103 protein-coding genes (1 of these 103 only partly in view) are annotated in these 112,569 nt (G+C 70.3%); 56 read left to right on the forward strand and 47 right to left on the reverse strand.

Translation table 11 applies throughout. The annotated features are described in order from the left end of the window. Positions 1 to 231 precede the first annotated feature (231 nt). Positions 232 to 564, reverse strand: coding sequence for a hypothetical protein (locus ABZ855_RS01810; protein ID WP_360799304.1), 333 nt, complete (start codon positions 562 to 564; stop codon positions 232 to 234). Positions 565 to 755: 191 nt separating this feature from the next. On the opposite strand from ABZ855_RS01810, the gene ABZ855_RS01815 reads away from it, so the two are divergent. Both ABZ855_RS01815 and lysS read left to right on the forward strand, forming a co-directional pair. Then, a complete protein-coding gene (locus ABZ855_RS01815; RefSeq protein ID WP_360799307.1) occupies positions 756 to 1,334 on the forward strand; it encodes a hypothetical protein in 579 nt (192 codons plus the stop codon). A 139-nt stretch (positions 1,335 to 1,473) separates the two neighbouring features. Beyond that, on the forward strand, positions 1,474 to 3,234 hold the full coding sequence (lysS, locus tag ABZ855_RS01820; RefSeq protein WP_360799310.1) for a lysine--tRNA ligase: 1,761 nt from the start codon (positions 1,474 to 1,476) through the stop codon (positions 3,232 to 3,234). Between the two features lie 138 nt (positions 3,235 to 3,372). On the opposite strand, the gene ABZ855_RS01825 is transcribed toward lysS, so the two are convergent. Both ABZ855_RS01825 and ABZ855_RS01830 read right to left on the reverse strand, forming a co-directional pair. Next, positions 3,373 to 3,750: a hypothetical protein gene (locus ABZ855_RS01825; RefSeq protein WP_360799313.1), complete on the reverse strand. Its 378-nt coding sequence runs from the start codon at positions 3,748 to 3,750 to the stop codon at positions 3,373 to 3,375. Between the two features lie 14 nt (positions 3,751 to 3,764). Next, a complete protein-coding gene (locus ABZ855_RS01830; protein WP_360799316.1) occupies positions 3,765 to 7,109 on the reverse strand; it encodes an ALF repeat-containing protein in 3,345 nt (1,114 codons plus the stop codon). Positions 7,110 to 7,618: 509 nt separating this feature from the next. Between ABZ855_RS01830 and ABZ855_RS01835 the strand changes: the two genes are divergently transcribed. Both ABZ855_RS01835 and ABZ855_RS01840 read left to right on the forward strand, forming a co-directional pair. After that, the gene (locus ABZ855_RS01835; RefSeq protein WP_360799319.1) at positions 7,619 to 8,170 is read left to right on the forward strand and encodes a hypothetical protein; all 552 of its coding nucleotides are present in this window, start codon (positions 7,619 to 7,621) and stop codon (positions 8,168 to 8,170) included. Positions 8,171 to 8,226: 56 nt separating this feature from the next. After that, positions 8,227 to 10,440 carry a trypsin-like serine protease gene (locus ABZ855_RS01840; RefSeq protein WP_360799322.1) on the forward strand — a complete coding sequence of 738 codons (2,214 nt, stop codon included), beginning with the start codon at positions 8,227 to 8,229 and terminating at the stop codon, positions 10,438 to 10,440. 75 nt (positions 10,441 to 10,515) lie between these two features. Here ABZ855_RS01840 and ABZ855_RS01845 read toward each other — a convergent pair whose 3' ends face one another. The 3 genes from ABZ855_RS01845 to ABZ855_RS01855 form a co-directional block, all read right to left on the reverse strand. Then, positions 10,516 to 12,015: a DUF2637 domain-containing protein gene (locus ABZ855_RS01845; RefSeq protein WP_360800238.1), complete on the reverse strand. Its 1,500-nt coding sequence runs from the start codon at positions 12,013 to 12,015 to the stop codon at positions 10,516 to 10,518. A gap of 106 nt (positions 12,016 to 12,121) precedes the next feature. After that, entirely contained in the window at positions 12,122 to 13,087 is a 966-nt protein-coding gene (locus ABZ855_RS01850; RefSeq protein ID WP_360799325.1) for a DUF3558 domain-containing protein, read from the reverse strand. Positions 13,088 to 13,223: 136 nt separating this feature from the next. Beyond that, complete coding sequence (locus tag ABZ855_RS01855; RefSeq protein ID WP_360799328.1) at positions 13,224 to 14,084, reverse strand: DUF3558 domain-containing protein; 861 nt, start codon at positions 14,082 to 14,084, stop codon at positions 13,224 to 13,226. Positions 14,085 to 14,315: 231 nt separating this feature from the next. Here ABZ855_RS01855 and ABZ855_RS01860 point away from each other — a divergent pair, with 231 nt between their 5' ends. Beyond that, entirely contained in the window at positions 14,316 to 15,509 is a 1,194-nt protein-coding gene (locus tag ABZ855_RS01860) for an RtcB family protein (RefSeq protein ID WP_360799331.1), read from the forward strand. 44 nt (positions 15,510 to 15,553) lie between these two features. Here the strand turns inward: ABZ855_RS01860 and ABZ855_RS01865 are convergent, their stop codons facing one another. The 3 genes from ABZ855_RS01865 to ABZ855_RS01875 form a co-directional block, all read right to left on the reverse strand. Next, positions 15,554 to 16,087: a hypothetical protein gene (locus tag ABZ855_RS01865; RefSeq protein WP_360799334.1), complete on the reverse strand. Its 534-nt coding sequence runs from the start codon at positions 16,085 to 16,087 to the stop codon at positions 15,554 to 15,556. Positions 16,088 to 16,609: 522 nt separating this feature from the next. Continuing rightward, positions 16,610 to 16,801 carry a hypothetical protein gene (locus tag ABZ855_RS01870; RefSeq protein WP_360799337.1) on the reverse strand — a complete coding sequence of 64 codons (192 nt, stop codon included), beginning with the start codon at positions 16,799 to 16,801 and terminating at the stop codon, positions 16,610 to 16,612. Next, positions 16,801 to 17,577: an SDR family NAD(P)-dependent oxidoreductase gene (locus ABZ855_RS01875; RefSeq protein WP_360799340.1), complete on the reverse strand. Its 777-nt coding sequence runs from the start codon at positions 17,575 to 17,577 to the stop codon at positions 16,801 to 16,803. The genes ABZ855_RS01870 and ABZ855_RS01875 overlap by 1 nt, the downstream gene beginning before the upstream one ends. A 170-nt stretch (positions 17,578 to 17,747) precedes the next feature. Between ABZ855_RS01875 and ABZ855_RS01880 the strand changes: the two genes are divergently transcribed. After that, a complete protein-coding gene (locus tag ABZ855_RS01880; protein ID WP_360799343.1) occupies positions 17,748 to 18,179 on the forward strand; it encodes an SgcJ/EcaC family oxidoreductase in 432 nt (143 codons plus the stop codon). A gap of 15 nt (positions 18,180 to 18,194) precedes the next feature. Here the strand turns inward: ABZ855_RS01880 and ABZ855_RS01885 are convergent, their stop codons facing one another. Further along, on the reverse strand, positions 18,195 to 18,533 hold the full coding sequence (locus ABZ855_RS01885; protein ID WP_360799346.1) for a YnfA family protein: 339 nt from the start codon (positions 18,531 to 18,533) through the stop codon (positions 18,195 to 18,197). 152 nt (positions 18,534 to 18,685) lie between these two features. Here ABZ855_RS01885 and ABZ855_RS01890 point away from each other — a divergent pair, with 152 nt between their 5' ends. After that, on the forward strand, positions 18,686 to 19,180 hold the full coding sequence (locus ABZ855_RS01890; RefSeq protein ID WP_360799349.1) for a hypothetical protein: 495 nt from the start codon (positions 18,686 to 18,688) through the stop codon (positions 19,178 to 19,180). A gap of 208 nt (positions 19,181 to 19,388) precedes the next feature. Beyond that, on the forward strand, positions 19,389 to 20,492 hold the full coding sequence (locus ABZ855_RS01895) for an LLM class flavin-dependent oxidoreductase (RefSeq protein ID WP_360799352.1): 1,104 nt from the start codon (positions 19,389 to 19,391) through the stop codon (positions 20,490 to 20,492). Positions 20,493 to 20,641: 149 nt separating this feature from the next. On the opposite strand, the gene ABZ855_RS01900 is transcribed toward ABZ855_RS01895, so the two are convergent. From ABZ855_RS01900 to ABZ855_RS01910, 3 genes are all read right to left on the reverse strand, one after another. Beyond that, complete coding sequence (locus ABZ855_RS01900; RefSeq protein ID WP_360799355.1) at positions 20,642 to 21,139, reverse strand: SRPBCC family protein; 498 nt, start codon at positions 21,137 to 21,139, stop codon at positions 20,642 to 20,644. A gap of 76 nt (positions 21,140 to 21,215) precedes the next feature. After that, positions 21,216 to 23,264 (reverse strand): ATP-binding protein, encoded by a 2,049-nt coding sequence (locus ABZ855_RS01905; protein WP_360800241.1) that lies wholly within the window; start codon positions 23,262 to 23,264, stop codon positions 21,216 to 21,218. Between the two features lie 173 nt (positions 23,265 to 23,437). Continuing rightward, positions 23,438 to 23,938: a cupin domain-containing protein gene (locus ABZ855_RS01910; RefSeq protein WP_360799358.1), complete on the reverse strand. Its 501-nt coding sequence runs from the start codon at positions 23,936 to 23,938 to the stop codon at positions 23,438 to 23,440. 179 nt (positions 23,939 to 24,117) lie between these two features. On the opposite strand from ABZ855_RS01910, the gene ABZ855_RS01915 reads away from it, so the two are divergent. Continuing rightward, a complete protein-coding gene (locus ABZ855_RS01915) occupies positions 24,118 to 25,101 on the forward strand; it encodes a helix-turn-helix domain-containing protein (protein ID WP_360799361.1) in 984 nt (327 codons plus the stop codon). A gap of 111 nt (positions 25,102 to 25,212) precedes the next feature. On the opposite strand, the gene ABZ855_RS01920 is transcribed toward ABZ855_RS01915, so the two are convergent. Beyond that, entirely contained in the window at positions 25,213 to 25,716 is a 504-nt protein-coding gene (locus ABZ855_RS01920) for a MarR family transcriptional regulator (protein ID WP_360799364.1), read from the reverse strand. A 293-nt stretch (positions 25,717 to 26,009) separates the two neighbouring features. Here ABZ855_RS01920 and ABZ855_RS01925 point away from each other — a divergent pair, with 293 nt between their 5' ends. The 4 genes from ABZ855_RS01925 (at position 26,010) to ABZ855_RS01940 (ending at position 30,021) form a co-directional block, all read left to right on the forward strand. Further along, the gene (locus tag ABZ855_RS01925; protein ID WP_360799367.1) at positions 26,010 to 26,585 is read left to right on the forward strand and encodes an NAD(P)H-dependent oxidoreductase; all 576 of its coding nucleotides are present in this window, start codon (positions 26,010 to 26,012) and stop codon (positions 26,583 to 26,585) included. 101 nt (positions 26,586 to 26,686) lie between these two features. Continuing rightward, positions 26,687 to 27,631 carry an NADP-dependent oxidoreductase gene (locus ABZ855_RS01930; RefSeq protein WP_360799370.1) on the forward strand — a complete coding sequence of 315 codons (945 nt, stop codon included), beginning with the start codon at positions 26,687 to 26,689 and terminating at the stop codon, positions 27,629 to 27,631. A 212-nt stretch (positions 27,632 to 27,843) separates the two neighbouring features. Further along, positions 27,844 to 28,581, forward strand: coding sequence for a response regulator transcription factor (locus ABZ855_RS01935; RefSeq protein ID WP_360800244.1), 738 nt, complete (start codon positions 27,844 to 27,846; stop codon positions 28,579 to 28,581). After that, positions 28,582 to 30,021 (forward strand): HAMP domain-containing sensor histidine kinase, encoded by a 1,440-nt coding sequence (locus ABZ855_RS01940; protein WP_360799373.1) that lies wholly within the window; start codon positions 28,582 to 28,584, stop codon positions 30,019 to 30,021. Positions 30,022 to 30,120: 99 nt separating this feature from the next. On the opposite strand, the gene ABZ855_RS01945 is transcribed toward ABZ855_RS01940, so the two are convergent. The 3 genes from ABZ855_RS01945 to ABZ855_RS01955 form a co-directional block, all read right to left on the reverse strand. Then, the gene (locus ABZ855_RS01945) at positions 30,121 to 30,738 is read right to left on the reverse strand and encodes a DUF305 domain-containing protein (protein WP_360799376.1); all 618 of its coding nucleotides are present in this window, start codon (positions 30,736 to 30,738) and stop codon (positions 30,121 to 30,123) included. Between the two features lie 66 nt (positions 30,739 to 30,804). Beyond that, positions 30,805 to 31,233, reverse strand: coding sequence for a DUF6153 family protein (locus ABZ855_RS01950; RefSeq protein ID WP_360799379.1), 429 nt, complete (start codon positions 31,231 to 31,233; stop codon positions 30,805 to 30,807). Between the two features lie 13 nt (positions 31,234 to 31,246). Next, positions 31,247 to 32,677 (reverse strand): histidine-type phosphatase, encoded by a 1,431-nt coding sequence (locus ABZ855_RS01955; protein ID WP_360799382.1) that lies wholly within the window; start codon positions 32,675 to 32,677, stop codon positions 31,247 to 31,249. Between the two features lie 149 nt (positions 32,678 to 32,826). Here ABZ855_RS01955 and nagZ point away from each other — a divergent pair, with 149 nt between their 5' ends. From nagZ to ABZ855_RS02005, 10 genes are all read left to right on the forward strand, one after another. Beyond that, positions 32,827 to 35,082, forward strand: coding sequence for a beta-N-acetylhexosaminidase (gene nagZ / locus ABZ855_RS01960; RefSeq protein WP_360799385.1), 2,256 nt, complete (start codon positions 32,827 to 32,829; stop codon positions 35,080 to 35,082). A gap of 204 nt (positions 35,083 to 35,286) precedes the next feature. Beyond that, positions 35,287 to 35,856: a class I SAM-dependent methyltransferase gene (locus tag ABZ855_RS01965; protein ID WP_360799388.1), complete on the forward strand. Its 570-nt coding sequence runs from the start codon at positions 35,287 to 35,289 to the stop codon at positions 35,854 to 35,856. A gap of 80 nt (positions 35,857 to 35,936) precedes the next feature. Continuing rightward, complete coding sequence (locus ABZ855_RS01970; RefSeq protein ID WP_360799391.1) at positions 35,937 to 36,941, forward strand: thiamine pyrophosphate-dependent dehydrogenase E1 component subunit alpha; 1,005 nt, start codon at positions 35,937 to 35,939, stop codon at positions 36,939 to 36,941. Continuing rightward, positions 36,938 to 37,888 (forward strand): transketolase C-terminal domain-containing protein, encoded by a 951-nt coding sequence (locus ABZ855_RS01975; RefSeq protein WP_360799394.1) that lies wholly within the window; start codon positions 36,938 to 36,940, stop codon positions 37,886 to 37,888. Before ABZ855_RS01970 ends, ABZ855_RS01975 begins: the two co-directional genes overlap by 4 nt. Before the next feature lie 2 nt (positions 37,889 to 37,890). Continuing rightward, positions 37,891 to 39,132 carry a pyridoxal phosphate-dependent aminotransferase gene (locus tag ABZ855_RS01980; RefSeq protein WP_360799397.1) on the forward strand — a complete coding sequence of 414 codons (1,242 nt, stop codon included), beginning with the start codon at positions 37,891 to 37,893 and terminating at the stop codon, positions 39,130 to 39,132. Then, positions 39,111 to 40,310, forward strand: coding sequence for an aminotransferase class III-fold pyridoxal phosphate-dependent enzyme (locus ABZ855_RS01985; RefSeq protein WP_360799400.1), 1,200 nt, complete (start codon positions 39,111 to 39,113; stop codon positions 40,308 to 40,310). Before ABZ855_RS01980 ends, ABZ855_RS01985 begins: the two co-directional genes overlap by 22 nt. Before the next feature lie 34 nt (positions 40,311 to 40,344). Further along, positions 40,345 to 40,617 (forward strand): hypothetical protein, encoded by a 273-nt coding sequence (locus ABZ855_RS01990; RefSeq protein WP_360799403.1) that lies wholly within the window; start codon positions 40,345 to 40,347, stop codon positions 40,615 to 40,617. Beyond that, on the forward strand, positions 40,614 to 41,303 hold the full coding sequence (locus ABZ855_RS01995) for an RraA family protein (protein WP_360799406.1): 690 nt from the start codon (positions 40,614 to 40,616) through the stop codon (positions 41,301 to 41,303). Before ABZ855_RS01990 ends, ABZ855_RS01995 begins: the two co-directional genes overlap by 4 nt. A gap of 15 nt (positions 41,304 to 41,318) precedes the next feature. Continuing rightward, positions 41,319 to 42,533, forward strand: coding sequence for a cytochrome P450 (locus ABZ855_RS02000; protein ID WP_360799409.1), 1,215 nt, complete (start codon positions 41,319 to 41,321; stop codon positions 42,531 to 42,533). After that, positions 42,530 to 43,687 (forward strand): hypothetical protein, encoded by a 1,158-nt coding sequence (locus tag ABZ855_RS02005; RefSeq protein WP_360799412.1) that lies wholly within the window; start codon positions 42,530 to 42,532, stop codon positions 43,685 to 43,687. The genes ABZ855_RS02000 and ABZ855_RS02005 overlap by 4 nt, the downstream gene beginning before the upstream one ends. On the opposite strand, the gene ABZ855_RS02010 is transcribed toward ABZ855_RS02005, so the two are convergent. Continuing rightward, positions 43,665 to 45,050 carry an FAD-linked oxidase C-terminal domain-containing protein gene (locus ABZ855_RS02010; RefSeq protein ID WP_360799415.1) on the reverse strand — a complete coding sequence of 462 codons (1,386 nt, stop codon included), beginning with the start codon at positions 45,048 to 45,050 and terminating at the stop codon, positions 43,665 to 43,667. The two genes, ABZ855_RS02005 and ABZ855_RS02010, sit on opposite strands and share 23 nt — an antisense overlap. 141 nt (positions 45,051 to 45,191) lie before the next feature. Between ABZ855_RS02010 and ABZ855_RS02015 the strand changes: the two genes are divergently transcribed. The 10 genes from ABZ855_RS02015 to fabG all read left to right on the forward strand — a co-directional run bounded on the left by ABZ855_RS02015 (position 45,192) and on the right by fabG (position 55,168). Continuing rightward, a complete protein-coding gene (locus tag ABZ855_RS02015; protein ID WP_360799418.1) occupies positions 45,192 to 46,211 on the forward strand; it encodes a beta-ketoacyl-ACP synthase III in 1,020 nt (339 codons plus the stop codon). A 58-nt stretch (positions 46,212 to 46,269) separates the two neighbouring features. Then, a complete protein-coding gene (locus ABZ855_RS02020; RefSeq protein ID WP_360799421.1) occupies positions 46,270 to 46,512 on the forward strand; it encodes an acyl carrier protein in 243 nt (80 codons plus the stop codon). Beyond that, positions 46,509 to 47,729: a beta-ketoacyl-ACP synthase II gene (locus ABZ855_RS02025; RefSeq protein ID WP_360799424.1), complete on the forward strand. Its 1,221-nt coding sequence runs from the start codon at positions 46,509 to 46,511 to the stop codon at positions 47,727 to 47,729. The genes ABZ855_RS02020 and ABZ855_RS02025 overlap by 4 nt, the downstream gene beginning before the upstream one ends. 62 nt (positions 47,730 to 47,791) lie before the next feature. Next, complete coding sequence (locus ABZ855_RS02030; protein WP_360799427.1) at positions 47,792 to 49,639, forward strand: acyl-CoA dehydrogenase; 1,848 nt, start codon at positions 47,792 to 47,794, stop codon at positions 49,637 to 49,639. Between the two features lie 2 nt (positions 49,640 to 49,641). After that, positions 49,642 to 50,055 carry a thioesterase family protein gene (locus ABZ855_RS02035; protein ID WP_319212192.1) on the forward strand — a complete coding sequence of 138 codons (414 nt, stop codon included), beginning with the start codon at positions 49,642 to 49,644 and terminating at the stop codon, positions 50,053 to 50,055. Continuing rightward, positions 50,056 to 50,958, forward strand: a complete 903-nt coding sequence (locus ABZ855_RS02040; protein WP_360799431.1) for a fumarylacetoacetate hydrolase family protein — start codon at positions 50,056 to 50,058, stop codon at positions 50,956 to 50,958. Then, entirely contained in the window at positions 50,955 to 51,623 is a 669-nt protein-coding gene (locus tag ABZ855_RS02045; protein WP_360799434.1) for a 4'-phosphopantetheinyl transferase superfamily protein, read from the forward strand. The genes ABZ855_RS02040 and ABZ855_RS02045 overlap by 4 nt, the downstream gene beginning before the upstream one ends. An 83-nt stretch (positions 51,624 to 51,706) precedes the next feature. After that, complete coding sequence (locus ABZ855_RS02050; RefSeq protein WP_360800247.1) at positions 51,707 to 53,248, forward strand: acyl-CoA carboxylase subunit beta; 1,542 nt, start codon at positions 51,707 to 51,709, stop codon at positions 53,246 to 53,248. A gap of 47 nt (positions 53,249 to 53,295) precedes the next feature. Next, the gene (locus ABZ855_RS02055; RefSeq protein ID WP_360799437.1) at positions 53,296 to 54,378 is read left to right on the forward strand and encodes a branched-chain amino acid aminotransferase; all 1,083 of its coding nucleotides are present in this window, start codon (positions 53,296 to 53,298) and stop codon (positions 54,376 to 54,378) included. 70 nt (positions 54,379 to 54,448) lie between these two features. Then, positions 54,449 to 55,168, forward strand: coding sequence for a 3-oxoacyl-[acyl-carrier-protein] reductase (gene fabG / locus ABZ855_RS02060; RefSeq protein WP_360799440.1), 720 nt, complete (start codon positions 54,449 to 54,451; stop codon positions 55,166 to 55,168). A gap of 21 nt (positions 55,169 to 55,189) precedes the next feature. On the opposite strand, the gene ABZ855_RS02065 is transcribed toward fabG, so the two are convergent. After that, entirely contained in the window at positions 55,190 to 55,789 is a 600-nt protein-coding gene (locus ABZ855_RS02065) for an XRE family transcriptional regulator (RefSeq protein ID WP_360799443.1), read from the reverse strand. A 69-nt stretch (positions 55,790 to 55,858) separates the two neighbouring features. Between ABZ855_RS02065 and ABZ855_RS02070 the strand changes: the two genes are divergently transcribed. Together ABZ855_RS02070 and ABZ855_RS02075 are read left to right on the forward strand one after the other, a co-directional pair. Then, positions 55,859 to 56,545 (forward strand): AzlC family ABC transporter permease, encoded by a 687-nt coding sequence (locus ABZ855_RS02070; RefSeq protein ID WP_360799446.1) that lies wholly within the window; start codon positions 55,859 to 55,861, stop codon positions 56,543 to 56,545. Next, positions 56,542 to 56,865, forward strand: coding sequence for an AzlD domain-containing protein (locus tag ABZ855_RS02075; protein WP_360799449.1), 324 nt, complete (start codon positions 56,542 to 56,544; stop codon positions 56,863 to 56,865). The genes ABZ855_RS02070 and ABZ855_RS02075 overlap by 4 nt, the downstream gene beginning before the upstream one ends. A gap of 50 nt (positions 56,866 to 56,915) precedes the next feature. Here the strand turns inward: ABZ855_RS02075 and ABZ855_RS02080 are convergent, their stop codons facing one another. Beyond that, positions 56,916 to 57,197, reverse strand: a complete 282-nt coding sequence (locus ABZ855_RS02080; protein ID WP_319212175.1) for a helix-turn-helix transcriptional regulator — start codon at positions 57,195 to 57,197, stop codon at positions 56,916 to 56,918. 142 nt (positions 57,198 to 57,339) lie between these two features. Continuing rightward, positions 57,340 to 58,680, reverse strand: coding sequence for a condensation domain-containing protein (locus tag ABZ855_RS02085; protein ID WP_360799453.1), 1,341 nt, complete (start codon positions 58,678 to 58,680; stop codon positions 57,340 to 57,342). Between the two features lie 822 nt (positions 58,681 to 59,502). On the opposite strand from ABZ855_RS02085, the gene ABZ855_RS02090 reads away from it, so the two are divergent. Genes ABZ855_RS02090 through ABZ855_RS02100 form a run of 3 tightly spaced genes read left to right on the forward strand, consistent with a single transcriptional unit; the run spans position 59,503 to position 62,186 of the window. After that, entirely contained in the window at positions 59,503 to 60,537 is a 1,035-nt protein-coding gene (locus tag ABZ855_RS02090) for an ATP-binding cassette domain-containing protein (RefSeq protein WP_360800250.1), read from the forward strand. 6 nt (positions 60,538 to 60,543) lie between these two features. Then, a complete protein-coding gene (locus ABZ855_RS02095) occupies positions 60,544 to 61,371 on the forward strand; it encodes an ABC-2 family transporter protein (RefSeq protein ID WP_360799456.1) in 828 nt (275 codons plus the stop codon). Beyond that, positions 61,368 to 62,186, forward strand: coding sequence for an ABC-2 family transporter protein (locus tag ABZ855_RS02100; RefSeq protein WP_360799459.1), 819 nt, complete (start codon positions 61,368 to 61,370; stop codon positions 62,184 to 62,186). The genes ABZ855_RS02095 and ABZ855_RS02100 overlap by 4 nt, the downstream gene beginning before the upstream one ends. 9 nt (positions 62,187 to 62,195) lie before the next feature. Here ABZ855_RS02100 and ABZ855_RS02105 read toward each other — a convergent pair whose 3' ends face one another. Next, on the reverse strand, positions 62,196 to 63,515 hold the full coding sequence (locus tag ABZ855_RS02105; protein ID WP_360799462.1) for a cellulase family glycosylhydrolase: 1,320 nt from the start codon (positions 63,513 to 63,515) through the stop codon (positions 62,196 to 62,198). 8 nt (positions 63,516 to 63,523) lie between these two features. On the opposite strand from ABZ855_RS02105, the gene ABZ855_RS02110 reads away from it, so the two are divergent. After that, on the forward strand, positions 63,524 to 64,915 hold the full coding sequence (locus ABZ855_RS02110; protein WP_360799465.1) for a BadF/BadG/BcrA/BcrD ATPase family protein: 1,392 nt from the start codon (positions 63,524 to 63,526) through the stop codon (positions 64,913 to 64,915). A 92-nt stretch (positions 64,916 to 65,007) separates the two neighbouring features. Then, positions 65,008 to 67,227, forward strand: a complete 2,220-nt coding sequence (locus tag ABZ855_RS02115) for a glycoside hydrolase family 3 N-terminal domain-containing protein (protein ID WP_360800252.1) — start codon at positions 65,008 to 65,010, stop codon at positions 67,225 to 67,227. Positions 67,228 to 67,272: 45 nt separating this feature from the next. Here ABZ855_RS02115 and ABZ855_RS02120 read toward each other — a convergent pair whose 3' ends face one another. From ABZ855_RS02120 to cpt, 3 genes are all read right to left on the reverse strand, one after another. Further along, positions 67,273 to 67,800, reverse strand: coding sequence for a hypothetical protein (locus tag ABZ855_RS02120; RefSeq protein ID WP_360799468.1), 528 nt, complete (start codon positions 67,798 to 67,800; stop codon positions 67,273 to 67,275). 118 nt (positions 67,801 to 67,918) lie between these two features. Further along, positions 67,919 to 71,884, reverse strand: coding sequence for a polymorphic toxin-type HINT domain-containing protein (locus ABZ855_RS02125; protein ID WP_360799471.1), 3,966 nt, complete (start codon positions 71,882 to 71,884; stop codon positions 67,919 to 67,921). Between the two features lie 250 nt (positions 71,885 to 72,134). Continuing rightward, complete coding sequence (gene cpt, locus ABZ855_RS02130) at positions 72,135 to 72,680, reverse strand: chloramphenicol phosphotransferase CPT (RefSeq protein ID WP_360799474.1); 546 nt, start codon at positions 72,678 to 72,680, stop codon at positions 72,135 to 72,137. A 44-nt stretch (positions 72,681 to 72,724) separates the two neighbouring features. Here cpt and ABZ855_RS02135 point away from each other — a divergent pair, with 44 nt between their 5' ends. Next, the gene (locus tag ABZ855_RS02135; RefSeq protein WP_360799477.1) at positions 72,725 to 73,249 is read left to right on the forward strand and encodes an AAA family ATPase; all 525 of its coding nucleotides are present in this window, start codon (positions 72,725 to 72,727) and stop codon (positions 73,247 to 73,249) included. Between the two features lie 21 nt (positions 73,250 to 73,270). On the opposite strand, the gene ABZ855_RS02140 is transcribed toward ABZ855_RS02135, so the two are convergent. Beyond that, complete coding sequence (locus tag ABZ855_RS02140; RefSeq protein ID WP_360799480.1) at positions 73,271 to 73,699, reverse strand: DUF6281 family protein; 429 nt, start codon at positions 73,697 to 73,699, stop codon at positions 73,271 to 73,273. A gap of 368 nt (positions 73,700 to 74,067) precedes the next feature. Here ABZ855_RS02140 and ABZ855_RS02145 point away from each other — a divergent pair, with 368 nt between their 5' ends. The 3 genes from ABZ855_RS02145 to ABZ855_RS02155 all read left to right on the forward strand — a co-directional run bounded on the left by ABZ855_RS02145 (position 74,068) and on the right by ABZ855_RS02155 (position 78,145). Then, the gene (locus ABZ855_RS02145; protein WP_360799483.1) at positions 74,068 to 75,753 is read left to right on the forward strand and encodes a cellulase family glycosylhydrolase; all 1,686 of its coding nucleotides are present in this window, start codon (positions 74,068 to 74,070) and stop codon (positions 75,751 to 75,753) included. A gap of 146 nt (positions 75,754 to 75,899) precedes the next feature. Then, positions 75,900 to 76,385, forward strand: a complete 486-nt coding sequence (locus ABZ855_RS02150) for a MarR family winged helix-turn-helix transcriptional regulator (protein ID WP_360799486.1) — start codon at positions 75,900 to 75,902, stop codon at positions 76,383 to 76,385. 137 nt (positions 76,386 to 76,522) lie between these two features. After that, positions 76,523 to 78,145, forward strand: coding sequence for an MFS transporter (locus ABZ855_RS02155; RefSeq protein WP_360799489.1), 1,623 nt, complete (start codon positions 76,523 to 76,525; stop codon positions 78,143 to 78,145). A gap of 32 nt (positions 78,146 to 78,177) precedes the next feature. On the opposite strand, the gene ABZ855_RS02160 is transcribed toward ABZ855_RS02155, so the two are convergent. After that, positions 78,178 to 78,876, reverse strand: coding sequence for a class I SAM-dependent methyltransferase (locus ABZ855_RS02160; protein ID WP_360799492.1), 699 nt, complete (start codon positions 78,874 to 78,876; stop codon positions 78,178 to 78,180). Positions 78,877 to 79,019: 143 nt separating this feature from the next. Between ABZ855_RS02160 and ABZ855_RS02165 the strand changes: the two genes are divergently transcribed. Further along, on the forward strand, positions 79,020 to 79,727 hold the full coding sequence (locus tag ABZ855_RS02165) for a TetR/AcrR family transcriptional regulator (RefSeq protein WP_360799495.1): 708 nt from the start codon (positions 79,020 to 79,022) through the stop codon (positions 79,725 to 79,727). Here the strand turns inward: ABZ855_RS02165 and ABZ855_RS02170 are convergent. The 5 genes from ABZ855_RS02170 to ABZ855_RS02190 form a co-directional block, all read right to left on the reverse strand. Further along, positions 79,724 to 80,713 (reverse strand): DUF4232 domain-containing protein, encoded by a 990-nt coding sequence (locus ABZ855_RS02170; RefSeq protein ID WP_360799498.1) that lies wholly within the window; start codon positions 80,711 to 80,713, stop codon positions 79,724 to 79,726. The genes ABZ855_RS02165 and ABZ855_RS02170 overlap by 4 nt on opposite strands. Before the next feature lie 142 nt (positions 80,714 to 80,855). Then, on the reverse strand, positions 80,856 to 81,755 hold the full coding sequence (locus ABZ855_RS02175) for a carbohydrate ABC transporter permease (RefSeq protein ID WP_360799501.1): 900 nt from the start codon (positions 81,753 to 81,755) through the stop codon (positions 80,856 to 80,858). Continuing rightward, on the reverse strand, positions 81,752 to 82,786 hold the full coding sequence (locus ABZ855_RS02180) for a sugar ABC transporter permease (RefSeq protein WP_360799504.1): 1,035 nt from the start codon (positions 82,784 to 82,786) through the stop codon (positions 81,752 to 81,754). Before ABZ855_RS02180 ends, ABZ855_RS02175 begins: the two co-directional genes overlap by 4 nt. Before the next feature lie 2 nt (positions 82,787 to 82,788). Further along, complete coding sequence (locus tag ABZ855_RS02185; protein ID WP_360799507.1) at positions 82,789 to 84,162, reverse strand: extracellular solute-binding protein; 1,374 nt, start codon at positions 84,160 to 84,162, stop codon at positions 82,789 to 82,791. Positions 84,163 to 84,409: 247 nt separating this feature from the next. Continuing rightward, on the reverse strand, positions 84,410 to 85,294 hold the full coding sequence (locus ABZ855_RS02190) for a MurR/RpiR family transcriptional regulator (protein WP_319212138.1): 885 nt from the start codon (positions 85,292 to 85,294) through the stop codon (positions 84,410 to 84,412). A 219-nt stretch (positions 85,295 to 85,513) separates the two neighbouring features. Between ABZ855_RS02190 and ABZ855_RS02195 the strand changes: the two genes are divergently transcribed. Then, positions 85,514 to 86,287 (forward strand): SIS domain-containing protein, encoded by a 774-nt coding sequence (locus ABZ855_RS02195; protein ID WP_360799510.1) that lies wholly within the window; start codon positions 85,514 to 85,516, stop codon positions 86,285 to 86,287. Between the two features lie 92 nt (positions 86,288 to 86,379). On the opposite strand, the gene ABZ855_RS02200 is transcribed toward ABZ855_RS02195, so the two are convergent. Both ABZ855_RS02200 and ABZ855_RS02205 read right to left on the reverse strand, forming a co-directional pair. Then, entirely contained in the window at positions 86,380 to 86,691 is a 312-nt protein-coding gene (locus ABZ855_RS02200; protein ID WP_360799513.1) for a hypothetical protein, read from the reverse strand. A gap of 23 nt (positions 86,692 to 86,714) precedes the next feature. After that, complete coding sequence (locus ABZ855_RS02205; RefSeq protein WP_360799516.1) at positions 86,715 to 93,146, reverse strand: DNRLRE domain-containing protein; 6,432 nt, start codon at positions 93,144 to 93,146, stop codon at positions 86,715 to 86,717. 264 nt (positions 93,147 to 93,410) lie between these two features. Here ABZ855_RS02205 and ABZ855_RS02210 point away from each other — a divergent pair, with 264 nt between their 5' ends. Both ABZ855_RS02210 and ABZ855_RS02215 read left to right on the forward strand, forming a co-directional pair. Then, a complete protein-coding gene (locus ABZ855_RS02210; RefSeq protein WP_360799519.1) occupies positions 93,411 to 94,217 on the forward strand; it encodes an SDR family oxidoreductase in 807 nt (268 codons plus the stop codon). 200 nt (positions 94,218 to 94,417) lie between these two features. Then, positions 94,418 to 95,323 (forward strand): NADP-dependent oxidoreductase, encoded by a 906-nt coding sequence (locus ABZ855_RS02215; protein ID WP_360799522.1) that lies wholly within the window; start codon positions 94,418 to 94,420, stop codon positions 95,321 to 95,323. A gap of 139 nt (positions 95,324 to 95,462) precedes the next feature. Here ABZ855_RS02215 and ABZ855_RS02220 read toward each other — a convergent pair whose 3' ends face one another. The 3 genes from ABZ855_RS02220 to ABZ855_RS02230 form a co-directional block, all read right to left on the reverse strand. After that, the gene (locus ABZ855_RS02220) at positions 95,463 to 95,858 is read right to left on the reverse strand and encodes a DUF2267 domain-containing protein (RefSeq protein ID WP_360799524.1); all 396 of its coding nucleotides are present in this window, start codon (positions 95,856 to 95,858) and stop codon (positions 95,463 to 95,465) included. Between the two features lie 131 nt (positions 95,859 to 95,989). Beyond that, positions 95,990 to 96,385: a DUF2267 domain-containing protein gene (locus ABZ855_RS02225; RefSeq protein WP_360799527.1), complete on the reverse strand. Its 396-nt coding sequence runs from the start codon at positions 96,383 to 96,385 to the stop codon at positions 95,990 to 95,992. A 95-nt stretch (positions 96,386 to 96,480) separates the two neighbouring features. After that, positions 96,481 to 96,915, reverse strand: a complete 435-nt coding sequence (locus tag ABZ855_RS02230; RefSeq protein ID WP_360799530.1) for an Hsp20/alpha crystallin family protein — start codon at positions 96,913 to 96,915, stop codon at positions 96,481 to 96,483. 130 nt (positions 96,916 to 97,045) lie between these two features. On the opposite strand from ABZ855_RS02230, the gene ABZ855_RS02235 reads away from it, so the two are divergent. Next, positions 97,046 to 97,756: a type III effector protein gene (locus tag ABZ855_RS02235; protein WP_360799533.1), complete on the forward strand. Its 711-nt coding sequence runs from the start codon at positions 97,046 to 97,048 to the stop codon at positions 97,754 to 97,756. Between the two features lie 21 nt (positions 97,757 to 97,777). Here the strand turns inward: ABZ855_RS02235 and ABZ855_RS02240 are convergent, their stop codons facing one another. Both ABZ855_RS02240 and ABZ855_RS02245 read right to left on the reverse strand, forming a co-directional pair. Further along, positions 97,778 to 98,734 carry a hypothetical protein gene (locus ABZ855_RS02240; protein WP_360799536.1) on the reverse strand — a complete coding sequence of 319 codons (957 nt, stop codon included), beginning with the start codon at positions 98,732 to 98,734 and terminating at the stop codon, positions 97,778 to 97,780. A gap of 393 nt (positions 98,735 to 99,127) precedes the next feature. Next, on the reverse strand, positions 99,128 to 99,616 hold the full coding sequence (locus ABZ855_RS02245; RefSeq protein ID WP_360799539.1) for an NUDIX domain-containing protein: 489 nt from the start codon (positions 99,614 to 99,616) through the stop codon (positions 99,128 to 99,130). A gap of 46 nt (positions 99,617 to 99,662) precedes the next feature. Between ABZ855_RS02245 and ABZ855_RS02250 the strand changes: the two genes are divergently transcribed. Beyond that, positions 99,663 to 99,821: a hypothetical protein gene (locus tag ABZ855_RS02250; protein ID WP_360800307.1), complete on the forward strand. Its 159-nt coding sequence runs from the start codon at positions 99,663 to 99,665 to the stop codon at positions 99,819 to 99,821. A gap of 19 nt (positions 99,822 to 99,840) precedes the next feature. Here ABZ855_RS02250 and ABZ855_RS02255 read toward each other — a convergent pair whose 3' ends face one another. Both ABZ855_RS02255 and ABZ855_RS02260 read right to left on the reverse strand, forming a co-directional pair. Beyond that, a complete protein-coding gene (locus ABZ855_RS02255; protein ID WP_360799542.1) occupies positions 99,841 to 101,103 on the reverse strand; it encodes an acyltransferase in 1,263 nt (420 codons plus the stop codon). A 129-nt stretch (positions 101,104 to 101,232) separates the two neighbouring features. Next, positions 101,233 to 101,859, reverse strand: coding sequence for a maleylpyruvate isomerase N-terminal domain-containing protein (locus ABZ855_RS02260; protein WP_360799545.1), 627 nt, complete (start codon positions 101,857 to 101,859; stop codon positions 101,233 to 101,235). A 126-nt stretch (positions 101,860 to 101,985) separates the two neighbouring features. Here ABZ855_RS02260 and ABZ855_RS02265 point away from each other — a divergent pair, with 126 nt between their 5' ends. From ABZ855_RS02265 to ABZ855_RS02275, 3 genes are all read left to right on the forward strand, one after another. Then, on the forward strand, positions 101,986 to 102,540 hold the full coding sequence (locus ABZ855_RS02265; protein ID WP_360799548.1) for an adenylate kinase: 555 nt from the start codon (positions 101,986 to 101,988) through the stop codon (positions 102,538 to 102,540). A gap of 248 nt (positions 102,541 to 102,788) precedes the next feature. Then, complete coding sequence (locus ABZ855_RS02270; protein ID WP_360799551.1) at positions 102,789 to 103,964, forward strand: AI-2E family transporter; 1,176 nt, start codon at positions 102,789 to 102,791, stop codon at positions 103,962 to 103,964. A gap of 15 nt (positions 103,965 to 103,979) precedes the next feature. After that, entirely contained in the window at positions 103,980 to 104,558 is a 579-nt protein-coding gene (locus ABZ855_RS02275; RefSeq protein WP_360799554.1) for a GNAT family protein, read from the forward strand. 17 nt (positions 104,559 to 104,575) lie between these two features. Here ABZ855_RS02275 and ABZ855_RS02280 read toward each other — a convergent pair whose 3' ends face one another. The 3 genes from ABZ855_RS02280 to ABZ855_RS02290 form a co-directional block, all read right to left on the reverse strand. Beyond that, complete coding sequence (locus ABZ855_RS02280) at positions 104,576 to 104,830, reverse strand: hypothetical protein (protein WP_360799557.1); 255 nt, start codon at positions 104,828 to 104,830, stop codon at positions 104,576 to 104,578. Between the two features lie 161 nt (positions 104,831 to 104,991). Further along, entirely contained in the window at positions 104,992 to 107,682 is a 2,691-nt protein-coding gene (locus ABZ855_RS02285) for a glycosyl hydrolase (RefSeq protein ID WP_360799560.1), read from the reverse strand. A 214-nt stretch (positions 107,683 to 107,896) separates the two neighbouring features. Continuing rightward, positions 107,897 to 108,862, reverse strand: coding sequence for a YafY family protein (locus tag ABZ855_RS02290; protein WP_360799563.1), 966 nt, complete (start codon positions 108,860 to 108,862; stop codon positions 107,897 to 107,899). A gap of 187 nt (positions 108,863 to 109,049) precedes the next feature. Here ABZ855_RS02290 and ABZ855_RS02295 point away from each other — a divergent pair, with 187 nt between their 5' ends. Beyond that, the gene (locus tag ABZ855_RS02295) at positions 109,050 to 109,439 is read left to right on the forward strand and encodes a VOC family protein (RefSeq protein WP_360799566.1); all 390 of its coding nucleotides are present in this window, start codon (positions 109,050 to 109,052) and stop codon (positions 109,437 to 109,439) included. Positions 109,440 to 109,441: 2 nt separating this feature from the next. After that, positions 109,442 to 109,777, forward strand: a complete 336-nt coding sequence (locus ABZ855_RS02300) for an antibiotic biosynthesis monooxygenase family protein (RefSeq protein WP_360799569.1) — start codon at positions 109,442 to 109,444, stop codon at positions 109,775 to 109,777. 51 nt (positions 109,778 to 109,828) lie between these two features. On the opposite strand, the gene ABZ855_RS02305 is transcribed toward ABZ855_RS02300, so the two are convergent. Further along, complete coding sequence (locus tag ABZ855_RS02305; RefSeq protein ID WP_360799572.1) at positions 109,829 to 110,239, reverse strand: carboxymuconolactone decarboxylase family protein; 411 nt, start codon at positions 110,237 to 110,239, stop codon at positions 109,829 to 109,831. A 117-nt stretch (positions 110,240 to 110,356) separates the two neighbouring features. Here ABZ855_RS02305 and ABZ855_RS02310 point away from each other — a divergent pair, with 117 nt between their 5' ends. Next, positions 110,357 to 111,028 (forward strand): YdcF family protein, encoded by a 672-nt coding sequence (locus ABZ855_RS02310; protein ID WP_360799575.1) that lies wholly within the window; start codon positions 110,357 to 110,359, stop codon positions 111,026 to 111,028. 8 nt (positions 111,029 to 111,036) lie between these two features. Here the strand turns inward: ABZ855_RS02310 and ABZ855_RS02315 are convergent, their stop codons facing one another. Both ABZ855_RS02315 and ABZ855_RS02320 read right to left on the reverse strand, forming a co-directional pair. Then, positions 111,037 to 111,567 (reverse strand): GNAT family N-acetyltransferase, encoded by a 531-nt coding sequence (locus ABZ855_RS02315; RefSeq protein WP_360799578.1) that lies wholly within the window; start codon positions 111,565 to 111,567, stop codon positions 111,037 to 111,039. Further along, positions 111,552 to 112,569, reverse strand: the 3' portion of a protein-coding gene (locus ABZ855_RS02320) for a helix-turn-helix transcriptional regulator (RefSeq protein WP_360799581.1). The gene runs 236 nt beyond the window's last position; only the last 1,018 of its 1,254 coding nucleotides appear in the window; its start codon lies off the right edge, out of view — the gene reads right to left on this strand; it ends in the stop codon at positions 111,552 to 111,554. The genes ABZ855_RS02315 and ABZ855_RS02320 overlap by 16 nt, the downstream gene beginning before the upstream one ends.

Here is a 112,569-nt window from a genome sequence, read left to right on the forward strand (position 1 = left end):
GTCCGACGGACCGTCCCGGCAGGCCGCCTCCGCGCGGGCCGATTTTTTCGCCCCCGCCGCCCCTACCCGTCCCATCCCGTTCCTGGGGGCTGTGCCCCCAGGCCCCCCTACGGCCCTGAACGGGCCTTGTCCTCAAACGCCGGACGGGCTGGAAATGCGGGCCGGTGCTGAAAGGTACGGGCCGGCGGCGAAGGGGCGCAGGGGTGCGGGCCCGCTCGTCTTGCCTTGTCCTCAAACGCCGGACGGGCTGGGATGGTGCAGCCAGCGTTGGAGGGTCTTGTTCACCTCTGGGGGTAGGGCGCTCAGGCTGTCGATTACCGCTCTGTCCTCCGGCATCGGGGGGATGCCGGCGACCGTCAGTGCCGCGTGGAGGGCCAGGCGTTGTTCGTCGCGGGGGGTGAGGGCGTAGGACAGGCGGTGGGCCGGGTTGGGGGGCGGCAGGAAGTAGTCGACGTCGTCGGGGTGTGCTGCGTAGGGGTCGACGACTGCGCACGTGGTGAGGTTCTCGTGGCTCCAGGGGGTCATCTTCTCTGTCTCCTCGTCGGCGAATCGTTCGCTGATCACGGGTTCAGAGAGGTTCGTGGGGGTGTCTTCGGTTGCGGAGGCGGGCGTACGTCACGCCTATGGCTCCATCGGCTGCTGATCACCTGGTGTGACCAGTCGTGGGCGGGCAGTCGTGGGGGAGTTGTGCTTGAGAGGTAAAGTATTTTGGTCTTCGTTGCCTACTGGGCAGTCATGTTCTAGGCATGGGGATCATGACTCCCCCCACCAAGATTCTCGCCGCCCTCGGTGTCGCCGCCGGACTCGTTCTCGGGTTTGCCGGTAGTGCCGGGGCCGCCACGCCCGGGGTTCCGGGTGTCCCTTCCGTCGGGTTCGCTCAGCGGGCCGTTGTCGGGGCCGACGGGCAGGTTTATCGGCTCAGGCTCGCCGCCACTCCCACAACCCTTCCTGCCGCCGGTGGCACCGTGAACGTCGCCGGGACCGGGTACAACCGGGGGCAGGGGATCTTCCTTGCCTTCTGTGTCGTCCCGGACGGGGTTGTCGTCGGGGATCCCTCGACCTACACCTCGCTGCCCACGCCCTGTCTGCCGGGGCGGGACAGCAAGGACGGCTCCTCGCGGAGGATCACCGACAGTGACACCGGGACCCCGGGCATCACGTTGCCGTACCGGGAAGGGGGGTCCTTCCTCACCACCCTCAACCTTCGGCCTGAGATCGCGGACGGGGTCGTGTGTGACGTCGACGTCAAGTGCGCCATCGTGACGCGCGCCGACTTCACCGCCACCGCCGACCGGTCCTACGACCAGTACATCCCCGTCAGCTTCGGGAAGTAGGGCCCGCCCGCCATGGGGCCCAGTGTCGCGGAGGCGCGCTGAAAAGCCGTTTTCGTGGTTCTGGGCCCACCTGGGAGAATGGGGAGGTCAGCCGTCCGACCGTGGCGGCGGCCTTCAGGAACTCTCAGAAAAAGAGGACGTGCCGATCGTGGCTCAGAGCACCGAGACCACCGACTGGGTCTCCCGTTTCGCGGATGAGGTCATCGAGGAGTCGGAGCGCCGAGCCCCCGGGAAACCCGTCGTCGTCGCGTCCGGGCTGTCGCCCTCCGGGCCCATCCACCTGGGCAACCTGCGCGAGGTCATGACCCCGCATCTCGTCGCCGACGAGATCCGGCGGCGCGGGTACGAGGTCCGGCACCTCATCTCCTGGGACGACTACGACCGTTATCGCAAGGTGCCCAATGGCGTTGAAGGGGTCGACGAGTCCTGGGCCGAGCACATCGGGCGGCCCCTGACCGCCGTACCCGCGCCCAAGGGGTCCGCGTACCCCTCCTGGGCCGAGCACTTCAAGGCCGCGATGGTCGACGCGCTCGCCGAGCTCGGTGTCGAGTTCGACGGGATCAGCCAGACCGCCCAGTACACCTCCGGCGCCTACCGCGAGCAGATCCTGCACGCCATGAAGCACCGGGCCGACATCGACGCCATCCTCGATCAGTACCGGACCAAGAAGGTCCCCGGTAATCCCGGTAAGAAGCCTCAGCAGTCGCAGAAGCCCGTCGACGACGCCGAGCTCGAGGCCGCCGAGGGGTCCGGGGCCGCCGGTGAGGACGACGGCAGCTCCGGGTCCGCCGGGTATTTCCCGTACAAGCCCTTCTGCGGGGGGTGCGGGAAGGACCTCACCACCGTCACCGCCTACGACGACGACACCACCGAGCTGACCTACACCTGCACCGTCTGCGGGTTCTCCGAGACCGTCCTGCTGAGCGAGTTCAACCGCGGCAAGCTGGTCTGGAAGGTCGACTGGCCGATGCGCTGGGCGTACGAAGGGGTCGTGTTCGAGCCGAGCGGTGTCGACCACTCGTCCCCGGGGTCCAGCTTCCAGGTCGGCGGGCAGATCGTGGGCAGTGTCTTCGGCGGCAAGCAGCCCATCGGGCCCATGTACGCCTTCGTCGGCATCAGCGGCATGGCCAAGATGTCCAGCAGCAAGGGGGGCGTGCCCACGCCCGGCGACGCGCTGAAGATCATGGAGCCGCAGATTCTGCGCTGGCTGTACGCCCGCCGGCGGCCCAACCAGTCCTTCAAGATCGCCTTCGACCAGGAGATCCAGCGCCTCTACGACGAGTGGGACAAGCTCGACGCCAAGGTGGCGGACGGGTCGGCGCTTCCCGCCGACGTCGCCGCCCACTCGCGTGCGGTGCGTACCGCCGCGGGTGAACTGCCGCGTACGGCCCGGCCGTTGCCGTACCGGACGCTGGCCTCCGTCGCCGACATCACCGCCGGTGCCGAGGACCAGACGCTGCGGATCCTGGGCGAGCTCGACCCGGCCGATCCGCTGGTCTCCCTCGACGAGGTGCGGCCCCGGCTCGACAAGGCCGAGGCCTGGATCAACACCCAGGTGCCCGCCGATCAGCGGACCATCGTGCGGGACGAGCCCGACAGCGAGCTGATCAAGTCCCTCGACGAGCAGGGGCGGCAGTCGCTGCGGCTGTTGGTGGACGGACTTGCCGACAACTGGTCTCTGGACGGGCTCAGCCATCTTGTCTACGGCGTGCCCAAGGTCCAGGCCGGGTTCTCCGCCGACGCCACGGCCAAGGAACTCCCGGCCGAGATCAAGGTCGCCCAGCGGACGTTCTTCGCCCTCCTCTACCACCTGCTCGTCGGGCGGGACACCGGTCCCCGCCTGCCCACACTGCTGCTCGCGGTGGGGCAGGAGCGGGTCCGGCTTCTCCTGGGGGAGTAGAGCGACGTATGGGGGAGTAGAGCGACGTATGGGGGAGTAATGGGGGAGTAGGGGTTCGTACGCGTTCTGAGGAGGGGCGCTCGGCTTGTGCCGGGCGCCCCTCCTTCCTTGCCTTGCGTACCGCCGGTGGCCGTCCCCTCAGACCGTCACCGCTATGGCCAGCATGATCGCCATCAGAGTCACCACGAAGATCGTGATCTGGCCCGGTGTCGGTATCTCCACCTGCTCTCCGGCGCGTGCCCGGCCGATCTGGCGGCCGATGTAGCGGGCGAAGACCACCCGCGTCAGGGCCAGGCCGAGCATGCCCAGGGTGTAGAGCATCAGAGGGGTGTTTCCCTCGTACTGCCGTGCCGCCGAGTCGAGGCCGATGGCGAGGGCGGCGCCCAGGGGGAGCACGACCACCTTCCACTTGTTCTTTCGCTCGAGGATCAGGGACTGGAACGCCACCGCCGCCGCGGTGCCCGCCACGACGGCGGCGATCCACCAGTCGGCGCGGGAGAAGTGGGAGGTCAGCACAGGGTTCCTTACGGCTACCAGGTGAGGAGGCCGGTCACGAAGGTCACCCCGTCGCTGACGCCGTTCGAGATCGTCGTCCCGACGTTCTTCGCCAGGGTCTCTCCACCCACCTTGAAGTTGCGGAGCAGCGCGCTCTTGCCCTGGAAGATACCGCCCATCACGAAGATGCCCAGCGCCTGCTGGAACTGGGGGGACTTCCAGCCGCCGTCGTAGCTCAGGGACAGCAGGGCGCTCACTCCCTGCATGCCCCAGGAGGCGAGGCCGACTCCGAGGGCGACGGCTCCGACGGCGCCCGCGAAGGGGCCGGTGAACGGGGCGACGAGGGCGAGGCCGAGGGAGATTCCGCCCAGCACCGTGCTCCAGTGACCGGTGGCCGACGCCCAGTCCTTCATGTCGCCCATGTCCTCGGGCCACATGCCCCAGTACTTGGTGTCGCCGGTGTTGTCGTCGTCGTACTTGGGGTCGTCGGACGGGTTGGTGCCGTCCTGTGCGGCCTTCCTGGCCGCCTCGGCGGCCTTGCGGGCGGCCTCGACCGCCTCGGCGCGGCGTTTCGTGGCCTCGATGGCGCGGGCCTCGCTGGCGGCGGCGGAGGCGGCCTTCGCGTCCTTGCCGGCCTGGATGGCGGAGGCGCGGGCCGCGGTGGCGGAACTCTGGGCCGAGGCGGCGGAGTTCACGGCCTGCCTGGCGGAGGCCACCGCCTGGCTCATCGAGTAGTTCGCGGAGCGCGCGGCACCGCGTGCGGTGGACGCCGCCGACCGCGCGGACCTGGCGGACTCGGCTGCGGCGGCCGCCGAGCGGTCGGCGGCGTCCGCGTTGGCCTTCGCCTCCGCCGCGGAGTTGTTGGCGTCGGCGGCGTAGCCCTTCGCCTTGTTCTCCCACTCGATCGCCTCGGCGGCGGCCTGGCGGGCCTCGGCGGCGGCCTTGGACGCGCGCGCCGCGTCCTCGAGGGCCTTCGCGGCGATCCGCGCGGCGTGCGCGATGGCGGCGCGGACCGCGGCGACATGGGTGGCGTGGTCCTCGTCGAGCTGGGCGACGCCGAACTTGTCCTTGACGACGAAGGCGCGCCGCATGCGGGCCGGGCCCTCGAGGACGATCTGCGCAGCCGACTTCATGTACGGGCCGCCGGTGTCGAGCAGGCGGACGATCTCTACGTTGTCGTCCTCCTTGGTGGCGGCCGGCAGTTCCACGGTGAGGAAGCGGTGCAGGGCGCGGGCACCGCCGTCGTTCAGCGCGGCCTGGGCGCCCGCCTTGACGGCGGCACCGGGGTTCGCGTTCAGGAGGGCCGCGACCGCGACGCGGTTGTCCGTGGCCGCCGCCTCGACCGCGCCGTTGGTGAGGAACTCGCCGACCGCGTTCGTCGCGGTGCCGGCCAGCGCCTGGAAGGCGGCCTCGGCGATGGCGGGCGTGCCGAGCTGGGCGAGGGTGAGGACACCCTCCCGGTCGTCCTGGCCCTGGGCGAGGAGCCGGTCCGTGCTGATCCAGTTGACGATGTCGTCGTCGGCGCCGGCGAGGGCGTACTCGGCGGCCTCCCTGGTCCAGCCGCCGGTCGAGTCGAGCAGCCTGACGGCGGCCTTGCGGCCGTTGGTGACGGCGGTGGCGGTGTCCCCGGTGCGCAGCGCGGCCTCGGCGGCGGCGAGGAGATCCTTGATCTCCGTGCTGGTGGCGTCCGCGCGGGTGCGCTGCTCGTCGGCCCGTCGGGTGTCGGCGGCCTCGGTCTGGGCCTGCTGGCGTGCCACGGCGACGCCCATCTCGGTGTCCTCGGCGATCCGCGCGGTCTCGGCCTCGCGGGCTGCCTTCTCCACCTCCTGGGCCTCCTTGACGGAGGCGGCGGCGGTGTTGGCCGCGGTGACCGCCGCGGCGGCGTACGCGGTGGAGCGCTTGGCGTACTCGATCGCCTTGCCCGCGTTGTCCGCCGCGTCGTCGGCCGCGTCGGCGGCCTTCAGGGCGTGCTCGGCGGCGCTGTTCGCGGCGTCGCGGGCCGCAGCGGCGGCCGCCGCGGCCCTGCCCGCGAGCGTCGTGGCGATGCCCGCGGCCCGGGTGGCGCGCGCGGCGGCCGCGTCGCCCTGCGCGGCGGCGGCCCTGGCCCTGGCGGCCTGGGACTGGGCGACTCCGGAGCTGGCGGCGGCCTGCGCGGCCGCGTTGGCGGCGGCAGCGGCGTTGGTGGCGGCGCTCGCGGCGGCGTTGCCCGCGTCCTTGGCGCCCGCGGAGGCGATCCGGGCCTGGTCGGCGGCGGCCGCCGCGGTCTTCGCGCGTGCGGCGGCGTCCCGGGCGCCCTGGGCGGCCGACCGGGCGGCCGACGCCTTGGACGCGTCCTTGGAGGCCGCGATGGCCGCGTTGTACGCCCGTGAGGCGGCGCCACCCGCCGCGGCGGCGGCGGCAGCGGCGCCCTGCGCGGCCTGCGCGGCGCGGCTGGAGGCGGCCTGGGCGGCACGGGACGCGGCGATGGCCGTACCGGCCGCGTCGGCGGCGCCCTGCGCGGCACTGGCCGCCTTGTTGGCGGCGGCGGCCGACTTGCGTACGTCGTTCTGCGCGGCCTGCGCCTCCTCGGCGGCCCGGAGCGCCGCCTCCTTGGCCTTCGCGGCGGCCTCCTTCGCCTGGTCGGAGGCGGTGACCGCCTGGTCCGTCCGCAGCTTGGCGCGCTTGCCCTCGCGTTCCACGATCCTGACCAGCTGGTCGATCGTGGCGGTCTCCTCGTCGCGGGCGCGGGCGATGTACTGCCCGGAGGCGAGGAAGTTGCTGATCGCGGCCGGCGTGCCGTCGGACAGCGCGCGCTCCGCGTACACCTTCACCTGCGGGGAGGCGGTGGAGACGATGGTGAGGACCTCGAAGCGGTCGTCCTCGGCGCGTGCCGTGTACTGGGTGGTCTCCAGGAAGGTCCGCAGCGCCGCCGACGTGCCCGCGTTCAGTGCCTTGTTGGCCTCGCGCTTCACGGCGGTGCCGCCGTTGTTGAGGACGGTGGTGACGGCCACCCGCAGGTCCGTCTGCAGGGGCTGGACGTAGCCGGTCTCGAGGAAGGCCGCGATCGCGGTGTCCCCCGAGGACAGCGCGGTCTCGGCCGAGGTACGGGTGGACGTACCGGCGTAGGACAGCGACGAGAGAACGGTGAAACGGTTGTCCTCGGCATTCACCGCGGGCAGTTCACCGGTGAGAAAAGCCGACACGGCCGCCGATGATCCGGTAAGGGCGACGGCGGCGGCCTCGCGGGCCGCGCGGCCGCCCGTCTTGTACGCCCATACGGCCTTGCCGCGGTCGGTGTCCGGCAGGCCGGTGTCGACCGGATCGGCGGCGTGGGCGGGGGTGGCGGTAAGGGTCAGGATCGAGGGCAGGGCGGGAACGGCCGCCGCTCCGGCGACGCCCATGAGTATCCGCCGCCGGCTCCACAATGACGCTTGCAAAGTTCGCATCCTCCCGTTGAGCCGTACGTAATACGGCTGCGAAAACATGACATGGCTCCCCAATTCACGTCATACGAAGGGGAGTTGGCGAGCCTGCCGATTCGACGGTACGGACGACTCTTTGCCGGGTCAATGCCGGGAAGCAATCGCTTTCCAGGGTGTCGGTGAGCCTTTGGAAAACGGAATGTTATCCGCCGGAAATCTTTCCTTTTCGGAATCTCCACCGAATCCTGTACAACCCTCCCCCGAAGTGACGCAGGTCACTGGGCACCTTTCGGATCTGTGCGATTTGCGTTGGTCTTTCCGGTGGACAAAGATTGAGTAAACGGCTTTGTATGCAGGGAGCTGCGGATATGAGCGGGGGGTGAATCCGTCGGCATGCACTTTTGTTGTCGTGCTAAAAATTTCGAAGAAATTGCGGACCTTGACACGCCGCAGCTTTCACGCCCGTTCTCTCTTTCGTTAGGACTGCGATGAAGGCATTCAGTACCACCGCGTCGAAAACCAGACGCCTCGTCACCCGCACCCTGGCCGCCTCCGTGGCCGCCGGTGCCCTCGCCTGGCTCGCGATCGCCGGCAGCCAGACGGGAACGCCCGCCGGCGGAAACGGGAACGCGACCGCCGCCGAGGCCGTCGCCGACGAGGCTCCCGGGTACGCGGTCGAGACGTTCGACTACCCGAACGCGGACAAGATCCTCGCCGAGCAGAACATCGTCCTCAAGCGCGGGGACGGCCACATCACGCTTGTCGACTGTGCGAGCGGTACGGGCCTGTTGGAGGTCTGGGCGCGCGAGAAGGCCGACCGGATCTGCTTCAAGGTCGTGGGCAGCTCCGGCTGGCTGACGATGGAGATCCCGTCCGTCTACGCCGTCAAGGGCAACGACTACGCGACCGAGGTCGACATGACGGTCGGTACGGAGGAGAAGTCCTTCGACGTGGAGAAGAACACCTGGACCGCGGTCGGTGAGAGCGCCGACGAGCAGGGCCGCGAGCACATGCTCGTGGAGATCCGCTCGGCCAAGTAGGCCCCGTACGCCCCACCGTCTCCGTCTGCTTTTCCGGCTCCTTAAGGACTCACCACATGCGTCACGCCAGACCCGTGCGCCTCACCGCACTGGCCGCCACCCTGACACTGGGCTCCGCCACGCTCGCCGCCGGTTCGGCCGCCGCCGTCACCGGCCCCGCCGTCCCCGCCGCCACGACCACCTACGCCTACACCGCGCAGGTGATCGTCGGGAACAACGACCGAGGCTGCTCCGGCGTCCTCGTCGACCGGGAGTGGCTGCTCACCGCCGCCAGCTGCTTCGTCGCCAACCCGGCCGCCGGCCTCACCGTGCCCGCCGGCAAGCCCGCCCTCAAGACCACCGCGACCATCGGCCGCTCCGACCTCTCCGGCACCGGCGGTGCCGTGCGCGAGATCGTCGAGCTGGTCCCGCGTACCGACCGCGACGCGGTGCTGGCCCGGCTGAGCCGCCCGGTCACCAACGTCACCCCGCTCGCCCTGGCCACCACCGCGCCCGTCGCCGGTGAGGAGCTGACCCTGGCCGGGTTCGGGCGTACGACGACCGAGTGGGCGCCCTTCAACCTGCACACCGGCGCCTTCAACGTGGACGCGGCCACCGCCACCAGCGCCACGGTCACCGGCAAGAACGCTGCCGCCGCCTGCCAGGGCGACGCCGGCGGTCCCCTTGTGCGGACCGTCAACGGCACCGCCCAGCTGGCCGCCCTGAGCAGCCAGTCCTACCAGGGCGGCTGCCTCGGTATCGCCACCACCGAGACCCGCACCGGCGGCATCGCCACCCGCGTCGACGACCTCGCCTCCTGGGTGAACTCCAAGACCGGCGCGGTCCGCATCACCGACTTCAACTGCGACGCGGTCGAGGACATCGCGATCTCCGACCCGCGCGCCACCGTCGCCGGAGTCACCGCCGCGGGCGTCGTCCGCATCGTGTACGGCGGCGGCAAGGGCACCGCCGAGATCCACCAGAACCTCGACTGGGTCCCCGGCGGCGTCGAGACCAACGACTGGTTCGGCGAGTCCATCGCCACCGTCGACTACGACGAGGACGGCTGCACCGACCTCGTCGTGGGCACGCCCAGCGAGGACGTCGGCACCCCCATCGACGGCGGCTTCGTCGACATCCTGCACGGCGCCCCCGGCGGCCTCGGCACCGGCGTCAAGAAGAACACCCACTTCGAGGAGGGCCAGGGCGCCGGCTCCCTCAAGGCCGCCGCCCCCCAGGCCGGCGACCGCTTCGGCGACTCCGTCGCCGCCGGGGTCACCGCGGCCGGCGAACCCTTCATCGTGGCCGGCGCGCCCGGCGAGGCCGTCAGCGGCGCCGCCAAGGCCGGCGCGGCCTTCTACATCCACGGCGACACCAACATCATCGTCACCCAGGACAGCACCGACGTTCCCGGTGCGGCCGAGGCCAACGACGGCTTCGGCGGCTCGGTCGCGGCCGACACCAACTTCTTCGCCGTCGGCGCGCCCGGCGAGGCCATCGGCGAGGACGCGGGCGCGGGCAACCTGGCCGTCTTCTCCCACACCCTGACCTCGGCGGGCCTGCCCACCCCGAGGTTCGGCCTCGACCAGGACCTCGACACCGTCTCCGGCGGCGCCGAGGCCGGCGACCAGTTCGGCTTCTCCCTGGCCCTGGCCCCGTACCGGCCCTCCGGCGCGGCCAGTGCCACCGAGTCGATCCTCGCGGTCGGCTCCCCCGGCGAGGACCTCGACATCGACGGCGTCGCCAAGGCCGACACCGGCACCGTCCTGACCTTCCGTATCGCCGCCGCCGGCACCTACACCCAGCTCCAGGGCATCAACCAGGGCACCGGCGAGGACGACGTCAGCGGCACCTCCGAGGCCGGCGACCGCGTGGGCGTCACCCTGTCCGCCGTCAACACCGCCCCGCGTGCCGTCAGCACCACGGCCACGATGAAGCTGGCCGTCGGAGCCCCCAACGAGGCGGTCGGTACGGCGGCCAACGCCGGCGCCGTCCACACGTTCTCGCTCCTGGGCGCCCCCGGCGCCAACGACCGCTGGCTCGAGGTCGGTGACGGTGACGGCATCCCCGGCACCCCCGGCGCGAACCAGCAGCTCGGCAGCAGCATCCACTACACCGGCACCAAGCTGTACGTGGGCATGCCCCTCGGCCCGAACACGTACGGCACCCTGTACGCCCTGCCCCACTCCAACGTGACCGCCGGTGGCGCCGTCGCCGCCGTCACCACCTACCAGCCCGGCACGGGCGGCCTCCCGGCCGCCGGCGACCGCTTCGGCTACGCGGCCCGCTAGAAACGGTAAACGGTTGTACGAAGACGGGGCGCCCGGTGGATACCGGGCGCCCCGTCCGTCGTACAGACAAGAAAGTCAGGCGATGTGGTCGTCCTGGAGTTCCGCCGTGTGGCGGTTGGTGAAGCGGTTCACCATCCGGTCGGCCTCGCGCTGCGGGAGCTTGGTGCCGTACGTCGCCTCCACGTCGCCCCGGAACTGGCCCGAGGTCGGGTAGCTGCCGTCTATCGACTTCTTGAAGACCATGTAGTAGTCCTCCTCCGTCGGTGTCGGCTCCGGGGTGCCGCCGCCCGCACCCATCTCACGGGTACGGCCCGGACCCGCCGGGATCGGGAAGGTACCGGTGTCCTCCGGGGACGGCTCCGGGTCGGGCGCGGCGGGCTCGTCGTACTCCTGCTGCGGGAACACCCGCTGCTCGAACCGCTGCTGCTCGAACCGCCGCCGGTCGGCGAAACGTTGCTGCTCCTCGAACTGCCGCTGCTCTTCGAACTGCCGCTGTTCCTCGAACTGCTGCCGGGCCGCGTACTGCTGCTGTGCCTCGTACTGCTGTGCCTCGTACTGCTCGGCCTGCTGCTGCTCGTCGGCCCACTGGGCGTACGCGGCCTCGGGGTCGTACGTCGGGTCGTAGCCGCCCTGGTACGCGATGGTCCGGGGGTCGCGCGCCTGGAGCCACGGGTTCTGCGGCTCGGCGTCCTCCGGCTGCCCGGGGGCCCTGCCGCCCTCGGCGGCGGGACGCTGCTCCTGGGCCTGGGCCTGGGCGGGTGCCGGGTCTGGGTTGTTCTGTACGGGGGTCGCCGCCTCCGCGGTACGACCGCTCGCGCTCGCGTCGGCCGCCTCCAGGGCGGGCTGGGGCGCCGCCGTCGAGGCGGAGACCGCGGCCGGTGTCGGTGCCGGGGCCGGAGGCAGCAGCGCCGGTTCGATGCCCGCCGCCGCCAGGCCCGAGGGGGCCGTCTCCGCGAGGGGGACGCCGTAGCGCGCCAGGCGCAGCGGCATCAGGGACTCCACCGGGGCCTTGCGCCGCCAGGCGCGGCCGAAGCGCGCGTGCAGCCGGGCCTGGTAGACGAGACGTTCCTGCTCGAGCTTGATGACCTGGTCGTAGGAGCGCAGCTCCCACAGCTTCATCCGGCGCCAGAGAAGGAACGTCGGCAGGGGGGACAGCAGCCAGCGGGTCAGGCGGACACCCTCCATGTGCTTGTCCGCCGTGATGTCCGCCATCCGCCCGATGGCGTGCCGGGCCGCCTCCACCGCGACCACGAACAGCACCGGGATGACGGCGTGCATACCCACGCCCAGCGGGTCCGGCCAGGCCGCCGCACCGTTGAACGCGATCGTCGCCATCGTCAGCAGCCACGCCGTCTGGCGCAGCAGCGGGAACGGGATCCTGATCCAGGTGAGGAGGAGGTCGAGGGCGAGCAGGACACAGATACCCGCGTCGATGCCGATCGGGAAGACGTAGCTGAAGTTCCCGAAGCCCTTTTTGATCGCCAGCTCACGGACGGCGGCGTACGATCCCGCGAAGCCGATTCCGGCGATCACGACTGCACCGGCGACGACCACGCCGATGAGCACCCGGTGCATTCGTGTCAGCTGCAGTGGCGCGGCCACCCGTACTCCCCTCCCTGTGCGTGTTGTTGCGCGCAACAGGGTGGCACATGTGTGCGGCGTACGTGTTGCCGAGACAAGGTCAGTTCTTCTTCGACGCGGAGGGTGACGCCGACGAGGAAGGCGCCTTGGCCTCCGACTTCGTCGCCGACTCGGACGGGGAAGCGCTCGGCTTCGCCGACGAACTGGCGGACGAGGTAGGGGAGTTGGTGGGAGCGGAACCGGCCCCGCCACCCGCGCCGCCCGCGCCGTTCGCCGCGGAAACCTTCGCGACGGCCTCCTTGGCCGCCTTCTCCGCGGACTTCGCCAGACCGTCCGCGCTCGGCGTCTTCTCGCCCGCGAGCCCGGCACCGTTGTAGTCCAGCGTCACGACCACGTTCTCGACCCGGACGACGACCGTCTGCTGCCGGAACGACCCTTCCTTCTTCTTCAGGTCGTAGCGCACCGATGTCGCGTCGTCGCCCGCACCGGCCACCGGCGTCGAACGGGTGTTCTTCGCGCCCTCCGCCGACTGCGCGTCCTGCACCTGGCTCTCGTAGTACGCCGACGCCAGCTCCTCGGCGGAGCCACGCGTCGCGGTCGACTCGAAGCGCAGCAGCGACACGTTCAGCCAGCGGAACTGGGAGCCCTTCACACCGTTGTTGACCAGGCTCGTCCAGGAGCAACTGCCGCGCGTCGACGTGTCGTTGGACGACCCCTCCTTGCCCGACTTCACGCCCTTCGGGACAAGCTCCTTCAACGTCTTCTCCGACAGCACCGCACACGGCTCGGGCAGCTTCCCGTACGCCGCCGCCTGCACGGTCGGCGACGCGCTCACGGTCTCGCCCGCGCCGGCCTCCGCCGACTTCGCCGCGCCGTCGGGGGACTGCGACCCCGACCCCGATCCGGAGTCGGAGCCCGAGTCCGAGGAGCAGCCGACGGCCGCCAGGAGAAGAACGGGGACGGCGGCGAGGGCGGCGAGGGCGTGCTGCCGTCGCTTCGTCGTCACTACGGCGGTCCGGCTGCGCTGGTCTCGCTGTGCGGGTCGGTGCATGGTTCCTTCACTCATCGCGCTGTGGTTCCTGCGGCTCTCGGTTCCTGCGGTCGGATCGGGTCCGAGGGGCCACGGTACGCGGTGAGGGGGGCGCGCGGCCTTGCTTCACGCCCAATGCAGACAGCGCGTACCGCGCGAAACGGGCGCTCCCTCAGTCGAACGCGCCGGCCAACTGCGAGGCCAGTTTCCGCGCCCTGTCCTGCATTTCCTTGCTGTCCGGGGTGGTGCCGAGCGGCGCCGGCTGCTCGACGTACTCGATCGTCACGATGACGTTGGACGTGCGGAACGCCACAGTTACCGTGCGCTGCTGGGCCGTTGAACCGGCGCCGCTCAGCTCGTCGTCGAGGTACGCCTCGTCGCCGAGGCCGTCGAGGAGACGGGGCTGGATAGCGGCGGCGGAGGCGGTGTCCCCGTCGGTTCCCGTGCTGGTTCCCGTGCCCGTGTCCAGGGAGGCGGAGGCCGCGTCGGTGGGCGTGGTGCTGGTGGAGGAGGAAGGGGAGGCGGATCCGGTGGGGGTGGGGGTAGGGGTGGGCGTGGGGGTCGGGGTGGTGGAGGCGGCGGGCGCGGGAAGGTGCGCGGCGACCACCTTGCCGGCGAAGACATCCGTCGCCTGGCTGTCGTCGCTCACGGAGTTGTCGTACGACACGACCCGTTCGAAGTCGACGAGGAGATGGTCGGTGGCGTCCGTCGACTCCACCTTCCAACGGCAGCCGACCTTGCGGTCCGTGTTGTACGTGAGCGTCGGCTCGCCCTCGTACGCCTGCTCGCGCTGGTCCTCGTCCGCGATCTGCCTGATGCCGGGCAGCAGCGAGTCGAGGGTGTCGTTGCTGACCACGGTGCAGGGCTCGGGGAGTGTGCGGTAACGGCCGGGCTGGGCAGCGGCGGTGGTGGTGGAGCTGTCGCCGGGCTTGGCGTCCTCGGCGGTGTCACCACCGCCCGAGCCGCCGGTGCAGCCGGCCAGCAGCGCCGCGAGGAGGGCGGCGACGCCGGGTACGTAGGCCTTCCGCTGCACGGGCAGGTCCTCTCGACGATCTCAGGCGGTCTTTGGCTTGTCGATCATTGTGGGGCGGTACGCGCTCCAGTGTCCCCGCTGGTTATTCGCTTGCCGCGCAAGGGAGTCACCGGCAGACAATGTCTATCGCACGCACCACCGTGTACGCCGGTCCGGCATCCCTTTCGTTGACCTTGGCGCCGGTTTTGCGTTTCAGGACTTCTGTTGGTTTTTCGGGGGAATGAGGACGATATGTCGTACGTGGAAGTGCCCGGCGCGAAGGTTCCCATCCGTATGTGGGCCGACCCGGCGTCGGTCGAGGACGGCGCGATGCAGCAGCTGCGCAACGTCTCGACGCTGCCGTGGATCAAGGGGCTCGCCGTCATGCCTGACGTGCACTACGGCAAGGGTGCGACGGTCGGTTCCGTCATCGCGATGCACGGTGCGGTGTGCCCGGCGGCGGTCGGGGTCGACATCGGCTGCGGAATGTCGGCGGTGAAGACCTCCCTGACGGCGAACGACCTGCCGGGCGACCTGTCCCGGCTGCGCTCGAAGGTCGAGGAGGCGATTCCGGTGGGACGGGGCATGCACGACAGCCCTGTTGACCCGGGTCGGCTGCACGGGTTCGCGGTCGGGGGGTGGGACGACTTCTGGGGGCGGTTCGAGGGGGTTGCGGATGCGGTGAAGTTCCGAGAGGAGCGCGCGAACAAGCAAATGGGAACGCTTGGATCGGGTAATCATATGATCGAGCTCTGTTTTGATCAGTCCGATTCGGTCTGGCTCATGCTCCACTCCGGTTCCCGGAACATCGGCAAGGAACTTGCCGAGTACCACATTGGTGTAGCGCAGAAGCTTGCGCACAACCAGGGCCTGGTCGACCGTGACCTCGCGGTGTTCGTCTCGGACACTCCGCAGATGGCGGCATACAGGAACGATCTCTACTGGGCGCAGGAGTACGCCAAGTACAACCGCTCGATCATGATGGCGCTTCTGAAGGACGTCGTCCGTCGGGAGTTCAAGAAGGCGAAGCCCACCTTCGAGCCAGAGGTGTCCTGCCACCACAATTATGTTTCGGAGGAGCAGTACGAAGGGATGGACCTCCTCGTCACGCGCAAGGGGGCCATCAGCGCAAGGGCGGGGGAGTTCGGCATCATCCCCGGCTCGATGGGGACCAGCTCGTACATCGTGAAGGGGCTCGGGAACGAGAAGGCGTTCAACTCGGCCTCCCACGGGGCTGGTCGACGTATGAGCCGTAATGCCGCGAAGAAGCACTTCACTGTACGGGATCTGGAGGAGCAGACGCGGGGAGTGGAGTGCCGCAAGGACTCCGGTGTGCTCGATGAGATTCCGGCTGCTTACAAGAACATCGACCAGGTGATGTCGCAGCAGCGCGATCTTGTCGAGGTCGTGGCGAAGCTGAAGCAGTTCATCTGTGTGAAGGGCTGACGGGCGAGGTCCCCGGCGGGTGGCCGGGGGCCTCGCGCAGCTTGTCAATAATCGGTCGGCATGGGGACCTTCCCGGTTCGCAGACGCCAGAGGCGGATGTAGCAGCTCTTCTCGGTTCGACCGAGTTCTTTGGCTGACGCCGTGACATCGTTCAGTCGCAGCAGCGCACGGTCTTCCCAGCCGCTCCAGCGGCGGCGGTCGGGAGCGATCCTCATGCCTGCCGGGCGGATCCAAGTGGTCAGGGAGTCGGCCGCCACCTGCTTACGCCCCAGAGACAGGCAGTCCTTGTAGTAGAGGTGGGCTGCCAATTCCTGGGCGTTCTCCTTCGTGTAAAGGATGTTGTAGATGCCGTCGCGCGCGTTGCGCTTCAGAGTGCGCTCGGCTCCTGTGATCTTCCCGGAGTAGAAGCACATGTAGGCGCCGATGGCCGTGCTCTGCGTGGTCAGAGAAACGAACGGGTACCCCTGGCCCGTGTAGCCCACCGAGCCGTCCGCGTCGATGACTCCGCGGAGGTAGTCGCGCTGCGCGAACTGCCCGCGTGGCGGGGCAATCTCCTTGGACTTGCGACCGTAGGGCAAGCCGAGGTTGTTGATGAGGGTTCTGGCTTCGAGGGAACACAGCGTCCAGGTGGCCGAGTGATGGGTCTCGGCGAAATTCGTGGACCGTGTGCGTTCCGTGATGCTGCTGTTGTAGGCGTCAGCCTCTGGAACTCGCGCAGGATGGCGATGTCCCGCACGTTGATCTCGGCTGTCAGGCGGCCCTTCTGCCCCGTTCCCTTCTCCAGATGCCCGTCGGCCTGCAAGAAGCCGAACATGTAGGCGTAGTCGGGGTCTTTGAGGTCCATGAACCCCGTTGTGTCGACGCCGAGGGCGTCGTTCAGAGTGAATTGCTGCGCGCTAGGCTCGCGTTCAGCCACCGGGAAGTCTGCCTTCCTTGATGGTCAGGCCCCGGTCGGGACGGCAATCTCGGCCGCGGGCCGTCGTTTTGATGTTGTGGCGCGAGCCTAGATCGACTGTTCAGGCGTCGTTCGGGTGATCGGTGATATTCACCCTTGTGGGTTATACGGGCCGTAAGTGCGTGTCTGTCCACAGGGTGTGGACCTACTTCGGGGCGTGCTTCACCGCGTAGATCATCACGAACGCCACCAGGTGGATGCCGAAGAGGAAGTACGCGAGGTAGTACCAGACGTAGCGTTCGCGTTGCTTCTCCAGGGCCAGGAGTCGTTTCTCCTGGTCCTGGTCCTGGTCCTGGTCCCGGTCGGGGGCGGTCGTGTCATCCGCGTCGTCCGTCATCACACGTCCCTGTGGACCTTCGTGTTCGAGGCCTGGGCGCGGGGGCGCAGGACCAGGAGGTCGATGTTGACGTGGCTCGGGCGGGTCACCGTCCAGGTGATCGTCTCCGCCACGTCGTCCGCCGTGAGGGGTTCGGCGACGCCCTCGTAGACCTTGGCCGCCTTCTCCGTGTCGCCCGAGAAGCGGGTCAGGGCGAACTCGTCCGTCTTCACCATGCCCGGCGCGATCTCGATGACCCGGACCGGCGTGCCGACGATCTCCAGGCGCAGGGTCTCGGCGAGGACATGGGCGCCGTGCTTCGCGGCGACATAGCCTCCGCCGCCCTCGTACGTGCCGTGGCCCGCGGTGGAGGAGACGACCACGATCGTGCCGTCGCCGCTCGCCGTCAGGGCGGGGAGAAGCGCCTGGGTGAGGTTGAGGGTGCCGATGACGTTCGTCTCGTACATCTGACGCCAGTCGGCCGGATCGCCCGTGGCCACGGGGTCGGCGCCGAGTGCGCCGCCCGCGTTGTTGACGAGGACGCCGATGGTCTTGAAGGCGGTCGCGAACTCGTCCACCGCCGTGCGGTCGGTGACGTCCAGGGGGTACGCGGTGGCCTGGCCGCCCGTCGCGTTGATCTCCTCGGCCAGCGCCTCGATGCGGTCCTTGCGGCGGGCCGTCAGGACGACGCGGTAGCCGGCCGCGGCGAGCCGGCGGGCCGTCGCGGCGCCGATTCCGCTGCTCGCGCCGGTGACCACGGCGATGCGGGAGGCGGCGGACGGGGCGGCGGTGGCCATGGGACTGCTCCTTGGGTGTTCGGCATAAGGGCTGGCTGAGCTGCTGCCCAGGATAGGCAGGCGGGACGCGTGGCCGACGGGGTGTCCGGAGGGTGGGCCGGTGCCGCGCTGCCGGGAACGGGCGGCGGTGGGAAACTGGGGTGGGTGATCCGCGGCAACGGAGGTGGATCATGGGAGAAGCACGTGAGGTCATGGACCGGCTCACGGAGGCGATCACCTCGGCGGACGTCAAGGCCATCGCCGAGCTCTACGCACCCGACGCGGTCGCCGTCACCCCCGACGGCGGGAAGATCCTCGGGCGCGACAACATCGTGGAGTACTGGCGGCAGATGACGGACGCGGTGCCCGAGGGCACGTACGAGTCCGTGCAGGCGTACGAGATCGGCGACACCGCCGTGGACGAGGGTTACTTCAGCGGGCGGAACACCGGGCCGATCGCGCTGCCCTCCGGCGACCAGCTGCCCGCGACGCAGAAGGAGTTCCGTATCCGGGGCGTCGACTTCGCGACGGTCAGGGACGGTCACATCGTGGACTACCGGCTCTACTTCGACCAGATGGAGTTCCTGGGGCAACTCGGGCTGCTGCCCGCCGAGTTCTCCTGACCCGTTCCGCGTGGGTCAGTCGCCTCGCGGGGCGTACATGATCACGGCCATCCCCGCCAGGCAGATCAGCGCGCCTGTCACGTCCCAGCGGTCCGGGCGGTAGCCGTCCGCCGCCATGCCCCAGGCGAGCGAACCGGCGACGAAGACACCGCCGTACGCGGCCAGGACGCGGCCGAACTCCGCGTCGGACTGGAGCGTGGCGACGAACCCGTACGCGCCGAGCGCCAGCACACCCGCGCCGATCCACGCCCAGCCCCGGTGCTCGCGCACGCCCTGCCAGACCAGCCAGGCGCCGCCGATCTCGAACAGGGCGGCGACGAGGAACAGGACGGCGGAACGGAGGACCGGGGACATGCGGGCAGCATCGCATGCCCGTCGCCGGTCCTCGGTCGCCGCCGTCACCTGTTGGAGGGCGCCTGTGCCGGGCGTCAGGTGGGATACATCGGTTCGACGGTCTTCGACTCGTCGGTCTTCGGTGGTTCTCCCTGTGGTGAGGAGTGGGTGGCGTGCGGGTTCGGGTTCGTGTGCGTGGGCTGGTGGCGGGTGCGGTGGCGGCGGGGCTCGGGGCGGCCGGGGTGGTCGGGAGCGGGGGGTTCGCGGGTGCCGACGCCGGCGGGCCGGAGGCCGATCTGGCCTACCACGGGGCCGTCTCGCTGGACCGGGGCCGGATCGATCTGCGGGTGACCCCGCGCAACCACGGGCCGTCCGCCGTCGACGACGCGACCGTGCGGCTGACCTGGTCGGCGCCGCTGGCCGCCCGGCAGCAGTTGCCCGACGGGTGTGCGCGGGTCGGGGCGCGGGTGGTGGTGTGCCGTACGGGGGCGCTGGCCGCCGACGGTGTGGGTGAGCAGATCGGGCTGAGGCTCCGGCTTCGGGGCGCGCCCTCCGAGGTGACGCTGGACCTCGGTACGGTCTGGAACGGCGGGGTCGTCGACCGTAACCGGGGCAACGACCGGCAGCGCGTGCTCGTCCTCGACACGGGGGACGCGTACTACTTCTGACGGCCACTGTCTGCGGCGGCTCTGCGCGCGGTTCACCTTCACCTCCGGGACGGTGAGCCGCGCGCAGGCGTGTGTGGGACACCTGCGGATACCTCCCGAACAGCTCCGGAACAGCTCCGAAATACCTCCGGAATACCTCCGGAGGGGGCGCGGTTGTCGACCCAGGACGCTATAGTTGAACGGTAAACAAACTGGAGGGTGAGCGACCATGCAGTTCGGGATCTTCAGCGTCGGCGATGTCACGCCGGACCCCACCACGGGCCGTACGCCGAGCGAGCGTGAGCGGATCAAGGCCATGGTCGCGATCGCGCTCAAGGCGGAGGAGGTCGGCCTCGACGTCTTCGCGACCGGCGAGCACCACAACCCGCCGTTCGTGCCCTCGTCCCCGACCACGATGCTCGGCTACATAGCCGCGCGGACCGAGAAGCTCGTCCTCTCCACCGCCACCACCCTCATCACCACCAACGACCCGGTGAAGATCGCGGAGGACTTCGCGATGCTCCAGCACCTGGCCGACGGGCGCGTGGACCTCATGATGGGGCGCGGCAACACCGGCCCGGTCTACCCCTGGTTCGGGCAGGACATCCGCGAGGGCATCAACCTCGCCGTCGAGAACTACGCCCTGCTGCGCCGGCTGTGGCGCGAGGACGTCGTGAACTGGGAGGGGAAGTTCCGGACGCCGTTGCAGGGGTTCACCTCGACACCCCGGCCCCTGGACGACGTACCGCCGTTCGTCTGGCACGGGTCGATCCGCTCGCCCGAGATCGCCGAGCAGGCGGCGTACTACGGCGACGGCTTCTTCCACAACAACATCTTCTGGCCGGCCGACCACACCAGGCGGATGGTCGAGCTGTACCGCTCCCGGTACGCGCACTACGGGCACGGCACGCCCGAGCAGGCCATCGTGGGGCTGGGCGGCCATGTGTTCATGCGGAAGAACTCGCAGGACGCGGTACGTGAGTTCCGGCCGTACTTCGACAAGGCGCCGGTGTACGGGAACGGGCCGTCCCTGGAGGACTTCGCGGAGCAGACGCCGCTGACCGTGGGGTCGCCGCAGCAGGTGATCGAGAAGACGCTGGCGTTTCGGGAGTACGCCGGTGACTACCAGCGCCAGCTGTTCCTGGTCGACCACGCCGGGCTGCCGCTGAAGACGGTGCTCGAACAGCTCGACATGCTCGGCGAGGAGGTCGTGCCGGTGTTGCGGGCGGAGTTCGCGGCGCGCCGCGGGGCGGGGGTGCCGGATGCGCCGACGCACGCGTCTCTGCTGGCCGCAGGGGGTCAGGGGGCTTCGACGGAGGACGCCGGAGTCTGACGCTTGAGGGTGTCCTCGGGGGTGGGTGAGCGCCGTGAGGGGTGCGGTGGAGTGCCGGCTGCCGACTCGTCGTGGCTGGTCGCGCAGTTCCCCGCGCCCCTGCGGGTTGCCCCGCCGGCCGCGCAATAGGGCGCCGAGGCTCAGGTCGCTCACTGCTCCATGATGCTCTGGGGAGTTTCCTGCACCACGGTCACCATCCTGGTGAGTGCAGCGCGCATGTAGCGGATCCAGAGCTGCTTGAACGGCCCCGCGACGATCCAGCGGCGGCCTGGCAGCGGCCGGAAGTCGTAGGTCCACCGGATCGACGTGCCGGTGCCGTCGGGCAGGAACGACCACTCGCCGCGCACCCCGGAGGTCAGCTTGGCCAGCACGTTGGTGAACCCGCTGAGCTCGTAGGCGAACCCGTGCCCCTCCGCGACCTCGGTGAGCCGCTCGTCGGCCTTGGAGCCGTCGGTGAACCAGGTCTGGCGCGACATCCCCGGCCGGTTCCAGGTGCCGGTCTGGTCGCGCACTTCCGCGACGCCGGGGAACGGTCCCCACGGCTTGAACACCTGGGCGAGGTCGATCGGCACGATGACCTGGTAGGTGTGGGCGGGGCTGGACGTCGTACGGGCGAAGACGGTGATCGGGACACTCGTGTGGGTCATGCCACGAGCATCGCGGCCGGCGCCTGCCCGGGGCAGACACCTGTGCTGCTCAACCGTGCTCAGCGCTGCCCACGGTTCACTCCGTCGGCAACGAGTGCGGCGGGGGCGGTGTGGGTGTCGTGGCCGGTTGACGCAGGAGTTGCCCGGTGAGGCGTTCCTTGGCCAGGGCGAGGTGGCGCCGGTAGGTGCCGTAGGGGACCCCGAGCCGTCGGGCGGCAGCCCTGTGGGTACGGGGGGCCGTGATGTAGGTGGTGGTGAGAGCTTCGTGTGCCTTGACGCCCGCAGGATCGGTCTGCAGCGCGTCGAGCGCGGTGATGATGGCGTCGCGCAGGTCGGCGGTCGGGTCGGACGAGCCCGGCGGCACGAGAGGGGAGTGCAGCAGGACACTCGTCGCGAATTCGCGGGGGGTGTGCCAGGTGCGCAGCGCCTCGAGCACTCCTTCCTCGAACGCGACGCGCGACAGTTGGTCGCCCGGGCCACCGGGGGCGGCGGTCGTGGGCCATGTCGCTACGGGTGTGACCGTGGTGCGAGCCCGGTGCCGCACCCACTGTTCCACTGTCTGCAGTCGCCAGTCCCGGCCGAAGACGTGCTGTCGCCGCCCGCCGACGTCCACGGCCGCGACCTCCGGCAGGCCGGCCTCGGCGAGGTAGCGTCCCCACAGGCCGGCGTCTTCGAAGACGGTGAAGGTCACCGCGCATCCGTGGGTCCTCATCTCCTCGCCGATGGTGCGCCGGCTGATGAGTTCCATCAGCGGCGAGGGCCGCTGCCGCCCGCCGGGTTGCACCGCGAAGCGACGGATGCCCAGGTGCTCGCCCGGGCCCAGGGGAGCTGCCGCCTCCACGAGGTCCCAGACCGCTGCGATCACCGGGTCCGCGGCACGGTCCTCGGGCAGAGGGGTGTCCAGCCGCAGGATGGCCATGAACGACACGGGTACGGAGGAGCCCGCATAGCGTTGGACGCGGAAGGCCTCCGGCCGGCGGCGCACCCAGTGCGCGACCGCTGCCGCCGATGCCGGGCCTTCGGCCTCCTCGGCCATGCGCAGCACGCCGGGCACGTCTTCGGGCCGCAGTGGGGTGTCTTCGATGTGCGGGTGCGTTCGGTAGTTGTAGAGGTCGTCCGGTCCGCCGTGGTGGCGGAAGAGGAACATCCATTCCGCGACCCGTAAGGGCGCGTCGTCCTCGGTGGCGCTGCGTACGGCCCGTAAGCCCGCGAGTGAGATCCGGACGCGGATGTCGTCGTAGCGCTCGGGGTCCCGCCAGCGCAGGTCGGCCTCGAGGGTCGCTCGCACCGCGTCGTGCGGGTGCAGCCCTTCGGGGGTGGCCTCGATGTAGGGCAGTTGGCGCAGCCAGGAGAACATCGTGTCGGTGTCCTCGTCGCCCAGCACCGCGCGCAGCAGGGGCTCACGGGTGACGTAGGCCTGTACGACGACCTCGAGGGCGTGCCGGTGGACGGCGCTGGGCAGGTCGCCCACGAGCCGCTCGACCAGGATCGTCAGGACGTCGCCCGCCGGCTCCCACGGCGCGCCGGGTGCGGACGGGGGCAGGGAGGCGGCCAGCGAGAGGGCGAGCGGGCTGCCTCCCGCGAAGGCGACGAAGGCGCCCCGCTGCTCGGCGGGAACACCCCGGGCAGCGAGCAGGGCGTGGGACTGTACGGCGTCCAGCGGCCGCACGGGCAGCGCGGTGAACAATTGGGCCCATCCAGGGTCCAGCGACCATTCGGCGTCGGGGGCGACCCTGCCGGCCACCACCACGACCACACGGTCGGCGAGCCGCAGCAGGAAGCTCTCACGCAGCCACGCCTCAAGGGGCTGACACTGCTCGAAGGTGTCGATGAGCAGCACCGCACCGGGTTCGGTGCACGCGGGGGCCGCGGCCTCCTCCAGTCGGCGCGGGTCGGCGTCGAGGAACCGTGCGTCCACCTGGACCACGCGGCGGCCCATGAGTTCGGCCTGCCGGGCGGCGTAGCGCACCAGCGAGGACTTGCCGATGCCGCCGGGACCGTGCAGGTACACCACGAGCGGAGCGTCCGGTCCCCCCGACAGCATCCGGTCGAGCACCGCCCGCTCCGGTTCCCTGCCCACCAACGCGCCGGCTCGTGCCCCGGCCAGCCGGTCCGCCAGTCCCACCGCTCCCAATCCGCGCTCCTCGGAGATAGCAGTACAGCCACTTTTTCTCAGCGGGCACGCCGTCGAACCGCTCATCACGATCACACACCCGACTCGCCCGGCTGTGTGCCGGTGGTCCCAGGCCACCTCGAACTCTCGGAGGCGGGCCGCTCTGGCCCGCCGGCCAATGTGGGCTAGAGGAACTCGCTCCGGTAGGTCGAGGCCAACTCGGCCGCGCGGCGGCGACGCTCCATGACCTCGTCCTCCGACAGCCGCGGCGGTGGCGCGTCCTTGCCCGCGACGACATCGCCGATGCGCAGGAAGTACTCGTCCTGGCCTGCCGGGGTGCACATGCACAGCATGCGGGCCGGCGCACCCGAGATGTTGCGGAAGTTGTGCGGCGCGTTGGCCGGAACGTTGACCGTGGACCCGGCCCCTACGGTGTGCTTTTCGCCGCGGAAGGTGAACTCGATCTCGCCCTCGAGGATCGTGAACATCTCCTCGAAGTCGTGCCGGTGCGGGGGCGGGCCGCCGCCGTCGGGGACGAGCATGTCGATCAGGCAGTACCGGCCGTCGGTCTGCTCGCCGGTGACCAGCATGGCGTACGTGTTGCCGACCAGTGAGACGTATGTGGTGCCGGGGTCGTCCGGGTGGGCCACTGTCAGGGACCGGGACGGATCGTCGTCGGGAATCATCGCGGTTGTCTCCTCGAAGGTCGGTCAGGTGGGGATCAACCCGGTCGGCGCCCCTCGCGGGCGGAAGATCGGCACTGGTTGAACCAGGGCCAAGAGTAGGAACGGGTGTGCGAATCGAGCGTGTACGTTTGCGACACCGGATGGGATCCCGGCGACACCTTCACCGGCGCGGAGGACACATGAGCAGCAGACCGCGTTTCCGCGGGCCGAGCGACAGGGCGGGCAGGTTCACCATCAACGCGGGCTCCACCGGCACCGGTTGCGGAGCGTGGGAGCCGTTCGTCGAGACCTGGAACGACCGCGTGGGAGACCTCTACCCCCTGCCGGGGCTCAGCGCCTCCACGATCGACGGCTTCCGGGGATCCATGCGCTCGGTGACCCTGCAGGACACCGCCGTCAACGAGACCTGGAGCTCCTCACCCATAAGCACCCGGCCGGCCGGTACGTACGAGAACGACCACGTCAGGCTGTACGTCGGGCTGCGAGGTGTGACGACCCTACGGGACCCGCACGACCACGTCGGTGACGCCTACGTCTCGGCGGGCACCTACTTCATGCACCACGTCGTGACGGGGAACCGCTCCCGCACCACATCCGAGATCGGCAAGCGCGTCTTCTTCTTCCCCGGCGACCCCCTGCGGTCCCTGGTCGCCGGGAATCCACGCGCCGGCCGGGCCACCTCGCCGGCGGCACGGGTCCTCATGGCACACACCACCATGGTCCAGCGGACCGTGAGCGACCTCGGCCCGGCGGCCACGCACGCGGCCCGCAACGCCCTGCTCGAACTGGCCAAGGGACTGTTCCTCGACCACTTCGACGACCACGAGCCCGCCTTCACCCCGGCGCTGGCACAAGCGGCGAAGGACCTGGCCGATGCCCGGCTCACCGACGCCGAGTTATCGCCTGCCGCGATCGCCACGCACCTGCACGTCTCCGTCCGCACCCTGCAGCGGGCCTTCGCGAGTCTGGACGAGTCGTTCAGCGCCTACATCCGCCGCCGGCGTCTGGAGGAAGCGGCCGCGGCGCTCACCGCGCCCGGATCGCGGCTCACGGTCTCCGAGGCCGCCGCCCGCTGGCACTTCACCGACAGCAGCCACTTCATCCGCGCCTTCAAGAAGCAGTACCGAGCGACACCGGCGCAGTTCGCACGCCGACCGGTCTGACGACTCGGCCTGCCTCGGCCCTGTTCCGGTTCGCCGGCGACTGCGGCTGCCCGGCGTCCTGCCGTGTCCTGATCCGCTGCGGTCGCCGGGGCTCCGACGCCTGTCGAGTTCTTATGCCCCGCCCTTGCGGCGGCGGGACGCGGCCGAGCGGGGCGGCGTCGAGCGCATGTGGTCGCGCACCGGCGCCAGCAGGCCGGCGAGAGCCTTCACGTCATCGCGCGAAAGCGGTTCGAACAGAAGGCCGTTGACCACCTCGATGTGCCCCGGCAGCACCTTCGCGAGCAGCTCACGTCCGCCCTCGGTGAGGGTGACGGTGATGCTCCGCTCGTCGTCCAGTGAGGGGGCGCGGACGACCAGGCCTTCCTTTTCGAGCAGGCCCACCTGGTAGGTCAGGCCACTGCGGCTGTAGACGACGCCGTCGGCCAGGTCGGTCATGCGGTGGCTGCCCGTCGGCGAGTCTCCGAGGCGGGCCAGCAGTTGGAACTGCACGTAACTGAGATCGCCGCTCTCACGCAGCTGCTGCTCGACCGCGTGCCGGAGCAGGCTGGTCACCTCGACGAGGTCGAAGTAGGCGCCGAGCTGAACGGGGTCGAGCGACGGCGGTGAATCAAGCATGACCGCAGTCTACTGCTTCGAATTCGAAGAATGCGAAGAATGTGGTGTGCCGTGTGGCGCGCCCGGTGTGGGCAGTGCTGGGCCCCATTGGGCCCCACTGAGCACTCCAGGGCATGGAGATCGGGCAATGCCGCGGCGCAGGGTTACGAGCAGGGGGACGGCGCCGCCGCCCACGGATCCCGAGGACCAGCCATAAGCATCCCCCGCCTCGCGCGACGTGAGGACCAGCAGCGGCTCGAGTGGATCGGCGGGAGTGTCTTCGGCGGAGAGGAAGCCATGAACGCGATGTCGGGATGAGCGCCGCCGCGTGGGCTCCGGTGTCCTTGGCCGTGGTGAGCGCCGGTGTCGGCCATCCGCGTCCGACTCGCCGGCTCGCGGACTGGGTCGCGGAGGCAGTGTGCCGGTCGCTGGTGGCCGGCGGTGCGCGCGCCGAGGTGGAGGTGGTGGAGCTGCACCGGCTGGTGGCCGATCTCGCCCAGCACTCCAGCCAGGGCCGCGTCAGTCTCGACCTGCGGGAGGCGAGCGCGGCGGTCGGGGCGGCCGACGGGCTGGTGGCGGCGACCCCGGTGGTCGCCGCGTCTCCGAGCGAGGTGTTCGACTCGTTCCTCACCGTCCTCGGGCACAAAGTCCTCTCCTGTATGCCGGTGCTGCTGGCGCTCGACAGTGGTTCCGACCGGCAGTCGCCCGACCTCGCGCGGGTGATGCGTGGACGCCTGACCGACGTGCACGCCGAACCCGTGCCCACGGTCGTGATCGCCGGCCCTGCCGACTGGCGGGCCGCTACCCACAGCGACGCGGCGCGGCTGCGCGCCCGCATCGACCAAGCCGCCGCGGAACTCGCCGCGTCGATGCGCGCGCCCCGGCAGTGACCGACCGACAGCACTTGCTTCGAATTCGAAGTAGAGATACTGTCCTCAATAGTTACTTCGAATTCGAAGCAACTCGGATCGTGATGAAGGTGAGAACCGACATGAAGGCAGTACGTTTCCACGAGTACGGCGACCCCGACGTCCTGCGCTACGAGGACGTGGAGCAGCCCGTCCCCGGGGCCGGTGAGGTCCGCGTCCGCGTCGCCGCCACGTCCTTCAACCCCGTCGACGCCAACATCCGCGCCGGCTTCATGCGCGGCCCCATCCCGGTGGACCTGCCCCACACCCCGGGCATCGACGTCGCCGGCACCGTCGACGCGCTGGGCGAGGGCGTGGACGGCATAGCCGTCGGCGACGACGTCATCGGCTTCCTGCCGATGGACGGGACCGGCGCCGCCGCGCAGTACGTCCTCGCGCCGGCCGAGGTCCTGACACGCGCCCCCGAGAACGTCCCGCTGCCCGACGCCGCCGCACTGCCGCTCGTCGGCCTGACCGCGTACCAGGCGCTGTTCGAGCACGGCAAGCTGGCAGCCGGGCAGCGCGTGCTGATCAACGGCGCCGGCGGAGCGGTCGGCGGCTACGCCGTACAGCAGGCCAAGAACGCCGGTGCCCACGTCATCGCCACGGCCGGCCCGCGCAGCGGCGAAGCGGTCCGATCAGCCGGTGCCGACGAGGTCATCGACCACACCACCACCAGCGTGACCGCGGCGGTGACCGAGCCGGTCGACCTCGCGCTCAACCTCGCACCGGTCGACCCGTCGGAACTGGCCGCGCTCGTCACCCTCGTTCGCCCGGGTGGGGCCCTGGTCAACACGACGGTCTGGATGCCCGCACCCTCGGACGAGGACCGCGGCGTGCGCGGCATCGACCTGTTCGTCCGCAGCGACGCCGACCAGCTGGCGCAACTGGTGGCGCTGATCGACCGCGGCGAGCTACGCGTCGCCGTCGCCGAAAGGGTGCCGCTGGCCGAGCTGCCGACGCTGCACACACGTGCCGCCGAGGGCGCGGTGCACGGCAAGATCATCGTCGTCCCGTCCGCCGACTGATGCCGCACCTCCACCGGGGGAAAGGGCCGTGGCACGTGGACCCCGAAATCGCCGCGGTGCTGACGCACGATGGCCGGAGCGATGCGAGCGCCACACCGCCGGCCGTAGGCGACACCTCGGCGTGCCGTGCCACAGCGACGACTGGTGAGCGGGAGTGAGAGTGAGAGGCGAGTAAGAGGGGGGCTTGGCACACTTGGTGGGTGTCGCAAACCGTGTTGCTCGCTGAGGATGATCGTGCCATTCGTCACGCCCTGGAGCGGGCCCTGACTCTGGAGGGGTACCGGGTCACCGCGGTCGCCGACGGGGTCGAGGCGCTTGCCCAGGCGCATCGCACTCCGCCGGACGTTCTCGTCCTGGATGTGATGATGCCCGGCATCGACGGGCTCCAGGTGTGCCGGGTGCTGCGTGCCGAGGGGAACCGGACGCCGATCCTGATGCTCACCGCGCTCGTCGAGACCGCCGACCGGATCGCCGGGCTCGACGCGGGCGCCGACGACTACGTCGTGAAGCCGTTCGACGTGGAGGAGGTCTTCGCCCGCCTCCGTGCGCTGCTGCGCCGCACCGCCCCCGACGAGCAGCGCCCCCTCAGGAGCGTCGCCCCGGCCGGCGTACCCGCGTCGCACCTGGCGAAGGAGCCCGCCGTCCCCGAGCGGCAGCTCACCGCCGCCGGGCTGCGGATGGATCTCCAGGCGCGGCGGGTGTGGCGCGGGACGCGGGAGCTGGAGCTGACCCGCACCGAGTTCGAGCTGCTGGAACTGCTCGTACGCAACGCCGGGATCGTGCTCGACCACTCCACGATCTACGACCGTATCTGGGGCTACGACTTCGGTCCCGGCTCCAAGAATCTCGCCGTGTACGTCGGTTATCTGCGCCGAAAGCTCGACGAGCCGGGCGCCTCGCAGCTGATCCACACGGTGCGCGGCGTGGGTTACGTCCTCCGGGAGGACTGAGTGGCCCTGCGGAGGGAGGGGCTGGCCTCGTTGCGGACCACCTTCGCCGTGTCGTTCGCCGCCGTGGCGGCCGGGGTGACGGTGCTGGTCGGCTTCCTGTCGTACGACGCCGCCGCGCGGCTGGTCCGGGTGGACCAGCAGTCCGCCTTCGCCGAGGTCGTGGAGGACCTCCAGGACGAGGTGCGGCACAACACGATGACCCCGCAGGACTTCTCGTCGTCCGAGCCGGGGCACGACATCGTCCGGCCCAGCCGTACCGACGTACAGGTGCTCGGGGCGGCCGGGGAGATCATCGACGGTGGCAGTCCGGGGCTGCCCGTCACCGCCGAAGACCGCCGGATCGCCGCCTCCCCGGTCGCCGGGCTCGCCGTGCTGCACAAGGACGTCGACGTCGGCAAGGACGTCTACCGCATCGCGACCGTCTCGCTGGGCGGCGCCGGGCGGGACGGCCAGGAGGGTGCCGGGCGGGGCGCGGTGCAGGTCGCGCAGGAGTTCAGCGACACGGAGGACCTGCTGCGGGAGCTTCAGCAGCGGACGATCCTGATGGTGGCGGCGGTCGTCGTCGCGGCCGGGCTGTTCGGGTGGTGGCTGGCCCGGCGGATCACCCACCGGCTGCGCATCCTCGCCTCCGCCGCCGAGGACGTCGCCCGCACCCGCCGGCTCGGCATCCAGGTGCCGGTGACGGGGTCCGACGAGGTGGGGCGCCTCGGGCGCTCCTTCGACCGGATGCTCGGCCGGCTCGCCCAGTCGGAGGAGGACCAGCGCCGACTGGTCCAGGACGCGGGACACGAGCTGCGCACCCCGCTCACCTCCCTGCGTACGAACATCTCGTTGCTCCGCCGTATCGACGAACTGCCGCCCGCGGCCCGGGAGGACCTGGTCGACGACCTCGCCCTCGAGGCACGCGAACTCACCGACCTGGTCAACGAGTTGGTCGATCTGGCGGCCGGGCAGTCGGACACCGAGCCCAAGCAGCGCATCGACCTCGCCGACCTCGCGGACGAGGTCGCGGTGGTGGCCCGGCGGCGCACCGGGCGGGAGGTCGTCGTCCGGGCGAGCGGGGACACGGCCGTCGACGCGCGTCCCGCCGCGCTCCAGCGCGCGATGACCAACCTCGTCGAGAACGCGGCCAAGTTCGACCGGGGCGGCAGGGCGCCGATCGAGATCGCGGTCACCGGACCGGAGCGGGGACGCCAGGGCGTACGGGACGGTGCGATCCGGGTGGAGGTGCTCGACCGGGGGCCCGGTATCGCCGAGGGCGATCTCGTGCGCCTGTTCGACCGCTTCTACCGTGCCGCCGACGCCCGTAGCCTGCCCGGCTCGGGGCTCGGCCTGTCGATCGTCCGTGAGGTGGCGATCGCACACGGCGGGGCACCGTTCGCCAACCAGCGGGACGGGGGCGGGGCGGTCATCGGGTTCACGGTGGGTGGAGAGGGCTGAGGAGAGGGTTGAGGAGAGGGTTGGGGGGAGGGCTGAGGCGGTGAGCCGGTCGGCCCTTGTCGTGACCGTGGCCGGCCGACTCACCAGCGATTCTCGGTGTCAGCTCTTGCCGAGGAGCTTGTTCATTTCGGTGATCTCCGCGTTCTGGGTGCGGATGACGTCGTCGGCCATGGAGGTGGCGGGGCCGTACTTGCCCTTGGCCTTCTCGGTCGTGGCCATCGTCACGGCGCCCTTGTGGTGCTCGATCATCATCGTCAGGAAGTTCTTGTCGAACTCCTTGCCGGCGGCGGAGTGGTCCATGCCGGGCATCGACTCCATCCCTTCCATGGACTCCATGCCGGGCATCGATTCCGTCGACGTCGGGACGTCCTTGCCCCAGGTCTTCAGCCACCCGGACATGGTCTCGATCTCCGGTGCCTGGGCCTTCTCGATGCGGGCGGCGAGGTCCTTGACCTCGGGCGACGAGGCCTTGTCCGCCGCCTCCTCCGCCATCTCCAGGGCGCCCTTGTGGTGGGGGATCATGCCCTGCGCGAAGGTGACGTCCTGGGCGTTGTAGTCCTCGGCGCCCGCCGCCGCGCCCGCGTCGGCGCCACTGTTGTTCACGCTGCTGCCGCTGCTCTTGTCGCTGTTGCCGTCGTCGCTGCCGCAGGCGGTGAGCGTGAGGGCGAGTGCGGCGACGGCGGACAGGGCGACGAAGGTCTTGCGGGTTGTGCGCATGCTGGAACTCCTGCTGTGCGAAAGGAAATTGAGGTGTGGGGGCACGCCGGTGGCGTGCGGGGACCTCTAGATCCGCAGGAGTTGGAGTTCGGCGAGGGAGGGTGGCGCTCTCGCGCCCTCGGGGGACCGGGGCAGCGAGTGGCCGGTGCGGGCGGCCGGGGCCGAGGCGCCGGCCGGGTCGGGCACGAGGGCGGGGAGCGTGTGGCCCGCCGGGACGGCGCCGGACGCGCAGGTCGCGTCGGCGTGCTGGGTGTGGCCCCCGTGCGAGCCCATGCCGTGGCAGACGGACTCGTCGGTCGGCCCGGCCCGCATGCTCAAGCTCATCTGCTGGGCCTGGACGCCGTGGTGGGAGGCGTCCGTCGTCCCGGCCGGCATACCGCCCGGCCCGAGGCCGTGCATCGCGAGGACACCGGCCAGCAGCCCGAGCACGACGAACGCCCGCACCCACCAGAACCGGCGGTGGGTGCGCTGCTGTCGCTGTGCGCGGGCTGTCACATGGAGCATCTTGTCAGGAAGTACGGGCGAAACAGCGTTCCAGCTCATCCAGGGCGTAGAACTTGCTGCCCTTGGCCACCGGTCGGCAGCCCGCCTTGAACGCGGTCTCCTTCTCGTTGTAGAGCATCCGTACGAGAGTGGTGCCGAGAGTGGTGTCGAGAGTGGTATCGCTCTTGCGGAACACGTCCCACTGGATGTTCGAGGCCATCGGCGCCACCGCCGCGCCCCGCCACGGGTTGTCGCCGTAGGTGTACGGCCGCTCGGGGGTCGCCCCCTGCGTGCTGCCCGGCAGGCCCATCAGCGCGGCCAGCGGGATGATCTCCTCGGCGTGCGTGAAGCGCAGTTCCGCGCCCAGGGTGTTCGGGCCGGGAGCGCTGTTCCCGGCGGTCTCGGCCTTCTTGAAGAAGTCGTCGAGCAGGACGCCCGCCATCTTGTAGGTGATGTCGCTGCCGGTGAACCCGGGGCCCTTCTCGTAGAAGTCCTCGGCGTCGCTCAGGTACCCGAACCAGGCCGCGTCCCGCTGCGAGATGTAGCGGTCCATGTGCCAGCCCTTGCCGCCCGGGCTCTCGGCGCTCATCGCGGGGGCGATGCCGTACAGGTTGTAGACCGCCTCGGCCGCGTCGACCGCGCTGCCGACGCCGGCCGCGAACTCGCCGTCGACGATCCGCTGCACGAACGGCTTCTTGAAGATCTTCCGCAGTACGTCGGACGCTGCGCGGTGGGTCTTCGGCTGGTCGGTGATCGAGGCGAGGGTGGAGGCGAGGCGCTGGTCGTTCGCGATGTAGTCGCGGTAGGCGGCGCCACCGGCGGCCTTGTGGAAGTAGAGCAGGTCCTTGTCGGTGCGGGCCGGGCCGATCAGGGGCTCGAGGGCCGGGTCGGCGGCGGCGAGGGTGTCGGCGAAGAGCTTGCCACTGTCGACTGCACGGCCCTGTCCGGAGCTGACGACGTCGATCTTCTCGCCGTTCTTCGCGATGCCGGCGAAGAGACCGGGCAGCCGCTTCTCCATCCGTACGGCGGTACCGGCGATCTCGCTCTTCCCGCGCCCGCTGAGGTTGCCGTAGCCGACCTCGGCCATCGCGTTGAGCAGGGCCCGCACCTTCGGCCCGAACTCCTTGCCGCGCGCGGTCAGTTGGCCCTCGCTCGCGGCCTGGTCCCACAGCTTGAGGATCAGGTCGCCGTCCGAGCTGTCGGTCGCGGCCCGGGAGCCGTGCCGGGAGACATTCTCCGTGAACACCGGGACGAAGCCCTTCGGCGGCTGCTGGTAGCCGCGCGGGCTCTGCTGGGGGGTGTACGAGGCTTTCGTGCCGTAGCTGTCGTAGCTGTCGTAGCTGTCGTAGCTGCCGGAGCCGGCGGAGCGTTCCGCCGCGTGGGCGGGGAGTGCGGTGGCCAGCAGGGCTGCGCACAGGGGGGCGGTGCAGGCGAGGGCCAGGGTGGCACGGTTCATGGGCGCATCGTGGGGGGTGGGGATGAACCGGGGGTGGCCGTGGAATGGCCGATGCGGGGTGCGGTTCTGGTTGTTTGATTCACCTTGTGCGGGAGATTTGGTGACTTCTATCATCTAGGTCCTACTCGCGAGACCCCAGAGGCCACCCGATGACGTCGACGCAGCAGACCGAGCAACACCCGGCCAGCGGCCTCCCCGCCGACCTCGACGAAGCCGTCCACCGGTGCCTTGTCGCCGGTTTCGACGGCACCACCGGTGTCCCGCACACCCTCAAGGGGCTCATCGACCGGGGCCTCGGCGGGGTGATCCTCTTCACCCGAAACGTCCGTGACGCGGACCAGGTCCGCCGTCTCACCGACGAGCTGCGCGCCCTGCGCCCCGATCTTCTGGTCGCCATCGACAACGAGGGCGGCGGCATCGGCCACCTCGTCGCCGCGGGCGCGCCCGAGGTGCCCGGCTCGTACGCCCTCGGCGTCGTCGACGACCCTGACCTCACCGCCCGCTGCGCCGACGCCCTCGCCGGTCACCTCGCCTCGCTCGGCATCAGCGTCTCGTACGCCCCCGTGGCCGACCTCCAGCACCACCCCGACAACCCGATCGTCCGCACCCGTTCCTTCGGTGCCGACCCGGAACTCGCCGCGCGTCATCTCCGGGCGTGGATCACGGCCACCGAGGCGCGCGGGGTGGCGTCCTGCGCCAAGCACTTCCCGGGCCACGGGGGCACGGTGACCGACAGCCACCACGAGATGGCGGTCGACCCGCGGTCGTACGAGGAGATCCTCGCCGATGTCGAGCCGTTCCGGGCGGCGGTGGCGGCGGGGGTGCCGATGCTGATGAGTGCGCATGTGGTGTACCCGGCGCTGGATCCGGAACGGCCCGCGACGCTCAGCCGTCGCATCCTGGGTGATCTGCTCCGGCACGAGCTCGGGTTCGAGGGGGTGCTGGTCAGCGACGCGCTGGAGATGAAGGCGATCGCGGACCGGTACGGCGAGGCGGCCGGCGCGCGGCTCGCCCTCGCGGCGGGCGCGGACCAGGTGATCGTGGCGGTACCGGACCTGACGACGACACTGGCCTGCCGGGACGCGGTGATCGACGCGCTGCGCGAGGGGTTCCTCGCGGAGGAGCGGGTACGGGAGGCGGCGGGCCGGGTACGGGGCTTGGCCGAGCGGTACGCCTCCGGCGGGGTGGGCGGAGGGGCGGCGGGTGTCTCTGGCGGGGTGGGCGGAGGGGGAGTGAGTGTCTCCGGCGGGGTCGGCGGGGGGGACGCGGAGGCCGGGCTTGAGGCGGCTCGCCGGGCTGTTCGGGGTGGTTTCGCGGGGGTGGCCCGGTCGGGCGGGGTGGCGGGGTCGTTCCCGGGGGCTGCTGCAGTGGACAGGGTGGACGGGGTGGCCCGGGCGGGCGAGGTTGCCCGGGCGGGTGGGTCCCCAGGGTCGGGCGGGGTAGCAGGATCGGGTGGGGTGGCGGGGGCGGGTGGGTCCCCGGGGTCTGCTGCGGTGGCCCGGGCTGCCGGGGTGGTGGGGTCGGCTGGGTCCCCGGGGTCGGCCGGGGTGGTGGGGTCGGCTGGGTCCCCGGGGTCGGCCGGGGTGGTGGGGTCGGCTGGGTCCCCGGGGTCTGCTGCGGTGACCGGGGCGGCTGGGTTGGCCGGGGTGGCCGGGGTGGCCGGGGTGGCCAGGCTGGACGGGGCGGCGGTGTCGGCTGGGTCCCCGGGGTCGGCCGGGGTGGTGGGGTCGGCTGGGTCCCCGGGGTCTGCTGCGGTGGACGGGGTGGACGGGGTGGACGGGGTGGACGGGGTGGACGGGGTGGACGGGGTGGACGGGGTGGACGGGGTGGACGGGGTTGCCCGGTCGGGCGGGGCGGTGAGGTCGTCTTGGTCCCCGGGGTCTGCTGCGATGGCCGGGGCGGCTGGGTTGGCCGGGGTGGCCGGGTTGGCCGGGGTGGCCGGGGTGGCCGGGGTGGCCGGGGTGGACGGGGTGGACGGGGTGGTTCGGTCGGGTGTGGGGGTTGGGTTGCGGGGGGTCTATGTCGTTGATCTGTTTCCTTCGCCGCATCCCGCGTTGAACTGGGGTGGGGAGGATCTGCTGAGTGCGGTGCGGGCGTTGGATCCGACGGCTTCGGGGGTGGCGTTGAACGAGGCGCCGGTGGAGCCGGGGGCGCTGGTCGAGGGGATTCTGCGGCGGGCCGCGGGGGTGCCGTTGGTGGTGGCTACGGCGGACGCGGGGCTGTATCCGTGGCAGGGGGAGCTGCGGGAGCGGTTGGTGGCCGGGCGGGGGGATGCCGTGGTGGTGGAGACGGGGTTGCCCGGTGGCGGTGGCCATGGCGGAGGCGCCGCCGGTGCGTTGTGTTCGTTCGGGCGGGGTCGGGTGAATTTGCGGGCATTGGCCGAGGTTCTGGTCGGGGGTGTCTGAGCCGCCGCAGCATCCGCAGCATCCGCCCTGTACCAAAGGTCGATTGACCCGAGGGTTGGCCACCGGAATGATTGGTCGGGTGGTTACGGGGAGTTGGGTGAAGAGACGCCGACACAGTACGTCACTTTGTTCGTCGCATCGCACTGACAATCCGGCCGAGTTGCTGCCTGCCCGCAGGTACGGGATGCAAGGAATTGGACTGCGATGAGTGACGTTCCCGACATTGTTGTTGAGGCTCTGAAATCCGCGGAGGCGCGGGGATTCGCGCTTTCCTGCGAGGAAATGGTGGGCAGGCTCCTTGCCACTCTCGCGAGTGCCGTTCCTTCCGGCGGGCGGGTTCTGGAGCTGGGCACCGGCGCCGGCGTCGGTGCGGCCTGGCTGGTCTCGGGGCTCGGGCAGCGAAGCGACGTCACGGTGCTCACGCTGGAGCGGGATCCGGAACTTGCCGCCGCGGCCCGGGAGTTCGCGTGGCCGGACTGGCTCGAGGTGCGGGTCGCCGACGCGGAGAAGGAGCTTCCGCGACTGGGGCGCTTCGACTTGGTCTTCGCCGACGCCGAAGGCGGAAAATGGTCCGGACTCGACCTCACCGTATCGGCGTTGCAGCCCTCTGGAATTCTGGTCGTCGACGATATGGACCTGTCCCGCTACCAATCCGCCGAGCATCGTGCATCGGTGACCCGTGTACGCGACGCGATTCTCTCCGATCCGCGTCTCGTGGCAGCGGATCTCCCTGTGGGCAGCGGAATCATGGTGGCCGCCAGGCGTCGCGACTGAGGTAATGCGGTCCGTTCATTCCACGGCGTCTTTCGTGTTGCCGCACGCGATTCTTTTTCCCTCACTCCAGGAGACGACTGATGAGTGATACCGGGCTGGTGGATGCCCCGGGCAAGGACATGAGCTCTTCCCAGGATCTGCTGTCGTTCTACGAGACGATGAGCCTCATTCGCGCGTACGAACACCGCATGATGGAACTGCGGACCGCGCGCGAGGTGGTCGGGCCCGTCCATCCGTACGTCGGTCAGGAGGCCGTCGCCGTCGGAGTGTGCGCCGCGCTGGAGCCGCGCGACCACTTGGTGAGCCACTACCGCGGACACGGGCACGCGCTGGCCAGGGGCACCTCACCGGTCGCTCTGACCGCCGAACTGTTCGGCAGGAGCACGGGGTTGTGCGGCGGCAAGGCGGCGGCACTCATCTCCGACCCGGACCACAACATCCTGGTCTCCAGCGGCCTGGTGGGCGCGGGCATTCCGATCGCGGCCGGGGCGGCGATGACGGAGCAGGTCCGCGGCACCGGCGGAGTGGCCGTGGTCTTCTTCGGCGACGGGGCGCTGGGCAGCGGAGTGGTCCACGAGACACTCAACATGGCCGTGACGCAGCGCCTCCCGTTGGTCATGGTGTGCGAGCACAACGGCTACCAGGGCGGTACCCGCACCGAGGAGGTGTACCCGGAGACCTCGCTGCTCAGGGTGGCTCAGGGGCACCGGATGCGCGCCGTCCCGGTCGACGGGAACGACGTGACGGCTGTACACCGCGCGGCCGGTGACGCGGTGTCGGCGGCGCGTGCCGGAGCGGGACCCACCTTCATCGAGGCCCGTACGTATCTGACGGAGTTCCACCTCCAGTTCGACAAACCGTCGACGGAGAAGCGCCCGGAGGAAGAGCTGCGTCACTGGCGGGCGCGCGACCCGCTGATCCTGCTGGCCCGGCGGCTGCTGGCCGACGGAGTCGCGCAGCAGGAGCTGGACCGTGCCCAGGAACGGTCGTCGGCCGTCGTCACGGACGCTGTGCAGCGAGCCCGGAACGCGCCGTGGCCCGAGCGGAGCCAGGTCTTCACCCACATCTGGCCGGAGGCGTCATGAACGAGTTGGCCGTGCTCGACCTCGTACTGGAAGAGGAAATGCGCCGGGACGAGCGGATCGTCCTCCTCGCCACCAGCACGCCGGAGCCCTGGCGGCGGGAGTTCGGGCCCGAGCGCGTCCGCACGTGTCCCATATCCGAGCAGGCCATGACCGGCATGGGGGTGGGGGCCGCGATGACCGGACTGCGGCCCGTCGTCGACCTGAACCGCGCGTCCTTCACCTACCTCGTCATGGATCAGCTGGCCAACCACGCGGCCAGGCTGCACTACATGTCCGACGGCGGCTACCGGGTGCCCATGGTCGTCACCTCGGCCACCCGCGGCCGTCAGCAGCTCGGTCCGCAGAACGAGCAGTGTCCGTACGGGGTGTTCATGCAGCTTCCCGGGTTCCGGGTGGTGGTGCCGGGATCGGCGGAGGACGCGTGCGGTCTGCTGCGCACAGCCGTCCGGGAGGACGGCCCGACCCTGTTCTTCGTCGCGCCGGAGCTGGCGCGCGGTGTGCGCCTGGCGGCCGCCCTGGCAGCCGAGCCGATCCCCTTCGGCCGGGCGGCCACCCTGAGTTCCGGTTCCGACGTGACGGTGGTGGCCATCGGCGGAGCCGTGCAGGTCGGGGTGAAGGCGGCGGCGCTGCTCGCCTCACAGGGTGTGTCCTGCGATCTGATCGACCCCAGGACCCTCGTTCCGCTGGATGTCGACACGATCGCGCGGTCCGTGCGTCGCACCGGTCGCCTGGTGTTCGTCGACGACGGGCCCCGCTCGGGCGCCCCCGCCCAGATCCTCTCCGCGCTGCACGACGTCGAGGGACTGGCCGCGAGGCTGGGCGGCAGGGTCGGGTTCGTGTGCTGCCCCGACGTGCCGGTGCCGTCGACCCCCGCCCTGGAACAGCACACCTGGCCGCTGGAGCAGGACGTGGTGGACGTCGCGTCGAAGCTGCTGAAGGCGGTTTGACGGTGGGTTTCGCGGAGACGGCCGCGACCGCGCCCCGGACCACTTCCGCGACCATGGACACCCGGTCGCGATCGGCGCCGGTCCGTCGCCTCGAACGCGGTTCGGCGTTCGCCGTACGGGCCGAAGCCGCGCGCCTCGAGGCGGCGGGCCGGGACGTGGTGCATCTGGAGCTGGGCGAGCCGGACTGGCGGCCACCGCCCGCCGTGCTCGACGCGCTGCCGGCTGCTTGCGCGGACGGCGGCCGGCGGTACACGGAGGCGGCCGGAGATCTTGACGTACGGATTCAAGTCGGCGCCGCCTATACGGAGTTGATGGGGACGCGGGTCGACCCGGCGCGGGTCGTGCTGGTGCCGGGCAGCAACCTGGTCCTCTACCTCACGCTGCTGGCTGTTGTGGGGCCGGGGGACGAGGTGCTGCTGCCGGATCCGGGATTTCCGCCGTACGCGGAGCTGGTCCGGCTCGCGGGCGCGGTTCCGGTGCCCTATCCGCTGCGCCGTGAGACCGGCTTCCTGCCCGACGCCGACGAGATCGGCTCCCTGATGACCCGGCGCACCCGACTGATCATCGTCAACTCACCGAACAATCCGACGGGTTCGGTCGTCCCCGACGAACTGACCGAGAAGATCATGGAGGTCGTCGACAGGAACGGACTGTACGTGGTCTTCGACGAGGCCTACCGGGAGTTCAAGCCGGGCGGAGGCCGGCCGTCCCTGTACGGAGAGCTCGCGGAGCATCCGCGGACGGTGTTCATGGAGTCCCTGTCCAAGAGCCACTCCATGTGCGGGTGGCGGGCCGGAATCGCCATCACCGGGCCGGAGTTGGCCAAGGATCTGGCGGACCTGATGGTGAACACCGCCTGCTGCATGCCGTCCATGGTCCAGCGGATCATCCCCGCCGCCCTGAACAGCCGGGAGTGGCTCGCCGGGCGAGTGGCCGAAGCGGCCCGTCGCAGACACCTCGTACAGGGCGAACTCGTCACCATGCCCGGTATCCGGTCGGCGGCGGTGGGTGAGGGGCTCTACCTGTTCCCCGACATCACGCGCACAGGGCTGTCGGACCGGGAGTTCGCCCGCCGTCTGCTCGACGGGACAGGGGTGTCGGTGGTGCCGGGCAGCGTCTACGGCCGACAGGGCGCCGGACATGTCCGGATCGCCTGTACGCAATCGATCGAGCGGCTGACCGAAGCGATGAGACGTATGCGAATCTTTCTGGAAGGAACGGCATGGGCGAACGCGATTCCCTAGGCAGCCGGCGGCTCAGCGGCCTCGACGAGAGCGGGGCGCTGGGAGAACCGTATGTGCTGGTCGACGCCGACAACGCCACCCTCGTGCTCCGCGGCACCGACGGCCGGGTGCGCACGTGCTCCGATTTCATGTCGGCCTACGCCTCCGTCAACTTCGGGCACCGCAACCCGTACGTGGAAGAGGTTCTCTCCCAGGGCTCGGACATCTCGGCCCTGTTCTATCCGGAAGAGGCCGAGTCGCTCTCCCGGCGGCTGTGCGCCGCGGTCGGTGGCGAGCGGCGGGTTCTGTACCAGGTGGGCGGCAGCTTCGCGGTGTCCACCGCCTTCGCGCTGGCTCGCCGGCACCGGCCGGGACGCGTCCTGGCCATCGAAGGGGCCTTCCACGGACTCGGTCTGGACGCGCTGGCCGCGACGACCGTGCAGCGCGACATCGCCCTTCAGGACACCGGACTGTCCGCGCTGCTGTCCGCGCAGATCGAGCACCTGCCCGTCGGCTCCTTACCGGAGACCTGGCAGGACGTCTCGGCAGTCGTCTACGAACCCGTCCAGGGCGCGAACGGCTATGTGCCCCTGGACACCGACTGGCTCGCGGAACTGGAAGCAGCGGCGCGGAAGAACGGGGTGCTCACCATCTCGGACGAGATCCAGTGCGGTTTCCACCGGCACGGCTCGCTGAGTCCGTCACGGGCGTGGGGGCTCACGCCTGACATCGTCCTGTTCGGCAAGTCCCTGACCAACGGGGCGTTTCCGCTCTCCGCCGTCGTCTACCGGTCCGAACTGGAGAACTCCGTCGGGGGGCGGGTGCACCTCGCGCACACCTTCCAGACGGCGACTCTCGGATTCCGCGCCGGGCTTCGGGTCTTCGGCTTCCTCGACAGCAACCCGGTGGCCGACATGGGCGAGCGTGTCGCGGAGCTCTTCCGTGACCGTGCCGAGAAGTGGTCCGCCGATGGTCTGGTGCGCGAACTGCATGTCACGGGCCCGGCCCTGTCGTTCGAGCCGACGAAGGTGACCGGCGCCGAGGCGGTGCGCTCGGCCTTCGACGAAGGAGTGCTGATGCTGCAGGGGGGCGTACGAGGTCAGCGGATCCGGATAGCTCCCCCCTTGACCACACCCCTCGAACAGATCACCGAAGGCCTCGATGTGGTGGGCGGAGTGCTGGCCGGCAGTAGGGCGTGACCCGTCCCATCACACGGACAAGTGAGGAGAGTTCATGGAAAGCGCCAAGTTCTACGACGAGCTACGGGGATTCCTGCTGTCGATACAGCCGGACGACGCCGGACGGGCCGGACTGGAAAGTCTCGGGCACGACGACAACCTCTTCGACCTCGGCCTGGTCACGTCCTTCTCGGTGATCCGCATGATCGTCTTCATCGAGACACTGACGGGTTGCTCCCTCGACCTGGCCGAGCACGACATCGAGAGCTTCTACACCATGCGTGGTCTGTGGGAGCTCGTCCAGACAGAGGAGGCGGGCACCCGATGACAACCGTGTCCTCGAAATACAGCGAGGAACAGATCGCCACCTTCCGGCGTCGCTTCGCCGAGGTGGCCTGCGCACAACTCGCCGACAGCGCGGCCGAGTTCACCAACCCGCTCCCACTTCCCCTGGTGGCACGCAACGGCCTGCCCCGGGTGTGCGGACCGGTCTTCCCCGTCACCACGTCCGACGACATGCTGCCCTGCCTCCAGGGGCTGGCCGCGGCTCCTCCGGGCTGGGTGCTCTTCATCCACAACGAGATCAGCCCGTCCGAGGGACTGGCGGGTGACATCTTCGTCGCCTCCGCCGAGGTACAGCGACTGGGCGGGATCGTGGTGAACGGCGCGGTACGGGACCTGGAGGCGATCGCCGACATCCCGGTGCCGGTGTTCTCCACCGAGGTCAACTTCGTATCGGCGCGGACCACTTCCGTACTGGCCGAGGCCGTGCCCGACACGGTGGATGTGGCGGGATGCCGGCTGGCCCCCGGCGACTGGATCTTCGGTGACGAGGACGGCTTCCTGATGCTGCCGGAGAGTCATGTGTCGGCTGTGCTCGCCTCCGGCGCGGTACTGCGCGAGCGGGAGGACCGGCTGCGCCGGACGATGCGCGAGCAAGGGCGGACCCTGGCCGAGCTCACGGGTCTCGACGAGTTCATCGCGGGCTCCGGCCCCCTCAAGTTCAACCCCTAGCCGAGGAGGCCGCACGTGCCCACCAGGGCGAAGGACAGCCTGCGGGAGACCGGGCCCGTTCACGACATCGACTTCGCGGCGGCGGACTTCCAGCGGGACCCCTGGCCGACCTACGACTGGTACCGGGAGAACGATCCCGTGTCTCTGTCGCGGCGTTACGGCGCCTACTTCGTGTTCGGCTACGAACACGTACGCCGGGTGATGACCTCGCCCGACTTCACCGCCTTCCACCCCTTCCGGGTCAGCCGCCGGGCCTTCGGGCCGACCATGCTCGACCAGGACGGCGAGCATCACACGCGGCTCAGGTCGGCGGCGGCCGACCCCTTCCGGCCGCGGGCGGCCACGGAGTTCGGCCGCCGCGTGGTCGCGCCGCTGGCCGGGCGCATGCTGGACGACCTCCTGACGCGCGGGCACCGCGACTTCGTCACCAGGCTCGCCGAGCAGCTGCCCATGGCCGTCGTCTGTCACGTCATGGGTCTCCCCGACGGCGATGCCGGCCGGCTGCGAGAGCTGATGCGGCCCCTGGTGGAGTACGTGGACCACGGCACGGTGAGTCTGGAGCAGGTCGTCGCCGCGCGCGGGGAGCTGCGGAGTTACCTGCGTGCGGCCCTGTCGGCCCGCCCGGGGGCCGACGGCCTGCTGAACGCGCTGGCCGAGAACGGGACTCTCGACGAGGCCGACGTCGTCAACACCTCGGTCCTGCTGCTCGCGGCGGGCACGGAGACGACGGCGGCGGGCATCACCAATGTGCTCAGCCGGGTGGCCGCCGAGCCGGAGGTCTTCCACCGTCTGCGCGAGGACCGCTCTCTGGTCCGCGCGGTCGTGACCGAGACACTGCGTCACGAACCGCCCCTGCACGTCACTCTGCGCTTCGCCGCCCGGGATGTGACGCTCGGAGGCGTCGACATCCCCGTGGGCACGCCGCTCCAGGTGGTGCTCGCCAGCGCGAACCGCGACCCCGCCGTGTACCCGAGCCCGCACGTGTGGGACCCGGAGCGGACGATCAGGACACCGTTCACCTTCGGCATGGGACGGCACGTCTGTCTGGGCATGGGACTGGCCCAGCAGGAGCTGGAGATCGTGCTGCACGGCGTCCTGGACCGGGTCGGGGAACTCGGGCTCCGCGGTGGGCCGTTGGCCCCCGCACAGGGCCGCACCTTCCGCACGGTCCGTGACTTCGAATGCGTCTACCGGCTCCGGTCCGGGGACGACGCGGTGAGGACGACATGAGCGGCGACATGGTGACCTGGCGGGCGCCGGCGCCGCTGGCACCGTCCCAGCGCAGGACGTTCGAGGATCTGCTGCCCTACTGTCTGCCGGGCGACGGCGGGTTCTCGCTGGAGCACACGGAGCCCGGGGCGACAGTGCGCTACCTCGCGAAGCCCGGTCACAGCACCGAGGTGACCGCCGGGCTGCTCGACGAGGCCCACGCGAGGGCGGCGCTGGAGACCGCGCGCCCGCCGCATGTGCTGCACGAGTTCGACGGCCCCGCCGGCTCCGGCGCGCCAGGGTCGGACGCCACCTGGGTGGGAACGGGACTGCGCGTCGGGGGAAGTGAACTGGCCCGGCTGGTACGGGCGTTGGACACCGTCCTCCTCGGACTGGCGGACGACGTGGGTGCCGCGGAGCGGCTCGTGCCGCACCTGGTGTCCTGGGAGACGCTCCGCCGCACCGGATACACGCGCAACTTCCCCCAGCACCTGACGACCTGCGCGGTGGTGCGGGAGGACCTGCGGTCACTCGACCGGTTCGCCGGGGCGCCGGACCCGGTGGCCGCGGCGGCCGAGCTGACCCCCGCCCCCGTGGCCCTGGCGCCCGCGGTGTGCATGAACCTGTTCGCCGGACTCGCGGACGGCGCGTTGCCCGCGCCCACCGTCCTCACCGCGCGCGGCATGTGCGGCCGGTACGAGGTCGGGGCGCGGGCCGTCGCGACCCGCCTGTGGTCGTTCGACATGCGGGAGCTGGTGTACGTCGGGAACGCCGCCGGCGCCAGGTCGTTCCGCGACGCCATGCTGGACGCGGTCACCGACCTCGCCCGTGACGTGGGGCTGCCGAGCACGCTCACGACGGCCAGCGATCCCTTCTTCACCTCCGAGCGTGCCGACCTGCTGGGCTACCAGTCGGCGCTCAGCCTCAAGCACGAACTGCGCGGACAGTCGGCGGACGGTTCGCCGGCGGTGGCCGTCACCTCCGTCAATCTGCACAGGCAGCATTTCGGGCTCGAGTTCGGCATCACCCTGCCCGACGGCACACCCGCCCACTCCGCCTGTGTGGGTTTCGGCCTGGACCGCTGGGCGGAGTGGATCCACGGCCACCTCGGCGGGGACCCGGACGGCTGGCCCGAGGTCCTGAGGGCGGCGGTCAGAAGACCTTGCCGGGATTGAAGATGCCCGCCGGGTCCAGGGCGTGTTTGACCCGCCGGTGCAGGTCAAGTACGACCGTGCTCAACTCGGCGGTCAGACCGCGCATCTTCAGCAGTCCGACGCCGTGTTCGCCGGTGACGGTGCCGCCCAGGCCGAGCGCCTCGTCGACGATCTGCTCCAGGGCCTCGTGGCCGCGTCGGCGGGCCTCCCCGTCGCCGTGCGCCACCACCACCATGGGGTGCAGGTTGCCGTCCCCGGCGTGCGCGAGGCTCGCGATGCGCACACCTTGGCCGGCCGCTATGCGTTCGATGCGTTCGAGCATCTCGGGCACGCGCATACGCGGCACGCAGACGTCTTCGGTGAGCACCGAACCGAGCCGTTCGAGCGCGGGGTAGACCAGCCTTCGCGCCGCGAACAGAGCCTCCGCCTCGGTCTTGTCGGACGACTGCCCGGTGGACGTCGCGCCCGCCGAACGGAAGGCCCGTACGACGGTGTCGGCCTCGTCGGCGCCGGCCGCTCCCGGGGCGTCCGTCCGGGCGAGCAGCAGCACGCTCCCACCGTCGGTCAGGCCCATGTTCTTCCAGTCGTCCACCGCCTGGAGGCAGTAGCGGTCGACGAGTTCCAGCGCGCTGGGAACCACACCCGAAGCGGTCACGGCCGCGACGGCGCGCCCTGCGGCGGCCAGGTCGTCGAAGTAGCCGAGGACGGTGCGTTCCGGGGAACGGGCCCCGCGCAGCCGCAGGGTGACCTCGGTGACCAGACCCAGGGTTCCCTCGGACCCGACCATCAGGCCGGCGAGTTCGTACCCGGCGGAGCTCTTGGCCGTGCGGCGGCCGAGCCGGACCACCTCGCCGCGGCCCACCACGGCCTCCAGCCCCAGCACGTAGTCACGGGTGACCCCGTACTTCACGCAGCACACGCCGCCCGCGTTGGTGGCGACGTTGCCGCCGATGGTCGACCACGGGGAGCTGGCCGGATCGGGTGGGTACCACAGCCCACGCTGTGCGCACGCCTCCCTCAACTCGTCGTTTACGACGCCGGGTTGCACGACCGCGACGCGTTCGTCCGGGTCGATGGCCAGGATCCGGTTCATCGCCTCGAAGGAGATCACCACGCAGCCGGGCACCGCGTTGGCTCCGCCCGACAGGCCGGTACCCGCTCCCCGGGCCACGACGGGAACACCCCGCGCGGCGCAGCCGGCGACCACGGTCGCGACCTCGGCGGTCTCGTGCGGTCGTACGACGGCGGCGGGTATCGCATAGGGGGCCGTGTCCGCCTGGTCCCGCGCGTAGGAGGCGAGGAGGGCGGGATCGGTGACGACGCGCCCGGGCGGAAGGGCCTGCGCGATTTCCAGAACCGTTTTCTCCAGGGCTTTTATATCCACGTGAGCACGTTATCCACGGATTTCGTGGCCTCGCAATTGGTCTTTGGTTCACGGTCGAAGGTGTATGCACCAAAGGTCAATTGAGCCGGCCGCGCCCGGTGGGGAGAATCGTCGAAGAATCATCGACGAAGGGGGATTCTCATGGCGGCGGTGATCGAGGGGATCGGGGCATGGCTGCCACCTCGGATCGTCACGAACGACGATCTGTGCACGACCCTCGACTCGACCCACGAATGGATAGAGACCCGGACCGGTATATCCGAGCGGCGCATGGTGTCGGAGGGTATGTCGACCCGTGATCTGGCCGTCGAGGCAGGCGTGCGGGCCCTGAAGTCGGCCGGTGCCGCGACGGTCGACGCCGTCGTGCTCGCGACCACGTCCTTCGACCGGTTGTGCCCCGCGGTGGCGCCGGAGGTCGCGCATCTGCTGGGGCTCGGCACGGTGCCCGCCTTCGACCTGACGTCGGCGTGCAGCGGTTTCCTCTACGGGCTCGCCACCAGCAGCGGACTGATCGCATCGGGCGTGGCCGACCGCGTGCTGTTCATCGGGGCGGAAGCCTTCACCACTCTGGTCAATCCCGAGGACCGCGGCACCGCGCCGATCTTCGGAGACGGCGCGGGAGCGGTGGTTCTGCGCCGGGGCGACGCGGACGAGCCGGGAGCGCTCGGGGTGTTCGACCTCGGCAGCGACGGTGCGCGCGCCGATCTGCTCGCCATCCCCGCGGGCGGTTCGCGTCAGCGTTCGGCCTCGGCGGGACTGGGCCACGACACGGTCCCGGTCGAGGACTGGTATCTGCGGATGGAGGGCCGGCCGCTCTTCAAGCAGGCCGTGGAGCGGATGGCCGAGTCGTCGCGCGGTGTGCTCGACCGCACCGGATGGTCCGTCGCGGACGTCGACTGGTTCGTGGGCCACCAGGCCAACGTCCGCATCGTCAACGCCGTGGCGGACGAACTGGAGCTGGCGAGGGATCGCGTCGCGGTCAACATCGGCAGGGTCGGGAACACGCTGGCCGCCTCGGTCCCGCTGCTGTTGAACGACATCGCGCACACGGGCGCTCTCAGGCCCGGTCACCGTGTGCTGCTGTCCGCGTTCGGCGCGGGCCTCTCCTGGGGATCGACCGTGCTCACCTGGCCGGACATCCCGGTCGAGGGTGTGCGGTAGCCGGCCCCGCCAAGAGTTCTGTCAATGTCAGGCCAACTATTTCGGAAGGAAAAAAAGAATGAGCTCTGTCCAGGATTCCGTCATCGAGGTCTTCTCCGCCAGGTTCGAGATCGACAAGGAGTCGATCACGCCGGACGCGACCTTCGACGATCTGGGTCTCGATTCCCTTTCCCAGCTCGAACTCGCCACCGCCGTGAAGAAGCGGCTCGGAGTGGAGATCTCCGACGAGGAGCTGTCCGAGATATCCGTGGTTTCCGACCTGGTCTCCCTGGTCGAGAAGAAGTGGGTGAACGTCCGATGACTCCCTTCGGCGCGGCGATCACCGGAATCGGGCTGGTGACGCCGGCCGGGATCGGGGTCGAGGAGAACTGGCGCAACGTCCTCGGGGCGAAGCAGACGGCCGCCCATGATGCCGGACTGACGGACCTTCCCGTGGACATCGCGTGCCGGGTACCGGACTTCTCCCCGGCACGCAGCGGACTGCGCAACGCCTGGCAGTTCGACCGGTACGCGCAGTTCGCCATCGTGGCCGCGCGCGAGGCCCTGGCCGATGCCGGCCTCAGGCCGGGGGCCTGGGCGGACAGCGCCCGGGTGGCCGTGGTGATCGGCTCGGGTGCCGGCGGTACGGCGACGCTCGAGGCCCAGCACAGGGTCCTCCTGGAGGAGGGCCCTTCGGAAGTCTCGTCCATGACCCTGCCCATGGGGCTGCTCAACATGGCGGCCGGCCAGCTGGCGATCGACATCGGCGCCAACGGCCCCTGTCTGGCGCCCTGTTCGGCCTGCGCATCCGGTGCCAGCGCCATCGGGATCGGGCGCGAGATGCTGCGGACCGGTGTCGCCGACATCGTCGTCGCCGGCGGCGCGGAGGCCCCCGTCACGCCCCTGTACGCGTCGACGTTCGCCCGGATGCGCGCGCTGTCGCGGCGCACGGACTCACCGGGGACGGCGTCACGGCCCTTCGACGCGACACGGGACGGCTTCGTCCTCGGCGAGGGTGCCGGAGTGGTCGTCCTGGAATCCGAGGAACACGCCAGGGCACGCGGTGCGCGCACGTACGGGAAGGTCATCGGCTACGGCGCCTCGGCCGACGCCCACCATGTGACGTCCCCGCATCCTGAGGGACGAGGCGCCGAACTGGCGGTACGCGCGGCGCTCACCGACGCCGGGGTGCGCGGATCCGACGTGCGGTACGTCAACGCGCACGGCACCTCCACCCCGCTCAACGACGTCGTCGAGGCGAGTGTGATTCGCCGCGTGATCGGCACCGACGCGGCGGTGAGCTCCACGAAGGGGGTCACCGGACACCCGCTCGGCGCGGCCGGCGCCATCGAGGCGGCCTTCGCCGCGCTCGCCGCGCACCACGGGCTTGTCCCCCCGACGGCGAATCTCGAGGAGCCGGACTCCCGCATCGATGTGGACCTCGTCTACAAGGAGCCGCGCCCCGGCTCCGTCGACATCGCGCTGAGCAATTCCTTCGGCTTCGGCGGCCAGAACACGGCTCTGCTGATCGCCGCCTGACCCCGAAGCCCTGACCGACCACGCACATGAACCGACCACGCACATGAGGAGACCGAGACGCGATGACCAGTGCCACGGTTTTGGGGCCGGCCGAGTCCGACGAGGGTGATGCCGGTCGCGCGGAGCTGAGCCGGCTGATCTTCGACGGTACCTATGAGGACGTGCACGCCGACATCCGTGCGCTGTTGCTGGACCCGGCCTTCGACGCCCGCGACGGACTGAGCCTGCCCGAGGCGGGGCGGCTGGCCTACGAGCGGTCCCGCTTCGTGCACGGGCGCCTCGAGCGGCCGCTCGAGATCCTGAAGAACCCGCGCCGGCTGTTCGCGCTGGCCGAATGGCCCTCTCTGCTGGACGTGTCGACGTTCTCGCTGCTGATGGTCCACTACAACCTCTGCCTCGGCACCGTGGCGGAGCACGGCGGTGACCGGGAGGACCTCAAGGACCACCTCGAGGAACTCGACAGCCTGGAGTCGTTCGGCCCGTACATGGCCACCGAGCTCGGCTACGGCAACAACGTGGCGGCGCTGCGCACGGAAGCGGTGTACGACCGGCACACCGAGACCTTCGTGATCAACACGCCGGACCCGCTCGCCCAGAAGTACATGTCGTACAGCGGCTTTCAGGATGTCCCGAAGGTCGCGGTGGTACTGGCCCGGCTGAAGGCCGACGGGAAGGACCACGGCGTCTATCCCTTCGTGGTCCGCATCAGCGACGCCGGGGGCCTGTGCGAGGGCATCCGCGCCGCGCCCTGCCCCGAGAAACCCGTACAGGGCCTCGACAACGGCCTGACCTGGTTCGACCACGTACGCGTGCCCCGCCGTAACCTGCTCCTCGGCGACATGGGCGAGTTCACGCCGGAGGGTGCCTTCAAGCCCGGCGCGGGCAACCAGCGCAAGCGGTTCCTGAAGGCGATGAGCCGTATCCAGCCCGGCAGGCTCTGTGTGTCGAGCGCGGCCGTCGGAGCGGGCCGGGCGAGCGTGTACATCGCCCTGAGGTACGCGGCGCGGCGGCTCACCAACGCTCCCGGCCGCAACGACATGCCCGTCATCGAGTACCGAAGCCACCAGCTGTCCCTCTTCACCCAGCTGGCCAAGGTCTACGCGATGACCTTCCTGCTCAACCATGCCAAGCGCGCCTATCTGCGCGAGACCGGCGAGATCTCCGCCGAGCTGGGGGTGCTCATCGCGCTCACCAAGGCCCTCACCACCTGGGAGATGACGGAGACCGTCGCCGTCTGCCGGGAGCGCTGCGGCGCCCAGGGCATCTTCAGCGCCAACCGGATCGCGGACTACGGTTCCCTGCTCCAGGGCCTGGTCACCGCCGAGGGCGACAACCAGGTGCTCCTCGCGACCACCGCGGGCCAGTTGCTCGCCCGGCCCGCCGCCGAGACCGCCGGGGCGACGCGCGCCGAGCGTGGCCCCCACGGTCTCCTGGACGTGCGCCTGCTGGTGGAGATCCTGGGTGAGCGGGAGCGGTCCCTGCACGAGGAGGGCCGTGCCCGGATGTCCGACGACAGCGGGCGCACGTACTTCGAGGCGTGGAACTCCACGATGAACTCCGCGCTCGCCATGGCCCGTACGCGAGCGGTACGGGTGGCCCTCGAAGCCTTCGAGGCCGCCGTCGGCGAGGCGCACGACCCGTCCGTCCGCGCGGCGCTGCGCGAACTGGCCCTGCTCTACGCGCTGACCGAGGTGCGGCGCGACGCGGGCTGGTACCTGGCGCAGGGTGCGCTGACCGCCGATGAGGTGCGGGCGCTGCCCGATCTGCTCGACGAGGTGTGCACCCGCGTCCTGCCGTACACATCGCTGCTGATCGACGGCTTCCGGCTGTCGCCAGAGCTGCTGCGCGCCCCGATAGCCGCGGACGACTACGTCTCCGCGTTCCAGTCACTCACCGGCGGAGGGAAGTGACCATGGCCCGGCATGTGTACCACTGCCCGCTGCGCTGGGCGGACATGGACGTCTACGGGATCGTCAACAACGTCAACTTCCTTCGGTACCTGGAAGAGGCGCGCGTCGATCTCGTCTTCCGGATGGCACCGACCGAGGGCGACGCGTTCTTCAAGGACGGTTCCGTGGTGGTGAGTCACCAGATCTCGTACAAGAGGCAACTGACCCACCGGCACGAGCCGGTCGAGATCGAGATGTGGGTGTCACGGCTCGAGTCGGCCACCGTCGCCATCGACTACGAGGTCAAGGACGGCGACACCGTGTACGCGTCCGCGTCGACGGTCATGGCTCCGTTCGACTACAGGGCGGGACGCCCGCGTCGGCTCACCGACGCGGAGTCCACCTTCTTCGAGAAGTACCTCGAAGAGGGGGAGTGAATGCGTCTGCTGCGGATCGGACCGCCGGGGCAGGAACGCCCGTGCGCCGTCCACCCGGACGGTACGACGCGCGACCTCTCGGCCTGGGTTCCCGACTGGAGCGGTGCCGCGCTCGATCCCGGCCGGCTCCGTGAGCTCGCGCGGCGTCTGGCCCGCGAGGGTTCGCGGCTGCCTGTCGCCGGCCCGCACGAGCGGGTCGGCCCGCCCGTACGGCCCGGCGGCCATGTGCTGTCCATCGGCCTGAACTACCGCGCGCACGCGGCGGAGGCCGGGATGGAGGTGCCCGACGAGCCCTATGTCTCCAGCAAGGCGCCCTCGACGGTCGTCGGGCCCTTCGACGACCTTGTCATTCCGCCCGGCAGCCTGAAGACGGACTGGGAGGTGGAACTGGCCGTGGTCATCGGGCGCCGTGCCCAGTACCTGCCCGGCCGGCAGCACGCCCTCGACCACGTCGCCGGCTTCTGCACGGCCGACGACGTCTCGGAACGCGGCTGGCTGCTGGAGCGCGGCGGTCAGTGGATCAAGGGCAAGTCGTTCGAGACCTTCACCCCGCTGGGGCCGCACCTGGTGACCCCGGACGAGGTGGGCGATCCGCGGTCGCTGCGGCTGACCTGCCATGTGAACGGTCGTCGGATGCAGGACGGCCACACCGGCGACATGGTCTTCGACGTCGCCCATGTCGTCTGGTACCTCAGCCAGTTCATGGTGCTGCAGCCAGGAGACGTCGTACTGACCGGTTCCCCCGCGGGCATCTCGCTGGCCCGGCCCGACGTGGACTTCCTGCGGCCCGGGGACCTGCTGGAGGTGGAGGTGGGCGGGCTCGGCGCGCAACGCCAGCGCTGCCGTGCCTTCCACAGCGAGCGAGAGGCCGTCACCGCCCCCGGCTCGACGGAGGGCCGATGATCGAGGAGGTCGTCCCGGGGCACGTCGCCGGCCACGAGGCGTACGGCGACTCGGAGGGCATCACTCTGCACCCGGGGGAGGAGGCCGTCGCACGCGGCTTCGCGGCTTCACGGCGGGCGGCGTTCACGACCGGGCGGTACTGCGCCCGCCGAGCCCTGGCGGACCTGGGGGAGACCCCGGGGGCGATCCTGAGAACGCCCGGCGGAGCCCCGCACTGGCCGGCCTCGGTGGTCGGGAGCATCACCCACTGCGACGGCTATCGCGCGGCCGCGGTCGCGAGCCGGGACCGGGCCGCGGCGGTCGGTATCGACGCCGAGCCGAACCGCGAAGTCCCCGAGGACGTACTGGAGTTCATCTCCACACCGCAAGAACGCATCCACGTACGGGAGTTGCTCGCCAGTCGCGGTGAGGTGCGCTGGGACCGCCTGCTCTTCTGCGTCAAGGAGAGCGTCTACAAGGTCTGGCATCCGCTGACCGGGCTCTTCCTCGGCTTCCGGGAGGCCGAGGTCGGCTTCGCGGCCGACACGGCGGAGTTCGACGTACGGCTGCGCCCTCGCGGCGGGCGGCACCGGCGCCTTCCCGAGACGCTGCACGGCCGCTGGACCAGTCGCGACGGCTTGCTGCTCACCGCGATCACGCTGTCGGTCACAGAAGGAGAGAGCTAGGCATGCCCCCTCAGACCCAGACCCAGACGCAGACGCAGACGCAGACGCAGACGTGTGACGATCCGACGGTCCCCGGTGACGCCATGAGGCGCCTGAACGAGCTGCGTGAGATCAAGCGGGCGGCGCGCCGCGGACCGAGCGAGCGCGCCACGCGGGCCCAGCACGCCAAGGGCAAGCTCACGGCCCGTGAGCGGATCGAACTGCTGCTGGACCCGGGCACGTTCACCGAGGTGGAGACCCTGCGCCGGCACCGGGCCACGGGCTTCGGCCTGGAGGCGAAGCGGCCGCACACGGACGGCGTGGTCACCGGATGGGGCCGTGTGGAGGGCCGCACGGTCTTTGTGTACGCCCACGACTTCCGTATCTTCGGCGGTGCCCTGGGCGAGGCCCACGCCGAGAAGATCCACAAGATCATGGACATGGCCGTGGCGGCCGGCGCGCCGCTCGTCTCCCTCAACGACGGCGCGGGCGCGCGCATCCAGGAGGGCGTCAGCGCGCTCGCGGGCTACGGGGGCATCTTCCGCCGCAACGCCCAGGCCTCGGGCGTCGTCCCGCAGATCTCGGTGATCCTGGGCCCGTGCGCCGGTGGTGCCGCGTATGCCCCGGCGCTGACCGACTTCGTGTTCATGGTCCGCGGGACGTCGCAGATGTTCATCACCGGGCCCGACGTGGTCAGGGCGGTCACCGGCGAGGAGGTCACACAGAACGGGCTCGGCGGCGCGGACGTCCACGCCGCGACGTCCGGCGTCGCCCATTTCTCGTTCGACGACGAGGCGACCTGCCTCGCCGAGGTGCGATACCTGCTGTCGCTGCTGCCCGCCAACAACCGGGAGATGCCGCCCGTCTGTCCTACGACCGACCCGCCCGACCGGCGCTGCGACGACCTGCTGCACATCGTCCCGACGGACGGCAAGGTGCCGTACGACATGATGGACGTCATCGAGGGGTTCGTGGATGACGGCGAATGCCTCGAGGTCCACGAGCGCTGGGCGCCCAACGTGATCTGCGCGCTGGCGCGCGTCGGCGGCCGGACGGTCGGGATCGTGGCCAGCCAACCCCTGCGCCTGGCCGGTGTGCTGGACATCAGGGCCTCGGAAAAGGCCGCTCGTTTCGTGCAGATGTGCGATGCCTTCAATATTCCGCTCATCACGTTGCTCGACGTACCCGGCTTCCTGCCCGGTGTCGCCCAGGAGCACGACGGCATCATCCGGCACGGCGCCAAGCTGCTCTACGCGTACTGCACCGCCACCGTGCCCCGCGTCCAGCTGATCCTGCGCAAGGCCTACGGAGGGGCGTACATCGTGATGGACTCCCGCTCCATCGGGGCGGACCTGGCCTTCGCCTGGCCGACCAACGAGATCGCCGTGATGGGCGCGGAAGGCGCCGCGAACGTCGTCTTCCGCCGGCGGATCGCCGAGGCGGAGGACCCCGAGGCGGTACGCGAGCAGGTCGTCAAGGAGTACAAGGCGGAGCTGATGCATCCGTACTACGCGGCCGAACGCGGGCTCGTCGACGACGTGATCGACCCCGCCGACACCCGCGACATTCTTGTCCGCGCGCTGACGATGCTGTGCGCCAAGCGCGCCGAGCAGCCGGCGCGCAAGCACGGCAACCCACCTGCCTGAGCCCCGCGTCCCCCGTCCCCCCGTCGTCACCGTCCCGGAGGAAACCCATGCCGGTCGAGTTCAGCCATCAGCCCGCCGTCCCCACCCCGGACCCCGAGCGGGAGCGGCTGATGTCCGACCCCGTCTTCGGGGAGGTGTTCACCGATCACATGGTGACGATCAAGTGGGCCGACGGGCGGGGCTGGTACGACGCCCGGGTCGAGCCGTACGGCCCGATCGCTCTTGACCCCTCCGCCCAGGTCTTCCACTACGGACAGGAGATCTTCGAGGGCATGAAGGCGTATCGCCGACCGGACGCGTCCGTGGTGTCCTTCAGGCCGTACGCCAACGCCGCGCGGCTGAACGCCTCCTGCCTGCGGATGGCGATGCCGCCGCTCCCCGAGGACACCTATGTCGAGGCACTCGAACGGCTGGTCGCCGCAGACCAGAAGTGGGTTGCCCACCGGCCCGGACACAGCCTGTACCTGCGGCCGTTCATGATCGCGACGCAACGGTCCATCGGTTTCTACCAGCCGTCCACCGAATACCTGTTCGTGGTGATCGCGTCGCCCGCCGCCGCCTACTTCAAGGGCGGGCCCCGGCCGGTCTCCGTGTGGGTGCCGGGCGAGCACGTGCGCGCGGCGCCGGGCGGCACAGGCGCGGCGAAGTGCGGCGGCAACTACGCGGGGACGCTGCCGGCCATGGAGGAGGCCCGACGGCAGGGCTGCGACCAGGTGGTGTGGCTGGACGCGGTGGAGCGGCGCTGGGTGGAGGAGATGGGTACCAGCAACCTGTTCTTCGTCTACGGAACCCGGCTGGTCACCCCGGAGCTGACGGGCACTCTGCTGCCGGGCATCACCAGGAACTCCCTGCTGACCCTGGCCGGGGATCTCGGCTACACGGCGGAGGAAGGGCGGATCAGCATCGATCAGTGGCGTGCGGACGCGGAGTCCGGAGCGCTCACGGAGGTGTTCTCGTGCGGGACCTCGTCGATGATCACCCCCGTGAGCCGGGTCAGGAGCGCCGACGGTCAGTGGACGGTGGCCGGCGGAGAGGTCGGGCCCGTCACCCTGCGGCTGCGGGAGGAGCTCATGGGCATCCAGTCCGGCGAGCGTCCCGACCCGTACGGCTGGGTCCACAAGCTTGTCTGAGCACCGTCCGCCCGCCGCACCCGGGAATGACCGAAGAAATCACCGAAGAAATGATGGAAGGGAGGATCCGGTGGGCCGATCCGTGCTCGTCACCGGAGGCAACAGGGGCATAGGCCACGCGGTCGCGCAGGCCTTCGCCGAGGCCGGCGAGCGGGTGGCGATCACCTGCCGCTCCGGCGAGCCGCCCCGCGATCTCATGGACGCGGGCTGTCTCGCGGTGCGCTGCGACGTCACCGACCCCGAACAGGTGGAGATGGCGTTCAAGGCCGTCGAGGCACAGCACGGCCCCGTGGACGTGCTGGTCGCCAACGCCGGCATCACGCGCGACAACCTGTTGTTGCGCATGCCGGAGGACGATCTCGCCGCGGTGCTCGAAACGAACCTCGTCGGCGCCTTCCGCGTCGTCAAACGGGCCACGGCGGGCATGCTGCAGGCCCGCAGGGGGCGGATCGTCCTGGTCTCGTCCGTGGTCGGTCTGCACGGTTCCGCCGGCCAGACCAACTACGCCGCCTCCAAAGCGGGGTTGGTCGGCCTGGCCCGCTCCTACGCCCGTGAGATGGGTCCGCGCGGCATCACCTGCAACGTCGTGGCCCCCGGCTTCGTCGACACCGACATGACCCGGGCCCTGACCGAGAGGCAGCGCGAGGCCGCGCTCGCGAAGGTCCCGCTGGCGCGCCCGGCCGCTCCGGAGGAGATCGCGGCGACGGTACGGTTCCTGACGTCGGACGACGCCTCGTACATCACCGGTGCCGTCATCCCCGTGGACGGCGGCATGGGGATGGGGCACTGACCGCTCCGGGCCCCCGGGCCCTTACACGTGCTCGCTGACCAGCACGGCCCAGGTGCCCGGCTCCAGCGCGCGGAACACGTGGGGCAGATCGGCCGGGTAGGTGATGGCGTCCCCCGGGCCCAGTTCCACGGCGTCGTCGGCCGGCCCCACCAGCGCGCGGCCGGCGCCCAGCACCACATGCTCCACGACTCCCGGCATGTGGGGCTCCGACAGCCGCTGGTGCCCCGGCTCGGCGGTGACGCGGTAGACGTCGCGGCGCGCTCCGGGCGGGCAGGCCGACAGCAGTACGGCGTGGTAGTCGGCCTGGGCGGAGGAGACGGCGGCGCCTTCGCCGGCCCTGATCACCTGGACCCGGGGCTGGTGCGGTTCCACCAGCCGGGAGAACGGCGTGTCCAGTGCCACGCAGAGCGCCCAGAGGGTCTCCAGGCTGGGGTTGCCCGCACCCGACTCCAGTTGGGAGAGGGTGGATTTGGCGATGCCCGCCCGCTGCGCGACCTCGCTGAGGCTCAGACCGGTACGGCTGCGTTCCCGGCGCAGAGCGGCGGCGATGGCCTTCATAGGGGGCTTGTCGGAGCCGGCCGCCGCCGGTGGTGGCGGTGGCGGTGGTGGTGGTGTCTTCATGGGGCGTTCGCTCCAGCGGTCGACTGTTCGCCTTGACGAACGATCTGTGGGATGTTCATCATGAACTCCATGCGTTCGATATGGAGAACTCTAGAGCGCCAGGTGTTACGTGACGTGGCCCTGGTGTGTCTGGCGGTCGGTGTCATCGGCCTGTCCTACGGCGCGATCGCGGTGTCGTCGGGTTTCCCTCTGTGGGTGCCCGTGCTGCTGGGCGTGCTCGTAGTCGCCGCGTCCTCGGAGTTCCTGTTCATCGGAATCATCGCCGCCGGTGGCAGCCCGATCGCGGCCGTGCTGGCGGGACTGCTCGTCAACGCCCGGCACCTGCCCTTCGGGCTGGCGATTCCGGAGGTGATCGGCCGTGGCTGGCGCCGGTTCCTCAGCACCCATCTGATGAACGACGAGACCGTTGTCTTCGCCCTGGCGCAGAAGGACCTCCCCGCCAAGCGCGCCGCGTACCGGCTGTGCGGACTGGGCATTCTGGTGTGCTGGCCGCTGGGCGCCCTCCTGGGCGGTATGGCCGGTTCGGTGATCAAGGACACGGACGCCCTGGGCCTGGACGCCATGTTCCCGGCAGTGATCCTGGCGCTGATCCTGCCTGCCCTGCGCGACCGGAAGACCCGGACCGCGGCCCTCGCCGGTTCGGGCGTCGCTCTGGTCGCGACACCGTTCCTGCCGGTCGGGCTCCCCGTCCTGCTGGCATTGGCCGGGGTCGTCCTGGCGACCGGCCGAGTACGAGAGGAAGAGAGCGCGCGATGACGAACACTCCGTTGCTTGTCGGGGCGATGCTCGTGCTCGCGGCCGGAACGTACGCGTTCCGGCTCGCGGGCCCGACGCTGCGTTCCAGGGTCGAGTTCCCGCCCGCGGTGGAGAAGCTCATGGAGCGCTCCGCCGTGGTGCTGCTCACCGCGCTGGTCGTCACCACGGCGCTGTTCGAGGCCCATGAGTGGGCGGGGGTGGCACGCCCGGTCGGAGTGCTGGTGGGCGGGCTCCTCGCGTGGCGCAAGGTGCCGTTCGTCGTGGTCGTCCTGGCGGCCGCCGCCTGCACGGCCCTGCTGCGGCTGGCGGGTGTCTCCTGAGCGCGTCCGCCGGCCGTCCGGTGCGCGGACGGCGGCGGGAATCCGCCTGATCAGCCGTGTCCGAGGGAGTGCAGGACGGGCGTGGAGCAAGGCGGTGAGGGCAGCAGGGGCGAGGTGCGGTTGCCGCTGTGCACCGCCCAGGCGAAGGCGACGATCCCCGCCTGCAGACGGGACTCCACGTCGAGTTTGGCCAGTACCTGGGCCACATGGGCCTTCACCGTCCGCTCGGTGACCTTCAGGAACGTCGAGATCGAACGGTTCGAAGCGCCCTCGGCGAGCAGGCAGAACACCTCGAACTCGCGTTGGGAAAGGGCGGGGACCTTCTCGAACAAGGTCCCCCACAGAGGGTCGTGGTCGGCGGTACACGGTCCCCGGCGGGCGCTGTGCGCGGGGATCGGGGCAGTTTGCGTGGCGATTGCGGACTCCTGTCGTGTGAGTCGGCCGGCGCGGCCGTGTCGGGGTCGTGCTCCGCCGTCAGGAGGGCGGAGCCGTCGCGTCCGCCGAGGCCCTCGAACCGCCCGGCCGGGGCAGCTGCCGCGGGCGTCGTCCGCCTGCCAGGGTCCACACCGCGTCGACGATGTCCCGCATGAACAGCTCACCCGGCCGGGTGAGTTCGGCGTCCAGGCACCAGGCGAGCCGGAGCGCGATGCTGTGCTTCTCCTGCAGGACGGTGAGCATCAGCTGCGGTCCGTGCCGCCGCTCCTCCTCGACGACGATCTCCTCGTCGGGGAACGGCCAGCGGGCGATGGAGGCCTCGAGCGGGCCCTTCTCCCGCTCGGTGAACGCGTGCAGCGACGCGTCGGTGAAGTTGAACAGGGCGCCGGCCGCTCTGATCGAATCCGCGCCGGGCAGCACCCGGTCCCTGATCGCGTCGGCCTCGGCACGGTCGATATGAGCGAACTCACCGGCCTGGGCCTGCCGGACGAAGGTCCGCCGTGCGACGCGGGGCAGGTCCACCGGTGACGGAATCTCCACGACCACCGGTGCCTGCATGAACATCTTGCTGGCGCAGGCCTCGACGTTCCCCAGCCATCTGTTGTGCGTCAGGGTCAGCACGCCCACTGCCCGCATGCCGCCCCAGCGGCACAGTGCCAGTCCGAATCCCGTCAGCAGCACGGTGGACACCGGCACCCGCAGTGCGGCAGAGGCGGCTTCGGCCGCCGTCAGCAACGAGGTGGAGCGCAGCACACAGGACGAGTGACGGTCCGAGGCGTCGGGACCGGCCTGCCGCCGTCCGTCGGCTCCCGCCGGCGAAACCGCCGAGCCGAGTTCCTCGAACTGCCGGGTCCAGTACCGTGACGCCCGTTCGAGGTGGCGCTGCCCGCTCTCGGACTCCTCCCAGCGCACGACGTCCAGCGGCTGAGTGATGTCCGTGCCACCGGCAGGCAGGGGTGGAAGCGTCCCGCGCAGCAGGCTCTCCAGGTCCTGGCGCATCACCTTCAGCCCCCATGCGTCCACGGCGCTGTGATCGGCCACCAGACCGATCTCCCGGACCCGTGGACCCTCGGTCGACACCACCGCCTGGAACGGCCACTGGGTGGCCAGGTCGAACGAGGTGTGCCGGGCCCGGGTGAAGAGGTCCGTGGCCTCCCGGAAGCTCTCCACCCGGACGGCGGCCTCCACGTCGGGGGCGCGGACGGAGGTGACCCGCTGGGTGCCCCTGGGGTCGTCATCGAACCGCAGCAGGGTGCGCAGGGCTTCGTGCCGGCTGACCAGCCCGGTCACCGCCCCCATGACCTGCGCGACCGTGGCCCCCCGGCCGTCGGCCACGGCGAACAGGTTGTCCTCGTACGTCGCTTCGTTGTGTTCGGCCACCGCCTGAGGATCGGTGGGTCGTCCGGCGAACCAGTCGGCCTGCGACCAGTTCAACCGCCCTTCCCGTTCCCCCATTGAATCCTCAAAGCCTCCGGGCACAGCACCCACCTATCTGATCGACATTTCGGACGGAGAGATCATTTGCCGAGCCTCCCCGCGACAACGTGCGGCATCCGGAGAATGGATGCGGGGAGGAGTTACATGTCCAGCGGCTCGGACTCTTATGCGGGAAAGGACCGCGAATTCGGCACTGTCCAAATGGTGGACACTCGCCTCGGTTGATTCGCACAGGAAGTTCACAGGAGTCTTCCCGGTGGCGAATTGCGTGCCGCGAAATTGCAGCATCCAGCGAGAAGCGATGTCAAGACAGGGGACTTTCCGGCCACGTCATATTCCCGGAACCAAGCGGCGCGCACACTCCGCCGGAGGGGCGCGGGATGTCGGAACGCGCACGTGCGTGGGTGTTTCGGCTGCCCGCGCGAAGGCCTCGCGTCAAGTCCGGAGCGGTGGCTGATTTCCAACGTCTTGCCCTTCGTCCAACCGTCAGATTAAGCTCTGGGGCGGTCCGATCGGTGGTGTGAAAAACCCGCAGCACTACGCCTGACAAGGCGTTTTACCGAGGTCTGTGCGCCCGGCGAACCCGGTGCACCCAGTGGCCGAGGCCCGGAGCGGCAAACCGGTCATCAGCCGGCGCAGCGCCTGACGTGGGCGTCCGACATTTCGAACCCACCGTCATGAAACCCGCTTTCTCATGAAGTTTTCCCACGGAAGACCACGGGGGGTCAGTCTGTGCTGCACAAGAGTTCCCGCGCCGGCGAACCGGTGATACTGGCGGAAGGGTTGACAAAAACCTTCCGTACGGCCAGGCGTGTGCCCGGTTTTCGCGGCGCGGCGCGATCTCTTATCGCTCCGCAATGGGAAACAAAGACGGTCGTTCAGGATGTGTCTCTCCATGTGAGACAGGGGGAGCTGCTCGCTCTGCTGGGTCCGAACGGGGCGGGCAAGTCCACCACGATCAAGATGCTCACCGGAATCCTGCGACCGACGTCCGGAAGGGCTCGTGTAGCCGGCATCGACCCCCATCTCGAGCGGGAGAAGAACGCCAGAAACATCGGTGCGGTGTTCGGCCAGCGCACCCAGCTCTGGTGGGACCTGCCGGTCCGCGAGTCCTTCTCCATCCTCAAGGACATCTACGGGATACCGGACGCCGACCACCGGGCCCGCCTCGCGGAGTTCGACGAGCTGCTCGCCCTCTCCTCCTTCCAGGACACGAGGGTGCGGCACCTGTCGCTGGGGCAGCGCGTGCGGTGCGATCTGGCGGCCGCGCTGCTGCACGACCCGCCCGTGGTGTTCCTGGACGAACCGACCATCGGCATGGATGTCGTCGCCAAGGAGCAGGTCCGCCGGTTCCTCCGGCACGAGGTGGAACAACGGGGCCGCACGGTACTGCTGACCACTCATGACATGACGGAGGTCGAACGTCTCGCGGAGCGGGTGGTGCTCATCAACCACGGCCGCGTCGTGCTCGACGGATCACTGGACGACATCCGGCGGACCTACGGATCGGCCTGGCAGATACACGTGACACTCGCCGATCCCGCGGACGGGATACGGCTGGACGGGCTCACCGTGGTCCGGCGGGACGGCCCACGGCTGTTCCTCGCACCCGATGACACGGTTCCCTTCACCGCGCATCAGGCGCTCAAGGAACTGATCCAGCACCACGACGTCGCCGAAGTCGGTATCGAACAGGCTGACCTCGAAGACGTGATGCGCGCCGCCTACCGCCACCAGGACACCGAGGCCCCGGTCCCCGCCAGGGATCTTCTCGGCGTCTCGGACCGACGGGGCGGGTGAGCGCCCGTGACCACCGCGGCACAGGGCCGCGTCCGCCCGGGCCGGGCCTGGCGGACCCTGCGGATCACACCGCTCGGCGAATCGCTGGCGACGGGCCGGCTCGCGGCGACAGCCATACGTCTGGTCCTGCAGGTATTCCTGGTCACCTGCCTGTGGCGGGCCTTGTACGCCCAGACGGAGAGCAGCGCGGGCCTGGACCGCGAACAGGCGGTCACCTTCGCCGTCGCGGCGGCGCTGCTCACCCGTGTGCGGGGGATCGACCGGCGGGCCGGCCGGGACACCGTCTTCCAGCACCTGCAGTTCGGCACCATCGTCTACTGGTTCCTGCGGCCGCTCTCCCCGGGCCGCTATTACTTCTTCCGTGCTCTGGGGGAACAGCTCTACGCGCTGGCGTGGGCCGCCGCCGGCTACCTGGTGTGCCGTCTCTTCGGCCTCATCGAGGCACCGGCCTCGGTGGCGGCCGGCCTCCTGGCGCTGCTCAGCGTGTGCGCCGGCCAGGTCATCGTGTACTACCTCATGCTCCTGGTCGACCTGCTGTGCTTCTGGACGCTGAAGAACTACGCGGCCATTATGATCATCACCTTTGTGCAGAACCTGCTCTCCGGCGCGTTCGCGCCGCTGTGGTTCTTCCCCGACTGGTTCCGGACCATGAGTTCTCTGCTGCCGTTCCAGTCGACCCTCAACGTCCCGCTGTCGATCTACATCGGACGCATCCCGCTGTCCGACGTCCCGGGGGAGTTCCTCGTGCAGTTCGTCTGGGCCGTGCTTCTCGCGGTCGCGGCACGTGTGGTGTGGGCCCGGGCCGGCAGACGCGTCGTCTCCCAGGGAGGATGAGCGTGCGGGCGTTTCTCGACGCATGGCGCGTCGCACTGCGGATCATGGGCCGAATAGTCCGGAGCTACATGGAGTTCCGCGTCGAGTTCGCGCTGACGGTGGCCATCGGGGCCATCTGGCAGATGTCCGTCATCGTGTTCGCCACGGTGCTGCTCGGCCGTTTCTCCGGGATGGGCGGCTGGAGCACGGACGCCGTTCTGCTCCTGGTGGGGCTGCGGATGCTGGCTCACGCCCTGTACGTGCTGTTCTTCGGACGCATCAGCGGCCTGACGGACATCGTCCAGGAAGGGCTGATGGAGGCCTACCTGCTGCGGCCCATGCCGGTGTACCGGCAGGTGCAGCTGACGTACTTCCCGAACAACGCGATCGGCGACCTCATCGTGGGGATCTCCCTGTCCTTCGCCGCGATATCACGGACGCAGGTGCACTGGACCGCGCCGAGAATCGCCTTCCTCGTCGCAGCCGTCACCGGGGGCGTCTTCGTGGAGGCGGCGATCTTCACCGCGCTGTCGAGCGCCGCTCTGCACTACCCCGCCGCCTCCTACTGGTCGAGTTGGGTCGAGGAACTGATGGGCACCTTCGGCAGCTACCCGCTCAAGATCCTTCCCGGAATCGTCAGCGGCCTGTTCACCTTCCTCGTGCCGCTGGCCTTCGTCGCCTATCTGCCGACGGCCGTACTCACAGGGAACACGCACGGACTGGGCGTTCCCGTGGCGCTGGCGGTGGCGTCCCCGCTCATCGGCGTCCTGGCCTTCCTTCTTTCCCGTCGGCTGTGGAACTGGAGCCTGAGCCACTACACGGGAGTGAACGGCTAGCGCCCCGGGTCAATCCGGCCGTACGACCTCCTTGATGCCCCGCGCCGTCAGGTGGGTCTCGTCCTCGGCGCGGTTCGCCAGGATCACCGCCGGGCGGGTGCCCTCCTCCCGCAGTCGCATCCACGCCTCGAAGTACGCGCCGCCAGGGCCCGAGATCGAACGGTTCCCCCAGGCGCAGTCCAGCACCAGCGCGGTCGTACGGGGTTCGGCCGGGCGGGGTTCGGCGCGCAGCTCGGCGACCGTTTCCGCCAGGGCCCCGGCGATGGGTTTCGGATTGCCCGCGGAGTCGAACAGGCCCAGGGTGTACTCCAGTTCGGGGAAGTCGGCCAGGGAGCGGTCGACATCGTGGGAGCACCACCAGGTGACCCCGTACAGGTTGGCGCACTCGACGGCGTTGCGTACCGTCGCGCGGGCGAAGCCGGGGGCGTCCGCCGCCGGGATGTGCGGTTCGGGGGCGCCGGTCTCCTGGACCCACACCGGCCGGGCGGGGTTCTCGGCGTACGCGGTGGCCAGTTCGACGCCGTACTCCGCGAGATGCTGGACCTGCGGGGAGCGGGGGCCGTAGCGGCGGGCGCAGTCGGCCGAGAACACCCAGGGGTGGACGGTCGTCAGGTCGCCCTTTTCGGCCGAGGCCTCCGGGGTGAAGGGGTGGTCGTCGCTGTACCAGGCGGCGTCGTACGCCGAGTGGGTGACCAGACCCGCCGCTGTGCCGAGGCCCGACCGCGCGGCGGACAGCAAGGTGTCCAGGTAGTGGTCGATCTCTGCCACCGTCACCGGGTTGTGTTCGACCAGGTTGTTGAGCTCGTTGCCGAGCTGGAGGCCCAGGAGGTTCGGGCGGCCGGCCAGGGCGCCGCCGAGGGTGCGCAGCAGCCGCGCCTGCGCCTCGATCGCCTCCGGGTCCGTGAACACATTGCGGTGGTGCCAGCTGCGCGTCCACTCCGGGTAGAAGTCGAAGCTGGAGAGGTGGCCCTGTACGCCGTCCACCATGACGTCGAGGCCCGCCTCGGCCGCCACGTCCACCAACTGCGCCACCTGGTCGACGGCCGAGGCGCGGATCAGCGTGCGGTTGGGCTGGAGCAGCGGCCAGAGCGGGAAGATCCGTACGTGGTCCAGGCCCAGCCCGGCGATCTGGTCGAGGTCCTCACGCGCGCGGGCCGGGTCGAAGTCGTACCAGGAGTGGAACCAGCCCCGGCGCGGCGTGTAGTTGACGCCGAAGCGAGGAGCGGGAGAGGGGGTGGGGGGTGTGCTCACGAGGGCCTCCTCGGACGGGCGGGGATGCGCCGGGCCCGCGAGTCGGGTCTTGTCCTCGGCGAATGTATGAACCACCATAGTGCGCGATGAGCAATGAATTGAACCAGGATTTGGCTCGGGGTTCGGATCGTGCCCTGGTCGTCGGGATCGACGCCGGTGGCACCCGTACGCGCGCCCTGCTGGCGTCCGCCGCCGACGGGTCCCCGCTCGGTGAGGGTGTCGCCGGGCCGGGCAACGCCCTGACCGTTCCCGTGCCGCAGCTCACCGAGCACCTTGTCGAGGCCCTCGCCAAGGCCGTGCCGGAATCGGTCCGGTCCCTGGTCGTCGCCGTCGCGGGCGGCTTCGCGGGCGCCGCCGGCACCGCCGACGAACCCGGCCGCGTCAACGCCCGTACCGCGCTGACCCAAGCCCTGCGGCGCCTCGGCATCCCCGCGCGCGAGATCCGGATCAGCAGCGACATCGAGGCCGCCTTCGCCGCCGCCCCGGGAGCTCCGGCGGACGGTCTCGCCCTCGTCGCCGGTACGGGCGCCGTCGCGATGCGCATCACCGCCCGCCACTGCGAGAAGACCGTCGGCGGCGACGGCTGGCTCCTCGGCGACGACGGCGGCGGCTTCTGGATCGGCCGCGAGGCGGTCCGAGTCGCCCTGCGCATGGCGGACCGACGCGGCCCAGACACGACTCTGGCGGCCCTGGTGGGACGTGAGTTGGGAGTGCCGGATGCGGTGCTTCCCCCGTACGGGCGCGGGGCGTCCGCGTACGGGGGCGGGGCGTCCGCGTGCCGGGGCGGGCGGTCGGCGCGCGAGGACGGAGGGTCGGCATACGAGGACGGAGGGTCGGCATACGAGGTTGAGGCGTCGGCGTACGAAGGTGAGGCGTCCGCGCGAGAGGTTGAGGCGTCGGCGTACGAAGGTGAGGCGTCCGCGCGAGAGGGTGAGGCGTCCGCGTACGAAGGTGAGGCGTCCGCGCAGGAGGGTGAGGCGTCCGCGTACGAAGGTGAGGCGTCCGCGCAGGAGGGTGAGGCATCCGCGTACGAAGGTGAGGCGTCCGCGTACGGGGATGAGGGCGGCCTCGGTCGACTCTGGTCGCGGGACGCCCGTGAGGCCTACCGGCGGCACGTTCTGCCCGCCGTCATGAGCGAACCGCCCGTCCGGCTGGCCCGGTTCGCCCCGCTGGTCGCCGGGGCGGCGCGGGCCGGGGACCTTCTCGCTCGGGCGATCCTCGACGAGGCCGCCGGTCATCTCGCCGACTGCGTACGGGCGTTGAGGCCGCAGCCGGGCGAGACCGTGGTCGCGACGGGCGGCCTTCTCGGGCCGGAAGGCCCGCTGACCGACCCCCTGGACCCGCACCTGCGTGCCCTCGGCCTGGTGGCCCACTGGGTCCCGGACGGCAGCCGGGGCGCGGTCGCCCTCGCCCGAGTCGCCCACGACGGCAGCCGTGACGGGGTAACTTCCGCCCCGGCCCCGGAGGAGAACCAGTGACCGCGACCGCAGCCACGACATCCACCGCCGGATCCCTCTACCGCGACCCCGCCGCCCCCGTCGCCGCCCGCGTCGCCGACCTCCTGGCCCGGATGACCCTGCGCGAGAAGGTCGGCCAGCTCAACCAGCGGATGTACGGCTGGGACGCCTACCGCCGCCGCCCCGACGGCGGGTTCGAGCTGACCGAGGCCCTGTACGAGGAAACCGACCGCTTCGAAGGCCTCGGCGCCCTCTACGGCCTCCTCCGTGCCGACGCCTGGTCCGGCGTCGACCACTCGACGGGCGCCGGCGCGGACGCCGGCCCCGCACTGGCCCACCTGGTCCAGCGACACGTACTCGAACGCAGCCGCCTCGGCATCCCCGCCCTCTTCGTCGAGGAGGTACCGCACGGCCTCATGGCCCTCGACGGCACCGTCCTCCCCGTCAACCTGACCGTGGGCGCCACCTGGGACCCGGACCTGTACGAGCGTGCGGCTGCCCACGCCGCCGCCGAACTCCGCGCCCGGGGAGGCCACTTGGCCCTGGTCTCGGCGCTGGACATCGCCCGCGACCCCCGCTGGGGACGCACGGAGGAGTGCTTCGGCGAGGACCCCTACCTTGCCGCCCGTCTGACGGAGGCGCTGGTGAGGGGCATGCAGGGGGAGGGAGGGGGAGGGGGCGGGACAGGAGGGGCGTTCGCTGCGGACAGGGCTCCGGTTGTTCTCAAGCACTTCGCCGGGCAGGGCGCGACGGTCGGCGGGCGGAACTCCGCCGAGTCGGAGCTCGGTCCCCGTGAGCTCCACGAGATCCACCTCCCGGCGGCCCGGGCCGGCGTACGCGCGGGCGCGGCGGCGGTCATGGCCGCCTACAACGAGGTGGACGGCATTCCCTGCTCGGCCAACGGCCCTTTGCTGAACGGGTTGTTGCGGGGAAGCGGAGGGCGTGGCTGGGGGTTCGAGGGGCTGGTCATGGCCGACGGGCTCGCCGTGGACCGCCTCGCCCGTATCACCGGCGACAAGGTCTCGGCGGGCGCCCTCGCCCTCAACTCCGGTGTCGACCTGAGCCTTTGGGACCAGGGTTTCACGCGGCTGGCGGAGGCGGTGGAGCGAGGGCTGGTGGAGGAAGCGACGCTCGACGCGGCCGTGTCCCGTGTCCTGACCCTGAAATTCCGTCTGGGGCTTTTCGAACGCCCTTATGAGGTACCGGAGTTGCCATCCCCGGCGGCCGGCCGTGCCCTCAGTACGGCTCTGGCACGCTCAGCCGTCACCCTCCTCCACGACAGGGCGGGCGTCCTGCCCCTCGACCCGGCGAAGGTCTCCCGCCTGGCCGTCATCGGCCCGCACTCCGCCACCACGGCCCACCAACTCGGCGACTACACGGCCCCCCAGCGCCCCGGCACCGGAACCAGCGTCCTGGCCGCCCTGAGCGACCTCGCCCTCCCCCGGACCGAGATCCGCCACGCCCGGGGCTGCGCCCTGACCGGCGACGACCTCTCCGGCATCCCCGAGGCGGTGGCGGCGGCAGCCGCCTCCGACCTGGCCGTTCTTGTCCTGGGCGGCAGCAGCGCCCGTACCCCGGACACCGAGTTCGACGCCAACGGCGCCGCGCGGACCGTCGTCTCGGAGATGACCTGCGGCGAGGGTGTCGACCTGGCCGATCTGCGCCTTGGCGCGGCCCAGCACGCCCTGCTGGACGCGGTGACGGCGACCGGCACACCCACGGTCGTCGTCCTGATCCAGGGCCGCCCGCACGCCGTTCCGGAGGCGGCGGAACGCGCCGCCGCACTGCTCACCGCCTGGTATCCGGGCCCCTGGGGCGGCGAGGCGATCGCCGAGATCATGCTCGGCCACACCGCCCCGACCGGCCGTCTCCCCGTCTCGGTCCCGCGCTCGGCGGCCCAACTCCCCGTCTACTACAACCACAAGGACACGGAGTACCGGTCGTACGTGGACGAGGACGCCGAGCCCCTGTACTCCTTCGGGCACGGCCTGACGTACACGACGTTCGAGTACGGCGTCCCGGACATCGGCCCGGGCGGGGACAGTTGTGAGGTCGAGGTCAGCAACACGGGTGCGCGGGCCGGGCGGGCGGTCGTCCAGCTCTACATCCGTCCGCTCCGTACGACGGTGTGGCCGCGCACCCTGGAGCTGCGCGCCTTCGAGAGCGTCGACCTGGCTCCGGGGGAGCGCCGGACGGTCACGTTCGCCCTCGGGGCGGAGCAACTCACGCAGGTGGACCGCGACTTGGAGCGGCGGGTGCTGCCGGGGAGCGTGGAGATCCGGGTGGCGGGGTCGGCGCGGGAAGCGTTGGACGCCGTACCGGCGATCCGCTGAGGGCAACTCGGCGGCGGCCGGATGCTCCTGTGGATGTCAGATGTATCAGATGTAGTCGAAGAACCTGGTCCACCAGGTCGCCGGGTGATCCGGATTGCGGAACCCGCTCAGCGGGGTGACGCCGTCGTACGGGCGATGGAGAAGGCGTTCCGGGACGGTGACGAACCCGAGGTCGGACAGGGCGTCCTCGACGCGCCGCCGATCCGTCTCCGTCAGGTCTCCCCGCGCGACGGCGTCGTCCAGGGAATCGTGGGCCCCGGGGTCGGGCAGGGTGACGACGGCGAGGTCCGCGTAGTTGCTGAGCCGGATACCGATGTGCACTCCGGCGCCGGTGGCTTCGGCGGGGACGCCCACCAGGGCGTGGAAGCTGGCGTCCTGGACGTGGCGGTCGACGGTGCAGGGGTGGGAGAACGCCTGTTCCAGACGTGCGTGGAGTTCGGTCAGCAGTTCTTTGGCGCGAGGGTGGTCGAAGTCCTCCGGGAATTCCAGATGATCGGGTCCGGGGAGGCGGTCGGCCTCTCGCAGCACGCGCAGTACGCGCTGATCACGGTCGTCTTCGGAGATGTGTGACATTTCGGCTTTCGCTTTCGCCTTCGTTTTCGCGTCGAGGGGGGCCTGCGCCGGAGAGTCCGCCGAAAGCTCGGCTTCGGCTTCGGCTTCGGCTTCGGCACAGGCCCCTGTTCAGGTGTTGCTAGTGACGCCAGGGATACGCCGTGACGATCTGGGGCGGATTGCTCCCCGGGATCACGACGACCTTCATCTTGGTCTGTCCCACCGTGCCGATCTCCTTGTACAGATCGACAATGTAGGCGCCGGGGTCACCCGGCACATGACTGCCCTTCTTCCGCCATGCCTCGTCGACCAGCCGCAGGATCTCGTCCTGGTCGATCGTGTTGAACATGTCGTGGTCGGGCTTGTTGGGCTTGGGCGACGCGTGTTCCATGATGTGGTCGATGCGGTGCTGGTTGTTGCTGCCTATCCGGCCGTAGACGAGCCCGGCCGGCGAGGTGAAGTAGTCGCCGCCCAGGTCCGCGAATCCGGTCGGGCAGGTCGTGTTGTGGACCAGGACCGGCGCGTCCCCCGCGAGGGTGTAATAGGTGTGGATCCGGCTGACGGTCAGGTTGAACACCCGCTGCAACGCGGTCCACGCCCGGATCGCGGTGACCTCGACGGTCGCACCGCTCGGCGTGCGCAGCTGGTCGCCCGGCTCGACGCGTCCGGCGTCGGTCCAGGCGCCGCGGTTCACCAGCCAGAAGGGGTGACCCTCGGTGGCGGTCACGGTGCCGACGGCACTGCCCCTGTCACCGTCCGTGTCGACGGTGAGTTCGACGAGGTTCTTCTGGCCGGCGTCGGTGATGACGTTGTCGACCTGTCGTGCCTCGGTCGTACCGGTCTCGGGGTCGGTGGCGAGAACCTTCTCGCCCTCGGCGATGTCCTTGATCGGCTTGCTGGTGCCGTCGGCCATCAGTACCGGGGTCTCGGGGGTGAAGCTGTTGCACCCCTTGATGACCTTTCCGCCCTTGCTGAACAGCCCCTTGAAGAAGCCCGAGGCCTTCTCGCCCCACTTGCCGAACTTGACGCCGGCGGCGCCCCAGCCGGCGACCGGGATCGCACCGGCGCAGGACAGCGTCGCGTTGAGGGCGTCGCCCTCGGCGCCGTACCAGGCACAGTTGGTGCCGTCGGCGATCTCGCCGAAGCCCGGGACGAGTCCACCGACGTCGAGCAGGAAGTGACCGCCGTCGGCGAAGAACGCCCCCCAGTCGAAGTCCTCGTCGCTCAGCCGCAGGAACTCCTCGAACGCCTCGCGCTCCTCCCGGAGTTCCTGGGCCTCCTCGGCCTTCCGCTTGGCCGCCTCCTCGGCCGCCTGCTTCTGGACGTACGCGGCGAGGGCGTCCTTCGCGGCCTTGTTCGCGGCAGCGGAGTCCTTGCCGGCCGCGGTGGCGTCGGCGCGGGCCTGGTTGGCCGCCGCCCATGCCCCGTCGGCCGAACTACGGGCCGAGGCCGCCGAGGCCTCGGCGCGCGCCGCGGAGGCGGAGGCCTGCCGGGCGGCGTTGTGGGCGTCGGCCTCGGCCGCGCGCGCGGTCTTCGCGGAGGCTGCCGCCGCCGCGGCCGACGCCTCGGCGTCCTTGGCCGACTTGAGGGCCTGGTCCGCGTAGACCTTCGCCTGGTCCGCCGAGGCCTTCGCCTGCTTGGCGTACTCGGCGGCCTCTGCGGCGGCCTGGCGGGCGAGGGCCGCGACCCGGGCGGCCTCGGCCGCGTTCTGCTGCGCGGTCGCCGCGACGCTGAAGGCGTCCGCGATCAGCTTCTGGACCTGGGCCACGTGGGTCGCGGTCAGCTGGTCCTTGCGCTGGGCCTTGTACTGGCCGCTCATGACGAACGCGCGCAGCAGCTGCGGCGGTCCCTCAAGGGCGATCTGGGCCGCGGCCTTGACCTCGGGCGTGCCGCTCTCCGACAGCTGGACGGCACGGATCCGGTCGTCGGCCTCCTGGGCGCGGTACCGGCCGGCGGTGATGAACTCGCGCAGCGCGTCGATCGTCCCGGAGTCCAGCGCGGCCTGCCCGGCCCTCTTGACGCCGGCTCCGCCCGCGGTCATGAACTGGAGGGTCTTGACGCGGTAGTCGCTCGCCGCGGCCTGGTGCTGGCCGGTGGCGAGGAACGCCGAGACCGTCGCGGCGTCACCTGCCAGGGCCGTCTCCGCGGCGGTGCGTACGTCCGCCAGATCGCCCTCGTACGCGAGCCGCTCGGCGCGGGCGCGCTCGTCCTGCCGGGCGGCCTCCGCCCAGCCGGTGCGTACGTACTCGATGATGTCGTCGTCCGATCCGGCGAGGGCTACCTCGGCGGCGGCACGGCTCCAGGGGCCCCGGGTCCTCATCGCCAGCAGGGCCACCTGGCGGCCCTTGTCGGCGACGACCGCGAGGTCCGTGCCGGGCTGCGCGGCCTCGGCGGCCAGCCGTACGGCTTCGGCGTCGAGGTCCTTGGCCTCCTTGGCGGCGCGGGTCGCCTCGGCCTTCGCGGCGTCGTCCTCCGCCTTGAGCCGCTTGGCCTCGCTGATGCCGAGCTCGGTACGGGTGGCGAGCTCCGCGGCCTCGATTTCACGGGCCAGGTCGTGCGTCTTCTTGGCCTTGGTGACAGCGGCGGTCGCGTTGTCCGCCGCCGTCTTCGCGGCTGCCGCGTGGGCGGTGGACTCCTTGGCGGCGGTCGCCGCGTCACCGGCGTGGTCGGCGGCGGCGTCGGCTGCGGCGGCCGCCTTCTCGGCGTGGTCGGCGGCCGAGTTGGCCGCGTCGCGAGCCTCGTACGCGGCTGCCGCCGCCTTCTTCGCCAGCGACTCGGCCTGGTTGGCGGCACGGGTCGCCGCCGCGGCCTGGCGGCGGGCCTCCGCGGCCGCCGCGCGGGCGGTGGCGGAGCTGGCACCGGCCTGGTCGGCGTAGCCGCTGGCCTCGGTGGCTGCGTCGGCGGCCAGGTCGGCGTTGGCACCGGCGGACGTCGCGGACCTGGCCGCGACTCCGGCGGCGTCCGCGGCGATACCGGCCTGCGTGGAGGCCTCCGCCGCCTTGCGGGCGCTCTTCGCGATCGTCCGGGCTTCCTCGGCGGCCTTGCGGGCGGCGGACGCCTTGCTCGCGTCGGTGGCGGCGTCGGCCGCCGCGCTGCGGGCGCGTGACGCGGCCTGCGCGGCGCCGGCCGCCGCGGACGCGGCCTGGGCGGCGGCGTTCGAGGCGACCCGGGCCGAGGTGTTGGCGGCGCGGGCGGCGTCGATGGCCTGCTGGGCCGCCTTCGCGGCGCCCTTGGCCGCGTCCGCGGCGCGGTTCGCCGCACCGGCGGCGCGTACGGCGTCGTTCCTGGCGGCCTCGGTCTCCTTCGCGGCCTTCTGCGCGGACTCCTTGGCCAGCTTGGCCGCCGCGACGGCGCGCTCGGAGGCGTCCTTCGCGGCCTCGGTCTCCTTGGCGGCCTGCCGGCCCGCCTCCGCGGCCTGCGCGGCCAACTGGGCGACGGTGGCCCGTTCCTGGTCACGGGCGCGCGCGATGTGCTGGCCCACCTCCAGGAACTCGCGTACGTCCGCCGGGGAGCCCTCCATGGCGACCCTCGCGGACTCCTGGACGGCCGGTCCGCCGGTGCTCATGATCTGTACGAGCTGGACCCGCTCGTCGCTGTCCCGCGCGGTGAACTGACGTTCGGCCAGGAACCGCTGTACGTCGGCGGGCGTCCCGCTCAGCGCGGCGTTGCCGGCCTTCTGGACCTCGCGGCCACCGGTGCTGATGACCTGGGCGACCTTGACCCGCTGGTCCTCCTTCAGCGGCTCCTGCCAGCCGGTCGCGAGGAAGGTGCGCAGCTGCTCCGGCGTACCGGAGAGCGCTGTCTGCGCGGCCTGCCGTACGGCCCGGCCGCCGAAGGTGTGGACCTGGATCGTGGAGATCCGGTCGTCGTGCACCTCGGCGGCGTTCTTCTCGGTGTCGAGGAACCTGCGGACATCCTCGGCGGTGCCGGTCAGGGCGATCTCGGCGGCGGCCTTGACGCCCGGACCGCCCGCCTTCCACATCTCGACGACACGGCCTCGGTCGGTGGCCGGAATCGCGCTGACGGTGTCGTCCGTGTCCGCGTCGGCATCCGTGTCGACCGCCCACGCGGGCGAGGGCCCGAGGAGTCCGACGGTCATCGCCATGGGCAGCGAGGCGAGCAACAGTGCGCGTATGTAATGCGCACGCCCTCTCGCCGAGTTTTTCCGGAATATTCTTCGCTTCAAGAATCACTCATTCCGCTTACTGGCCTTTTCCCCCGGCCAGCTGCCGAACTTCGGCATAGGAAGAGTAAACTGCCAGCCCTGGCAGTCAAGTTCTCGTTATTTTTTGACTTACGAAACGCAAAATGGATGTACCGAAGTGTGTGTGATGTGAGTCACCTCGGGAATTCGTCTATCGGAATTCCTCCTGGACGCGGGCGGCGATGACGCGCGCGCACGTCAGGGACTCGGTGTGCGAGGTGTCGACCTCCAGGTCGTAGCCGACGCCCTCGTGAACCACGTCCGCCTGCGCGGCGGCCATTCCCTCGGCCCGGTCTCCCCGCGCGGCCTCACGGCTCGCGGCGACCGCGCTCTCGCAGCGGACGCCGACCCACAGCGCGGGCAGATCCCCGAGAGCCGTACGCCACCGCTGCTGGGACGCCGCTCCGCCGAGGAAGACGTCGTCGATGACGACCCGGGCGCCGGCCCGGACCATCGCCACGACGCCGGTTCGCCAGGCGGCCTCCAGGGCCAGGAAGTCCGCCCCGATGCTCACCTGGCCGTCCGACGCGATCTCGATCCCCGCGTCCGACTCCCGCAGCCTCGCGGGCAGGGCGTCCACGAACGAGTCGCACCCCAACGCCAGCCACGGGTCCGGCAGTTCGGCCTGCAGGCACCGTACGATCGCGGACTTGCCCGAGCTGGAACCGCCGTTGAGGATGATCATCCGAGTCGCCATCGCGCCACCCTAACGGGACGGCGGAGGCGTTAGTCTCGGGTCGCATGATCGTATGGCTCAACGGCACCCACGGCTCCGGCAAGACGACGACCAGCACTCTCGTCCAGCAACTGATCCCGGATTCCCGGGTGTTCGACGCCGAGAAGGTCGGCGAGACACTCATGGACATCAAGCCGGGGCTGCCCGACACGGACAACTTCCAGCACTGGCCGCCGTGGCGCCCCCTCGTCGTGGAGACCGCCCGCCGCGTACTCGACTACACCGGCGGCATGCTGGTGATCCCGATGACCGTCCTGGTCGAGGAGTACTGGCGCGAGATCAGCACCGGCCTCGCCCAACACGACATCCCGGTACGCCACTTCGTCCTCCACGCCGACGAGGACACCCTGCGCGGACGCATCGCCGGGGACACCGTCGTCGGCCCGAACTCCACGTTCCGTCTCAGGTACCTCGAGCCCTACGCGGAGGCGGCCCGCACCTGGCTGCACAAGGAGGCCGAGGTCATCGACACCACACACCTCACACCGGACCAGGCCGCGGAGCGGATCGCGGAGACGGTCAAGGGCTGAGATCCCGGCCCGCTGCCGCTGTCACGTGCCGTCGATCAGCTTCCTCACCTCGACCGGCAATCCGGTGCCGGCGCCGGTGCCGACAGCGACGAGGACGGCCTCACCCGGTGTCTCCCCGACCGCGACGGCCACCCTTGGCGAGATGCCGTCCACCTCGAACGCGGCCAACGTCGTACCCGCGTCCTCGGCCTCGTCCTCGCCGCCGGTGTCGTCGCACGGCGGGTGTGTGGCGTCGCCGAGTCGCCGGCCGATCGTGAACTCCGCGTCGGCGACGTCCTGGTACGCGCGGCCCTCGTACAGGATCCGGTAGGCGCAGGACGCCGCCCCCTCACCGGCGCTGCCGCCACCCCCCGCTGTGCACGCGGCTGACGCCATGACGGCTGCCAGCACGGCACCTGCCGGTACCGCGCCCGTCTGCAGGGCGCCTGCGAATCGTCCGACCCAGCTCATTGACGTCCCCCTGGTGAATGCCGCGTCCCGGTGGGTGCGTGCCGCGAGTTGCGAGGACGCGGCTTCTGCCGACCGCCCTGCCCGCCCCTCGTGAGTACCGACGGAGTGGGCGGCGCTTTCGTTCGTGTGCCGGCCGCGTGTGGGCTCCGGTGGACCGGCGAAGCGCTTCGACATGCAGGCTTTGGAACTCCATGGCCATTCCGCGCGGATCACCCCGTTCTCACCGTGGCCCCCGTGCGCTAGGCTCCCGCAACGTGTCGAAGCGCTTCGACGTTGATGCCTTCGTTTGCCTTCGACGTGGGGGGAAGCCCTTCGACTCAATGGAGAGTTCTATGCCGAGTTCAGCCGGTTTCACTCGCCGTCAGGTCATGACGACCTCCGCCGCCCTCGCCGTCGCGGCGCTGTCCGCGCCGACGGCCGCCCAGGCCGCCGCTGCCCGGTCCACCGGTCCCGCCGCGTCGGCGTCCGCGCTGGACGTGGTCGCGAAGATGCAGCCCGGCTGGAACCTGGGCAACAGCTTCGAGGCCATCGGCGCCGACGAGACTGCCTGGGGCAACCCGAGGGTGACCCGGGCCTTCTTCCGCAGACTGAAGGCGCAGGGCTTCAAGAGCATCCGGATCCCGGTGACCTGGGGTCAGCACGAGGGCCCGGCTCCGGACTACACCCTCGACCCGGTGTTCCTGGCCAGGCTCAAGCAGGTGGTCGACTGGGCCCTGGCCGACGGCTTCTACGTACTGATCAACATGCACGGCGACGCGTGGCAGTGGGTGCCGGCCATGCCGACCCGGCACGACGAGGTACTGGCCCAGTACACGGCCACCTGGCGGCAGGTCGCGGCCGCCTTCCGGGACGAGCCGCGCCGACTGCTCTTCGAGAGCATCAACGAGCCCTTCTTCAACAGCAGTTCCGGCGACGAGCAGAACGCCGTCCTGATCGACGAGCTCAACACGACCTTCCACTCCGTCGTGCGCGCGAGCGGCGGACGCAACGCCGACCGGCTGCTGGTCCTGCCGACCCTGGGGGACACCCCGGATCAGCCCAAGATCGACACCCTGCTCGCCACCTTCGCCGCACTCGACGACCCCAACCTCGTGGCCTCGATCCACTACTACAGCTTCTGGCCGTTCAGCGTGAACCTCGCCGGCTACACGACCTTCAACGCGGCCACCCAGCAGGACCTGACCGACACGTTCGACCTGCTGCACAGGTCCTTCGTCGCCAAGGGGATCCCGGTCGTCGTCGGTGAGTACGGCCTGCTCGGCTGGGACTCGGGCCCCGGGACGGTCGAGGAGGGGGAGTCGCTCAAGTACTTCGAGTATCTCGGCCACTACGCCCGCTACCGGGGCCTGACCACGATGCTGTGGGACAACGGCAGCCGTTTCAACCGCCGCACCATGCAGTGGAACGACCCGGGCCTCTATGCGCAGATACGTTCCAGCTGGACGGAGCGCTCCGGCACCGCGTCCACCGATCAGCTCTTCGTGCCCAGGGGCGAAACCCCCACGGACGCGACGATCACGCTGAACCTCAACGGCACCCGGCTGAAGAGGATCGACGTCGGCACCCGCCACCTGGTCCGGGGCGTGGACTACACCGTCAGCGGCAGCACACTGACGATCGCGGCGGCGACAATCGGCCGGCTGACCGCGTCACAGGAGTACGGCACGAACGCCGTCCTGTCCCTCCGGTTCACGGACGGGGTCCCCTGGGCCGTCAACGTCATCACCTATGACAAGCCGGTCCTGACGAGCGCGACGGGTACGACGGCCTCGCTGGTGATCCCCACCGCGTTCAACGGGGACAAACTGGCGACCATGGAAGCCGTGTACGCCGACGGCAGCCCGGCAGGACCGCAGTCCTGGACGACGTACAAGCAGTTCAACGTGGCTTTCACGGTGGACTACACCGCGGACACGATCACGTTGCCGACCGCGTTCTTCAACGAGGTCGATGACGGCGCCCCCGTGACCCTCACCCTCCACTTCTGGAGCGGGGCGATCCTGACGTACACCGTGACCAGGTCCGGCGCGGCGGTCACGGGGACCTCCGCCTGACGGAGGGGAAGGAAGCGGCGCCGCGGTTCGGGGTCCGGTCCGGTGAATCAGGGCCAGACCCCGACCGCGACCCCCCGACCCCGACCACCCCTTTACGGTCTGTTCTGGATAATCCATTTCGGATCGAATGTTCTACGCTGGCAGGCATGACCGCCATGACCCCCGCGCGCACCGAACCGGACCTGTCCTTCCTCCTCGATCACACCAGTCACGTCCTGCGGAGCAAGATGTCCGCCGCTCTCGCCGAGATCGGTCTGACCGCCCGCATGCACTGCGTGCTCGTGCACGCCCTGGAGGAGGAGCGCACCCAGATCCAGCTCGCCGAGATCGGCGACATGGACAAGACCACGATGGTGGTGACGGTGGACGCCCTGGAGAAGGCGGGGCTGGCCGAGCGTCGCCCGTCCAGTGCCGACCGGCGGGCGCGGATCATCGCCGTCACCGAGGAGGGCGCCCGCGTCGCCGGGCGGAGCCAGGAGATCGTCGACCGAGTGCATCGCGACGCCCTGGCCGCACTTCCCGGAGGCGAGCGGGAGGCCCTGCTGCGGGCCCTGCGGCACCTGGTCGGCGACGGCCTGGCGACCCCTGTCGAGGCCCCGCGCACCGCCCGTCGGGCACGCCAGTCCAGGTGAGCGGGGAGGTGAGCCGGGAGGTGAGTCAGGAGATGAGCCGGGAGGCGAGCGGGCGGCAGAGGTTCCGAAATAAATAGTCTGCAACAAAACTATCTGCTACGGTCTCTCCTGTCGCCTCAACTGACAGGAGAGACCGCATGTCCGTCTCCGGCCCCGCGCCCTCACCCGCTTCACCCGCTTCTCCCGCCCTCCCGCGTGCACGTCGGCTTGCCTTAGGAGTCCTCGCCACCGGGATGCTGATGATCATCCTCGACGGCTCCATCGTCACCGTGGCGATGCCGGCCATTCAGGACGACCTGGGGTTCACCCCGGCCGGCCTCAGCTGGGTCGTCAACGCCTACCTCATCGCCTTCGGCAGCCTGCTTCTGCTGGCCGGCCGGCTCGGTGACCTGATCGGCCGCAGGCGCATGTTCCTGGCCGGCACCGCCGTCTTCACCGCCGCGTCGCTGCTGGCCGGCGTGGCCGCCTCGCCCGCCCTGCTGATCGCCGCCCGCTTCCTTCAGGGTGTGGGCAGCGCGATGGCCTCAGCCGTCAGCCTGGGGATTCTCGTGACGCTGTTCACCGAGCCGGGGGAGCGGGCCAGGGCCATCGGCGTCTTCAGCTTCACCGGCGCGGCCGGTGCGTCGATCGGCCAGGTCCTGGGCGGCGTACTCACCGACGCGCTCAGCTGGCACTGGATCTTCTTCATCAACCTGCCGATCGGCATCGCCGTCCTCGCCATCGCCGTCCGCGTCCTGCCCGGTGACGTCGGTCTGGGCCGCAAGGCGGGCGCGGACGTGATCGGCGCGGTTCTGGTCACCGCCGGTCTGATGCTCGGCATCTACACCGTCGTCAAGGTCGATGAGAACGGCTGGACATCGGTCCGCACCCTCGGCTTCGGCGCCCTCGCCGCCGCACTGCTCGCCGGGTTCCTCGTCCGTCAGACGACCGCGAAGAACCCCCTGATGCCGCTGCGGATCTTCCGCTCGCGCAGTGTCTCGGCCGCCAACCTGGTCCAGATCCTGATGGTCGCCGCGCTCTTCTCCTTCCAGATCCTCGTCGCCCTGTACCTCCAGAAGGTGCTCGGATACGGCGCCGCCAAGACCGGCCTCGCGATGCTCCCCGCAGCCGCCGTCATCGGTGCCGTCTCCCTCGGACTCTCCGCCCGGCTCAACGCCCGCTTCGGTGAGCGCAACGTCCTGCTGGCGGGCATCGTGCTCCTCATCGGCGTCCTCGGTCTCCTCACCCGCGTCCCCGTGCAGGCCAACTACCTCGTCGACCTCCTCCCGGTCATGCTGCTCGCGGCGGGCTTCGGCCTCGCGCTGCCCGCACTGACCACACTCGGCATGTCCGGTGCGAGCGAGGAGGACGCCGGTCTGGCGTCGGGCCTGTTCAACACCACCCAGCAGATCGGCATGGCGGTGGGCGTCGCGGTGCTGTCCACCCTGGCCGCCGCCCGCACCGAGAGCCTCGCGGCGGGCGGCAGCACGCCGGCCGAGGCACTGACCGGCGGCTACCGGCTCGCCTTCGCGGTGGGAGCGGGGCTTCTCGTCGTGTCCTTCGCCATCGCCTTCACGATGCTGCGACGCCCGGAGCGCCGGGTTGCCGAGCAGTCGGCTGCCGAGCAGTCGCCCGTCGTGCAGTCGGTCGCCGAGCAGTCACCCGTCGTGCAGTCGGCCGCCGAGCAGCCGGCCGTCGAGCAGTCGGCCGTCGAGCAGTCACCCGCCGAGCAGTCGGTCGCAGACTCGCAGCAGGCCCCCACTCACGCCGCAGCCGTCTGACCTGCGTATCCCCGAGTGACCCAGCACCAGGATCATCGGATCACGGCGGCGGGTTCGGGTTTCCGGGCCAGGAAGGTGGCCACCGTCCTTTGAGCCCCTTCTTCGGGCTCCTGCACCAGTCGCGACGTGAGGACGAGTCCGGCCTCGTTCAGCAGCTCGGCGATCCGGTCGGGCGGCAGCAGATGGGACTCGTAGGACACCGGGTGGCCGCCGTACGCCTCTGTCGGGCGCAGCCGCAGATACTCCTCGCCTCCCACGTGGCCGGCCAGCATCAGGACGCCGCCGGGGGCGAGGGTGCGGTGGAACTCGGCGTACACGGAGGGGAGTTGCTCGGGTGGCGTGTGGTGGGTGGAGTAGTAGGCCAGGATTCCGCCGAGCGAGTCGTCCGGGGTCGCGAGGGCGCTCATGGAGCCCACGGTGAAGTTCAGGTCCGGGTGGGCCCGGCGGGCCAGCTCGATCATCCTCGGGGACAGGTCGACGCCGAACGCGGAGACGCCCAGCGTGGCCAGGTGGGCGGTGACCTTGCCGGGTCCGCATCCCAGGTCGGCGACCGGACCGAGGCCCGCCGTCCGCACGGTTTCGGCGAACGCGGCCAGCATCGCGCGGGACAGCGGGTCCAACTCCGCCGGGTTCTTGACGAGTTGGGCGTAGTCGGCGGCGACGGTGTCGTACGAGTCGCGGATGGCGGTGAGGTGGGAGGGGGAGGCGGAGGGAGAGGGGTGGTGGGTCACGCGGGGACTCTAGAGGAGGGCGCTGACAGTCGGACCGCCGGTCTCCATCGCCGCTGCGCCGCTGCGCCGCCTTATCCTGGACGGCGGCCAGACCGTCCTCCGACAGCGAGGATGCGGCCGGGAGACGGGCGAGAGGCGTGGGTATGCCGGTGGCGGACCGAGCGGAAACCGATGGCGACACCTGCCAGGCGGGGTATCCCGCGCAGGCCAAGGCCGGGTATCACGCGCAGATCAAAGAAGAGAACCGGGCGCGGATCATCCGTGCCGCCCGCGACCTCTTCCTCGCCCGGGGATACGACAAGACCTCCCTCGCGCAGATCGCCAGGGAGGCCGGCGTCTCCACCGGCACCCTCTTCAAGCGGTACCCCACCAAGGCCGCCCTGTTCGCGGCCGTCACCTCCGAGCAATGGCAGCTGGACGTGGAGTACGCCGAAGCGCCCCCGCCCGGTGATCCCCGGTACGGGCTGGACCACATCGGCCGCGACTACGCCTGCCTGGTCGCCCGGCCCGGCACGGCCGCGCTGTGCCGCCTGATCATCACCGAGCTTCCCCAGATGCCGGAACTCGCCGACATCGTCGGCACCGGCTTCGCCATCGACCGCGGCCCCTTCTTCGACCGGCTCCGCGACTACCTGGAAGCCGAAGCACAGGCCGGCACACTCGACTTCCGTACGGCCGACGGACAGCCACAACCGGCATCCGCGGTGGCCGAACAGTTCCTCGGCATGATCTGCAGCCAGTTCCTGTGGCCCCAACTCGTACGCACCGACTTCATCCCGCCCAACCCCACCGACGCCGCGATCGTGGACGAAGCCGTCACCCTCATGCTCAGCCGCTACGGTCCACGCTAACCCTCTTCCCCCTTCTCCCAAGGCCTGACCCCGAGTTTCCCGGTCGTCCCGAGATCCAGGTTCGGGGTCACCGTCACCGGGGTGGCGCCGGCCTTCGCGCGGACCTGTACGTAGGGCACGTTCACCGGTGTGCCGAACTCGGTGGTGTTGCGCCAGACCAGGGCGGCGGTCGCCGATTCCCCGGGTTTGAGCGTGACGGGGCGGGGCTGCTTGTCGGGGCCGGCGCCGGTGGTGATCTCGGCGCTGCCCTTGAGGATCCTGACGCCGGTGACGGGCTTACGGGCGTCGTCCAGGAGTTCCAGCAGCGGGTAGCCGTCCACGGTGTAGTCCCGCGTACCGCAGTTGTCGAGACGCAGGCCCACTACGCGCAGGCCCATGGCCGCGTCGCCCTTGTCCGCACTCACCCGGATCCCGGAGGCGGGGCAGGTGCCCGGCGCGGCCGGTGCCTCGCTCGCGGGGACCTTGGTCACCTCGAGCACCTTCGCCTGGGTGATCCGTGGCGTCGTGGGCGGCAGCACCCCGGCCCGGATCGTGCCCCGCACGGTCTTCCCGGGGCCCACGTCCCGCACGGTCGCGGTCTGGTTGGACATGGCCCCACCGTCGGCGCTCATGAAGGTGAACACGACCGAGTAGGTCATGCTCTCGGCGCCCTTGTTGGTGACCTCGTAGTGAGCCACGACCCCCGGGTCCGAGCCCGAGCCCGAGTCCGAGCCCGAGCCCGAGCCCGAGCCGAGGCTGTCGGCCGACACGGAGTAATCGCGCGAGGGCGAGGGCGAGAGCGACGGGGACGCGGAGGGGTCGGGAAGCGTCAGCGAAGTGATCCGTACGCCGTCCTTGCCCGGGTCGTCGACCTGTACGACGGACTGCTCCCCGGCCGCGTCGGCGCCGGTGCTCCCGGTGCCCGCGTGCTCCGATCCGCAGGCCGTGAGCAGCAGAGCGGTGGCGGCGAGGGCCGGCAGGAGGGGGGTCGGTCTGCGTCTGCGCATCCAGTCATCTGATCAGGGTGTGCGCCCCGCGCGTGTGGCGGAGGCCACTCTTCCGGTCACGGGGGTGTCACAAGTTCGTTGACGGGTGGGTGAGTTGGACTCACCCACCCGCCCCCTCCCTCGCCCCCGGAACCCTCTCCCCTCAGAGCTTCACGCCCCCCGAAGCCACCCCCCGGTAGAACCACCGCTGCGTGATGACGAACAGCAGCAGCACCGGCACCACCGAGATCACCGACCCCGCCATCACCATCCGCTGGTCGTACCCGAACGACGACGTCTGCAGCCTCGCCAGACCCAGCGTCAGCGTGAAGTGTTCCTCCGAGCGCAGCACGATCAGCGGCCAGAGGAAGTCGTCCCAGGCACTGATGAACGTGTTGATGGTGACGACCAGGATCGCCCCGTACGCCGACGGGAGGTACAGATACCGGAAGCGTTTCCACTCGCCCGCGCCGTCCAGCATCGCCGCGTCCTCGATCTCGCGCGGGACCGCCAGGAACGCCGCTCGCATGATCAGTACGTTGATCGCGCCGACGAAGCCGGGCAGCCACACGCCCGCGAGGTGGTCGACGAGGCCCAGGTCCCGGATGCTCAGGAACAGCGACACCATGATGGACTCGAAGGGGAACATCATCGACGCCAGCAGCAGTACCCAGACCGCCTTCCTCCCCTTCCAGCCCGGCTTGGACAGCATGTAGCCGGCCAGCGTCGAGAAGGCGAGCTGGCTCGCGATCGACAGCAGCGCGATCATCACGCTGTTCCTGATGTACGTACCCACCGGTACCTGGTCGAAGATCTCGCGGTAGGCGCGCAGCGACGGGTGGCGGGGGAGCAGGGAGGCGTTCGAGCCGAAGACGTCCTCGCCCACACCCTTCAGCGACGCCAGCAGCTGCCACAGGAGCGGGCCGATCGTGATGGCCAGCACGAACAGCAACAGCAGGTAGCGGACGACGAGTTCACGCGGGCGGCCATAGTCACGCCAGCGGGGCCGGAGGCGATTTCGGCGGGCCGTCGCCCCAGGGGTGGTCGGGGATACGGTCGTCACGACTCGTTCTCCTTCGAGATGAGGCGCTGTGACAGGAGCGTCAGGCCCAGGGTCAGTACGAAGAGGGCGACGCTGACCGCCGCGCCGTAACCGGCGTTGCCGCTCAGCGGGTCGAGGCCGACGTCCCGGATGTAGAAGGGGAGGGTGCGGTCGGCGCCGCCGGGGCCGCCTGTCGCGCCGCCGAGCATGTAGATCTCCGTGAAGACGCGCAGCGAGCCGATGCCGGTGAGGGTGCCGACCAGCATCATCGATGTGCGTACGCCGGGCACCGTGATGTGCCAGAAGCGGCGGGCCGCGCCGGCGCCGTCCACCGAGGCCGCCTCGTGGAGTTCCTTCGGGACGTTTCCGAGGGCGGCCAGGTAGAAGATCATGTACCAGCCGAGGCCCTTCCACAGGGTCAGGCCCATCGCCGACAGCAGGATCAGCCAGCTGTCGGAGAGGAAGGGGATGGCCCCCTTGATGATGTGGGCCTTCTCCAGCCAGGTGTTGACCAGGCCCTGGTCCGCGAGCAGCCACTGCCAGCTCAGCCCGACGACCACGCTCGAGGCGAGCACCGGGGTGTAGAACGCCGAGCGGAAGAACCCGATGCCCGGCAGGTTCTTCTCCACCAGCACGGCGAGCAGCAGAGGCAGGATGACCATCAGCGGGACCACGATCACCGCGTACAGCACGCTGTTGCGGGTCGCCAGCCAGAAGTCCGAGTCCCCGAGCATGCGCGTGTAGTTGTCCAGGCCCACGAAGCCCGCCGCTCCGCCGAGCGGTTTCGCGTCGGTGAAGGAGAGGAGCAGCGTGTTCAGGAACGGGAAGACGCCGAAGGCCGCCGCTCCGACGATCGCCGGGAGCATCCACAGCCAGGGCAGCCACCAGCGGCGGTAGATGGCCGCGCCGCCCGCGTCCGGGGTCGGGCCCGGGGTGACCGCCTTCAGCGCGCGGCGCAGCCGCGACGGCGGGTGGTGCGGCGCCGGGGCGCCCGGGGCCGCCGGAGCGGTCGCGGGCGCCTCGCCGTCGGGCATCGTGCGTACGGCCGTCATCCTCAACTGCCCTGCTTCAGCAGCTCGTCGGCCTTGGACTGTGCCTCCTTGAGGGCGTCCTGGGCGCTCTTCTTGCCCTGCATGGCGAGCTGCACCTGGGCCGTGATGGCGTTCAACTCACCGGGGGACAGGGCGATTTCGTCGGCCGTGGAGGTCTTGCGGTCCTCGGCGACGATCTTGCGGGCCTCGGAGAAGGGGTCCGTGCCCTTGACCGACTGGAAGAAGGGGTCGTCCAACGAGGCTGTCGTGGACGGGAAGATGACCACGTTGGGGTCCTTCGCCCACGCCAGCTGGTTCTGGGCGTTCGTCAGGAACTGGGCGAATGACAACGCTGTCGCGGCGTTCTTGCTCGTCGCGGCCACCGAGATGTACTGCGGGGCGCCGACGGTGTGGCCGAGGTCGTCCAGCATGTACTGGGCGACGCCGGTCTTCTTGTAGACGCTCGGGTTGTTCTGCTCGATGAAGCGCAGGTAGTTCGGGTTGGTGGAGCCGTAGACCAGCTTGCCCTGCGCGTAGAGGGTGGACGCGTCCTGGTTGGAGGAGAGCGAGTCCTTCGGCATGGCGCCGGCCTTGTACATCTTGGTCATCGCCTCGACCCAGGCCACCGTCTTCGGGTCGTCGGCGAAGGTGAACGACTTGCCGTCGTCGGACAGCACCTTGACGCCCATCTGCTGCCAGTCCGCCGGGATGCGCCAGATCGGGTTGGCGACCGTCGCGTAGTACTTGCCGTCGGACACCTTGGCGATCTTCAGGGCGTCGTCGAACATGCCGAGGATGGTCGTGGCCGGCTTGGCCGGGTCCAGGCCCGCCTTCTTCATCAGGTCGACGTTGAAGGTCTGGGCTATACCGCCGGAGTACCAGGGGTACGCGCTGTGCGTCTTCGCCCCCGAGGCGTCGGTGAACATGCTGGACTTCCACACCGGGGCGCCGAACGGCTCGCCCGAGCCCGGTGCCTTCTTGTCGAGGTCGAGGAGGTAGCCGGCCTTGGTGAGGGCGATCGCCGTGTTGACGTTCAGGTTCACGACGTCGGGCAGTGTGCAGGCCTGCGCGTCGGCGACCAGACGCTGGGTGAACTGGCTGTCACCCGGGTCGTCGATCCACTTGACGCTCGTACCCGGGTGGGCCTTCTCGAAGGCCGCGATGACCCCGTTGAAGTACTTCCCGAAGTCTTTCTTCAGGTTGGTCGTCTGGAACGTGATCTTGCCCTTGACGTCGCCGGTGAGCTTCCCGGAGCCGACGTTGCCCTTGTCGACCGAGCAGCCGCCGGCGGTGGCGCCGCCGTTGTCGTCGGAGCCTCCGGAGAGGCCGCAGCCGGCGGCGGTCAACGTCAGTACGACGAGAGCGGACAGGGATCCGGTCAGTCTTCTTGCGCGCATGCTGCTGCCCTCCTGGATGGTGAGTGCTGGTTCAATTCACCAATCTTGACTCCGAGTGATGAAAATGTGGACCAGAATTCATCGGAGGTCAATGGGGTGCCGTGTTGCGTTTAGGTTCCGGGGGCCGAGGAGGGCTGTGTTTTGGCCGCGGGTGGGTGGGGGCTGGTCGCGCAGTTCCCCGCGCCCCTGTCGCGGGGCGCGTGACCGCGGCCCCCCGACATCCCGCGCCGGTAGGCGTTCCTGTTGCTCAGCGGGTGCGGCGGGAACGTACCGCGTGCTCCCTGGCGATGTGGTCGGTGAGGGCGAGCGAGGCGCTGGCGCGCTGGTAGGAGAGCTGGGCGACCCGGACGTACAGCAGGTCGATCAGGACGAGCACCGAGTGGCGGGCGCCGATGCTCTCCGTGCGGAAGCTGGTCTCCGAGGAGGAGGAGATGAGCCGTACGTCGGCGGCGCGGGCCAGCGGGGACTTCGGGTCGGCGGTGATGGCGACGGTGGTCGCGCCGCGCTGCTTGGCCAGCTCGAAGGGCTCGATGGTCTCGCGGGTGGAGCCGGAGTGCGAGATGCCGATGGCGACGTCGGCGGGGGTGAGGAGGGCGGCGGAGGTGAGGGCGCCGTGCACCTCGGTCCAGCCCCGCACCGCGCACCCGATGCGGAAGAGCCGCGTCTCGGTCTCCTGGGCGACCGCGCCGCTGCCCCCGACGCCGTACACGTCGATGCGCCGGGCGCGGGCGGCGGCCTGGCCGGCGCGCTCCATGGAGTCGAGGTCGATACGGTCGATGGTCTGCTGGATGGCCCGCAGATCGGCGCTGCCGACGACCTGGACGACCCGCTCCAGGCTGTCGTCGGGTGAGATGTCCGGCCCGATCTCGGCGGTGCCCCAGTCGGAGACCTCGCCGCGACCGCGTTCCTGGGCCAGCTCGATGAGCAGATGCTGGTAGGAGTCGAGGCCGATGGCACGGCAGAACCGGGTGACGGTGGCCTGGGAGGTCCCGGTACGGCGGCCCAGCTCGGCGGCCGAGCAGTGGGTGACGGCGGCGGGATCCTCGAGGATCAGCTCACCGACCTTCCGCAGGGAGCCGGCGAGGCGCGGCAGCTCCGTACGGATGAGGGTGGTGACGTCGGTCGGGGGCATCACGGTTACCCGGTCTCCTCGGCGCTGAGCTGCTGTACTGAAGGGTAAACAAGAATGTACCAGCCACCGTCTGAGGGTCAGTTTGAATTCCAGGACCAGGACCGGGTCCACGGGCTGCGGGAGTGCCTGGCCACGTTGCCCGCAGCCCCTCCCCTGTGATTTATTGATTCACCGATAGAGGTAGAGTGGGTGGTTCAATCCACCGGTGGGGAGTGTCGAGTGTCCGTCGAGTCCGCCGTCAGCGCCCAGGGCTTCGCGCGCGAGAGCCGGGCCGTCCTCGACCGCATCGCCGGGTCGGAGCCGGTCCAGGAGGCCGTGACCCGCGCCGCCGCCCTGCTCGCGGACTGCATCCGCGCGGACGGCGTCATCCAGGCCTTCGGTACGGGCCACTCCCAGGCCCTCGTCCTGGAACTGGCCGGCCGGGCCGGCGGCCTCGTCCCCACCAACCGGCTGAGCATGGCCGACCTCGTCCTCTACGGCGGCGCCGACCCCGGCACCCTCGACGACCCCCTCCTGGAACGCGAACCGGGCATCGCCGAGCGCCTGTACGAGCTCGCCGCGCCGCACCCCGCCGACCTGTTCGTGATCATCTCCAACTCGGGCGTCAACAACGTCATCGTCGAGATGGCCCTGCACGCGAAGGAACGCGGCCACAGAATCCTCGCGATCACCTCCCTCACCCACACCCGCACGGTCCCGGCGGGCCACTCCAGCGGCAAGAAGCTGGCGGACATCGCGGACGTGGTCCTGGACAACGAGGCACCCACGGGAGACGCGCTCCTCGAACTCCCGGGCGGCGGCGCGGTGTGCGCCCTGTCGACCCTGACCGGCGTGCTCCTGGTGCAGATGACGGTCGCGGAGACGGCGGCGACGCTGATCGCGGCGGGCGAGCGTCCGCCGGTGTACGTGTCGGCGAACGTACCCGGGGGATTCGAGGGAAACCTGCTGCTGGAGCGGCGGTACGAGGGCCGTCTCCGGCGCCCGGCGAGCTGACCGGGCCGCATGACCTGAGTGGACTTTCGCAGACGCGCGACGACGGCCCGCCGGAAGAACCGGCGGGCCGTCGTCATCTCACTCGCGGACCCCTACTGACGAGCCCTGTTCCTGAGCGCCCTCAGGACCAGCCAGGCCAGCAGCACCTGGACGATGCCGGCGATCGCGTACACGGACGGCGCGTACGAGTCCGGGCCGGGGCTGTAGTCGTCGAACCCGAAGGCGACCCCGATCAGCAGGAACGCGATGGTCGTCAGGAAGCCCGACGGGAACGTGATGACGGACACGGCGACCGCAGCGGCGTCGACACCCCGGTCCACGCTCAGATAGTCGAGCCCGAACACCACCACCAGATAGGCCAGGGCGATGAGCAGCCCGGTCCGGTTGGACGGGAGAGATTTCATGGTTCCTTCTTCGGTGGCAGCCATCACGCGTCGCCCATGACGTTGATGTAGTGGGTCAGGTCCTTGAGGTTGCTCACCAGTTTCGACCACGTGCTCTTGGCCTTCTTCACGTAGTTGCTCTTACCGATGAACCACGCGTCGGCGCCGGGCGGAACGTTTCCGTGGATCGTGATCCGCATCTGCCCGCTCTTCAGGTGGGTGAAGTAGAAGGAGATGAACCCCGGATAGTCCGGGTGTCCCCAACGGGTGTTGAAACGCCAGCCGTTGGACGAGATGCTCTTCACCACGATCGGGAACGCGATCTTGACACCGGCGATCTTCACCCAGAGATCCATCTTCTGGCCGACGTGGCTGAGCTTGCTCGCGTGCCCGCCGATCGGGAAGACCCAGTTGAAGTTGTCGCGGAACTTCTTCATGTACCGCTTCGCGGACATGTGCGGGTTGCCGACGTTGTACTTCAGCCAGTAGTCGAACGTGCCGGCCGTGTCGGTGCAGTTGACCGGGTCGCCCGAGCAGTAGCCGTAGGCGTTGTCGCCGCCGCCGGCCACCGGGTCGTTCTGGAGGAACGTGCCCGTCGCCGGGTCGTAGCCGCGCGCGCCCATCAGCAGCAGGCCGCCCGGGGTGTCCCCGGCGCGCACCGCCGTGCCCAGCCAGCCGTAGCGGACCGTGGCCGTGGCCGGGTCCTTGACGCCGTACTCGTCGAAGCGCTGCACGACCGGCTGCGCCCCGGCGGCCGACGGCAGCTGGACGCTGACGTCGCCGTGCAGGTTGGACAGCTGCAGGACGACGCTGCCACTCGCGCCGGTGACGGCGCTCAGTCCGCCGGTCAGGTCACCGACGTTGCGGCTGACCGTGGTCGACGTACCGGCCGTGGCACTGCTCCAGGCGGGGGTGTCCGCGCCGGAGCGGTAGTGGCTGGTCGTCGTGGAGGTGGTGCTCCACGTGCCGTCCGTGGCCTTGGTCTCGGCGGTGACGGTCGCCTGGCGGTTCGCCGCGTCGAGGCCGAAGGTCTGCCGGGCGCTGTCCTTGGTGATCTGACGGATCTGCTCACCGGTGTAGTAGCCGACGGCGGTTCCGTCCGTGCCGGTGGTGCGGCGCCCGAAGGCGTCGTACACGGCCTTGCTCGTGGTGCCCGCGCGGGTGGCCGTGACCAGCCGGTCCGCGCTGTCGTAGGTGTAGTCGGTCCGGTCCGTGGTGGTGGTCGTGGCGGTGGCGCCGCAGGCCGCGTCGGCGGCGGTGGCCGTCAGCGCGGTGCGGTTGCTGCGGCTGTCGCCGAACGTGTACACGCGGGTCGCGCACGCTGCGCCGGTGTCGGTCTGCGCGGACGTCAGATGCCCCTCGTTGTCGTAGCCGTACCGGCTGACGACCGTGGAACCGTCGGTCTGCGCGTGCTCGGCCAGCCGGCCGGAGACGGTGTAGTCCCCGTGATCGGCGAGGATCGTGACGTTGTTCGCGTCGGTGTACTCGCGCGCGGTCTCACGGCCACTGGGGTCGTAGTCGATCGCGAGCTTGACGCCGCCCGGCAGGGTCTCCTTGACGAGCTGTCCGTCACCGTCGTACGTGCCGCCGAACGTGCCCGCGACCGAGTCGGTGACCGAGGTCGGCAGCCCGCGCGGCTCGGCGGTGGTGTCGTAGGCGTACGTCGTGGTGGACGGCGCCGAGTCGGAGATCTGGACCGCCCGGTTCTGGGCGTCGTACGTGGTCCTCGTCGTGTTGCCGGCTCCGTCCTCGTAGGAGATCTCGCGGCCGAGGCGGTCCAGCGTCGAGGTGATCGTCTTTCCGCCCGAGGTGACCTTGGTCTCCAGACCGGAGTCGTTGTACGACATCGTGGTGGCGGGCAGGGCGGTGCCCGTGCCGCCGGTCACGGTCGTCGACAGGGGACGGCCCGCGGTGTCGTAGCCGGACGTCGTGGTGCGGGTGACGCCGTTGGCGGTCTCCGTGACCGTCGCGGCCTGGCCCCAGCGCCCGTAGGTGAACGACTTCGTCACCAGCTGGGCGGGGTTGTCACCGCTGCCGGTGACCGCGCCGCCGGGCGTGATCGTGCAGACCAGACCCGCCCACTCGGGGTGCCCGGCGCAGTCGCCGGTGGTCGCCCAGTAGGCCGCGGTCGTCGTGCCCGCACTGCCGTCGGCCGAGCCGGGCAGCGTGGTCTGCACCTGGCGGCCCGCCGAGTCGTAGGAGGCGCTGGTGGTGACCGCCTCGCCGCTAGGGTCGCGGATCTCCTTGGTGGCCAGGCCCGTCGTCCAGTCGAGGACCGTACGCACGGTCTCGGTGTCGGCGTCGGCCGGATAGCCGTCGATCAGCGCGCCGCTGGTCTCGGTGGTGAGCTGGTCGGCGATGGGCGAGCCCGCCGGGCGGCCCTCGTCGTAGCTGAGCACGGAGTGCTGGCGGGCCAGCACCTCGGTGCCGGCCGGCAGGTCGGTGCCTCCGGCGGGCGCGGTCACCTTGTTCTGCAGGGTGACGGTGTGCAGCGGGCCGCTGTTCTCCCGCTCCAGGGACGTGCCGCCGGCACTGTCCGTGTACACGCTGGTGTCGGAGAGCAGCAGGGCGGCCTGGGCGGTGCCCTCCGCCGTGGTCGAGGCCTCGGCGCGGACCTTGTCCAGCTCCGCCGCGAGCCGCGGGTCGCCGCTCGTGGTGGTGCCCAGGGCGATCTCGCGGTTGGCCGCGCTCAGATCGCGGATCTGGTTGCCGTCCTCGTCGTACTCACTGGTGGAGATGTGCCCGCCGGGCTCGGCGATGTTGACCGTGTTGAGGTCGTCGTCGAGGTAGGTGATCGTGGCACGCCGGTAGTCACCGGAGGCCAGGCTCGCGCCCGTGTTCGAGGCCGGTACCTGGTCGGGCGGGAAGACCGCGGTGGCACCGGTGGGCAGGTCGCTCTGGCCCCAGGCCGCCACGGAGACGGAGTCCAGCTTGTACGGCGCGGCGGTGCCGGACACCGGTACGCCGTAGACCACCGAGGTCGTGGCGGTGCCGTTGGTGGTGTCGGCGGAACCGGGCGCCAGCGTCGGGCGGGACACCTTGAGCAGCTTGCCGGCGGGCCCGTTGGCGTCGTTGCCCGCGCTGTAGGTGAACGTCCAGGGCAGTTCGCCCGCGGGCGTGTACGTGGCCACCCGCTTGGCGCTGTCGTAGGTGTACGTCTCCTTCTGGACGGCGGTGACCCGGGGGTCCCAGGCCTCGCGCAGCAGACCGTTGGTGTCGTAGGCGTAGGTGCCGACGACGGTGGCGGTGGCGGCCGAGGCGCCCGGGTCGGTGACCCACACCTTCAGCTGCTTGACCTGGTCCTTGAAGTCACCGAGGGCGGTGGCGGTGGCGGTGGTGGAGGTCGCGTACACGAACTCCAGCACCCGGCAGCCGGCCGTGCTCGGGGTGGCCGCGCAGACGGTGTTGTTCGGGTCGACCGCCTTGTTCGGCGAGACGACGTAGCGGGGGCGGGCCAGGGTGCGGGTGCCGACGGGGAAGGGTTCCGAGACCACGGTGGTGGTCGAGTCGTCGGTCAGTTCCTGGCTGGTGCGCAGCGCCCAGGTGGTGGCGCCGGTCGCGGTCCGCTTGAAGGTGGAGACGGTTCCGCTCGCCGTGCTCTTGAGCGTGAACGTGTCCCCGGCCGTGGTGTCGCTCAGGACGCCGGTCAGCGTCAGCTGCTGGGCGCCGGGCTCCGGCGTCCAGCTGTTGTCACCGGCGAGGGTGAACGCGACCGAGCTGCCGTCCGCGTTCAGCAGGGACACGGAGGTGCCGGAGGTCTTGGTCAGGCTGGTGTAGGAGACCCCGGTGGTGGCCGTCACGGACGACACCCAGCCCGGCCCGAACACGGGCGCCTGGCCCGAGGCGTCGGCGTCGACGGCACGCGAGGAGAAGGTACGGGACGCGGCGGCGTCGAACACCGAGGCGTCGTCGGCCGTCAGGGAGAAGTCGCCGGTCAGGAGGTTGACGCTGCCGGGGCCGATGTTCTGCTGCGGCGCCGAGCCGGCGTTCTGGTCGAGGGTGACGGTGACGGGCGCGCTGGAGGCGCTGGAACCGCCGCTGTCGGTGAAGACGGCCCGCAGCTGCACGGACCCGTCACCCTCGGCGGCGAGGGTGTCGTCCATGTGCCAGACCAGCGGCACGGACGCCCCGCCGGTGACCGCGACGGGCCAGGAGGCCACGGCGGCCGAGCCGTTGGAGACATGGGCGACCGGAATCGGGTGCCAGGAGTCGGCGGAACCGCGCCGGTACTGCCAGCTCGCGCCGGTGAAGGAGGGGCTCCCGGTGGCGGTCAGATCGACGTCCGACACGGTCCAGGCACCGTCACGGGGAGAGGTCACACCGAGCGCCCCGTCCCCGACCCCGAAGGAGTAGGCGGTGGTGGCGGCGGAGAGGTTCCCGCCGGAGTCCACGGTCCGCGCCCGCAGCACGTGCGGCCCGTTCGCGGGCGAGATGGTGACGGTCTGGGCGTCACCGCCGGTGCCGTTGGTGGTGTCGAGCGCGCGCAGTCCGAGCACGGTCGAGTCGAGGCTCCACTGGTACCCGGCGCCGTCGGTGCTGGAGGTGTCGATGGTGCACGGCACCCCGCCGGCCGCCTTCGGCGTCCATACCCCGGCCGGGTACGCGGCGCAGGAGATCACGGGGGCGACGGGCAGCGCGGTGTTCAGCACGAACGGGTTGTACGAGGACCAGGTCCCGTAGTCCGTCCCGTCGTACCCGCGCACCCTGAACCGCAGGTGCTTGCCGGCCGGCAGTACGGAGGCCGCGGGCACGGTGAGGGTGGCGACAGCACCGGAGGAAACGTTTCCGCTGGTGCCGGTGTACGTATAGGTCGTGTCGGCGTAGTCGGGATCAGGGGTGATCTCGAACTGCCCCTTGACGCTCGACCCGTCCGCGTCGGAGACCTTCGCGGAGAGGGTCGGCGTGAGCGAGGTGACGTACCGCTTGCCGTTGTACGCGTTCAGCGCGGAGGGCGCGACGGCGGCGGAGGCGGTGGTGGCGTACGAGTTGTAGGTCACCGTCAGATGCGGCTCGGTGGAACCGTCCCCGGAGACGTAGTTGGCGGAGCGGAAGCGCCGCCAGGTGAGGGAGTCGGTCTCGTCGACGCTCGCGATCCGCAGCCCGTTGTTGGCGGAACCGTCCGCCCACGCCTGCACGATGGCGTCGATGTCGAAGTTCATCGTGCCGGCCGGGCAGGACGTGTTGTACCCGAGCGCGGCCTTGTTGACGACGGCACCGGTCGCAGTGGTGGCGGGCTGGACCCCCCACGTGATGTCGGACGCCGACCAGGTCCCGGTGATCCGCCGCACCTCGGTGCCCGCGCCGGTGGTGGCGCAGGTCGAGGCGTAGTACGAGTACAGGGCGAGGTTGGTGTCGGTGATGTGCTTGCCCTTGAAGGCGGCGACATCGAACTTCAGGTACGAACGCGCCTTCGTCGTCCCCGCGTCGTATGTACCCGACTTCAGCTCGTCCGAGGAGACCTGCGAGTCGGTGTAGTTGGTGGCGACCCAGGTGTCGGCGGTGGCCGCGAGGGTGGAGGTCGGGTCGACGGTGACGGGGTAGGTCAGCTTGTTGTCGCTGAAGTAGTCCGCGTCGGGCGTCAGTACGAGGGTCTGCGTCCCGTCGGCGGCGGTCTCCACCTCGGTGTCGACCCTGGCCTGGTGCTTCGACTCCCCGGACCGGCGGTCCTTGGACGAGTCCCACATCATCGGCGCGGGTGCCTCGGCAACCAGGCTGCCGGTGCCGTCCTTGAGCAGCAGATGCCCGGAGGCCGCCTCGGACACCTCAAGTCCCTTGAGCCGCAAGGGAATCCGCAGCGTCAACGGCTGCTCGGGCGCCTTGTCGAGGAGCAGGTTCTGGCTGAACCCCTGGGAGAGAGCGGTGACGGTCAGGGTCTGCCCGCCACCGAGGTCGTACGAGGCGGTGTCGTCGTCCACGGAGGGCGTGGGCAGCTTGGACTCCCAGCCCATCCCGAAGGACTTCGCACCCTTCGTCACCGAGGCCAGCGCGGTGTCACCACCGTCGGAGACGGCGATGTCGGCGGCGGCAACCTCGGGTTCCAGGGCGGCCCCGGCGTCGGACAGCGAGGTGTCCACGTCCTGCCACTTGCCCCCGACCCGCTGCCGGACGGGCGCCGCGTACGTCGACGTCTGCAACTGCCCGTTCGGCAGCGCCCACGTCGTCGACGAGGCCGACCGCTCCGACAGCACCTCGATCCGCCGGTGCTGGAGCCGGGCCATCAGCAGCGCGGCGGGCAGGGTGTCGGCTTCGGGCCGCCCTTGCGGGACACGTCCCGTACGCCCGCCCTTGTTGCCCTGATCGGCTTGTGCGGTGAGGGATGTCCCCCCTGCCGCGAAGGCGGTGCCGGTGCCGGCCGACATCAACGCCGCTTCGGCGGCCAGTGCCACCGCGATTCCCAGGGCGACACGTCTCAGCGTGCGCTCGGCCGGGCGTCCCCCCAGCGGCGATGTGCTCCGCCGCGTCTTGCTCACACTCACGTGCTCTCTCTCCCACCCGATCATTGACCTTTGCCGGAACTCCACAGTTGGCAAAGGTTCTCCATCACACAGGAAAGGATCAGTACGAACAATCAAGGATTTGCAATGTTGTGTGATCGTGATCGGCGTGAAGAGAGTGGTCTTGACTTGCTGTTTTCGGTGATATGGAAGGGGCGCGTCGAACCTCAAATGTCGCTACAGCAAACGGAGTTGGGATTCTCCCGAAAAGGGGTTGCCGAGCGACCGCCGCCCAGGAAACGATCCATGACCGTGACACCCCCCACTGACGAAGCCTTTCCCGCGACCCGCCCGCTCGCCCTGGTCACCGGAGTGGGCCGTACGGTCGGTATCGGTGCCGGGATCGCCGACCGTCTGGCGGCGTCGGGCTGGGACATCGCCTTCACCTACTGGAGCCCGTACGACGCCCGTATGTCCTGGGGCGCCGAGCCGGGCGCGACCGAGGCGATCACCCGGTCCCTGGCCGCGCGGGGCGCCGCGAGCACGGCGATCGAGGCGGACCTCGCCGACCCGGACACTCCGGCGCGCGTCTTCGACGAGGTCGAGCGCAGGATGGGCGGCGACGCGCGGGCCACCGGTGTCTCCGCCCTGGTGATGTGCCACTGCGAGTCGGTCGACTCGGGCCTGTTCGACACGACCCTGGAGAGCTTCGACCGCCACTTCGCCGTCAACGCACGCGCGACCTGGCTGCTGATCAGGGAGTTCGGCCGCCGCTTCGCAGCGCCGCCGGGAACCGGCCGGATCATCGGCCTCACCAGCGACCACACGGTGGGCAACCTGCCGTACGGGGCGAGCAAGGGGGCGCTGGACCGCATCACCTTGGCGGCGGCCCGCGAACTCGCCCACCTCGGGGTGACGGCGAACGTCGTCAACCCCGGCCCGGTGGACACCGGTTGGATGTCACAGGAGGCGAAGGAGAACATCGCCCGCCACACCCCCCTGGGCCGCCTGGGCACCCCGCGGGACACGGCACACCTCGTCGACTTCCTGTGCTCGGGGGAGGGGCAGTGGGTCAACGGGCAGTTGCTGATGAGCAATGGGGGGCTCGCGTGACGGACGACCATGTCCGGCGCAGGGGCGGCGGCCCGGCTGCTGGAGACGCGGCACGTCGCGCGCGTTCGCCCGCTCGGACGCCGACTTGCCCCTGACGCCGACGTGAGGTTTTAGCGTTGCGGGCATCGGCACTCGCCGAACACTCACCCCACAGATCTCACGAACGGCCGCTTCAGGCCCGCGTGGAGAGGCAGAGCGACATGCACGCAGCCCGGTACCACGAGTACGGCGGTGTGGAGACCCTTGTGGTCGAGCAGGCGCCGGACCCGCATCCCGGACCCGGCGAGATACGCGTCCGCGTGGCGGCGGCCGGCGTCAACCCCGTTGACTGGAAGGTGCGTTCGGGAGCGGCGCGCCAGTTGCTCCCCGTGGACCTGCCCGCGATCCCCGGGCGGGATGCCGTCGGCGTGGTCGATGAGATCGGTGAGGGCGTGCGGGGGGTGAGCATCGGCGACCGTGTCTTCGGCCTGGGCGGCGTCACCGGCGCGACAGCGGAGCTGGCGGTGCTCTCGGCCTGGGCCCAGGCGCCTGCCGCCTGGACCGACGAGCAGGCCGCCGGCGCCGGTCTGGCAGCTGTGACCGCGATGGGCGGCCTGAAGGTGCTCGGTCCCCTGAAGGGGCGCACCCTGCTGGTGGAGGGGGCCGCCGGAGGTGTGGGCAGTGCCGCTGTCGAGATCGCGGTGGCTCGGGGCGCCACAGTGATCGGGACGGCCGGCGAGCGCAACCACGGGTTCCTCACCTCTCTCGGAGCCGTTGCGACCACCTACGGCACCGGCCTCGCGCAGCGCCTCGCCACCCTGGCTCCGAACGGTGTCGACATCGCGCTCGACACCGCTGCCTCCGGGTCCCTGGCCGATCTCGTCGCGATCGTGGGCGACCCTGCCCGCGTGTCGACGGTCGCCGATCACACCAACGCGCATCGCCTGGGCGTGCATCTGGTCAACGCGGAGAACGACTCCACACTCCTTGCCGAAGCAGGCGAACTCGGCCGACTGGGCCGCTACACACCGCGCATCGAGCGGACCTACCCGCTCGAACAGATCGCGGAAGCGCACGCGTACGCCGAACGCGGGCACACCCGAGGGAAGATCGTGGTCCGCGTCTGACCGCGAGCGGGGGCCGGTTGTTGAGCTGCGGGCCGGTGGGGGCTTGTCGCGCAGTTCCCCGCGCCCCTGACGGCGCCCCAGCTGGGCGGGTTTTTAAGGGGCGCGGGGAACTGCGCGATCAGCCCCCACCGGCCCGCAGTCAGGCCGCCTGGATGAGTTCCGCGCGGCCGAACAACAGGGCGTACCCGGAAGGGAGTTGGGCGAGGATACGGCCGAGCAGCTCCTCGTCGGCGAGCTGGGCGACGATGCGCAGAACGGTGCCGGTGTCCCAGCGGGTGGTCGCCACCGAGGCGCCGGTCCGGGAGGCCAGGTCCTTGACGAAGTCCCAGCCGGTGAGGGGCTCGGCGGCGGGGAACTGGCTGGTGAAGACCACGGCGGCCTCGTACGGCAGCCTGGACGTGAGTTCCACGCGTTCGTCGCCCGTGACCTGGCGTCCGAGGGCGGCCAGTACGGCGCGTACACGCTCCTCGGCCTGGGCGCGGGTGGGGTACGCGCCCTCGTAGCGCACTCTTTCCAGCATCTGTTCGAACGTCATGCCCACGGTGGACCGGCATGGCTTCTGCTGGGTAATCATGGCTGACGCGGTCGCCTTTCTCGTCTGAGAGGGAAGGGAATGGGGGAATGGGGGAAGGGGGCCCGGCGGGCTACCGGCGGGCTACTGGCGGGCTATACGCGTTGCGTGTGGCCGAACAACAGGTCGTAGCCCACCGGGAGTTGGAGCAGGATGCGGTCGGCGAGTTCCTCGCCCGCGGCCTCCGCCGTCACGCTGAGTACGGCGCTCACGTCCCAGGCCGCGGTCCGTTCGGTGGCTCCCTCGATCCATGCCGCCGTGGCCCGGACGAACCGCTCGGGGGACAGCGGCTCACGTGCCTGGAGCGGGTTGAGCAGGATCAGGGCCAGTTCCTCCGGGAGCCGGGCCGCCAGTTCGGCGCGTACCTCGCCCACCAGATGGGCGCCCAGCAGCGCCAGTACCGTACGAGCCGCACGCTCGGCTTCCTGGGGAGTCTTGTACGCGCCGCGTTCCTTGATCTGGTCCAGGAATGGTTCCCAACGCATGACCATCGCTGCTCCCTTGCGTGGGTGGAGGGGGAGACGGGAGGGATGGTGAGTGGCCCGGATGCGGGCCACTCACCATCCCCGGCACGAGCCGGGCGGGATCAGCCGCTGATCTCCCGGTGCGTGGAGCCCCCGCCGATGGAGACCTTGCGGGGCTTGGCGCGCTCGGCGATCGGGATGCGCAGGGTCAGCACTCCCGCGTCGTAGTCCGCCTTGATGTGCTCGGTGTCCAGCGTGTCGGCCAGTACGAGCTGGCGGGAGAACACGCCCAGGGGTCGCTCGGAGAGCTCCATCTGTACGTCGTCGGCCTTGGCGACGGGCCGCCGCTCGGCCTTGACGGTCAGCATGTTCCGCTCGACGTCGATGTCGATCGCGTCGGTGGAGACACCGGGCAGGTCGAGGGAGATCACGTACTCCTCGCCCTCCCGGTAGGCGTCCATGGGCATCGCCGAGGGCCGGGACCAGGTGCCGTTCGTGTTCAGGAGCTGCTGGGTGAGCCGGTCGAGCTCACGGAAGGGATCGGTGCGCATCAACATGGGGGACACCTCCAAGGTTCGGGTCGGGCACTGCCGCCAATGCGTTCACCTGTCTTCGGTTGTAACATGTCATCGAAGTGATGACAAGTTGAGTGTCGTTGATGCGACGACATCGCGTGTTGGAGGCTCGATGACCCTTGACGACCAGCCCGCCCCGCAGGCCAAGGCGGCCCCTGGGCTCACCCCGATGTCCTTCCTCGCCGCGGCCACGGCCCTGAACACGATCCACGAGGCCCTGCACACCGCCCGGGCGTCGGGAGACGGGACCGGCCGGGATGCGGAGGACTCCGAGCGGCCCGGCAGCCCACCCGGCTCGGAGCAGGCGCTGGCCGCGCTGCTGCTGCTCCGCGAGGTGCGCGATCAGCTGGCCGAGTGGGAGCCGGGCCTGATCGAGGAGGCCAGAGAAGCGGGCGCCAGCTGGGCGGACCTGGCCCACCCCCTCGGCGTCTCCAGCCGCCAGGCCGCCGAACGCCGCTACCTGCGCGTACGCCCCGGCACCCCGGGGTCCACCGGCGAGCAACGGGTACGCGACACCCGAGACCGCCGCGCCGCCGCCCGTACGGTCACCACCTGGGCCCGCGCGAACGCGGCCGACCTGCGCCAGCTCGCCGGCCAGATCACCGCGCTCACCGACCTCCCGGCCGCTGCCCGAACCCCTCTGGCGGAACTCACCGCAGCCCTCGCCGACAACGACACGGCCGCACTGGTCGCCCCCCTGACGGTCACCGGAACGTACCTGGCCTCCGCCCACCCCGACCTGGCGGCCCGCGTCGACGACATCACCCGCCACACGACCCGCCTGCGCGACAACAGCGACAACGAGCGCCAGAACAGGGCGTGAAGCGGTCAAGCCGTGAGGCCGTCAAGCCGCCCTGGCTGTCCGGCAGTCGCGGCAGGCGGAGTGCTCCGTCCCTCGGAACGCCCGTTCGCAGCCGTCGCAGGTCTGCCACTGGAGGGCGAGCGGCAGGGGCGTGTCGGTGACCGCCGGGCGGGCCTTCGGCGGCACCGGAAGTGGTGCTTCGCGCAGCCGGAACGCCAGTACGCGTGCCGGGCGGGCCCGGAAGTGGGCGGGAAGGCCGGTGGTCAGCGCGTGGGTGATCTCCTCGGCGTTGAGGCCCTGCGAGAGCCACTCGGCCACCGCCGGAGCCAACTCCGCGACCTCGCTGCGGGACAGGATCAGCCGGCGGTCGACGATCCGGAGCGAGGCGAGAATGATGACCGCCTGGGGGTCGGCGTCGTCGAGGCCCAGTGGGGCCGGGGGCGGCGGCAGGGATGGGTCCTGGGCTAGGTCCTGGGGTACGTCCTGGGGCGGAGCGGCAACGGGCTGGAGTCCCTCGGGGATGGGCGCCTCGGTTGCCCCGCTCGCATCCGTGACTTCTGGTGCTTCCGGTGCGGACCTCCTTGGCCGGGTGGGCTGCGGCGGAAGCGGGGGTGAGGGCGGGGGTGGTCGGTCGGCGGCTCCGGGAGGTACGTCGTAGAAGAAGGTCTGCGTGCGTACCGTGCCGTTCGGTCCTCGCACCTTGCGTCGTTCCAGATATCCCGCCGCCTCCAACTCCCGCAGCGCACGCGAGATCAGGATCTCGCCCTCGTCGAAGTGGGCGCAGAGCGCGGCGATGCTGACAGGGGCGCCGTCGGGGACGGAGAGGATGTAGGCCGCGACGCCGATGGTGACGGCGCTGCCGCGCCGCTGGGCGAGGGCGTTGGCGATCACCGTGAAGTCGGCGTTGAGGCGGGTGCGTACGTGGATCACACCGGAGTTCGGGGTGTTCGACGTACCGGCGTTGGCGCTCGAGGGCGCGCTAAACTGCGTTCCAGCCATAGGGAAGTGGTGTCTTCCTGATCGGTCAGGCCCTCGCTTCAGGATTGCCGTCCTGGCGAGGGCCGTCGTCTGTTCGGGGTCGTTTCCGGGAACGTAACTCTCCGCAGCCACTCAGCGCAACCAAGTCACTCCTCAGGGTGAATGGTTCATGTTTCACCGGGGTCCGCAGGGGGGAACGGCGGGTCGGAGGAGGGTGGTTAGGTTCTTTATCCCGGTTCTTTAAATACCGGTAGGTAGGGCCGGGACGCTCCGCATCCCGGCTCACAAGGACCCGGCGCGGGTCCTGCAACCGAATCGGCCAGGTCCCGGCCGGCCACGGGGTGGCCGAGCGCCTCCCAGACCGCGAGCCAAGCGTCAGAAGGGGGAAGCGGGGATCGCGGCCCCAGTCGCCGCCTATCCCCAGCCCGCCAGCGATATCAGGGGCCCGCCCTCGAGATAGTGGCGCAGGGCGCCCGCGCTGGTGCGGATGAACTCGCCCGGCAGCGCGTCGACTTCGGCCCAGCGGACCTGGGCGTGCTTTTCGGGTTCGCGGTTCTCGGGCTCGCCGGTCCAGGCGTGGGTGACGAAGACGACGGTCAGATAGCCGTTGGGGGCTTGCACGCCCCGCGAGCCGTGAACGACGTGGGCAACCTGCAAGTCCTCCGGCTTCACCCTCAGCCCGGTCTCCTCGTACAGCTCGCGTACCGCCGTCTCGGTGATGGGCTCGCCGGGTTCGCTCTTGCCGAGGGGGAGGTCCCACATGCCCTGGCCGAACTTGGCACGCGGGCCGCGTTGCAGGATGACCACCCGGCCCGCCGCCCTGTCGTGGACGATGACGGCCGCGACCAGCACGGTCATGGAGCCGAAGGCGGGCGCGAGGGGGGTACGTGCGTCGTCGGTCATGGTGCGCCGGAGTCTAGGTGAGTGATCGGCTTGTGCCGGTGTGCGGGTGGGTGATCAGCGCGCACTGGGGTGCGGGTGCACCGCCGACCCGGCACGAGTCGTCTCCCACGTCCTCGACCGGGACCAACTCCCGGCCGCCCTGCCCGAGAAACACCTCAAGCCGGTCTTCGTCAGAGACACCATCCCCATCGAGCCCCGACCCTGACGTCGCTCATTGCGATCCCTCACCCCCGTCGTGCCAACGGCCGTTCCACCACCACGTACGACGCGAGAGCCGCCGCGACCGTCGCCACCATGCCCATCGGCAGCAGCTGGTCCTCCGTCACGCCGAGGTCGGAGAGGAGGCGGATGACGGGGTAGTGCCACAGGTACATCCCGTAGCTCAGGTTCCGGCCGACCCAGGCGAGCGCCCCGATCGACAGCAGGCGGGACGGCCACGACCGCGGGAGCAGGTCCAGCGTCGCCACCACCGTGGCCGACAGGGCGGCGGCGACCGTGAAACCGGCCGTGTACCAGACGGGGTTCCACGCGCTCGCCCCCGCGATCGGGATCTGCCAGGCGATCAGCCCCAGCAGCGCCAGCGCGGGCCAGCACAGACGTCCCGCCCAGCGGCGCAGCGACGCCAGCCGGGGGTCGTCGGCGCGGAGGCGGGCCAGGACGACGGCCAGCAGCGCGCCGATGAGGAGCTGGTCGGCGCGGGTGTCGGGCCCGTTGTAGATGCGGTGGGCCGCCGAGGGGTCCCACAGGGCGAGCCGCCACAGCAGCGGAAGTACGCACAGGGCGGCCACCCACGCCAGTACCTTCCGTGCCGTGGTGTGCCGTAGAAGTACCAGCAGCAGAAGCGGCCAGGCCAGGTAGAACTGCTCCTCCACCCCCAGCGACCAGGTGTGACTCAACGGAGAGGTGAGGTCGGAGTACGGGCCGGACTCCCCCGCCCGTACGAGGTTGACCACCGACACCGCCGCCAGCGCCGCCGCCGTCCACGCCCCGTCGAACAGCGGCAGCGGAAGCGCGAGGGAGAGGAGCGCGGTGACCGCGCACATCGCCAGCAGGGCCGGCCCGAGCCGCAGCCACCGCCGCCGGTAGAACCGGCGCAGGCCGATGCCGCCGGTGCGGGCGTACTCGGCGATCAGCAGCCGGGTGATGACGAACCCGCTGAGCGTGAAGAAGACGTCCACGGCCACCGAGCCGCCGGGCAGCGCATCCGGCGCCACGTGGTAGACGATCACCAGCACCACCGCGACCGTCCGCAGCCCGTCCAGCCCCGCCACCCGCCCACCACCACGCCGCGCCGACGGAAACCCCGGCCCGCCGCCGGATCTGCGCCGCGCTTCCCCCGTACGCCCGCTCGCGTTCTCGGCAGGTACGACGGCCAGGCGTTCGGGGACCTCGCGTAGGTCGTCCTCGCGTACGTCGGCCTCGCGTACGGCCGCCGTACCTACGGCGTCAGTCGCGTCTACGGGGCTCCGGTCGATGGGGGTGCTCATAACGACCGCGCCTGCCCAGCCGCGGCCCGGCCACACAAACTCTTATCCCCCGCACAGCTTCGGCGCCCCTTTCCGGCCGCCGCAACTCCCAAACGGCATCCTCGTCGAGCGCGCGGAGGTCGCAGCCGCCTAAAAGGCCGCGATCGGATCCGTGGCGCGTTCGCGGCGGGACAGGGTGCGCATCACCGGAAGGACGCCGTGACGAACCACGGCCATGCGGGTGAGACAGGCGATGACCAGGTTGGTGGCCTCGGCCGGCACCGACGGGGTGGGTACATCCAGGCTGACGGCAAGGTCGTCGAGGTGGACAACAAGCTCCACAAGCCGGGTCAGCAGACACTGATCGAGCGGCAGTACGTGGGCGAACACGCCGACAGGCCGATCGAGCGGCATTGTCGGCAACTGCGCTGCGAGCCGGGCGCGAGCGGCGTCAAACTCCTCGACCAGGGTGGCAGGCCCACCGGCCGCCTCCTCCTCGCCCACCTCGCGGATCCGACGCGGTACCGCATCGTCCAGCTGCGGCGCCGGGCCGGCGCCAGACAGGAAGTACGTGACAGCATCGATGGGCGTCCCGCCCGCCGGTGGCAGCTCGGCCAGCCAACGCTCGACGTTGAAGACCGCCCGGGCCAGATGCCCGGCCAGACCGCTGATCCGGAACTCGGCCAACGCACTCGGCTGCTCCCACCGTTCGGCCAGCACCGGCGAGTGCAGCAGCCGGGACGCGACCTTGGCCGTGCCGAGAAATGCGGAGATCACTTCGGCAGGCTAGCGGCCTGCCTGCCGCGTTGCCATCTTGGCAATCACTCCTCGCTCGGCAGCCTGCGGCCAGTGGCGCTGCCGTGGGCATTGATTCGGAACCGGGACCTTGGCACCCTGCTTCAGATGATCAAGCGAATCGTGGTGGTGGGGGCTGCGGGGTCCGGCAAGACCACGTTGGCCAGGCGCCTCGGGGAGGTTCTGGAGGCACCGGTCACAGACCTGGACCTGCTGTTCTGGGGGCCGGCTTGGAGTCGTGTCGACCTCAGCGCGTTCCGTGAGCGGACGCAGGAGGTGCTTGCCAACGAGCGTTGGATCATCGCAGGCAGCTACTTCAGGCAGGTTGCCGATCTGGTGTGGGCTCAAGCCGACACCGTTGTGTGGCTCGACCTGCCGCGACGAGTCTCCTTCTCACGGGTTCTCAGAAGGACTGTCCGGCAGTTCGTGCGACGCGAGGATGTCTTTCCCGGCTGCCGACAATCGCTGCGGGCGGCCTGGCGCGACCGGCTGTTCCACTCGGCCTGGAGCGAACCTGAGAAGTACCGCTCGGTGATTCAGGAGTTGCTGAACCGGCCTGAGTACAGCCACGTGCGCTTGGTCCATCTGCAGAGCAGAAAGACCGTGGCCGCTTGGTGGGCCAGCTGTGTCGAACGTGATGTCGTGCGGCTGCATGAATCCTGAACAAAGACTCCCGCACTGAGATACGAAGCCAACCCCCGTCTTCCCCTGACCTCCCACTGGGCTCGATCCGCGCTCTCAACCCTGCGGGTCCCGCGCCGGTCTACCCTGTCGCCGCGTACAGCGAGCGGCATGCGGGCGAGTAAGCGAGCGGGCGAGCGGGCGAGCGGAGACGAAACAGAATGAACAGCCGTACCGGAGACGGAGACTCGAGAAGAGTCGGCGGCAGCAGCAGAGACGGACAGCCGGGAGTGCCCGGTCCACGGACGCACCGCACACACCGGTTGCACCGGACGCGTACGACCGTACGCACCACCCGCGCGCCCCTGACCGGGCCGCTCCCTGTCGACGGCCGCAACCGCGCCGACGGCACGCCCTTGCTCTCGGAGCCCGCCCGGCGCATCGCCGCCGGAAGCGTGCTGCTGCTCCTGGTGAGCGGCGTGATCACGGTCGGGGTGTGGTTCTGCATCACCTTCCAGACCGCCGTCACGCCGGTGCTGCTCGCGCTGCTGCTGTCGGCCCTGCTCGGGCCGTTCTACCGGCGGCTCGTCCGGATGAAGGTCAACAAGTCGCTCGCCGCCGGGCTGGCCTGTGCGGCGGTCGTCGTCGTGATGGGCGGGGCCGCGTACATCGTGGTCACCTCACTGATCGACAGCGGTGACCAGATCATCAGTTCGGTGCAGGCCGCGGCGAAGGACCTCAGCGACCGGTTCGAGACGGTCGGCAACGCCCTCGACGAACTCGCCGCGAACGCCAAGGACCTGCTGTCCAAGTTCGGCGGTACCGCGCTGTCCGGTGTGCTGAGCGGCGTCAGCCTGCTCACCGAGATGATCGCCACCGGAACTCTCGCCCTGCTGCTCCTGTTCTTCTTCCTCCGTGACTCCGACAGGGCCATGGCCTCGCTGCACACGCTCGCACCCCGTGGCTCCGGCGCGACCCTGGAGGTCATGGCCCGCCGCGCCTTCCAGGCGATCGAGGGCTTCATGCTGGGGACGACGATCATCGCCTTCATCGATGCCCTCTGCATCACCATCGGCCTGCTCATCCTCGGGGTGCCGGGCGCCATCGGGCTCGGGGCGCTGGTGTTCATAGGCGCGTACATCCCCTATCTCGGCGCCTTCCTCTCGGGCGCGGTCGCGATCCTCGTCGCGTTCGCGGACGGTGGCCTCAACACCATGCTGTGGGTACTCGGCATAGTCGTGGCGGTGCAGTTCCTCGAGGGGAACGTGCTCCAGCCGATGATCCAGAGCCGTACGCTCCAGATGCACCCGGCGGTGATCCTCCTCGCCCTCACGGCGGGCGCCTCCCTCGCAGGCATCCTCGGCATGCTCCTCTCCGTACCGCTGACGGCGGCGGCCTTCGGGGTGCTCTCGGAAATGCGCGGACGGTACGAGGAGGGGGCCGGCGGTCGGAGCGCCGAGGCGTGAGGGGAGTGGGCTGACGTGAAAGGGGACGACGACATGGACGGTATGGAGACGGCGAGGCTGGTGCTCCGGAGGTTCACCCCGGCGGACGCGCCCGCGTTGGCGGCGTACCGGTCGGATCCCGAGGTGAGCCGGTATCAGGGCTGGGAGCCTCCGGTGCCGCTGGCGGAGGCCGAGGAGCTGGCGGCCACGTTCTCGGCGGGGGATCCGCGCGCTCATGGGTGGTTCCAGTACGCCGTCGAGCGGAAGGACGTACCCGGGCTGATCGGCGACATCGGGGTGTGCCGGAGCGAGGACGGACGGCAGGCCCAGCTGGGCTTCACGTTCGCGCCGGAGTTCCAGGGACAGGGGTACGCCGGCGAGGCGGTCGCGCGGATCGTGCGGTTCCTGCTGGTGGAGGAGGGGCTGCACAGGCTCTCGGCGGGCTGCGACGCGCGCAACGTCCGCTCGGCGAGGCTGCTGGAACGCGGGGGCTTCCGCCGCGAGGGCCACCTTGTCCAGAGCCTGTGGATGAAGGGGGAGTGGACCGACGACGTGGTCTTCGGCCTCCTCGCCTCGGAGTACTCGGAGTACGAGGGCACGCCGGGCGGCCGCTGAGCGGGCGCGGGGGAGGATCAGTGCCCCGCGTGGCAGGCGGAGTTGGCCTGCGGAACCGGGTCGGCGTCCGGTTGCAGTGCCTCGCGTAACCGGAACAGTGAGTCGAACTCCGCGTGCTGCGCGAACCGTTTGAGAAGAGTGCCGATGAGCCGGTCGTCGCCCGCTCTCACCGCGCGGACGATGCACGGTATGGCCCAGCAGTCGTCGCTGCGGTGGGCCTCGGTCTGCTCCTGCGTGAGCGTCTGTGTGAGCTTCTGTGTGAGTTGCTGCATATGCCTGTGGTAGCAGCATGCGCGGCCATGCCGGGCACGCCGACGCTCGTTCGGGTGAAAGAGACACGCTGGACGCATACGGGGCGGGGGGACGGGCAACGCGCGCACGAGGGGTGACCCGGCGATCAACCGGGCCACCCCTCGACGAGAGCCGCAACCCGTCAGTCGATGCCGCGCACCTTGATCGAGTAGATACCGCGCCCGTGCGTGGCCGCGTACAGGGTGCTGCCGTCGGGGCCCAGCTTCAGCTGGAGTACGGCGACGGCCGGGAGGTCGCCCACGCGCTGCCACGAGGTCCGGCCCGGCGCGCGGTAGACCACGCCCAGGTCGGTGCCGACGGCCAGGCCGCCGTTCGGTGTGACCACGGCGGAGTCGGCCGGCACGTCGGGGAAGTTCCTGGAGATGTCCTTCCAGGTGGTGCCGCCGTCCTTGGACTCGAAGACATGGCCGACGCCCGCACCCGGCCCCTCGGTCCACTGCCGGGAGAACCCGTTGACCGTGAGGAACACGTGGTCGGCGTTCTTCGGGTCGACGGCGAAGCCGCTGAGGTAGCGGTTGGGCACGGTCCCGTCGACGGGAAGGGCGATGTCGTGCCAGCCGGTGCCTCCCCCAGACTCCGTCCGGGAGGTGCCCCCAGCGTTGCCGACGGAGATGCCGCGCGCGAAGCCCTGGTTGTTGCAGGGGCCGCACCAGGCCGCGTAGACCTTGCCGCCGGAGGCCGCGACGGCTGTCGCGGTGCGGCCGGCGCCGAGGTCGTACACGCTGGTCCACTCGTCGCCGCTGCGGATGGCGTACCCATGGGTCTGCACCCACACGTGACGGCCGCCCGCGACCCACGTCGAGGGGTTCTTCGCGTCGGCCGCGAGCGGGGCGATGAAGCGGGCCTCGCCGGTGGCGTTGTCCGCCGGGGCGACGTTGTACGACGTGACCTTGCTGTCGTCGTCGATCCAACTGCCGTCGTTGACCGCGCAGTTCTGGGTCACCTGGATTGAGAGATAGACGTACTCCTCCGCGATGTCACAGCCGTTGGCGGGGTTGGTGAGGGTGTCGCCGCCGTCGCCGCCGAAGTTGGAGCCCATCACCCGGTCGTCGCTGCGCAGCACGGACTGGCCGTTGTCCTGGAGGCCGCCGGTCACGGAGACGCCGCCGTGGTCGAGGTCCCTGCCGATGCCGACCGAGTAGTACTGCAGGGTGTCGATGGTCCCGTCGTTGAGGGAGGTCCAGTCGGTGGCGTGTCCGGCGGCGTCCTGCCGGCCGCCCAGGGGGCGCTTGTAGACGCCGCCGTCGTTGCCGACGTACACGAAGCTCTTGCCGTGGTAGCGGCCGATCGCGACGCCGTGCTGGTCGGAGTGGGTGGTCTGCGGGCAGTCGCCGCTCTGCTTGGCCGGGTCGATGCTCCAGCAGGAGAAGCCGAAGTTCCAGTACGGGCCCACGGTCGACCAGGTGCCGCCGCCGTCCTTGGACTCGTAGACCTCCTCGAGCCCCGCGTACACATGCTGCGGGTCGCTCGGGTCGACGGTCAGGAACTGGTTGTACCAGGCCTGTACGCCGGGCATGTAGCCGCTGGACGTCAGCGCCGAACCGGAGGCGGCCAGGCCCTCGTAGTCCGCGATCTTTGTCCAAGGGCCGGTCGGGGAGCCGGACTTGGAGACGTAGAAACCCTCCAGGCCGCTGTCCGGGTTGGTGTTCAGCTGCTCCGGCGACTGGTCGATGGCGTAGTAGCGGGAGCCGTCGGCAGAGCGGGCGAAGGTGACGTTGCCGACGCCGTCCGGGTCGGCCGGCAGATCGCCCAGGCCGCTGGTGATCCGGGTCCAGGTGCCGCCCGCACCCTTGGTGTAGAAGCCGTTGTAGTCGTCACCGCTGCGCCAACCGACCGCGAGGACAACCTTGTTGGGGTTCTTCGGGTCGATCGCGATGTCGTTGGCGATGTTCTTGTACGGGGCGTCGGGGTCGGCCGCCTCCGAACCGCCGGGCAGGAACTCGGGGTTGGGGGCGAACTCCAGTTTCCAGTCGCCCTTCAGCGTCTTCGTGGAGTGGCTCCACACGCCCTTGCTGGTCGCCGCCCACACCTTGCCGCCGCCGAAGCGCAGTTGGTGGACGGTGGTGGACTCCAGCTCGTCGCCGCCGACCCGGGCCCGGGAGGAGAACGTGCCGTGGTGCGGATCGGTCAGGACATAGACGCCGCTGCCGAGGTAGGCGTCCGCGTTGGTCGTCGCCTCACCGGTGCCCAGCCACAGCCGCCCGGCCTGGTCGAGGGCCAGCGCGCCGGTGGACTGTGCGGGCAGCCGGTCGCTGATGGCCTGCCAGTGCCCTCCGCCCGACCTGGACCGCCACACCCCGCCGCCCGCGCTGCCGGCGTACACGTACCCGTCGTCGTCGGCGGCCATCGCCGCCATACGGCCCGTCACATTGCCGGAGCCACCACTGGAGTTGGAGTCGATGTCCCGGTACCGCGGATCGTCGGAGTTGTAGGGAAGGTCGGTAACGTTCCGCCAACTACCCCCACTACTGGGCAGGTTGTTCAGACTCTGCCACGCGGCGCCGTACGCGCCCGGTGCGACCACACCGGGTGAGGTGCGGGCCTCGGCGTACTGGTCCGCGCCCTCCGCGATCTCGTCGGCCTCATTACCGTCGTCCCCGTCACCTTCGCCGTCACCGTCCTCGCCCTTCAGACTCGGGGTGAGAGCGCCGACCGACTGGGCGCGTTGCGTGGCGAGTTGGTCGAGAACGCGGGGCCCGAAGGGGCTGGTGCCCCCGCCGGGCGCGGCGCTCGCGGGCAGCGCGACGAGGGCGGCGGAGGCGGTGAGGGAACAGATCGTGAGCCATCGTCTTCTGCGGGTTGGTGTTGACACCGGGTCCTCCCAGAACGGGCGTGGGGAACGGCCGTAACAGCCGTCGCAGGGACCCGATCACGGGCAGCGGAAGCGGCGGCCCGCACTTGGACATCCTTTGACCAGAACCTGCCGCTTCGTGTACAGCTCACATCCGGCTCATGGCGCGGCGAGGGTCTGGCCGCCTGTCGTGAACCACCGAGCACGGCGAGAACAGCGGCCGGGTGCGATGCGGTTACCCGGGCCGACCGTCCACGTTGTGGTCCAGAAGTTCCCGGGTGCGGCGCAGCAGCGCTTCCCGTACCTCGTCCGGTGACACGACCCGCAGTGGTGTGGCCAGGGTGAGAAGGTATCTGGCGAGGCCGTCCGCGTCGGGGCCGCCGATGTCGACGATCGTCGCGCCGGGGCCTTCCTGGCGGTGGGTACCGACCGTCGGGGGGATCATCCGCAGCGCGTGCTCCATGGGCAGCGGGAGGCGGATCCTCACGTAGAGGGGGTAGGCGCCGGCCGCGATGGAGCGGGAGACCAACAGTGCCGGGTCGGGTGGGTCGACGAGTTCCACCCGGCCTCCGGTCGGCTGTATCCGGTCCACCCTGTCGGCCCGGAAGGTACGCCACTCGTCGCGTGTCACATCCCGGGCGACGAAGTACCAACGGCGGCCCGTGTGCACCAGGCGGTACGGGTCGACGTCCCGGACAGTGGCCTTGCCCTCCCGGTCGCGGTACGACAGACGGCTGCGCTCGCCCCGACGGCACACGGCGGCCAGTTCCAGCAGAGTGCCGGGCGCGATCTGCGGCTCTTCGGGCCTCGGGGTGTGGACAAAGGCGGCGTCCATCTCGCCCAGCCGGTCCGCGATCCGGCGGGGCAGAACCTGACGGAGCTTCAACAGGGCGGACAGTGCGGCCTGGTCACCGCCGAGGACACCGCTGAGCGCGGCTTCGCGCAGCTCGACAGCCACGGCGAGTGCCTCCTCGTCGTCGAGGATCAACGGCGGCACCTGGCTTCCGGCACGGAGGCGATAGCCGCCCCACGGTCCCGGGTCGGACTCGACGCCGTAGCCGAGTTCGCGCAGCCTCGCGACATCCCGCCGTACCGTGCGGTCGGTGACCGCCAACTGGTCGGCCAACTCGCCGCAGGTCCACGACGGCCGCGCGCACAGCAGTGAGACCAGTCGCAGCAGACGGGCGGAGGTGCTGATCATGCCCCGAAGTGTCCCGCACGATGCCGCGTAACCAGGACCGAATCTGTCCTGGTCCCGCCGTAGGGTCCTGCACATGCGCACGGGAAACGTGACAGAGCCGAAAGACATGACAGAGATGACAGAGATGACAGAGACGAAGGACAGGACAGAGACGAAGGACAGGACAGAGACGAACGACAGGACAGAGATGGCAGACACGACGAAAGCGCCCACGCCCGCGATCCGCTACGCGGCAGTCACCTTCGACTGTCCGGACCCCGCCGAACTCGCCCGCTTCTACGGCGACGCCCTGGGCCTGCCCGTCACCTACTCCTCCGACGACTTCGTCATGCTCGGCCAGGAAGGCTCGGCCGGACTGGGGTTCAACCGCCTGGCCGACTACCGGCCCCCGACCTGGCCGGACCCGTCGCAGGAGAAGCAGGCCCACCTCGAACTGGGCGTCGACGACCTGCACGAGGCCCAGTCCCGGCTGCTCGCGCTGGGGGCCGTCGAGCCCGCCGTACAGCCGCAACCCGACCGTTGGCGGGTCCTGTTGGATCCTGCCGGCCACCCCTTCTGCATCACCACTATGGTCTGAGCATGATCGGCAGACTGATGACGATGACCGCCCACCCGGGCCGCGGCGGCGAACTCGCGGCCGTCCTGCTCAGGGTGGCGCGGAACCTGCGTGGATTCCCCGGCTGCGAGATCTATCTGATCAGCCAGGACGCGGCAGATCCGGACACGGTGCACATCACCGAGGTCTGGCGGGACGACGCCAGCGCTCAGGCAGCCCTAGCCGCTCCACCGACAGCCGACGGCCCGGCCCCCGCGGATGTCCTGGCACTGCTGTCGTCCCCACCGAGCCGCACGGACCTCACAGTCCTGGGCGGAGTGGGCTTCCCCGCAGATCAAGCAGATCAAGCAGATCGGTAGGCGGCAGGCGGTAGGCCGAGTCGGGGTGGGCGTCGTGGGCGGTGCTGTGGCTCAGTACGGGCTGGTCTCGCCCTCGGTCGTCACGCCGATGGTGTTCAGGAAGTTGCGGACGAGCTGGTAGCAGCCGACCGTGATGACGAGGTCGGAGAGCTGACCCACGCTGAGGAACTCCAGCACTTCGGCGCGCTCGGCCTCGCTCAGGGTGTGCCGGGAGAGCAGAGGGTCCGTGCAACGGAGCACCGCCAGCCCTTCGCTGGAACCGCCGACGGCAGCGGCGAGCGCCGCCTGGCTCATACCGACCAGCCGGCCGATGCTCTCGTGGTGATGAAGCTCGTACGGCGCCTGGTAGACGTGCCCGACCCGCACGATGACGAGTTCGCGCAGCTGATCGGGCAGCGAGCTGCCCCGCAGGATCGCGTCGGCCAACTGCAGCATGCCGGGGGCGAGTTCGGGGGAGTGCATGATGGGCTGCCCGTCCTCGACCAGGCGGCACAGGTGACCCGCGGTTCAGGCTGAGCCACCAGCCGGCGCGGCATCGAGGGCATCCGAGAGGGCCGCACGGACGAGCAGGGAGCACACGTGCCGAAGCACCAACAACGTCTGATCACAGAGAAGCAGTTCCACGACGCGACGTTGATCTGGAACCACCACCAGATGGGCCACGAGCTGCGGCCCTGTTCGGCGGCGATCGGGCTGGGCAGCCACGACCTGGGGGTGGCCGGTACGGCAGCCGACCTCTACCGTGCCGGTCTCTTCCCCGTCGTGGTGTTCAGCGGCGGCAACAGCCCGACCACCCGAGCCCGCTTCCCTCGCGGCGAGGCCGTCCACTACCGCGAGCACGCCCTGAGCAGGGGTGTGCCGGACGAGGCGATCCTGGTCGAGCCGAAGGCGGCCAACACCGGCCAGAACATCGTGCTCTCCCGCGCGCTACTGGCCGAGGCGGGCGTTGCGGTGGAGTCGCTGCTGCTCATCTCCAAGCCGTACATGGAGCGTCGCTCCTACGCGACTTGCCGCAAGCTGTGGCCCGAGGCGGAAGTCGTCTGCGCCTCCGAGCCACTTGAGCTGGACGACTACATCAAGTCCATCGGCGACGAGAAGCTCGTCATCGACATGCTCGTCGGCGACCTGCAACGGGTGATCGAGTACCCGAAGCTCGGCTTCGCCGTCGAGCAGGAGGTACCGAGGGACGTCATGGAGGCCTACGAGCGCCTCGTGCGTGCTGGATTCGACAGTCGCCTTGTCACGACCTGACGAGAGGCTCAGCCGCGAAGGTTTTTGACCATGACCGCGTACACCGGTGAGTCGGCGAACGGTTGCTGCTCGCCGACTTTGGCGTACTCCCATGACTCGTACAGGGTCTGCACCTTGGGGTGCGTCACGTCGACGAGGAGCACGGCAAGGTCCTCCGCGCGTTCCTTCAGCAGCGCTTCGTGGAGCCGCTCGGAGATGCCACGCTTGCGCCAGCCCGGGCGCACCATCACCTCGGACACGGCGTACGTGGAGGCGTTGCCGTTGACCGGCTCGTATCCGGTGGAACGCCACCATTCGCGGCCCGGGGCGAGCGGGGCGCCGTAGGCGAAGCCGACCGGTTCGTCCTCGTCGTACGCCACTACACAGGAGAAGCCGCTCATACCGGTCCAGTGGTCGACGAACCAGGCGAAGCGCTGGTGGAAGGGGTCGTCCATCTGGTCGGCGTAGGCGTCGGCGTGCACGTCGGTGAGCAGCTGCCGGAAGTCCTCGGGGAGGTTTCCGTGCTGGAAGTGACGCAGGTCGGTCACGCTCGACTCCATTCGGTTCGCATGCGGTCTGACCAGTCTCGGGCGTAGGAGGCTGAGGGGGCCAGGACGAACAGGCCTCGGTGGAAGTCGCCGATGAGCGTGCGCATACGGCCGGGCAGGCGGACCCCGTCCATGATCGCGAAGACGTCGGCGGCCGTGACCGTGGCCTGTTCGGGTTCCCCTTGATGGAGTTGTGCGAGGGCGAGTTGGGCTGTGGCGAGCGCCCTGTTGCGCCGGAAGGCGGTCGGGATTCTTGCCAAGGCGCGGTGCGCCATGGCTTCGGCGGGGGCGTGACTTCCGCTGTTGTAGTGGACGACGGCGGCGAGGTGATCGAGTTCGGCCTGGCTGTAGAAGGCCGTCCAGCGAGGGCGTTCGCGTTCCGGCACCCTGTTGAAGGCGTCCTGAGCGGATCCGAGAGACCGCGCGGCGATACGGGTGTCGCCGAGGGCCGAATAGGCGAGAGCGGCACGGGCACGGCTCAGCGAGTCGAAGAACGGGTCCCGACGAGCGGCGGAGGAGGCTTGGGCGGCCTGCGCCGCTGCGAGTGCCTCGGGCCAGTTCTGACGTTGGTAGGCGAGCATGGAGAGGTTGACCCACACGCGCATCTCCGTGGGGCAGTCCTGGGAGAGACCGGCGTAGGTGGCGGATTCGTTCAGGTGTCTCTGCGCCTGGTCGAGGTTGCGGGCATCGATGCAGGACCAGGCCGCGATGGTGGTGTACTCGGCGGCCAGCGCGTACAAGGCCCGGCGGACGCGTTCCCCGGCGTTGTGCTGCTGCAACTCCAGTACGCCGTCGCGGCCCTGGAGAGCCGCCTTCTCCAACTCGATGTGTCCGCCCTGGAGGTCGTCAGCTTCGACGAGGGCGTTCATACCGGCTGCGGCTCGCGCCACGTCCGACATGCCGACTGCGCGGCGCTGGGTGACGAGAGGAACCGCGGCGGTTGCGGTCGCGGTGGCCGAGGCGATAAAGGTACGACGCCGCACAGGGCCCTCCTGTGGGTGGTGCATGGTGCGT

Origin of the sequence: Streptomyces sp. NPDC047042 (genome assembly GCF_040644035.1) — a bacterium.
GTDB lineage: Bacteria > Actinomycetota > Actinomycetes > Streptomycetales > Streptomycetaceae > Streptomyces.

Coding starts and splice junctions, on each gene's coding strand:
- ABZ855_RS01815 (WP_360799307.1), top strand. CDS start 756: ATGACTCCCCCCACCAAGATTCTCGCCGCCCTCGGTGTCGCCGCCGGA.
- ABZ855_RS01830 (WP_360799316.1), bottom strand. CDS start 7,109: ATGGGCGTCGCCGGAGCGGCGGCCGTTCCCGCCCTGCCCTCGATCCTG.
- ABZ855_RS01835 (WP_360799319.1), top strand. CDS start 7,619: ATGAAGGCATTCAGTACCACCGCGTCGAAAACCAGACGCCTCGTCACC.
- ABZ855_RS01840 (WP_360799322.1), top strand. CDS start 8,227: ATGCGTCACGCCAGACCCGTGCGCCTCACCGCACTGGCCGCCACCCTG.
- ABZ855_RS01845 (WP_360800238.1), bottom strand. CDS start 12,015: ATGCACCGGGTGCTCATCGGCGTGGTCGTCGCCGGTGCAGTCGTGATC.
- ABZ855_RS01850 (WP_360799325.1), bottom strand. CDS start 13,087: ATGAGTGAAGGAACCATGCACCGACCCGCACAGCGAGACCAGCGCAGC.
- ABZ855_RS01860 (WP_360799331.1), top strand. CDS start 14,316: ATGTCGTACGTGGAAGTGCCCGGCGCGAAGGTTCCCATCCGTATGTGG.
- ABZ855_RS01870 (WP_360799337.1), bottom strand. CDS start 16,801: ATGACGGACGACGCGGATGACACGACCGCCCCCGACCGGGACCAGGAC.
- ABZ855_RS01875 (WP_360799340.1), bottom strand. CDS start 17,577: ATGGCCACCGCCGCCCCGTCCGCCGCCTCCCGCATCGCCGTGGTCACC.
- ABZ855_RS01880 (WP_360799343.1), top strand. CDS start 17,748: ATGGGAGAAGCACGTGAGGTCATGGACCGGCTCACGGAGGCGATCACC.
- ABZ855_RS01885 (WP_360799346.1), bottom strand. CDS start 18,533: ATGTCCCCGGTCCTCCGTTCCGCCGTCCTGTTCCTCGTCGCCGCCCTG.
- ABZ855_RS01895 (WP_360799352.1), top strand. CDS start 19,389: ATGCAGTTCGGGATCTTCAGCGTCGGCGATGTCACGCCGGACCCCACC.
- ABZ855_RS01900 (WP_360799355.1), bottom strand. CDS start 21,139: ATGACCCACACGAGTGTCCCGATCACCGTCTTCGCCCGTACGACGTCC.
- ABZ855_RS01910 (WP_360799358.1), bottom strand. CDS start 23,938: ATGATTCCCGACGACGATCCGTCCCGGTCCCTGACAGTGGCCCACCCG.
- ABZ855_RS01915 (WP_360799361.1), top strand. CDS start 24,118: ATGAGCAGCAGACCGCGTTTCCGCGGGCCGAGCGACAGGGCGGGCAGG.
- ABZ855_RS01920 (WP_360799364.1), bottom strand. CDS start 25,716: ATGCTTGATTCACCGCCGTCGCTCGACCCCGTTCAGCTCGGCGCCTAC.
- ABZ855_RS01925 (WP_360799367.1), top strand. CDS start 26,010: ATGAGCGCCGCCGCGTGGGCTCCGGTGTCCTTGGCCGTGGTGAGCGCC.
- ABZ855_RS01930 (WP_360799370.1), top strand. CDS start 26,687: ATGAAGGCAGTACGTTTCCACGAGTACGGCGACCCCGACGTCCTGCGC.
- ABZ855_RS01945 (WP_360799376.1), bottom strand. CDS start 30,738: ATGCGCACAACCCGCAAGACCTTCGTCGCCCTGTCCGCCGTCGCCGCA.
- ABZ855_RS01955 (WP_360799382.1), bottom strand. CDS start 32,677: ATGAACCGTGCCACCCTGGCCCTCGCCTGCACCGCCCCCCTGTGCGCA.
- nagZ (WP_360799385.1), top strand. CDS start 32,827: ATGACGTCGACGCAGCAGACCGAGCAACACCCGGCCAGCGGCCTCCCC.
- ABZ855_RS01965 (WP_360799388.1), top strand. CDS start 35,287: ATGAGTGACGTTCCCGACATTGTTGTTGAGGCTCTGAAATCCGCGGAG.
- ABZ855_RS01970 (WP_360799391.1), top strand. CDS start 35,937: ATGAGTGATACCGGGCTGGTGGATGCCCCGGGCAAGGACATGAGCTCT.
- ABZ855_RS01975 (WP_360799394.1), top strand. CDS start 36,938: ATGAACGAGTTGGCCGTGCTCGACCTCGTACTGGAAGAGGAAATGCGC.
- ABZ855_RS01985 (WP_360799400.1), top strand. CDS start 39,111: ATGGGCGAACGCGATTCCCTAGGCAGCCGGCGGCTCAGCGGCCTCGAC.
- ABZ855_RS01990 (WP_360799403.1), top strand. CDS start 40,345: ATGGAAAGCGCCAAGTTCTACGACGAGCTACGGGGATTCCTGCTGTCG.
- ABZ855_RS01995 (WP_360799406.1), top strand. CDS start 40,614: ATGACAACCGTGTCCTCGAAATACAGCGAGGAACAGATCGCCACCTTC.
- ABZ855_RS02005 (WP_360799412.1), top strand. CDS start 42,530: ATGAGCGGCGACATGGTGACCTGGCGGGCGCCGGCGCCGCTGGCACCG.
- ABZ855_RS02015 (WP_360799418.1), top strand. CDS start 45,192: ATGGCGGCGGTGATCGAGGGGATCGGGGCATGGCTGCCACCTCGGATC.
- ABZ855_RS02020 (WP_360799421.1), top strand. CDS start 46,270: ATGAGCTCTGTCCAGGATTCCGTCATCGAGGTCTTCTCCGCCAGGTTC.
- ABZ855_RS02025 (WP_360799424.1), top strand. CDS start 46,509: ATGACTCCCTTCGGCGCGGCGATCACCGGAATCGGGCTGGTGACGCCG.
- ABZ855_RS02030 (WP_360799427.1), top strand. CDS start 47,792: ATGACCAGTGCCACGGTTTTGGGGCCGGCCGAGTCCGACGAGGGTGAT.
- ABZ855_RS02035 (WP_319212192.1), top strand. CDS start 49,642: ATGGCCCGGCATGTGTACCACTGCCCGCTGCGCTGGGCGGACATGGAC.
- ABZ855_RS02040 (WP_360799431.1), top strand. CDS start 50,056: ATGCGTCTGCTGCGGATCGGACCGCCGGGGCAGGAACGCCCGTGCGCC.
- ABZ855_RS02045 (WP_360799434.1), top strand. CDS start 50,955: ATGATCGAGGAGGTCGTCCCGGGGCACGTCGCCGGCCACGAGGCGTAC.
- ABZ855_RS02050 (WP_360800247.1), top strand. CDS start 51,707: ATGAGGCGCCTGAACGAGCTGCGTGAGATCAAGCGGGCGGCGCGCCGC.
- ABZ855_RS02055 (WP_360799437.1), top strand. CDS start 53,296: ATGCCGGTCGAGTTCAGCCATCAGCCCGCCGTCCCCACCCCGGACCCC.
- ABZ855_RS02065 (WP_360799443.1), bottom strand. CDS start 55,789: ATGAAGACACCACCACCACCGCCACCGCCACCACCGGCGGCGGCCGGC.
- ABZ855_RS02070 (WP_360799446.1), top strand. CDS start 55,859: ATGCGTTCGATATGGAGAACTCTAGAGCGCCAGGTGTTACGTGACGTG.
- ABZ855_RS02075 (WP_360799449.1), top strand. CDS start 56,542: ATGACGAACACTCCGTTGCTTGTCGGGGCGATGCTCGTGCTCGCGGCC.
- ABZ855_RS02100 (WP_360799459.1), top strand. CDS start 61,368: ATGAGCGTGCGGGCGTTTCTCGACGCATGGCGCGTCGCACTGCGGATC.
- ABZ855_RS02105 (WP_360799462.1), bottom strand. CDS start 63,515: ATGGTGGTTCATACATTCGCCGAGGACAAGACCCGACTCGCGGGCCCG.
- ABZ855_RS02110 (WP_360799465.1), top strand. CDS start 63,524: ATGAGCAATGAATTGAACCAGGATTTGGCTCGGGGTTCGGATCGTGCC.
- ABZ855_RS02115 (WP_360800252.1), top strand. CDS start 65,008: ATGACCCTGCGCGAGAAGGTCGGCCAGCTCAACCAGCGGATGTACGGC.
- ABZ855_RS02120 (WP_360799468.1), bottom strand. CDS start 67,800: ATGTCACACATCTCCGAAGACGACCGTGATCAGCGCGTACTGCGCGTG.
- ABZ855_RS02125 (WP_360799471.1), bottom strand. CDS start 71,884: ATGGCGATGACCGTCGGACTCCTCGGGCCCTCGCCCGCGTGGGCGGTC.
- cpt (WP_360799474.1), bottom strand. CDS start 72,680: ATGGCGACTCGGATGATCATCCTCAACGGCGGTTCCAGCTCGGGCAAG.
- ABZ855_RS02135 (WP_360799477.1), top strand. CDS start 72,725: ATGATCGTATGGCTCAACGGCACCCACGGCTCCGGCAAGACGACGACC.
- ABZ855_RS02140 (WP_360799480.1), bottom strand. CDS start 73,699: ATGAGCTGGGTCGGACGATTCGCAGGCGCCCTGCAGACGGGCGCGGTA.
- ABZ855_RS02145 (WP_360799483.1), top strand. CDS start 74,068: ATGACGACCTCCGCCGCCCTCGCCGTCGCGGCGCTGTCCGCGCCGACG.
- ABZ855_RS02150 (WP_360799486.1), top strand. CDS start 75,900: ATGACCGCCATGACCCCCGCGCGCACCGAACCGGACCTGTCCTTCCTC.
- ABZ855_RS02155 (WP_360799489.1), top strand. CDS start 76,523: ATGTCCGTCTCCGGCCCCGCGCCCTCACCCGCTTCACCCGCTTCTCCC.
- ABZ855_RS02165 (WP_360799495.1), top strand. CDS start 79,020: ATGCCGGTGGCGGACCGAGCGGAAACCGATGGCGACACCTGCCAGGCG.
- ABZ855_RS02170 (WP_360799498.1), bottom strand. CDS start 80,713: ATGCGCAGACGCAGACCGACCCCCCTCCTGCCGGCCCTCGCCGCCACC.
- ABZ855_RS02180 (WP_360799504.1), bottom strand. CDS start 82,786: ATGACGGCCGTACGCACGATGCCCGACGGCGAGGCGCCCGCGACCGCT.
- ABZ855_RS02185 (WP_360799507.1), bottom strand. CDS start 84,162: ATGCGCGCAAGAAGACTGACCGGATCCCTGTCCGCTCTCGTCGTACTG.
- ABZ855_RS02190 (WP_319212138.1), bottom strand. CDS start 85,294: ATGCCCCCGACCGACGTCACCACCCTCATCCGTACGGAGCTGCCGCGC.
- ABZ855_RS02200 (WP_360799513.1), bottom strand. CDS start 86,691: ATGAAATCTCTCCCGTCCAACCGGACCGGGCTGCTCATCGCCCTGGCC.
- ABZ855_RS02210 (WP_360799519.1), top strand. CDS start 93,411: ATGACCGTGACACCCCCCACTGACGAAGCCTTTCCCGCGACCCGCCCG.
- ABZ855_RS02215 (WP_360799522.1), top strand. CDS start 94,418: ATGCACGCAGCCCGGTACCACGAGTACGGCGGTGTGGAGACCCTTGTG.
- ABZ855_RS02220 (WP_360799524.1), bottom strand. CDS start 95,858: ATGACGTTCGAACAGATGCTGGAAAGAGTGCGCTACGAGGGCGCGTAC.
- ABZ855_RS02225 (WP_360799527.1), bottom strand. CDS start 96,385: ATGGTCATGCGTTGGGAACCATTCCTGGACCAGATCAAGGAACGCGGC.
- ABZ855_RS02230 (WP_360799530.1), bottom strand. CDS start 96,915: ATGTTGATGCGCACCGATCCCTTCCGTGAGCTCGACCGGCTCACCCAG.
- ABZ855_RS02235 (WP_360799533.1), top strand. CDS start 97,046: ATGACCCTTGACGACCAGCCCGCCCCGCAGGCCAAGGCGGCCCCTGGG.
- ABZ855_RS02240 (WP_360799536.1), bottom strand. CDS start 98,734: ATGGCTGGAACGCAGTTTAGCGCGCCCTCGAGCGCCAACGCCGGTACG.
- ABZ855_RS02245 (WP_360799539.1), bottom strand. CDS start 99,616: ATGACCGACGACGCACGTACCCCCCTCGCGCCCGCCTTCGGCTCCATG.
- ABZ855_RS02255 (WP_360799542.1), bottom strand. CDS start 101,103: ATGAGCACCCCCATCGACCGGAGCCCCGTAGACGCGACTGACGCCGTA.
- ABZ855_RS02265 (WP_360799548.1), top strand. CDS start 101,986: ATGATCAAGCGAATCGTGGTGGTGGGGGCTGCGGGGTCCGGCAAGACC.
- ABZ855_RS02280 (WP_360799557.1), bottom strand. CDS start 104,830: ATGCAGCAACTCACACAGAAGCTCACACAGACGCTCACGCAGGAGCAG.
- ABZ855_RS02290 (WP_360799563.1), bottom strand. CDS start 108,862: ATGATCAGCACCTCCGCCCGTCTGCTGCGACTGGTCTCACTGCTGTGC.
- ABZ855_RS02295 (WP_360799566.1), top strand. CDS start 109,050: ATGGCAGACACGACGAAAGCGCCCACGCCCGCGATCCGCTACGCGGCA.
- ABZ855_RS02300 (WP_360799569.1), top strand. CDS start 109,442: ATGATCGGCAGACTGATGACGATGACCGCCCACCCGGGCCGCGGCGGC.
- ABZ855_RS02305 (WP_360799572.1), bottom strand. CDS start 110,239: ATGCACTCCCCCGAACTCGCCCCCGGCATGCTGCAGTTGGCCGACGCG.
- ABZ855_RS02315 (WP_360799578.1), bottom strand. CDS start 111,567: ATGGAGTCGAGCGTGACCGACCTGCGTCACTTCCAGCACGGAAACCTC.